General features: G+C 36.2%; 119 protein-coding genes (1 of these 119 running past the window's edge). 38 read left to right on the forward strand and 81 right to left on the reverse strand.

The window, feature by feature from the left end; genetic code table 11:
• From AQ616_RS02405 to AQ616_RS02420, 4 genes are all read right to left on the reverse strand, one after another.
• On the reverse strand, positions 1-402 hold the start of the coding sequence (locus tag AQ616_RS02405; protein WP_069684967.1) for an alpha/beta hydrolase. Its footprint begins 435 nt before the window's first position; the window shows 402 of its 837 coding nt (coding positions 1-402); the start codon lies at positions 400-402; its stop codon lies beyond the left edge, outside the window.
• Between the two features lie 43 nt (positions 403-445).
• Positions 446-781 (reverse strand): hypothetical protein, encoded by a 336-nt coding sequence (locus tag AQ616_RS02410; protein WP_069684968.1) that lies wholly within the window; start codon positions 779-781, stop codon positions 446-448.
• Between the two features lie 7 nt (positions 782-788).
• A complete protein-coding gene (locus tag AQ616_RS02415; protein ID WP_069684969.1) occupies positions 789-1,439 on the reverse strand; it encodes a hypothetical protein in 651 nt (216 codons plus the stop codon).
• Positions 1,440-1,651: 212 nt separating this feature from the next.
• On the reverse strand, positions 1,652-2,158 hold the full coding sequence (locus AQ616_RS02420) for a hypothetical protein (RefSeq protein WP_069684970.1): 507 nt from the start codon (positions 2,156-2,158) through the stop codon (positions 1,652-1,654).
• A 154-nt stretch (positions 2,159-2,312) separates the two neighbouring features.
• On the opposite strand from AQ616_RS02420, the gene AQ616_RS02425 reads away from it, so the two are divergent.
• On the forward strand, positions 2,313-3,122 hold the full coding sequence (locus AQ616_RS02425) for a hypothetical protein (protein ID WP_069684971.1): 810 nt from the start codon (positions 2,313-2,315) through the stop codon (positions 3,120-3,122).
• Between the two features lie 72 nt (positions 3,123-3,194).
• On the opposite strand, the gene AQ616_RS02430 is transcribed toward AQ616_RS02425, so the two are convergent.
• The 18 genes from AQ616_RS02430 to rlmH all read right to left on the reverse strand — a co-directional run bounded on the left by AQ616_RS02430 (position 3,195) and on the right by rlmH (position 18,563).
• Entirely contained in the window at positions 3,195-4,115 is a 921-nt protein-coding gene (locus tag AQ616_RS02430; protein ID WP_069684972.1) for a hypothetical protein, read from the reverse strand.
• 78 nt (positions 4,116-4,193) lie between these two features.
• Positions 4,194-5,936 (reverse strand): DUF6119 family protein, encoded by a 1,743-nt coding sequence (locus tag AQ616_RS02435; protein WP_240490456.1) that lies wholly within the window; start codon positions 5,934-5,936, stop codon positions 4,194-4,196.
• 39 nt (positions 5,937-5,975) lie between these two features.
• Positions 5,976-6,305 (reverse strand): hypothetical protein, encoded by a 330-nt coding sequence (locus tag AQ616_RS02440; RefSeq protein WP_069684973.1) that lies wholly within the window; start codon positions 6,303-6,305, stop codon positions 5,976-5,978.
• Between the two features lie 312 nt (positions 6,306-6,617).
• Positions 6,618-6,815, reverse strand: a complete 198-nt coding sequence (locus AQ616_RS02445) for a hypothetical protein (protein WP_240490457.1) — start codon at positions 6,813-6,815, stop codon at positions 6,618-6,620.
• Between the two features lie 110 nt (positions 6,816-6,925).
• The gene (locus AQ616_RS02450) at positions 6,926-8,614 is read right to left on the reverse strand and encodes a recombinase family protein (RefSeq protein WP_069684975.1); all 1,689 of its coding nucleotides are present in this window, start codon (positions 8,612-8,614) and stop codon (positions 6,926-6,928) included.
• Positions 8,577-9,128, reverse strand: coding sequence for a recombinase family protein (locus AQ616_RS02455; protein WP_069684976.1), 552 nt, complete (start codon positions 9,126-9,128; stop codon positions 8,577-8,579). Before AQ616_RS02455 ends, AQ616_RS02450 begins: the two co-directional genes overlap by 38 nt.
• Positions 9,112-9,234 (reverse strand): hypothetical protein, encoded by a 123-nt coding sequence (locus tag AQ616_RS20025; RefSeq protein WP_254922244.1) that lies wholly within the window; start codon positions 9,232-9,234, stop codon positions 9,112-9,114. Before AQ616_RS20025 ends, AQ616_RS02455 begins: the two co-directional genes overlap by 17 nt.
• A 152-nt stretch (positions 9,235-9,386) precedes the next feature.
• Positions 9,387-11,066 (reverse strand): DNA primase family protein, encoded by a 1,680-nt coding sequence (locus AQ616_RS02460; RefSeq protein ID WP_069684977.1) that lies wholly within the window; start codon positions 11,064-11,066, stop codon positions 9,387-9,389.
• A gap of 72 nt (positions 11,067-11,138) precedes the next feature.
• Positions 11,139-11,786 carry a hypothetical protein gene (locus AQ616_RS02465; protein ID WP_069684978.1) on the reverse strand — a complete coding sequence of 216 codons (648 nt, stop codon included), beginning with the start codon at positions 11,784-11,786 and terminating at the stop codon, positions 11,139-11,141.
• Positions 11,787-11,808: 22 nt separating this feature from the next.
• Positions 11,809-12,282, reverse strand: coding sequence for a hypothetical protein (locus tag AQ616_RS02470; RefSeq protein ID WP_139136309.1), 474 nt, complete (start codon positions 12,280-12,282; stop codon positions 11,809-11,811).
• 130 nt (positions 12,283-12,412) lie between these two features.
• Positions 12,413-13,171 (reverse strand): hypothetical protein, encoded by a 759-nt coding sequence (locus AQ616_RS02475; protein WP_069684980.1) that lies wholly within the window; start codon positions 13,169-13,171, stop codon positions 12,413-12,415.
• Positions 13,172-13,219: 48 nt separating this feature from the next.
• A complete protein-coding gene (locus tag AQ616_RS19515) occupies positions 13,220-13,393 on the reverse strand; it encodes a hypothetical protein (protein ID WP_168156624.1) in 174 nt (57 codons plus the stop codon).
• Between the two features lie 57 nt (positions 13,394-13,450).
• On the reverse strand, positions 13,451-13,735 hold the full coding sequence (locus AQ616_RS02480; protein WP_240490458.1) for a hypothetical protein: 285 nt from the start codon (positions 13,733-13,735) through the stop codon (positions 13,451-13,453).
• A 182-nt stretch (positions 13,736-13,917) separates the two neighbouring features.
• The gene (locus tag AQ616_RS02485; RefSeq protein WP_240490459.1) at positions 13,918-14,193 is read right to left on the reverse strand and encodes a DUF1643 domain-containing protein; all 276 of its coding nucleotides are present in this window, start codon (positions 14,191-14,193) and stop codon (positions 13,918-13,920) included.
• A 44-nt stretch (positions 14,194-14,237) separates the two neighbouring features.
• Complete coding sequence (gene radC, locus AQ616_RS02490; RefSeq protein ID WP_069684982.1) at positions 14,238-14,684, reverse strand: RadC family protein; 447 nt, start codon at positions 14,682-14,684, stop codon at positions 14,238-14,240.
• 156 nt (positions 14,685-14,840) lie between these two features.
• Positions 14,841-15,203, reverse strand: a complete 363-nt coding sequence (locus tag AQ616_RS02495) for a hypothetical protein (RefSeq protein WP_069684983.1) — start codon at positions 15,201-15,203, stop codon at positions 14,841-14,843.
• A 137-nt stretch (positions 15,204-15,340) separates the two neighbouring features.
• Positions 15,341-17,938 (reverse strand): N-6 DNA methylase, encoded by a 2,598-nt coding sequence (locus AQ616_RS02500; RefSeq protein WP_069684984.1) that lies wholly within the window; start codon positions 17,936-17,938, stop codon positions 15,341-15,343.
• 145 nt (positions 17,939-18,083) lie between these two features.
• On the reverse strand, positions 18,084-18,563 hold the full coding sequence (gene rlmH / locus AQ616_RS02505; RefSeq protein WP_069684985.1) for a 23S rRNA (pseudouridine(1915)-N(3))-methyltransferase RlmH: 480 nt from the start codon (positions 18,561-18,563) through the stop codon (positions 18,084-18,086).
• A 184-nt stretch (positions 18,564-18,747) separates the two neighbouring features.
• Between rlmH and AQ616_RS02510 the strand changes: the two genes are divergently transcribed.
• Entirely contained in the window at positions 18,748-19,263 is a 516-nt protein-coding gene (locus tag AQ616_RS02510; RefSeq protein WP_069684986.1) for a TetR/AcrR family transcriptional regulator, read from the forward strand.
• Positions 19,264-19,667: 404 nt separating this feature from the next.
• On the forward strand, positions 19,668-20,621 hold the full coding sequence (locus AQ616_RS02515; protein WP_069684987.1) for an SDR family oxidoreductase: 954 nt from the start codon (positions 19,668-19,670) through the stop codon (positions 20,619-20,621).
• Positions 20,622-20,831: 210 nt separating this feature from the next.
• Here the strand turns inward: AQ616_RS02515 and AQ616_RS02520 are convergent, their stop codons facing one another.
• Together AQ616_RS02520 and AQ616_RS02525 are read right to left on the reverse strand one after the other, a co-directional pair.
• Positions 20,832-21,590: a putative hydro-lyase gene (locus tag AQ616_RS02520; RefSeq protein WP_084822420.1), complete on the reverse strand. Its 759-nt coding sequence runs from the start codon at positions 21,588-21,590 to the stop codon at positions 20,832-20,834.
• Between the two features lie 173 nt (positions 21,591-21,763).
• Positions 21,764-22,798: an LCP family protein gene (locus AQ616_RS02525; protein ID WP_069684989.1), complete on the reverse strand. Its 1,035-nt coding sequence runs from the start codon at positions 22,796-22,798 to the stop codon at positions 21,764-21,766.
• Between the two features lie 331 nt (positions 22,799-23,129).
• On the opposite strand from AQ616_RS02525, the gene AQ616_RS02530 reads away from it, so the two are divergent.
• Together AQ616_RS02530 and AQ616_RS02535 are read left to right on the forward strand one after the other, a co-directional pair.
• Positions 23,130-23,405: a hypothetical protein gene (locus tag AQ616_RS02530; protein WP_139136311.1), complete on the forward strand. Its 276-nt coding sequence runs from the start codon at positions 23,130-23,132 to the stop codon at positions 23,403-23,405.
• A gap of 468 nt (positions 23,406-23,873) precedes the next feature.
• Entirely contained in the window at positions 23,874-24,230 is a 357-nt protein-coding gene (locus tag AQ616_RS02535) for a DUF2200 domain-containing protein (protein ID WP_069684991.1), read from the forward strand.
• 247 nt (positions 24,231-24,477) lie between these two features.
• Here the strand turns inward: AQ616_RS02535 and AQ616_RS02540 are convergent, their stop codons facing one another.
• Complete coding sequence (locus tag AQ616_RS02540) at positions 24,478-25,392, reverse strand: helix-turn-helix transcriptional regulator (RefSeq protein WP_069684992.1); 915 nt, start codon at positions 25,390-25,392, stop codon at positions 24,478-24,480.
• Positions 25,393-25,473: 81 nt separating this feature from the next.
• Here AQ616_RS02540 and AQ616_RS02545 point away from each other — a divergent pair, with 81 nt between their 5' ends.
• Positions 25,474-25,929 (forward strand): VOC family protein, encoded by a 456-nt coding sequence (locus AQ616_RS02545; protein ID WP_069684993.1) that lies wholly within the window; start codon positions 25,474-25,476, stop codon positions 25,927-25,929.
• A 71-nt stretch (positions 25,930-26,000) separates the two neighbouring features.
• On the opposite strand, the gene AQ616_RS02550 is transcribed toward AQ616_RS02545, so the two are convergent.
• From AQ616_RS02550 to AQ616_RS02565, 4 genes are all read right to left on the reverse strand, one after another.
• Positions 26,001-26,954 (reverse strand): ABC transporter permease, encoded by a 954-nt coding sequence (locus AQ616_RS02550; protein WP_017798650.1) that lies wholly within the window; start codon positions 26,952-26,954, stop codon positions 26,001-26,003.
• Positions 26,955-28,004 (reverse strand): ABC transporter permease, encoded by a 1,050-nt coding sequence (locus AQ616_RS02555; protein ID WP_017798651.1) that lies wholly within the window; start codon positions 28,002-28,004, stop codon positions 26,955-26,957.
• Positions 28,001-29,536 carry an ABC transporter ATP-binding protein gene (locus tag AQ616_RS02560; RefSeq protein WP_017798652.1) on the reverse strand — a complete coding sequence of 512 codons (1,536 nt, stop codon included), beginning with the start codon at positions 29,534-29,536 and terminating at the stop codon, positions 28,001-28,003. The genes AQ616_RS02555 and AQ616_RS02560 overlap by 4 nt, the downstream gene beginning before the upstream one ends.
• Positions 29,537-29,876: 340 nt before the next feature.
• Positions 29,877-31,001 (reverse strand): BMP family lipoprotein, encoded by a 1,125-nt coding sequence (locus AQ616_RS02565; protein ID WP_069684994.1) that lies wholly within the window; start codon positions 30,999-31,001, stop codon positions 29,877-29,879.
• A gap of 424 nt (positions 31,002-31,425) precedes the next feature.
• Here AQ616_RS02565 and AQ616_RS02570 point away from each other — a divergent pair, with 424 nt between their 5' ends.
• Complete coding sequence (locus tag AQ616_RS02570; protein ID WP_069684995.1) at positions 31,426-31,746, forward strand: hypothetical protein; 321 nt, start codon at positions 31,426-31,428, stop codon at positions 31,744-31,746.
• Between the two features lie 73 nt (positions 31,747-31,819).
• Here AQ616_RS02570 and AQ616_RS02575 read toward each other — a convergent pair whose 3' ends face one another.
• The 3 genes from AQ616_RS02575 to AQ616_RS02585 form a co-directional block, all read right to left on the reverse strand.
• On the reverse strand, positions 31,820-32,371 hold the full coding sequence (locus AQ616_RS02575) for a GNAT family N-acetyltransferase (RefSeq protein ID WP_069684996.1): 552 nt from the start codon (positions 32,369-32,371) through the stop codon (positions 31,820-31,822).
• Between the two features lie 303 nt (positions 32,372-32,674).
• Positions 32,675-33,730 carry an ABC transporter substrate-binding protein gene (locus tag AQ616_RS02580; RefSeq protein ID WP_069684997.1) on the reverse strand — a complete coding sequence of 352 codons (1,056 nt, stop codon included), beginning with the start codon at positions 33,728-33,730 and terminating at the stop codon, positions 32,675-32,677.
• Between the two features lie 574 nt (positions 33,731-34,304).
• On the reverse strand, positions 34,305-34,490 hold the full coding sequence (locus tag AQ616_RS02585) for a hypothetical protein (RefSeq protein ID WP_069684998.1): 186 nt from the start codon (positions 34,488-34,490) through the stop codon (positions 34,305-34,307).
• A 71-nt stretch (positions 34,491-34,561) separates the two neighbouring features.
• Here AQ616_RS02585 and AQ616_RS02590 point away from each other — a divergent pair, with 71 nt between their 5' ends.
• From AQ616_RS02590 to AQ616_RS02600, 3 genes are all read left to right on the forward strand, one after another.
• Positions 34,562-34,804 (forward strand): hypothetical protein, encoded by a 243-nt coding sequence (locus AQ616_RS02590; RefSeq protein ID WP_017798659.1) that lies wholly within the window; start codon positions 34,562-34,564, stop codon positions 34,802-34,804.
• 505 nt (positions 34,805-35,309) lie between these two features.
• A complete protein-coding gene (locus AQ616_RS02595; RefSeq protein ID WP_069684999.1) occupies positions 35,310-36,203 on the forward strand; it encodes a serine hydrolase domain-containing protein in 894 nt (297 codons plus the stop codon).
• A gap of 77 nt (positions 36,204-36,280) precedes the next feature.
• Positions 36,281-37,681 carry a DUF1565 domain-containing protein gene (locus tag AQ616_RS02600; RefSeq protein WP_069685000.1) on the forward strand — a complete coding sequence of 467 codons (1,401 nt, stop codon included), beginning with the start codon at positions 36,281-36,283 and terminating at the stop codon, positions 37,679-37,681.
• 55 nt (positions 37,682-37,736) lie between these two features.
• Here AQ616_RS02600 and map read toward each other — a convergent pair whose 3' ends face one another.
• The 4 genes from map to AQ616_RS02615 form a co-directional block, all read right to left on the reverse strand.
• A complete protein-coding gene (gene map, locus AQ616_RS02605) occupies positions 37,737-38,477 on the reverse strand; it encodes a type I methionyl aminopeptidase (protein WP_017798661.1) in 741 nt (246 codons plus the stop codon).
• A gap of 92 nt (positions 38,478-38,569) precedes the next feature.
• Entirely contained in the window at positions 38,570-38,773 is a 204-nt protein-coding gene (locus tag AQ616_RS02610; RefSeq protein WP_017798662.1) for a hypothetical protein, read from the reverse strand.
• Positions 38,774-38,839: 66 nt separating this feature from the next.
• Positions 38,840-39,007: a hypothetical protein gene (locus tag AQ616_RS19520; RefSeq protein WP_017798663.1), complete on the reverse strand. Its 168-nt coding sequence runs from the start codon at positions 39,005-39,007 to the stop codon at positions 38,840-38,842.
• A gap of 53 nt (positions 39,008-39,060) precedes the next feature.
• A complete protein-coding gene (locus tag AQ616_RS02615) occupies positions 39,061-39,471 on the reverse strand; it encodes a GNAT family N-acetyltransferase (RefSeq protein ID WP_205634377.1) in 411 nt (136 codons plus the stop codon).
• Positions 39,472-39,654: 183 nt separating this feature from the next.
• Here AQ616_RS02615 and AQ616_RS02620 point away from each other — a divergent pair, with 183 nt between their 5' ends.
• From AQ616_RS02620 to AQ616_RS02660, 9 genes are all read left to right on the forward strand, one after another.
• Positions 39,655-40,461 carry an AraC family transcriptional regulator gene (locus AQ616_RS02620; RefSeq protein WP_084822421.1) on the forward strand — a complete coding sequence of 269 codons (807 nt, stop codon included), beginning with the start codon at positions 39,655-39,657 and terminating at the stop codon, positions 40,459-40,461.
• A gap of 161 nt (positions 40,462-40,622) precedes the next feature.
• Positions 40,623-41,774, forward strand: a complete 1,152-nt coding sequence (locus tag AQ616_RS02625) for a Gfo/Idh/MocA family protein (protein WP_069685001.1) — start codon at positions 40,623-40,625, stop codon at positions 41,772-41,774.
• Positions 41,775-41,788: 14 nt separating this feature from the next.
• Complete coding sequence (locus AQ616_RS02630) at positions 41,789-42,967, forward strand: dihydrodipicolinate synthase family protein (RefSeq protein ID WP_069685002.1); 1,179 nt, start codon at positions 41,789-41,791, stop codon at positions 42,965-42,967.
• Positions 42,964-43,788: a sugar phosphate isomerase/epimerase family protein gene (locus tag AQ616_RS02635; RefSeq protein WP_017798668.1), complete on the forward strand. Its 825-nt coding sequence runs from the start codon at positions 42,964-42,966 to the stop codon at positions 43,786-43,788. The genes AQ616_RS02630 and AQ616_RS02635 overlap by 4 nt, the downstream gene beginning before the upstream one ends.
• Positions 43,789-44,142: 354 nt before the next feature.
• Positions 44,143-45,234, forward strand: a complete 1,092-nt coding sequence (locus tag AQ616_RS02640; RefSeq protein WP_069685003.1) for a Gfo/Idh/MocA family protein — start codon at positions 44,143-44,145, stop codon at positions 45,232-45,234.
• Entirely contained in the window at positions 45,231-46,424 is a 1,194-nt protein-coding gene (locus tag AQ616_RS02645; protein ID WP_069685004.1) for a Gfo/Idh/MocA family protein, read from the forward strand. Before AQ616_RS02640 ends, AQ616_RS02645 begins: the two co-directional genes overlap by 4 nt.
• Positions 46,425-46,746: 322 nt before the next feature.
• Complete coding sequence (locus tag AQ616_RS02650) at positions 46,747-47,769, forward strand: TRAP transporter substrate-binding protein (RefSeq protein WP_017798671.1); 1,023 nt, start codon at positions 46,747-46,749, stop codon at positions 47,767-47,769.
• Between the two features lie 30 nt (positions 47,770-47,799).
• Positions 47,800-48,306, forward strand: a complete 507-nt coding sequence (locus AQ616_RS02655) for a TRAP transporter small permease (protein WP_069685005.1) — start codon at positions 47,800-47,802, stop codon at positions 48,304-48,306.
• A complete protein-coding gene (locus tag AQ616_RS02660; RefSeq protein WP_017798673.1) occupies positions 48,297-49,604 on the forward strand; it encodes a TRAP transporter large permease in 1,308 nt (435 codons plus the stop codon). The genes AQ616_RS02655 and AQ616_RS02660 overlap by 10 nt, the downstream gene beginning before the upstream one ends.
• Positions 49,605-49,727: 123 nt before the next feature.
• Here AQ616_RS02660 and AQ616_RS02665 read toward each other — a convergent pair whose 3' ends face one another.
• The gene (locus AQ616_RS02665) at positions 49,728-50,750 is read right to left on the reverse strand and encodes a YeiH family protein (RefSeq protein WP_017798674.1); all 1,023 of its coding nucleotides are present in this window, start codon (positions 50,748-50,750) and stop codon (positions 49,728-49,730) included.
• A 113-nt stretch (positions 50,751-50,863) separates the two neighbouring features.
• Here AQ616_RS02665 and AQ616_RS02670 point away from each other — a divergent pair, with 113 nt between their 5' ends.
• Both AQ616_RS02670 and AQ616_RS02675 read left to right on the forward strand, forming a co-directional pair.
• Positions 50,864-51,739: a LysR family transcriptional regulator gene (locus AQ616_RS02670; RefSeq protein WP_017798675.1), complete on the forward strand. Its 876-nt coding sequence runs from the start codon at positions 50,864-50,866 to the stop codon at positions 51,737-51,739.
• Between the two features lie 131 nt (positions 51,740-51,870).
• Positions 51,871-53,472 (forward strand): FMN-binding glutamate synthase family protein, encoded by a 1,602-nt coding sequence (locus AQ616_RS02675; RefSeq protein WP_017798676.1) that lies wholly within the window; start codon positions 51,871-51,873, stop codon positions 53,470-53,472.
• Between the two features lie 145 nt (positions 53,473-53,617).
• Here the strand turns inward: AQ616_RS02675 and AQ616_RS02680 are convergent, their stop codons facing one another.
• Positions 53,618-54,250 (reverse strand): FMN-dependent NADH-azoreductase, encoded by a 633-nt coding sequence (locus AQ616_RS02680; protein ID WP_069685006.1) that lies wholly within the window; start codon positions 54,248-54,250, stop codon positions 53,618-53,620.
• A 165-nt stretch (positions 54,251-54,415) separates the two neighbouring features.
• On the opposite strand from AQ616_RS02680, the gene AQ616_RS02685 reads away from it, so the two are divergent.
• Positions 54,416-54,994: a TetR/AcrR family transcriptional regulator gene (locus AQ616_RS02685; RefSeq protein ID WP_017798678.1), complete on the forward strand. Its 579-nt coding sequence runs from the start codon at positions 54,416-54,418 to the stop codon at positions 54,992-54,994.
• Positions 54,995-55,109: 115 nt separating this feature from the next.
• Complete coding sequence (locus AQ616_RS02690) at positions 55,110-56,831, forward strand: pyruvate oxidase (protein ID WP_069685007.1); 1,722 nt, start codon at positions 55,110-55,112, stop codon at positions 56,829-56,831.
• Between the two features lie 399 nt (positions 56,832-57,230).
• Here the strand turns inward: AQ616_RS02690 and AQ616_RS02695 are convergent, their stop codons facing one another.
• Positions 57,231-58,181: a LacI family DNA-binding transcriptional regulator gene (locus tag AQ616_RS02695; RefSeq protein WP_069685008.1), complete on the reverse strand. Its 951-nt coding sequence runs from the start codon at positions 58,179-58,181 to the stop codon at positions 57,231-57,233.
• A gap of 120 nt (positions 58,182-58,301) precedes the next feature.
• On the opposite strand from AQ616_RS02695, the gene AQ616_RS02700 reads away from it, so the two are divergent.
• The 6 genes from AQ616_RS02700 to AQ616_RS02725 are packed head-to-tail and all read left to right on the forward strand — an operon-like array spanning position 58,302 to position 64,370.
• Positions 58,302-59,309, forward strand: coding sequence for a TRAP transporter substrate-binding protein (locus tag AQ616_RS02700; protein ID WP_069685009.1), 1,008 nt, complete (start codon positions 58,302-58,304; stop codon positions 59,307-59,309).
• Complete coding sequence (locus tag AQ616_RS02705; protein ID WP_017798682.1) at positions 59,302-59,790, forward strand: TRAP transporter small permease; 489 nt, start codon at positions 59,302-59,304, stop codon at positions 59,788-59,790. Before AQ616_RS02700 ends, AQ616_RS02705 begins: the two co-directional genes overlap by 8 nt.
• On the forward strand, positions 59,790-61,085 hold the full coding sequence (locus tag AQ616_RS02710) for a TRAP transporter large permease (protein WP_069685010.1): 1,296 nt from the start codon (positions 59,790-59,792) through the stop codon (positions 61,083-61,085). Before AQ616_RS02705 ends, AQ616_RS02710 begins: the two co-directional genes overlap by 1 nt.
• Before the next feature lie 27 nt (positions 61,086-61,112).
• Positions 61,113-62,522 carry a glucuronate isomerase gene (uxaC, locus tag AQ616_RS02715; protein WP_069685011.1) on the forward strand — a complete coding sequence of 470 codons (1,410 nt, stop codon included), beginning with the start codon at positions 61,113-61,115 and terminating at the stop codon, positions 62,520-62,522.
• Positions 62,522-63,571 (forward strand): mannonate dehydratase, encoded by a 1,050-nt coding sequence (uxuA, locus tag AQ616_RS02720; RefSeq protein WP_017798685.1) that lies wholly within the window; start codon positions 62,522-62,524, stop codon positions 63,569-63,571. Before uxaC ends, uxuA begins: the two co-directional genes overlap by 1 nt.
• The gene (locus AQ616_RS02725) at positions 63,552-64,370 is read left to right on the forward strand and encodes a D-mannonate oxidoreductase (RefSeq protein WP_017798686.1); all 819 of its coding nucleotides are present in this window, start codon (positions 63,552-63,554) and stop codon (positions 64,368-64,370) included. The genes uxuA and AQ616_RS02725 overlap by 20 nt, the downstream gene beginning before the upstream one ends.
• Before the next feature lie 70 nt (positions 64,371-64,440).
• Here the strand turns inward: AQ616_RS02725 and AQ616_RS02730 are convergent, their stop codons facing one another.
• The 14 genes from AQ616_RS02730 to AQ616_RS02795 form a co-directional block, all read right to left on the reverse strand.
• Complete coding sequence (locus AQ616_RS02730; protein ID WP_069685012.1) at positions 64,441-66,540, reverse strand: glycoside hydrolase family 31 protein; 2,100 nt, start codon at positions 66,538-66,540, stop codon at positions 64,441-64,443.
• A gap of 487 nt (positions 66,541-67,027) precedes the next feature.
• The gene (locus tag AQ616_RS02735) at positions 67,028-67,768 is read right to left on the reverse strand and encodes an SIS domain-containing protein (RefSeq protein WP_017798689.1); all 741 of its coding nucleotides are present in this window, start codon (positions 67,766-67,768) and stop codon (positions 67,028-67,030) included.
• 15 nt (positions 67,769-67,783) lie between these two features.
• Positions 67,784-69,058, reverse strand: coding sequence for a PTS ascorbate transporter subunit IIC (locus tag AQ616_RS02740; RefSeq protein WP_017798690.1), 1,275 nt, complete (start codon positions 69,056-69,058; stop codon positions 67,784-67,786).
• Positions 69,059-69,084: 26 nt separating this feature from the next.
• Positions 69,085-69,366 (reverse strand): PTS sugar transporter subunit IIB, encoded by a 282-nt coding sequence (locus AQ616_RS02745; protein ID WP_017798691.1) that lies wholly within the window; start codon positions 69,364-69,366, stop codon positions 69,085-69,087.
• Positions 69,359-69,814 carry a PTS sugar transporter subunit IIA gene (locus AQ616_RS02750; protein ID WP_069685013.1) on the reverse strand — a complete coding sequence of 152 codons (456 nt, stop codon included), beginning with the start codon at positions 69,812-69,814 and terminating at the stop codon, positions 69,359-69,361. Before AQ616_RS02750 ends, AQ616_RS02745 begins: the two co-directional genes overlap by 8 nt.
• On the reverse strand, positions 69,814-71,721 hold the full coding sequence (locus tag AQ616_RS02755) for a BglG family transcription antiterminator (protein WP_311200324.1): 1,908 nt from the start codon (positions 71,719-71,721) through the stop codon (positions 69,814-69,816). The genes AQ616_RS02750 and AQ616_RS02755 overlap by 1 nt, the downstream gene beginning before the upstream one ends.
• A 311-nt stretch (positions 71,722-72,032) precedes the next feature.
• The gene (locus AQ616_RS02760; protein WP_069685014.1) at positions 72,033-72,869 is read right to left on the reverse strand and encodes a sugar phosphate isomerase/epimerase family protein; all 837 of its coding nucleotides are present in this window, start codon (positions 72,867-72,869) and stop codon (positions 72,033-72,035) included.
• 17 nt (positions 72,870-72,886) lie between these two features.
• Entirely contained in the window at positions 72,887-73,858 is a 972-nt protein-coding gene (locus AQ616_RS02765; RefSeq protein WP_069685015.1) for a Gfo/Idh/MocA family protein, read from the reverse strand.
• Complete coding sequence (locus AQ616_RS02770; RefSeq protein WP_069685016.1) at positions 73,855-74,868, reverse strand: Gfo/Idh/MocA family protein; 1,014 nt, start codon at positions 74,866-74,868, stop codon at positions 73,855-73,857. The genes AQ616_RS02765 and AQ616_RS02770 overlap by 4 nt, the downstream gene beginning before the upstream one ends.
• Positions 74,869-74,900: 32 nt before the next feature.
• A complete protein-coding gene (locus tag AQ616_RS02775) occupies positions 74,901-75,662 on the reverse strand; it encodes a carbohydrate ABC transporter permease (protein WP_240490463.1) in 762 nt (253 codons plus the stop codon).
• A 65-nt stretch (positions 75,663-75,727) separates the two neighbouring features.
• Positions 75,728-76,699, reverse strand: a complete 972-nt coding sequence (locus AQ616_RS02780) for a carbohydrate ABC transporter permease (RefSeq protein ID WP_240490460.1) — start codon at positions 76,697-76,699, stop codon at positions 75,728-75,730.
• Positions 76,700-76,733: 34 nt separating this feature from the next.
• On the reverse strand, positions 76,734-77,990 hold the full coding sequence (locus AQ616_RS02785; protein WP_069685018.1) for a sugar ABC transporter substrate-binding protein: 1,257 nt from the start codon (positions 77,988-77,990) through the stop codon (positions 76,734-76,736).
• A 46-nt stretch (positions 77,991-78,036) separates the two neighbouring features.
• A complete protein-coding gene (locus AQ616_RS02790; protein WP_069685019.1) occupies positions 78,037-79,245 on the reverse strand; it encodes an ROK family transcriptional regulator in 1,209 nt (402 codons plus the stop codon).
• 308 nt (positions 79,246-79,553) lie between these two features.
• Complete coding sequence (locus AQ616_RS02795) at positions 79,554-79,928, reverse strand: bZIP transcription factor (RefSeq protein WP_069685020.1); 375 nt, start codon at positions 79,926-79,928, stop codon at positions 79,554-79,556.
• A 198-nt stretch (positions 79,929-80,126) separates the two neighbouring features.
• On the opposite strand from AQ616_RS02795, the gene AQ616_RS02800 reads away from it, so the two are divergent.
• Positions 80,127-81,380, forward strand: a complete 1,254-nt coding sequence (locus tag AQ616_RS02800; protein ID WP_069685021.1) for a tetratricopeptide repeat protein — start codon at positions 80,127-80,129, stop codon at positions 81,378-81,380.
• 79 nt (positions 81,381-81,459) lie between these two features.
• On the opposite strand, the gene hprK is transcribed toward AQ616_RS02800, so the two are convergent.
• From hprK to AQ616_RS02850, 10 genes are all read right to left on the reverse strand, one after another.
• Positions 81,460-82,380 carry an HPr(Ser) kinase/phosphatase gene (hprK, locus tag AQ616_RS02805; RefSeq protein ID WP_017798696.1) on the reverse strand — a complete coding sequence of 307 codons (921 nt, stop codon included), beginning with the start codon at positions 82,378-82,380 and terminating at the stop codon, positions 81,460-81,462.
• A gap of 112 nt (positions 82,381-82,492) precedes the next feature.
• Positions 82,493-83,692, reverse strand: a complete 1,200-nt coding sequence (locus AQ616_RS02810) for a GTP-binding protein (protein ID WP_069685022.1) — start codon at positions 83,690-83,692, stop codon at positions 82,493-82,495.
• A gap of 129 nt (positions 83,693-83,821) precedes the next feature.
• The gene (locus AQ616_RS02815) at positions 83,822-84,997 is read right to left on the reverse strand and encodes a GTP-binding protein (protein WP_017798698.1); all 1,176 of its coding nucleotides are present in this window, start codon (positions 84,995-84,997) and stop codon (positions 83,822-83,824) included.
• 12 nt (positions 84,998-85,009) lie between these two features.
• Positions 85,010-86,167 carry an FAD/NAD(P)-binding protein gene (locus AQ616_RS02820; protein WP_017798699.1) on the reverse strand — a complete coding sequence of 386 codons (1,158 nt, stop codon included), beginning with the start codon at positions 86,165-86,167 and terminating at the stop codon, positions 85,010-85,012.
• A gap of 27 nt (positions 86,168-86,194) precedes the next feature.
• Positions 86,195-86,464: a 30S ribosomal protein S14 gene (rpsN, locus tag AQ616_RS02825; protein ID WP_011067830.1), complete on the reverse strand. Its 270-nt coding sequence runs from the start codon at positions 86,462-86,464 to the stop codon at positions 86,195-86,197.
• A gap of 17 nt (positions 86,465-86,481) precedes the next feature.
• Positions 86,482-87,033 (reverse strand): dCTP deaminase, encoded by a 552-nt coding sequence (dcd, locus tag AQ616_RS02830; protein WP_017798700.1) that lies wholly within the window; start codon positions 87,031-87,033, stop codon positions 86,482-86,484.
• A 21-nt stretch (positions 87,034-87,054) separates the two neighbouring features.
• Positions 87,055-88,716 (reverse strand): nucleoside recognition domain-containing protein, encoded by a 1,662-nt coding sequence (locus tag AQ616_RS02835; RefSeq protein ID WP_168156626.1) that lies wholly within the window; start codon positions 88,714-88,716, stop codon positions 87,055-87,057.
• Positions 88,706-89,821 carry an NAD(P)/FAD-dependent oxidoreductase gene (locus AQ616_RS02840; protein WP_069685024.1) on the reverse strand — a complete coding sequence of 372 codons (1,116 nt, stop codon included), beginning with the start codon at positions 89,819-89,821 and terminating at the stop codon, positions 88,706-88,708. The genes AQ616_RS02835 and AQ616_RS02840 overlap by 11 nt, the downstream gene beginning before the upstream one ends.
• 52 nt (positions 89,822-89,873) lie before the next feature.
• Entirely contained in the window at positions 89,874-90,845 is a 972-nt protein-coding gene (locus AQ616_RS02845; protein ID WP_017798703.1) for a CobW family GTP-binding protein, read from the reverse strand.
• Positions 90,846-90,965: 120 nt separating this feature from the next.
• Positions 90,966-91,259 carry a hypothetical protein gene (locus AQ616_RS02850; RefSeq protein ID WP_017798704.1) on the reverse strand — a complete coding sequence of 98 codons (294 nt, stop codon included), beginning with the start codon at positions 91,257-91,259 and terminating at the stop codon, positions 90,966-90,968.
• 182 nt (positions 91,260-91,441) lie between these two features.
• Here AQ616_RS02850 and AQ616_RS02855 point away from each other — a divergent pair, with 182 nt between their 5' ends.
• Genes AQ616_RS02855 through AQ616_RS19770 form a run of 3 tightly spaced genes read left to right on the forward strand, consistent with a single transcriptional unit; the run spans position 91,442 to position 92,064 of the window.
• The gene (locus tag AQ616_RS02855; RefSeq protein ID WP_069685025.1) at positions 91,442-91,705 is read left to right on the forward strand and encodes a hypothetical protein; all 264 of its coding nucleotides are present in this window, start codon (positions 91,442-91,444) and stop codon (positions 91,703-91,705) included.
• Positions 91,706-91,765: 60 nt separating this feature from the next.
• A complete protein-coding gene (locus AQ616_RS19850; protein WP_240490464.1) occupies positions 91,766-91,909 on the forward strand; it encodes a DUF6366 family protein in 144 nt (47 codons plus the stop codon).
• Positions 91,843-92,064, forward strand: a complete 222-nt coding sequence (locus tag AQ616_RS19770) for a hypothetical protein (RefSeq protein ID WP_139136313.1) — start codon at positions 91,843-91,845, stop codon at positions 92,062-92,064. Before AQ616_RS19850 ends, AQ616_RS19770 begins: the two co-directional genes overlap by 67 nt.
• A 53-nt stretch (positions 92,065-92,117) precedes the next feature.
• Here AQ616_RS19770 and AQ616_RS19775 read toward each other — a convergent pair whose 3' ends face one another.
• From AQ616_RS19775 to AQ616_RS02865, 3 genes are all read right to left on the reverse strand, one after another.
• Positions 92,118-92,507, reverse strand: coding sequence for a dihydrofolate reductase family protein (locus AQ616_RS19775; protein WP_205634378.1), 390 nt, complete (start codon positions 92,505-92,507; stop codon positions 92,118-92,120).
• A complete protein-coding gene (locus tag AQ616_RS19780) occupies positions 92,504-92,725 on the reverse strand; it encodes a dihydrofolate reductase family protein (RefSeq protein WP_205634379.1) in 222 nt (73 codons plus the stop codon). The genes AQ616_RS19775 and AQ616_RS19780 overlap by 4 nt, the downstream gene beginning before the upstream one ends.
• Before the next feature lie 317 nt (positions 92,726-93,042).
• Positions 93,043-94,263: a hemolysin family protein gene (locus AQ616_RS02865; RefSeq protein WP_017798707.1), complete on the reverse strand. Its 1,221-nt coding sequence runs from the start codon at positions 94,261-94,263 to the stop codon at positions 93,043-93,045.
• 202 nt (positions 94,264-94,465) lie between these two features.
• On the opposite strand from AQ616_RS02865, the gene AQ616_RS02870 reads away from it, so the two are divergent.
• Positions 94,466-94,645 carry a hypothetical protein gene (locus AQ616_RS02870; RefSeq protein WP_017798708.1) on the forward strand — a complete coding sequence of 60 codons (180 nt, stop codon included), beginning with the start codon at positions 94,466-94,468 and terminating at the stop codon, positions 94,643-94,645.
• 81 nt (positions 94,646-94,726) lie between these two features.
• Here the strand turns inward: AQ616_RS02870 and AQ616_RS02875 are convergent, their stop codons facing one another.
• Positions 94,727-95,899, reverse strand: a complete 1,173-nt coding sequence (locus AQ616_RS02875; protein WP_069685026.1) for a TraB/GumN family protein — start codon at positions 95,897-95,899, stop codon at positions 94,727-94,729.
• A gap of 311 nt (positions 95,900-96,210) precedes the next feature.
• Here AQ616_RS02875 and AQ616_RS02880 point away from each other — a divergent pair, with 311 nt between their 5' ends.
• Positions 96,211-96,759, forward strand: a complete 549-nt coding sequence (locus AQ616_RS02880) for a GNAT family N-acetyltransferase (RefSeq protein WP_069685027.1) — start codon at positions 96,211-96,213, stop codon at positions 96,757-96,759.
• Between the two features lie 11 nt (positions 96,760-96,770).
• On the opposite strand, the gene AQ616_RS02885 is transcribed toward AQ616_RS02880, so the two are convergent.
• Together AQ616_RS02885 and AQ616_RS02890 are read right to left on the reverse strand one after the other, a co-directional pair.
• On the reverse strand, positions 96,771-97,115 hold the full coding sequence (locus AQ616_RS02885) for a YqzG/YhdC family protein (protein WP_017798711.1): 345 nt from the start codon (positions 97,113-97,115) through the stop codon (positions 96,771-96,773).
• Positions 97,116-97,340: 225 nt separating this feature from the next.
• The gene (locus tag AQ616_RS02890) at positions 97,341-99,059 is read right to left on the reverse strand and encodes an ABC transporter ATP-binding protein (protein WP_017798712.1); all 1,719 of its coding nucleotides are present in this window, start codon (positions 99,057-99,059) and stop codon (positions 97,341-97,343) included.
• Between the two features lie 216 nt (positions 99,060-99,275).
• Here AQ616_RS02890 and AQ616_RS02895 point away from each other — a divergent pair, with 216 nt between their 5' ends.
• The 3 genes from AQ616_RS02895 (at position 99,276) to AQ616_RS02905 (ending at position 101,727) form a co-directional block, all read left to right on the forward strand.
• The gene (locus tag AQ616_RS02895; RefSeq protein WP_069685028.1) at positions 99,276-100,514 is read left to right on the forward strand and encodes a Zn-dependent hydrolase; all 1,239 of its coding nucleotides are present in this window, start codon (positions 99,276-99,278) and stop codon (positions 100,512-100,514) included.
• Between the two features lie 159 nt (positions 100,515-100,673).
• Positions 100,674-101,042, forward strand: a complete 369-nt coding sequence (locus AQ616_RS02900) for a DoxX family protein (protein WP_017798713.1) — start codon at positions 100,674-100,676, stop codon at positions 101,040-101,042.
• A 322-nt stretch (positions 101,043-101,364) separates the two neighbouring features.
• Complete coding sequence (locus AQ616_RS02905; RefSeq protein WP_069685029.1) at positions 101,365-101,727, forward strand: cupin; 363 nt, start codon at positions 101,365-101,367, stop codon at positions 101,725-101,727.
• 196 nt (positions 101,728-101,923) lie between these two features.
• On the opposite strand, the gene AQ616_RS02910 is transcribed toward AQ616_RS02905, so the two are convergent.
• From AQ616_RS02910 to AQ616_RS02965, 12 genes are all read right to left on the reverse strand, one after another.
• Positions 101,924-103,126 carry a S1C family serine protease gene (locus AQ616_RS02910; protein WP_017798715.1) on the reverse strand — a complete coding sequence of 401 codons (1,203 nt, stop codon included), beginning with the start codon at positions 103,124-103,126 and terminating at the stop codon, positions 101,924-101,926.
• 84 nt (positions 103,127-103,210) lie between these two features.
• Positions 103,211-103,996 (reverse strand): MBL fold metallo-hydrolase, encoded by a 786-nt coding sequence (locus tag AQ616_RS02915; protein ID WP_017798716.1) that lies wholly within the window; start codon positions 103,994-103,996, stop codon positions 103,211-103,213.
• Positions 103,993-104,937 (reverse strand): two-component system regulatory protein YycI, encoded by a 945-nt coding sequence (locus AQ616_RS02920; protein WP_017798717.1) that lies wholly within the window; start codon positions 104,935-104,937, stop codon positions 103,993-103,995. Before AQ616_RS02920 ends, AQ616_RS02915 begins: the two co-directional genes overlap by 4 nt.
• A 2-nt stretch (positions 104,938-104,939) precedes the next feature.
• Positions 104,940-106,244, reverse strand: coding sequence for a two-component system activity regulator YycH (gene yycH / locus AQ616_RS02925; protein WP_069685030.1), 1,305 nt, complete (start codon positions 106,242-106,244; stop codon positions 104,940-104,942).
• On the reverse strand, positions 106,241-108,079 hold the full coding sequence (gene walK / locus AQ616_RS02930) for a cell wall metabolism sensor histidine kinase WalK (protein ID WP_017798719.1): 1,839 nt from the start codon (positions 108,077-108,079) through the stop codon (positions 106,241-106,243). Before walK ends, yycH begins: the two co-directional genes overlap by 4 nt.
• A gap of 6 nt (positions 108,080-108,085) precedes the next feature.
• Entirely contained in the window at positions 108,086-108,787 is a 702-nt protein-coding gene (yycF, locus tag AQ616_RS02935; protein ID WP_011067850.1) for a response regulator YycF, read from the reverse strand.
• A 316-nt stretch (positions 108,788-109,103) separates the two neighbouring features.
• Positions 109,104-110,393 (reverse strand): adenylosuccinate synthase, encoded by a 1,290-nt coding sequence (locus AQ616_RS02940; protein ID WP_017798720.1) that lies wholly within the window; start codon positions 110,391-110,393, stop codon positions 109,104-109,106.
• 306 nt (positions 110,394-110,699) lie between these two features.
• Positions 110,700-111,593, reverse strand: a complete 894-nt coding sequence (locus AQ616_RS02945) for a glycine betaine ABC transporter substrate-binding protein (RefSeq protein WP_017798721.1) — start codon at positions 111,591-111,593, stop codon at positions 110,700-110,702.
• A gap of 80 nt (positions 111,594-111,673) precedes the next feature.
• Positions 111,674-112,534, reverse strand: coding sequence for an ABC transporter permease (locus AQ616_RS02950; protein WP_069685031.1), 861 nt, complete (start codon positions 112,532-112,534; stop codon positions 111,674-111,676).
• Positions 112,527-113,726, reverse strand: coding sequence for a quaternary amine ABC transporter ATP-binding protein (locus AQ616_RS02955; protein WP_017798723.1), 1,200 nt, complete (start codon positions 113,724-113,726; stop codon positions 112,527-112,529). Before AQ616_RS02955 ends, AQ616_RS02950 begins: the two co-directional genes overlap by 8 nt.
• 344 nt (positions 113,727-114,070) lie before the next feature.
• Positions 114,071-114,634 (reverse strand): DUF2812 domain-containing protein, encoded by a 564-nt coding sequence (locus AQ616_RS02960; RefSeq protein ID WP_069685032.1) that lies wholly within the window; start codon positions 114,632-114,634, stop codon positions 114,071-114,073.
• Between the two features lie 238 nt (positions 114,635-114,872).
• A complete protein-coding gene (locus AQ616_RS02965; RefSeq protein WP_069685033.1) occupies positions 114,873-115,295 on the reverse strand; it encodes a MarR family winged helix-turn-helix transcriptional regulator in 423 nt (140 codons plus the stop codon).
• Positions 115,296-115,343 lie beyond the last annotated feature (48 nt).

The raw sequence follows: 115,343 nt of genomic DNA on the forward strand, positions 1-115,343 counted from the left end.
AAGAAACGTAGCATAAGCCTCTCCTTTGCCCCCAAAACCATATTCCGGATTAATCGTGAAATTATATTCATTGTTGCGCTGGCCGCCCCCATGATCAATAGCAACTACGATAGTCTCAAGTGCAGGTTCATCTTTCGTCAGTTGCTCCAACGTTTCGTCGACACCCCACTCCGTCCCCCAAGATGTCGCTTGATTAAATACATTTTGCCCATCATGCATATATAAAACAGGGTACCTGCGAATGTCTTCGTTATAGCTTCTTGGCAAGTAAATCCATACTCTTCGCTCCGTGTTAAGCTGTGGAATTGGGAACGCATTAATTACCCGAACATCACCAGAAATGGAATGCATCTTGTCGTCGTTCAAAACTTCTTTCCAAGGCATATCAGTAGTTTCTATCATACATGATTTTCCCCTTTTCATTTTTACTCTAACCCTGATTCGATCAGTTTCCAGACTCCTTCAAATTCACGTTTAATATCAATGAGGAACCATTTTCTGCATACGCTGGCGAGGAAAACCAGGAGAATGCCAATAGAATAGCATATAATTGTTCTTCATCTTCAATTCCACTTGCTTCTTTTAAGCTTTTCACTAAATCCTCAATGTGTCGGGTCCAAACAACTGGATTTCGATCGATGTAGGTGGTATAAAGCTTGAACATTTTCGGCTCATGGACATAAGCCTGATATTTGGATTCGCTCAAACCCCAAAGCCAATCATGAACAATTTCCTTTGTAGATGAATAATCTTCAGTTTCAAAAGGAACGTAACTAAACATATTATATTTAAAAATCTATCTTTTCTCCGTTAATACTGAACTCAATTATTTCAGCAATATTAAAATCATCTCTGTGTTCAATTATGTAAGCAATTTCGTAAGGTTCTCCATCTACATGTAGCTTCTGATATACAGAGGTAGTTAAATTTTCCTCGTTCAATTCAGACCCACCGCTAATATGTTCTATATTTTCTCCTACGATGTTTTTTTCAAGAATTTCACTAGTTAATTTATGATTAGCCTCTGGCAAAATAGCATAATTTCCATTATCACCGTACCATTTTGCGTCAACAATCTCTAACCAATTAAACCACAGCTCTTCAGGATCTTCTCCGTATTCTTCAGCTATCTCGTATACAGTCTCCCGATCACCTGAGAAATCATCTATAGCATTTAATCTTGTCATTATTATATCGTACCACTCAAGGTCTTCTTCGGTAAGATTTCTTAATCTATTTACTTCTGGATAGAAGGTTGTTGTAATTTCGTCGGCTACAATACTTCTTTCTTCAGGTTCTTCAATTGCTTCTACAGTTTCTACTACGGTCTCTTCTATTGTATCCTCTGAGCTTTCTTCAGTATTGGTTGCTGCAGAACAACCAACTAGCATTAACCCTAACAATCCAATTAATAATAATTTATTAACAAAAAACCTCATTTTCTTCACCCCCTAAAATATTTAATCGAAAAGGTCATCACTAAAGTTACAACCAATTGTTATTTTATCACTAAACTCATTGATATTTATGTAATATTTGCAAAAACGCTGTATACAAGCATCACAAGAAAAATTAACATAAAACTACCAAAAAACCTCATTTACTTGTGATACGGTTCACCGTGATGTATCTAAATGAGGTTTTAAAGAATTTAAATGTATTGAGTACTCAATAATTCTACTATTCTTTCCTTACTAAATTTCCAACTTTCAGGTATTCTATCCGTATGTCCCTGAGCAACTCCACTTTTCCAAGTGTGCTTCTCTTTTAAGATTGTCTCCCCAAAATTAGCTCGACTTTCCTTTAGTCTATTCCCTATTTCCCTAGGTGTTGCCAAGTAAACTCTTGGTAACTCTCCCTTAGTTATATCGACATCTTTAAACTGAACAAGACTGACGATTGTATTAGCTGTATGCTTGTTTACCCAAACATCTGCTGCTTCATGATATGTTCTCCCCTTTTTGAATCCTTGAGTTAATCCCCATCCACCATCTTGACTTCCTTTTACTGATACTTTTAGCATCTGTGGACCCCTAACAACTACTAAATCGTATTCCGGTTGATTAGGTCCATATTGGACTGAAATATCAAACCCTGCCCACGCAAATAAAGCCGCTGTAAATGACTCAGCTGCGACACTAACCTGATGATAGTTCACATTAATCCTCCCTACAGATTTAAATTCTTTCTAATTCCTTGCAAATAATATTTAGCAAAGAATTATCACGTTTTGCTATAGCTAATATAGTTTAGCTGTGGTATATTTAATTTAGCAAGATATTTGCTAAATTAGATTGGAAGGTGCTTATAAAATGGAAAAAATAGAATATCAGCTTGACCGCATCGCTACTGCACTTGAGACAATAGCAAAGGGCCTAAACTCATCAAACAATGTAGTTAACCCAGACGGCGAGGATTCCAAAGCCAAACCGGAAAACTTGGATAAAAATTTTATTACCCATTCAACTATGACTCCTGAAGAAGAATTGTTTATTAGAACAACAAACATTTACTTAGATGAAACACAACGTAAATATGATGAAGGACTTCAAAGGAAAAGCGCAGTCAAGGTGTCTCAAAATTTAATTCCTATGCAAATTAGTTTTCTTAAGAAGTATCTCCCTGACTTTACAATAGCTGAGCATTCAAGTGCTGTATTAGTACTTTCAAAAAATGAAACTCCAAAAGCTCTAATACGGATATACACAGACCTTGGCTTCCATAGAGCTGACCATTGGAGAAGAGACATGCTCCAAATAACTAAAATAGCATCCTCCCTAAGCATTCCAAAAGAGAATATCTTTTTATTAGTGATATCAAACCTTAATGGGTTAGATAGCTCTCATGTAAGTTCTACCTTAGGGTTTAAAATAAGCAATAAGGACATACTCAATAACTCAAATCAAAATATCTTAAAGGATTACTGTGAACGATACATTAAATCCTTCTCAGATATTTTCCCTACACCAGAAAATCAAATATATTTCTTAACTTCAGCTTTACATCCAAATGTAGTTGCAGAAGAGATTTTCACAAATAGGAGTCATGTTACTGATTTAAAGAACTATCCATGGATGTCTACTCCACTTTCTGAAACTTTCAAATATGTAAATTCATTATAAAAAAGTAAGAAAGAAGGGGGTATCTGCCCCCTTTTTGATTATAGTCATTTTGAATAATTACAAAAGAATTCTTTAAAAAGCTACAGCATCTAAATTATCAACAGTTTCATTATTAAATGACGACCATTCTTTTAATTCCGGCACATTAGCTAAATCTGTACTTGTCCAAACTAAATCTTGTATTCTACCAGGAATAAATATTGATTGTAGATTATGCTCGTTATCTTTTACAACAAATTTTGCTTCCCTTCCATACTTCCCATTCCAACGTAGGAATGTATATCCTTTAAATTTTAAATTCACTTTACTTTTCAATACTTCAACTAACGCTTCAATCGCTATTTCCATTAAATGACCTTCTGTTCGCCATCTCCGAGGGTGTGATAACCTTCCGTTATTATCCCTAGCATAAACAACCTTTTCACAAACAGCCGGGTTTTCCTTCCATGTCATCAATGCAGATACTTTCGATGCAAAAACTTTATCTGCAAACCCCATTATTACAAAATTAAATTCGTTACAAACTTTTACAAATTCATACTCATTGGTTAAAAATTTCTCCTTTAGAAGATGAGTTTCATAGTAACTACTTTTACCCAAAAGTTGTAAAGCCTTCTGATGTTTATGTTCTACATTTTCCTTATTAGACTCCACTATACTAGAAAGATTATATATTTGAACAATACCATTAGGTTCATTTAATCCAACTCTTTTATGAGCCTCTCTAATCACCTCTATTAAGTTTTGCATTGTTAGGTCCGGTCTATCGTAGGCTTCAAATACGGAATAGACTGTATTCCCCTTTTGAAAGTCATTCCATTCTTTACTGTTCTTAAAACTAAACGAACCAGGATTAGTCATAATTGCAGCACCCAATACTTTTGATGAACTACCAAATTGTATTTGAGTATCTTTTCTAAATAAAAATATTTCCTCCCCATTAACGATTCTAATCATACGTGCAAAAACCTTTTCTGGGTATTTAAGGGACATTGGAAACCCTCCTACTCCTTATTAATGACCTTTAAAAAATACAAAGCATGCCTTTTACTTTAAGACATGCTTTACTCTTTATCCGGCAGTAACAGCCTCTTCTACTGGGTTCGATGCAGTCCCTCTCAAATCCTTTGCTATTATAATTTCAGGAATATATCCTAGCATTCTTACTTTTGTTAACCACTCTATTATTTCTATCTTGAAATATATAGAATTATTTTTAGAAAAATCTATTGTTCCATCATCTAAAAACATATTTTCTGACTGTAACACCAAAAGCATTGCTACTTTCCTAACCTTTTGTATATTGTGGACCTCCAAAGCGTCACTTTGTGTATTAAATATTTCGGCACTATGAATAGACTGTTGAATACAATAACGTAAGTCTGGCGTCCCGCCTATTTTAACGTGAATTAATGATTGCTCATTTTCGTCAAAGAGGTCAGCAAACTCCACACTTTTATAAAAATGTTGTCCTTTCTTTCTATCAAGTAACAAAAAGTTGAATTTATCCATTAAAAAGATGTTATAAGGATATTCAGTATAATTAACTTGGTCATATTCATCAGTATTTGAACCTTGAATTTCCTTCCCTCTTTCTAAGGCTTCCTCCGTAAGATTAAAAGCGCTAATAATGTTTGTACATTCATTAACCTTAACTATTTCCCTTTCAATAAATTCCATGTAAGATTTATTAAAACTTGCCCACTTCCCTTTATACAGGCAATAGTCTTTCCTACGGTATTCTATGCTGTAGTCTAGCACTTTCAGGAGATTAAGTTGATTTCTTCTATCATTTACCGGTCTAATGGAAACTTTTGAAGCATCGGTGCATTCTATTTCATTTAATATTTGACCAATAGAATTAATCGTATAAGTGTCAAGTGTATAACTTCTTCTCTCATAAATTATTTCTACTTGGTCACCATTAGCAGGCTCTATTAATATATCTCCATCTTCTTCCGTATAATACGATAAACTCACGCTTGGTTCTCTATTTTTAATTGCATTCAACAGACTCCTATTTAAGTCTGCTATCATTGGCTGATTATCCTCATTATTTCTTAAGAAATTCATCCTAGGTAAAGTTCCTGATTTCTGTTCATTTAATGAAATATAGTGTAACTCATGTATAATATTAATAATATCAACAGGACTATAGGAACTAACTTCAATTTTCACAGCCGACCCAAACTTCATCTTATCCTCATAGGAATACAAATTGAAGTTCGAGTATTTTTCAGCAATATTAATTTTACTTACTAATAATTCGTGGCTTTCTCCTATTTCCGAAGTGACATATGAATTCGTGTTGTATTGAGTAAGTGACTTATTTTTTGATTGCTTAAAAAACTTTGCAGACTTAACTTCAATTGAATTCTCATCATGTATTATTTCTGCGATGTCAAAACCAAAATCCATATCAGCGAAGTTATTAGCATAGCTGTGACCTCTTCCTAAAGATATGGCATATATACTATTGTCAATCTCAATAATAATCATTCCAAAAGCAGACTCTACAGTTTTTGTTTTTCTAGAGGCATCTCCGAAGAAATCCCCCCAATAATTAGCCCACTCAATCTCAACTGTCTCTTCAGAATCTAACTTAAAGAAAAAATCTATTTCAGTTTGTTCTATTTTTTCCTCTCCGTCTATTACGATTCTACTGATATAGGTCCTACTTTCACCAATTCTATGCATCTCTTTTTCTCTCAAATATGCAATAAAGTGTTCCTTTGTAACCAATTGCTTATAGACACTGAACTCCATTGTTCTCCTCCACCCTCCATGAGCATCAAAGCTCTGGCGTTTAACCATGAAGGGGAGAAGTTCTCCTTTTCTATGGATACGAATAGCTTAAAATGCTCTATTTATGTTCTTCGAATAGTAATACAACTGTACTTCATGCTCATGTCGAAGACCAATTCTTTGAATAATTGAATTTTGTAATTTCTCTTCCTCGACAAACTCTATATCCCAACTTTTATTATTAATTATTTCCAATTCGCTATTACTCTCTAATATTACCATAACCTGGGGGTTAGGAAGGGAGAAGTTATTAATTGATTCCCCATTATTTAAATACTCATATAAATTAAAAAATTCGTTTTTCAAATACTCTATAAAGCCCTCGGTGTAATCACATTTAATTGTCTTGAAGTCTAGTAGACAACGAATTTCTCTCATTATCGATAGCTCCTATTTGTTTTTGGCGTGAACTCAGATACTAATAAACAAGCTACAATTCCAACCACTGTTCCCATTAAAAAGTATTGCATTATAATTCCCTCCCTTTATTTTTCGGCTACTGTTTTCTTCACATACACATAGATGGATACGCCAAACGTCACACCTGCTTTAAAAAGGTCAATTGGTGTCATGAACTCACCTCCTTTACCGTAAAATAAAACACGAAAAAAGAGACGAAAACTCTTATAGAGCAAACCTCTCTGACTTTTAAGAGTATTGATTGTCTTACCTTTTCGGCTGCCAATTTCTTCACACGAAGCTAATAGGCTTAACAAGTTCACCATCTTTCAACAGACCAATTCCGATATCCTTCAAACCATGCTTATCCTGTAATAAATACACAATGTTTGATGCACCCCCATCGTAGAAGAATACCCAGCATGTTAATTCTGGTTTGTTTTCATCTGGAATAGTAGCCTTAACCTCTTCGTTGCTTATGTCATCCACTGAAAGAGTTCTAACATCCGCTTTCCAGTCCTTCCGTGCTAAATGTGGGTGATGCTCCTCCATGTAATTCCTGAATACATTAATAACGCTCATAGGTAATTTGCTCCTTTTTATAGGTTAATTAAAATAGAAAAAGGGGGAGAGAACTCATCCGTAATAGATGAATCCTCTCCCCCTTTAAAGGTGAAGTGTTTCGCAACTTCTTTATTGAGTTGTATTTGTACCGTATCAATCTTTCGATTCTCATTGATGGTGATTTGACGGATGAGCAGGTGCATCAGCCTTTTCCTCTGCTCTCTGGTCAATGACTCGTGATAGGCACTTTTGAAGTTCTGCATGACCTGTTTGACCATTAAAAAGTTTATGAGCTGTGTACCACCTTCCCCCATTTGCAAATCAATTGGAGATAGTCTTTCTTCAAGTCGTTCCTTTTCTTCATTCAAAGTGGATAGTCGCTGCACAAGGTCTGCTTTTTGAATCAAATCATCTTCGTACAAACCAAGGACTTTCTCTTTCTTTTGTTGATTGGATTCTAGTGCCTTTTTCAAGGTCTCATATTCGTGTTGGAGCGGAGAAGAATCTCGTTCTTTCTTGTTATTAATACGTTCAACAATTTGCTCTATAAGCACATCACTTGTGGCTATGTTTGATAGCTTTTCAAGTACATAAGGGTCTGCATAATCCGTTCTTACTCCATTCGAGCGACAAACTGCTGAACCTTTATTCTTCCAAGCTCCACATACATAATACTCCAGAACCTTTTTTGTTCCGTCTTTGAGTGTATTTGTTGTCCTTCCAATCACCATTCCTGCACCACATGCAGGACACTTCATGATACCAGTGAGAGGGAACTCGCCGTCATGTATTCGATTAGGCTTGCCGCTTCTACTCGCCATGATATTTTTTGCTTTTTCCCATGTTTCTTCTGAAATGATAGCTTCGTGCTGCCCCTTTTCAATTACAGGGTGAGGATTAATATTGTTTCTTCTCTTCTCGTTCCAATCTCTCCGGACATTGTAGCGAATAAATCCTGCATAAAGGGGATTGCTTAGAATCGTTTTTACCCCGTTGATGGAGAAGTCTTTGTTCTTTTTTGTCCGGTGTCCTTCATTGTTGAGTTTGTTTGCGATGGATTTGTAGCCATTCCCCTCAACGTAAAGGTCAAATACCTTTCGAACCGTTTGAGCTTCTGTTGGATTAATCACAAGGGTAGATAGCTTTCTTTTACGATTCTCACCTGGAACGCTTACGACATCATAACCAAGCACCTGACCGCCATTCCAGGAACCTTCCTTTGCTCGTGCCAACATCCCCATTTTTACGTTTTGAGCGATATTATCTCGTTCAAATTCAGCAATAACTGCCAACATTCGAAACTGCATTTTGCCAGCTATTGTATCTGTCTCGTAGTTCTCCGTGTAAGAACGGAAAACGATGTTCTTACTTTCAAGTTCTTCGACAATATTAAGCAAATCCTTTGTCTTACGAGAAAAGCGGTTCACCTTCCATACGAGCACCAAATCAAAGTCTTTACTTTTAGCATCATGCAGTAATTGTTGTAAAGCAGGTCTACCTTTAATGTTTTTCCCACTTCTACCTCTGTCTACATATTCCTTATGAACAACGTAACCTTCTCGCTCGCACATTTCTCTTAGCACTCGTACCTGTTCGTCAATACTGTATCCTTCTTCTGCCTGTTCTAACGTTGAGACTCGGGCATATATAGCGGCTCTTTTCTGTGTTCCAATTTGGCTGAGTTGGTCAAGCTGGTCGTTTAGCTGTCGCGCATGGTTTGGCATCGTTTTCACCTCCTTTCTTATTTTCGTCTTCTATTAACCAACGAGCTACCTGTGACAATGGAATTCCTTGCATAGCTGATAAGGATAAATGTTTAGTATTTAGAAGTTTGCACATATACTCAAACACTTTCACTCCTTTTTCTGTAGAAGTATCGAAATACTCTGTTGCTGAACAAAGCTCTACACCATATTCAGCAAGCTCTCTTTCTATTTGCTGAAGCTCCTCTCCATCAGGAGATAGTGTAAATACATCCCATACAACTACCACTCCAAACAAGCCGCTAGCAGCGTCTTTCAACATTTGCTTTAATACTGGTCTTACTTTGTATGGAGATTCCGAGCTTGACTCTGAGTAAACTCTGCTAATTTGATATCCTGCCCGCTCGCATTTGTCTTTTAAAATTTGGATGTTTCGGTGTACTCGATACCCCTCGGGTTGGGTCCAAGATGTATTTCTAGTGTAGATTACTAGATTGCCTTTATTCTGCTGTACAATTTCATATTTTGTTATCATTGGACTCTTCTCCTTTAGGTTGTTTAGTAAGGTACTCTGTGACCATTTCTGCTAAGATATCTAACAGATTTTGATATTCATAGATAGAAGCTTCTTTTTCATTCATGATAAGCTCTCCTCATCGAAGTAATAATATATATTTCAATTCCTTGTAAAGAACTGGGGGGAGGGGTGGTTAGCTAAAACAAAACTCTTTTATTTTGGTTTTTAACTTTAGGTATTGTGTGATTTTTGATTTTCACACACCCCCTATCCCCCTTAAAACTGAATACTAACGCCAGCTATAGTAGGGAAATGTAAATCTCCCAACTCTATCAGCTTTATTCCATCATAGTAGACAGTTCCTTTGACTTTTTTCTTCACAATCGGGATATTTTCACTGTCTAAAATTACTTTGAAATAGCGCCAAAATACTTGACGAGATTTCGTGCCTTTGTCGTCAATCCCTTGAACAGTTAACCATTGGCTATACATATTGTAAAAGTCAGACTGCTTAGTACGGGAACCGTCCACTTGGACTACATGGGAATGAAAAAATTCTCTCACTGGATTTTGCTCATCATGATAAGCACTTTCGGTTTCCTTAATAGCTTTACACTCACTGAACTGATAGTTGTTACTTCTAAGTCGCTTCAATCCTTGAATCGCCCAATTAAGAATTCCAGGAAGTTCTTTAAGCAGCTCGTTTTTCAATTCTACGTTTCGTTCTTCTTTTTTAAAGGTTCTTGGAAAAGGAACGATAATAATTTTTCGAAAATAGCCTTCTGTTACGTCTGATGAGTCGGGAAGATTATTGACTAAAAACACCAATCGGCAGTATGGGCGATAACTAATAGCAGGACGATACTTAATGTTAATAGTGATGTTATCTCCACTAACAATTGCCTTAAAATTTTCGGTTTTGAGTGCTTTCCCACCCATTTCATTCTCAGCTGCAATATTAAGCGATTTTCCAATAAGGTTTTCCATACCAAATGTTTGGCTGAATTCCGAGAGAGGAACACTACTAACATTATCTTCACCTACAAGAGCAGTAACTATGGAGGCCATGACACTTTTGCCATTAGCTCCACCACCATAATAATAAACTGCCTTTTCAGCTTTCGTTTCAACCGTCAGCCAATACCCTACTAGTTCTTGATGAACATTAATTAGCTGGCTGTCATCAATGGTAATATCTTTCATAAAACTCATGAAATGAGGAGCGGTGGCATTAGGGTTATACTCAATCGGAATTTGTACGGTTGATAAAAATTCAGGTGAGTGAGGATAAAGTGTAAAGGTTGTCAAGCTGAGCATCCCATTCCTCACATTAATGTAATTGCGATTTGTATTCATTTCTTCAACAGTAATAGCTTCACGTTGAAGTACTTTTACTACTTCGACTTCATAAGGGCTTTTCCAACTGTTCCATCTGCCCTCGTGCATGATTGTTCGTAGGACCTTTCCAAGACTAACTTCAGAGAGTTCTTCAAACACACCTTTTCTGTTGTAAAGGAACAATCGACCATCCTTTGTAGAACGAACATGACATCTTTTTATAAAATGCTTTGCAAAAGCGTTAGCATTGAACGTATAGCTATTTTTCTTTTCATCATATAAATAGCCACGTTCCTCTGCTTTTCCAACCATAAGGATAAGTTTTAATTCTTCCAGTAGGTCTAACGGAACAAGGGATTCAGACACTAATTCAGCATTATTGTACATTTCATTAGCAACTTGTCTTGTTGTTTCATGTACACCATTCATTAATGCTGAGAAGAAGGCAGCACCTTCTTCAGAAGAGACCATTTTTACTGCTGTCACAATTAGAGCTAGATTCTCCTTAATATCTATTGATAGTATTCTTGCTCTTGTTGTTGTAGTCGATTCTAGCAACCTTACTTTGCTAATTTGATAGTTTGAAATATAATCATTCAGGTTGTTTACTTTTAGCATGTCATTTCTCCTTAACTGGGTCGGGAATAGGCTTTATGAGCCTATTCCTACTCTTAAAAATACATATTAATATTATGAATTTACGCTTTTTACTAGCAATCTCTCATATACGTCACCTGAAGCTGTTTTAAAATGAGTAATTTCACATGTTCCAATCATTCCAACTAACTGCGTAATGGTAATGTTTTGCCCTTGAAAAATGGATTTAAAGCTAGCAATAAAGACCATAAATGGGGACTCAGCTTTTGTTGATATAATATATGGAATAGTGATTTGCTTGGAGGCTTCCATACCAAATTTTTGAACAGAGAATGTAATAAATAACTGGTCGTATGTTCCGAATTTCCCTGTTAGATTTTCTTTACTAGTCATGTTGTCAATACGAAATTCATAGATATCTGGCTCAAGTTTTGCCTTCCTTGGCATTTTCACATAATCACCAAAAAAAGAAATAGTGCGGTTTAATGCGGAATCATTTCCATGCTTGGTTGATTCATAGATATTGATATCTTCATTCAAAAAGTTATGTTGTGTATCTGAATCACTATGGTCACTATTCACCGATTGACTCGGTGCAATTGGGCTATTCCAGCCCTTTTCAACATCCCTTGTTAAATCTTTAAATTCACTTTTAATTTCCATCACGTTGTTCCACCCCTTCTTCTCCAAAATTTCTTTTTCGCCATTCAATACTGGACGTCTTACTTTTTTAAGTGCCATAATATTACCTCCACAAGCTTATTTAGTAAAAAATATCCACAGTTTCACTTTTCTTCAAACCAAAACATCTTGAATTGAATTTCGGAAGGAAATTGACTGTATTATTGACACTTCTCACTGGTTCTTCTGGGTCATCTCCAAAAGAACCATCGTTAATATAGAAATTAGGGATTTCAGTATCATTCAGGAATGCTGCAAATTCAAGCATTAGTTGTAAATACTGTTCACGGGTCATAACTATTTGAAAACCTTTTGGATACCAATCAATTTCAAACTTATTATCACAAACATATATACGATTTGGACGAACACTCAATTTTGATAAGATTTCACTGACTCTTTCGAGATACTTCGCATAGTTCTCTTCCGAATCGCCATCATCAATTTCCAAGTATGCAGAAAATCGATATATACCATTCACTCCATCATAGTGGTCACTGCGTGCCTCTGTTAAAGCATTCATTGCAAGTTGAAAATTGTTTTTGTAACGAATCATAAACTTTACCTCCGTAGTTGTTTTGTTTACGAATCTCATTGTAATGTGGAAAATCTGAATTAGCACGGACACCATTTAGAGGGAATTCGAGCAAAAAAAGTCCTTGACATACAAGAAACCTTCTGAATTGTTAACTTTCAGAAGGTTTCTGGCGTTTTTGTTCAATTAGCTCTTGTATTTCTTGTTGAATAGAGGGAGGAAATTCAAGGAAGTCTGCAATAGTGTACATCTTCTTTTCATTTAAGTGAGGGTGAGAACTCACTACTTCAAGAAGGCATTCTTCAAACAACAATTGCTCTTCTACCTGAAGTCTATACATAGCGCTTACAGTTCTTATGTCATTCATGTAATGTTCCTGAAATTCTAACTTTGATTTTAGGCTGCTCAAGTCATCAAAGAGAGAAAAGTCGTTCTTAACGAAACTCATTAATTCATTCAAGTTTTTTTCGCTTGAAGCATAGTAGTCATCGCTCAGTTGGTCGCTTAACCACTTTTCAAATAGACCTATATCATGTTCTGTCATCTTTAGTTTCTCTGCATCCGCCACAATTTTCACTAACTTATCTAATGCCTTACCATCTGATTCATTATTTAATGGTTTTTTATCTTTAATTTTCTTCCTTAACAAAGACAAGGCATCTTCATTTTCATTAGTTTCTAACATATTCTTTATCAACTCAACGTAAGCCTCTAACTCCTCTATCGGGGCTTCAAACTTTTCAGATGAATGACCTAACATTGTTCGAACATCCTTTATATGGTTACTTACCAATTTTCTTTTTGATTCGTAAATATTTGAATCCTTAATGTCAGAGATGCCGTAAACTTCTTTCGTCAGGTCTGTAATATTAAAGGTTTTTTTTGACATGTTAAAATTCATACCTTTCATTATTCATTTCCAAAAAAAATCGGAAGCAAGTTTCCGATTTTTCACCCTTCATTTTAAACTATTATCACTTAGAATAATATCTCCTTCTAAGTAATCCACGTACCACCAGTCTTCAAATTCCATTTTTCGTTGATAAATATTTTCGCTTTCAAGACAAATCTTTATTTCGATTTCTTCCCCTTTATCTTTCGCTGTAAAATAGACAAAAGACCAGTCTGCCATATCAAAGGTCACGTGCTGATAGGAACGTTCTTCTAATTCATTAACATACGCTGTATATCATTTCTCATTATCCTTTTCTCGGAGTAAGACCTCTTCATAAATCCTCTTTCCGTCTTTTAGACAAACTAGAAAGAGTGGACTATTGGTTTCTACTTCTGTAGCAATGCCAATAATCCACTCTGATTCTTCATTGTATATATACGTTTGAAATGAAACTGGATTCGGTAAAATCGGCTTCACATCTATTGAGATTAGTTCCTCGTCCAGTTCCTCGTGATATAGAAGTACCGATTCCTCTCCTACTTCATCTGATTCAACTGCTACACCGAACTTCTCTTCCATAAAAATTTTCAACTGCTCAATACTAAACATGGCTCGTACCTTTCATACATAAAATTTTTAGCATACCTTCTCACTATCCTCATACCCTACTAATTCCCACTGGTGTTTCAGAGCAGGATAGAGAGGATGAAAACCTTTCCGGCCAAATTTTGCTTCTAGTTGAAGAATGTTTGCTTTCTTGTCTAGCAAAGCGCCAGAATCATATTTAACCGTTCAACGGCTTTCTTGTTCTTCTCTACTCCTTTGCCAAACGCAATGATGACATCATCTACTCTAGCGATAGCTTCTTGAATACATTTCAAATTTTCAACACTAGACTCTTTCGTTTCAACACCATCCATCGATGGGAATAAATTCACAATTTCTGCAACACCGTATTCCAATTTTGAAAGGTTATTAATGACGTACATTGTTGTTTGGTCTTGCACATTTTCATCTGCTTGACCTGCGCTTTTCATGATGACAAGTGCTTTTTGTTGTTCTCACTATTTTTTTACTCCTTTCAGATATAACCTTCTTGTTTTAATGAAGTATAGGCCCCATCTCCTATGATGATATGGTCTAATAATTCGATTCCTAATATCTTACCCGCTTCAACAAGTCTCTTAGTTACTTCAACATCTTCTTTTGATTGTGCGGCTACACCAGAGGGATGATTATGGAAACACATTATTGAACTTGCATTTCCAGCTATTGCAGCTTTAAAGATTTCCCTTGGGTGGACTAGAGCGCTGTTTAGAGTCCCTATACTTGAAATGTTAATATTGGTTGGCTGATTCTTTGTATCTAAAGCCACTACGATAAAATGCTCCCGGTCTTTATCTTCTAGGAATTCTTTCATTAACTCATAACCATCTTGTGGTGAGCGGATACTTCTTTTTTGATAAAGAATACTAGATTCTTTTACTAACTTTAATGACACGATGTTCACTCTTTTTGCCCTATTCATAAATCCACCTCTTAAGTTTTTATAAAAAAGAGGGTGATTCATTGTCATTTTTCAACGACTTTGAGTCACCCTCTTTTTTAATTACACATATATGATATATATTTATTTGATTACTTTATTACGGTTCATTCACGAACCGTATTCTTCTAATGTAAATTAAACAAAAATCTCTATTGTTCTTGGAAGAGTAAGATAACTAGTTAAAGTTTCACCAATCACCCACGGTTTTGGCACTACCTTCATAGTAAGACCAGTATAAAAATTCATTCTTATAATATATAAAAGAATGAATTCGTTTTCCGTTAATAACTGGCTTAATTGACCGTTTTCATTGTATATACCAATGACTTTTTCTTTATACGTTAGATTAATAGAATCATCAACAATAATAAACTTTAATTCTACACTTTTTTCCTTATTACCTTTACTAAATGCAACCTTTTCAATATCTTGTAACATCTCCGTCGTTAATAGATTTGAGATACCGTTCGGCATTATTAACTTCTCTTTAAAGTCCATAATCTCCATCCTCCTAATTGTTTTCACGAACATTTGTTCTTGTTTTTATTATAGCAAATGTACATTCAAAATATAAATCTTTATAAGTTAAATTTTCACATCAAAAAACGAGACATTATTATGTCTCGTTTCCAATGCTATTTTAAGATATTGATTTTTTCTACTGTTTCCTTCATTCGTTGAGTTAACTCAATCATGTTCGATTTGAATTTTTGGATTTCTTTATATGCAGCAACTATTTCTAATTGCTTATCCCAGTCAGGTAAACCATTCTCATTAGCTGGGAACTCTATTGTAATATCCCTTACTTTACCCACATGAGCTTCGTTTGCTCTACTAAAACGACCCAGTCGTACTAAGTTCTCTTTCAAAAACAATTCAAGATACTCAATATTTACTTGTGAAGGACTAATTATTTCGATAAGACCTCTATTTTCAGTTCCATAAAACGGCTCATCATGTACCCTTACATCTTTCGCTGCATCCCCTTTTATATTCCAGCTGATAATCTGTTTTTTTGACGATTTATCTCTTTCCTCATTTTCTAGCATAATAGGAGGATATTCATCTGAATACATAAAATCAACAGGTCCACTAATCTGAGAGGAATACAAAGGATATTTCCCTTTATTTAATTTTGCATAGCGAATTGTTGGCTTGAATGCCGGAGCACCAACAATAAAGTAATCTGCATCCGACAAACGAATAGATACATTCTGTTCATAGTTAAACATGTTGGTATAATTTTTATTCATTTCTGCAATCTCATTCTCTAGTTCAATCTGAAAGGTCCCAAAAATACCTACAGATTCATTAACTGATATTGAATCGTCCTCTTCATTATCAAATACATCGAATAATTCAGACCACTTATTTGCATCATTAAATTCAGTCCTAGAAACGAATGCACATTTTGGGTCAGCACTCTCACCAGCTAGCCTCTGTTCCCAAGCTGCTTCCATTGTTATCAAATCGTCCTTTTCAATAGGAGCTCTAAATTGGTCTAACGATATACCAATATCTTCAACATTATATAACATGACTTTTGAGTATTTGTTTACATCCGTCTTTTTTTGGAAGATTAACATGTACGTTTTCCAATTGTTGTTCTCAAACATCCCTTTTGGAAAAGCAACAATTCCTAACATATCTGTTTTATTTTTAAGCAAGTCCCTAGTCTTAGAGTTAACATTCTTTAATATACCTTCTGGTACAATGACAAAAGCCATACCTGGGTCCATATTTTGAACTTGCTCAACAATATATTTAATAAAACGGCTTTCAATGCCCAATCCACTAGATGAATAGAAAGTGTTTAAATTTCCCAATTGTTCTAAGCTCTTATCAATCTCCGATACTCCACTACTAAAAAAGGGGACATTTGCGAAGACATAATCGGCAGGATGGTTAACAACGAATTCATTCTCATTTTGAGCTGTTCTTGTCACTTCTGCGAGCGTACCTGTTCCATTTCTATCAGTGTACAAAAAGGTGCGATTAATTATTCGATTAATTTCAGCTATATGATTCATTGTAGGATTTTCTGCAATTACGTCCAACAAGTGTAATACCATGTTTGCTTTCGCTAGTGTAATCATTTCCCTTGATTTATCTATTCCTAGCGCATTGTAATTCCTATAGTTAAAATTAAAAGGATAGTTTAACCCTTCTAAAACAAATCCTCCTACTCCACAAGCTAGGTCTATAATCCTTGATGCCTCTGATGGATTTGCCATTCTCCAAATAGTCTGTACTACATTTCTTGGAGTAATATGTTGACCATTTTTTATTTTACCCTCTCTGTTTGAAGACCCGAGAAAGGTTTCTAGAACTCTTCTTTTAAAGTCAGGGTCTAATTTTTTGTGAGCAATATTTCCTAATGTCTCCAGGTCGTTTAATACAGATTTAAAAGTTGTTTCCTGACCAGTAAATGCAAAACCTTGTGGGTCAATAATTCCAGGTTCTTCAGGCATACACGGAAAAATTCTATTACTGATATGTGTACGAATAGAATTTGTATATGTCCATAATGAATCCTCGACGTCTTCCTGGGCTAATGTTGAAATTCTATAATCTCTTGGAAGTAAACCTGCATCGGAAATACCTTTATATACTAGTAGTTCAACAAAAGTAGCTAAACATTTGTGAGCTTGTTCTCCAGTACAGACAAATATTTTTTGCCAGAGGCTTTTTATGATTCTACTTTTGTTTTTTATAGGATTGTAGTAATCCTCTTGTGGGTTAATTTCAAAATCATTGTTTGCTGGTTCATTATTTTTCAGTGCTTGTGAGGCAAATAATTTGAGGTTTTCAATTACTGGTTGATTTTCCCCTGTTATCACACGAGGTCCAAAGCACGTAACTTGAAATCCTTTATTTAATGTATTGATTTCAATTAACATATCTCCTTTTAATCTATAAAGGACCTTAATTCTGCTACCAGCTCGAGCAATAAAAAACTTTGTTTCTGGAAGAGCATTCAAATAATTATCTTTAATTTGATTTACAGCTTCTTCTAATTGAGCATCGTCAACCTTGTCTTCAATGGCAATAATAACTTTCTTTGCTTCGAGACCTTGCGCGATGAGTTGGTCTGGTTTCTTCTTACTGTTCGTGCAGTTAAAGCCTTCTTTCTTCAAATCTTGAAAAGATATATCATTACATTTGTATAGCTTAATATTCCAAGTTTGGTCTAATAACAAAGATGGTAGACCTTGAGATAAACTTTCTGACATAATAAACCTCCGATGCGCACAAACTCGTGCACTTGTTTTATTCATTGATTTTATTGTAACAGATATTAATTATAAGTCAAGCGCACAAACTCGTGCGTAAAACGAAAAGAGAGTAGTCTTTTTTGACTACTCTAAAAAACCTCATCTACTTATGGTACGGTTCACCCCGATTAATCCGAAAACTACGATAAACCTGTTCCAGCAACACCAGTCGCATCAACTGATGAGGGAATGTCATCTTGGAAAACGACAATGCCAAGTCACTTCTTTTTTGCACGTTCAGACTAATCCCGAGTGATCCACCAATCACAAATACGACTTTGCTTTTCCCATAAGTGGCAAGCTCGTCCAGCTTCTTAGCTAGTTGTTCAGATCCCAGCATTCTCCCTTGAATCTCCAATGTAATCACAAACGCATCCGATGCGATATGAGATAGAATTCGTTCTCCTTCTTTACGTTTGACTTCTTCCATTTCTGCTTCGCTCATGGTTTCTGGTGCTTTTTCATCTGCTACTTCGATTATCGACACTTTTGCATATGCATTTAAGCGTTTTTTATATTCATCAATACCTTGTTTTAAGTACTTTTCCTTTAATTTCCCAACCGATACAATCGTTATATTCATCCATATCTTCCTTTTCGACTCATGTTTCCTTTAGTTTACCATATGACAATCAAATAATAATTCTATTCACCTTTTAAGATAATACTATGATTCCCTACCTAGGAAAAAAATTTGTATTTGCATTTAATCGAATAGTTAATTACAATGTAATTGATCAATAAATAACTAAAAGTGGGTGTCTGATATGGTTAGGTCAAGCAAAGAAAATCGGAAGGAAGAAATCCTTGAAGCAGGATTAGAAGTATTCGCAAAAAGAGGTTATCATAACACAACTACCGCACATGTTGCAGAAAAAGCGGGCATATCCCAACCATATGTATTTAGATTTTTTAAAACAAAGGAAGAATTATTTATTGCGGCTTTAGATCGAGCTTTTGAAAGGATTCTTCTGGCTTTTAAAAATGTCGATTCGAGTCCAGAACAGCTCGTTGATAAAATGATTGAAGCATATGAAGAACTTTCTGAATTGCACCCTAATGAAATCGCACTTCAGGTGATAGGAATTTCGGTAACAGAAGAAGCTATACAAAATGCAACAAAAAAAGGATTATCCAACATTCAAAACTACACTTTAGAACGATTTAAAGACGCTGGAATAGAGAATGTTGAGAGTGAAGTTACGACGTTCTTAGCAAGAGGAATATTATGCAATATTTCTTATTTCTTAGACCTCCCAGAACTTATAGCAAAAAGTAAATAATCGAGTCTAGATTATTTATTTTTTACAACTTTATTTATTGATTAATCACTAACAAAAATTGAGGAGCTGAAAATATGAAATTAAACAAAATCGACTTTGTTTTTACTGGAATAATTGTCGTTTGTATCATTAGTTGGTGGGATTAATGTTTATTTTCAACATTTAAAAAGGAGGTAATACAGATGATGAAGAATAATAAAGAAAATTCTATTTCCTCTTTATCCATTGGATTAAGTATAGTAACTATTATCATTGTATTGTTCACTTTTTGGGATTAAACAACAAATTGCATACTTACAATGTGATTATTTAGCGGAATTGCATAATAAAGAGTTTAAATTAATTCTAATTATTTTTTTGTATTCTTTGTTATTGATTAATCACTAACAAAAGGAGTGTTGTAAATGAAAACAGCGATTGTACTAGGAGCAACTGGTGGTTCAGGTCAAGTTATAGTTTCAGAATTATTGAACAGAGGGGTAGAAGTTATTGCTTTTGGACGTTCTCAAAGTAAACTGAAAGCATTAATAGAGGAACATGATAATAACCCAAAATTAACTTATACACTGGGAGATATATTTGATTATCAAACAATTATACAGGCTGCAAAAGATGTGGATGTTATTTTCCAATGTGCAAATGTTAAATATCAAGAGATGAAAACCAAACTCTTGCCGCTTGGGGAAAGTGTAATGAAAGCAGCAGATGCTTTAGGGAAAAATATTGTTATTGTAGATGGTATTTATGTGTATGGACATCAAGTTGCTAAAGGGGATGAAAGTCATCCACATCAACCCCATACGAAAAAAGGCAAACTTAGAGTCGAATTCGAACAATTAATATTCAACAGCAAATGGAAAAACGCCAAAGCATTAATTGTTAGGTTGCCTGATTATTATGGCCCTACATCACAAAATTCTTACCTGCAACCGACACTGGAAGGAATTGCAGCCAATAAGACATCGATTTTTATAGGCAATTTGAAAACTCCTCGTGAATACGTCTATTTGCCCGATGCGGCTAGAATGATTGTAAATATAGCTGAAAAGGACGATTCTTACGGAGAGAACTGGAACATACCTGGGGCAGGATTGATCTCCGGGAAAGAGATAATTAAAATTTCTCGTCAAATAACTGGCAATCAAAAAATAGTTATCCCTCTAACTAAAAGTACAATTCGTTTTATTGGTTTATTTGATGAATTTATGAGAGAAATAGTTGAGATAATGTACCTTACTAAAGAAGGATTTATCCTAAGTGGAGAAAAATATGAAAAACGAATCGGTACCATTCCAAAAACGCCTTTTAAAGAAGGTCTTAAAGAAACATTACGTGTATTAATGGCCAAAGAAAAATAGATAACATCTGCGTTTTAGGCAATGAAACGAATGAAGCTTGGCGGTCTTATGAAGAAAGACACAACAAAAGCAATCTTTCATGTTGTGTCTTTCTTCGATTTTGTAATTACTTAGCTAGAAAAGTTCCCGAGCAACTATTCTTATTCACTACTAATGAGGTTCAGACAAAAACTCCCAACTTATAAATAGAAAATTAACCTTAGAAACTCATTACCGTTCTTCCAGCTGATCGGTTATCAGCATATGTCCCGGAGCATGGGCAATCATGATTGGCGGCTTAACATTCAATCCAACATTCTGCGGGGTCACACCACATGCCCAAAACACCGGAGTCCTTTCCTCTTCATCAAAAGAAATACTTTCTCCATAATCTGGATTGTCTATATCTATGATACCAATTTCTTCAGGATTACCAATATGAACCGGAGTCCCATGAGAAGTCTCAAACTTTTCCGTAATCTTAACTGCTTTATCGATCTCCTCTGTTTTCAACGCCCGCATACTCACGACGATATTCCCTTCAAATCGCCCAGCTTTTTCACAAGGTATGTTGGTCTTGTACATCGGCACCACCCGATCCTGTTCTTGGTGAAGAAGTCGAATGCCATTCTCAAGCAACGCCTTTTCAAACGTAAAGCTGCAACCGATAAGAAACGTGACAAAATCCTCTTGCCATACCTCATTTATATCCGTAACTTCTTTATCCAATTGACCGTTACGATAGATTCGGTATTTAGGCAAATCTGTACGAACGTCCGCATCAGCTATCTTCGGGGTTGTCACACCTTCTTCAAGCACATCAACAATCGGGCATGACTGCCGATTACGCTGACAGAACAATAAAAATTCAAACGCGTATTCTTTCGGCAAAATAATCATGTTGGCTTGTAAAAAATTATCACACATACCAGACGTGGTGCCTGTGTACTGATTAGAACGAAATGACTCTCGCTGTTGCTTTGGATGCAATGTAATCTCCTCCTATGTATGCGAACTTTTTTTACTCTAACATATCTATCTATTTATTTGTTAAATGAGCCAACTGTCTAGTACTGAACAAATAATCTGCCAGAAATAGCAATTAAAAAACAGCACTACCAGACCTTAGGCAATACTGCTTTTTATTGTTGAATGTTATGTTTCTATAAATTATTTAATTCTTCTTCTACTTGCTTATCCGTTTCATTATCTCTCGGTCTTTCGATTTCTAGATGTTCTTTCATCCTTAATTCAATATTACTCAAATTTTGCTCATCTAACATCCAATAATATACCCCATTAGACATATTATCACTCCCGCTCAGGTTAAGCGTGTTAATCTTCAAATCGTCTCCTTTTGCAACATAGGAAAACAAGCTCTTCATTTCTGAAAATGACATATTTGTAGCCATATTCTCACCAACTGATTTAATTACTTTATCTATATTAAATAGAGAGTCTACCGATAGAGTTTTATCTGCAATAGACTTAATTACTTCTTGTTGTCTTTTACCACGCTCGATATCGTTATCTTGTTTTCTTGTACGAGCGAATGCTAACGCTTCTTCGCCATTGAGTGTTTGCTCTCCTGGCATTAAATGAATGGCATCCTTTTTATCATTAGAGTCTGATTCCGTGAATTCATAAGGTACATCGACTTCAATTCCACCAAGAGATTCCACGACGTCAACAAAAGAATCAAAATTAAGCTTTACATAGTAATCTACCGGAATATCAAGCATATTTTCTACCGTGTCAATTGTTCCCATAGTACCGCCAAAGGCGTGAGCGTGTGCAATTTTATCATTTTTCCCTTCGCTAGGTATGTACACATAAGAATCACGTGGTATGCTAAGTAAATCAACACTTTTATCTTTTTTATTTAGTGATGCAAATAATAACGAATCGGTTCTTGATCTATCTTCATTGCCTCTTTTTATTCCAGTATCAACACCCATAATTAATACGGTTATGTTATCCATGTTAATTTCAACTTCCGAATCTCGTAGGTTAGATTTATCTCTTCCATTATCTTCATAAGAATCCTTCATTACATTCTTTGTGGTACCGTAGACATACCCTGCATATGATAACCCTCCAACGATAAATAGTAGCATCGGAATCAACACAATGGATATCATCTTTTTCGTTTTCTTTGGATTTTTTTCAACCCTAGTTCTATACTCTCTCCTTTTCATTACAGAAACTCCTTCTTGAGAAAAACTAATGTAAAAGTACTAGAATATTAATTTTACTACTGTTTATTTAACATTCAAGTTATGTATAGATTACAAAATTAAATAAATACGGAATTGTTGTGGCAATTATGTACATACCATTACAGTATGATTCCTTTTTAACTATATATGTCATCCTAATTCTACTTTATTCCTTATGCTCACAAATCAAACTGGTTACACTTCTCATTTTAGGGAATTGATACTGTAGATTGAGTTACTTCATAAAAGCACTTCTGTCATTAATACCTTTTAAAGAAAGGATGGATAGCCTGTATGAGTGTTCAACTTTATGAATATTGGAGTATCGATGGATATCTATGATGATACGAAAAAGCCCAAAAAGCCATTTCCATATTATCTAACTGTTATTATTATAGCTTTTATTGGAATTGCTGGACTGATCCAATTATTTTACAGCGGTAAACTTTCAGACGCTATTATTGTAGGTAGTGTAATATTTATATGTTTTCTCGTTCCCTTTACTTATGCCTATTACCTACGAAAAAACGTTCAGAACAGCTTGATAAATAAATGCTGGACTTCTACAGCATTTTTTTCAGGTTGAATAGATTTCATATTTGCAGAATATATATTTCTAATCAGTTTGTAGGAAATACTTGGATTGATTGAATTGGCAGAGACGGCGCCTCCTGCTCAAAACAACAGAATTTGAAAAAGAAGAAAAATCGAAGAATTATTAGTAAATAGAACCCTTCTTTTAACCAAAACACAAGCGAAACATAAGATTTTTAGTGAATAGAACCCGTCTGTAAACCAAATTACAAGCAAAACACTTAAATTTTCGTAAATAGAGCACTGATTATTCCTATAGAGCTTAAACTCCTCAGTGGCTGCTAGCTGTTAAAATAGTCTATCTGTAATGGAAATCAAATATCTCAAAACTCGAATTGATGAAATTGATCCGACTCAGACACTATAACATTTATTGGAATCAGATCAATCGACTCATTTCCACCTCCTTCACCACATTTCATGATAAAATAAAAAAAACAGCAATGTGAGGATGTGTATAATGGCCAAACATAATATCTATACCATGAGTTTTGCAAGTGTTTATCCCCATTATGTAAAGAAGGCGGAGAGAAAAGATCGCACGAAAACAGAAGTCGATGAGATTATCCGTTGGTTGACTGGATATAGCCAGGAGCAGTTAGAGGCACAACTAGAAAAACAGACAGACTTTGAGACGTTCTTTGCCGAAGCTCCAGAGATGAACGATTCACGAGCTTTGATTAAAGGTGTCATCTGCGGTGTGCGAGTGGAAAACATCGAAGAACCAACAATGCAGGAAATTCGCTATTTGGACAAACTAATCGATGAATTAGCAAAAGGCAAAGCGATGGAGAAAATTTTACGAAAACCAGCATAAAGTGAACCTTCTTATGTGGGTTGGATAAAAACCAAACATAATAGTGGGGTAAAAGTATTACGCAAAGATAAGACCGTATAAACAGGTTTTGAAAACCCGCCTCAAGAAATATACTCCACTTATCCAAGGGCGGTGAGCCCCACATTTCGGGATCTCACCTTTGCCTTGCTCCATTCGTCTGAGACCAAATGTCCAAGCACCGTTTTAACGCCAATATCTAGATTAACGAATTTGACCTACCCTCATTCTATTTATAAAGATTCACTGTTTCTTCCAAAAATTTCACATAGCTAGTAATAAAGTTTCTTGGCTTTATAATTTTAATTTTATTACCAAATCCAGCTAAAAATTGATAGGCATATGAATTTTGAGGTAATTCAATTGTTGCAAGGTAACTTTCTGTAGTCTGTTTTGTAATGGCATTTTTCCCATACCTCTCTATAAACTGATCTCTTACAGAAACATCTATCAAAAGCTGTACACTCACTAGCTGTTGTTTTTCGTAGTGTTGTATGGTCTTCTTAACTTCCTCATCTGACCCTGACCTTGGAACAAAAAATCCATTTCTTTGTATATCTAATATCCGCGTCAATTTAAATGTTCGATAATCTTTCCTTTCTAAACTATAACCAACCAGATACCAATGCATCTCACTCAAATGTATTTTATATGGTTCGATTACTCTATTCGATTTATTTCCTTTTTGGTCCACATACGCAAACGTTAATAACCAATGATTTTCAATTGCTTGCCTAATAAAATCTATATCTTCCTTGATTTGACTCCTTCCTGGCCATTCATAGAACGTTAAATCAAGTTTCGGAGAGAATTCTCTGATGGTCATTCCTTTAATTTTTTGAATCGTTGTTTGAATGTCTTGATTCGTAATCAGTTGCTCAAAACCACCTAATGCGACGAGTATATTTTCAATATCATTGTTATTCAATAGTCGTTTGTCGAATTTATACTCTTCCATTAACGCATATCCTCCATCAGCACCATATACTGCATAGATAGGAATACTTGCATACCCTAATGTTTCCATATCACGTTGAATTGTTCGCTTGGTCACATTGAAAAGATTGCTAAATTGGGATGCAGAAACTACATCTTTTTGTAGCAAGATCATAACTATTGAGATAAGTCGCTCAATTTTTTTCATATACTCCTCCGATATACGACATACATATGTCACCTATATCTCATTATACTTCAAATGTAAGAAAAAAGGAGGAGTAATAAGATGAACACAATAGCTTATCTACAATTTGATGGGAAGACAGAAGAAGCATTAATGTTTTATGAAAAAGCATTACAAGCAACAAGCGTGAAAAAGGTAAAGTTTGGTGCTCTTGGTCAAGATCCAAGTGCTCCATTAACAGAAGAAGAGCAAGATATGATAATGGAGTCTCGTATTGAGTTTTTAGGAAATGTTTTAATGATGTCTGATGTTTTACCTTCTATGCAAGCAATAACTGGCAAAACATCAATAGGTAATAATCTCTTAATTAGTATCATTGATGCTGATCCGGAAATAAGTAAACAAATTTTTGAAGCCCTCTCCGTTGACGGTAAAATAATCATGCCGTTATCTTCTACACCATGGTCAGCAAATTTTGGAATGGTTGTTGATAAATTTGATGTCGTGTGGAAATTTAATAGTGAGGCAAGCAAGTTTCTCGATAGTTTCATCAATTAAGTCTGTATAAATAGAATAGAAAAGTAAAAAAACAGACCTGCCCCCTAAGCAGGTCTGTTTCCTAAGTAAAATTATCTGCTACCTTTAATATACGGTACACCATTTGCTCGTGGTGCATCCGCTCTTCCAATAAATCCAGCTAGTGCTAATATCGTTAATACATATGGCGCGATGAGAAGCAGTACTTGCGGGACATTTTCTAAGAAAGGTACACCGGAACTTACCACGGTCAAGCTTTGCGCCAATCCAAAGAATAGCGCTGCCCCCATTGCACCAAGTGGATGCCATTTACCAAAGATAACAGCCGCTAATGCCATGAATCCTTGTCCAACAATTGTTGAGCTTGAGAAGTTCGATGCAATCGTTAGTGCGAATACCGAACCACCTAATCCACCCAACACACCAGAAAGAATTACCGCAATATAACGCATTCGCTCTACTTTTATTCCATTTGTATCGGCCGCCATTGGGTGTTCTCCGACTGCGCGAAGGCGTAGTCCAAACGGTGTCTTATATAAGACATACCATGCGACGAACGCAAGAATAATTGCCAAATAAGACGTTACATATACACCTTGGAAAAAGATTGGTCCGATGACCGGAATCTTTTCAAGTAGTGGAATATCGGTTGTGTAAAATGGTTGGCTTACCATATCGGTTTGTCCTTTATCATACCAAACCTTCGTCAAGTACACTCCTACACCTAGTGCAAGCATGTTAATGGCTACTCCACTAACTACCTGATTCGCGTGAAACGTAACAGATGCTACCGCATGAATGATAGAGAATAATCCACCGATTAACATTGCAACAACAATTGATACCCATGGGGTCGACGTTCCAAATACATCGGCAAACGTAAGGTTAAATACGATCCCGACGAATGCCCCCATAACCATTAAACCTTCTAATCCAATGTTCACGACACCGGATCGCTCACTGAATACGCCACCTAACGCTGTTAAAATAAGAGGTGCTGAATAAAATAGAACCGTTGGAACAATGGACTGTAAAATATCTAGCATCTATTTTTCCTCCTTTTTAAAGCGAAGTGCTACCCAGCGAATAATATAACTTGATGCTACAAAGAAAATAATTAATGCAATAATAATATCTACCAATTCTGTCGGTACCCCTGCAGCTGTCGGCATTTCTCCAGCGCCTTCTTTTAAAGCTCCGAATAGAATTGCCGCTAATACAACCCCTATCGCATTATTGGACCCAAGTAGTGCCACTGCTATTCCATCAAAACCGAGATTGGTAAATCCGGACATTACAGAAATCGTACCGTAAGTTCCGAGTCCTTCCATTGCTCCTGCAAGACCTGCAAATGCTCCACCAATTACCATGGATAGAATGATATTTTTACTTACATTCATCCCAGCATAATTCGATGCATGAAGGTTGTGACCAACAGACTTCAATTCATAACCATAAGTTGTTCGCTCAATGATAAACCACATGATGAATGCAGCAAGTAGCGCAATGAGAATTCCATAGTGCACCCGAGAGTAAAATGTAATGCTCTGTAACCATTCGGATGCTAAAGAAGCCGTTCCTGCAATAGATTCTGTAGTTGTATTTTGATCGGTTAATACACTTCGTATAATTTCATTTGTGATAAACAATGCAATATAGTTCATCATAATTGTGATGATAACTTCATGTACACCTAGTTTTGCTTTTAGCAAACCAGGCAAGAATCCCCACAAACTACCCGCTAACATTCCAGCAATGATCGCAAGTGGTAGATGGACAATCATCGGTGCATCGATTGCTAGCCCAACCCAGACAGCAGCTAACCAACCAACAATTACTTGTCCCTCCGCACCAATATTGAATAGCCCTGTTTTAAATGCAAAAGCAACTGCAAGGCCCGTTAATATTAATGGTGTTGTTCTACGAATGGTTTCGCCAATCGTATAGGCATCACCAAATGCACCATTCCATAATGCGGCATATCCTTGAATCGGATCATGGCCAGATAACAGCATGATGACAGCTCCTGCCAGTAGACCGACAATAACCGAGATAACCGGTACTAATAATCCAAATAATTTATTATTCGATGTCATTCGCTTGTCTCACCCGCCTTGTCCACTTTGCTACCTGCCATTAACAGACCAAGCTCTTGTTCATTCGTTTCTTCTGGTTTTACATCCGCAACAATCTTGCCATCAAACATCACGGCAATACGATCACTGACATTCATAATTTCATCTAATTCAAAGGAAACGAGAAGAATCGCTCGCCCTTTATCACGTTCTTCAATCAATTTCTTATGGATAAACTCAATCGCACCAACATCCAGCCCTCTCGTCGGTTGTGCAGCAATTAATAATGCTGGTGAACGATCGACTTCACGTCCGATAATCGCTTTTTGCTGGTTTCCACCAGATAATGCTCGTGCTTTTGTATAGACACTCGGCGTACGCACATCATAGTCCTCAATAATGCATTTCGCCTTTTCAAATATCGCTTTATAATTCAGTACTTTCGCTTTCGAGAACGGTTTTTGATAGTACGTTTGCAAGACAATATTTTCACCAATCGAATAATCCAATACAAGTCCATATTTATGGCGATCCTGCGGAATATGTCCGATACCACTTTCCGTGATTTTTCTTGGTGAAAGATTTGCAATCGCTTTATTATGTAATTGAATTGAACCTGATTTTGTTTTTCGCAGACCAGTAATCGCCTCAATTAATTCTGATTGTCCATTGCCGTCTACACCGGCAATTCCAACAATTTCTCCAGCACGAATCGTTAAATCAAGACCTTTTACCAAATCTACTTTTCTCGCATCTCTTACAAAGAGATTGTTGATTTCTAGAACATTTTCTTTCGGTTCGGAAGGAGTTTTTTCAGTTTTAAAACTCACTTCACGTCCAACCATTAACGATGCTAATTCAGTTGTGTTGGTATCCGCCACAGTAACGGTTCCAATCCCTTTCCCTTTACGAATTACAGTACAACGGTCACATACTTCCATAATTTCTTTCAATTTATGTGTAATTAGAATAATCGATTTTCCTTCTTTAATTAGAGCACGCATAATCACCATCAATTCACTGATTTCCTGTGGTGTTAATACTGCCGTTGGCTCATCAAAAATCAACACTTCCGCACCACGATAAAGTGTTTTCAAGATTTCCACACGTTGTTGCATCCCAACAGAAATATCGCTAATTTTCGCATCTGGATCAACTCGAAGCCCATATTGGTCGGATAACGCTTGTATTTCCTGTCTTGCCTTCGATAAATCAATCTTGCCAAACTTATTGGTTGGTTCACTTCCGAGCACAATATTCTGTGTAACAGTAAATGGTTCGACTAACATAAAATGCTGATGCACCATACCAATCCCTAGATTATTCGCAATATTGGGATTTGTTATGTTGACTTTCTTTCCATTTACATGAATTTCTCCCTTTTCGGGTTGATACAATCCAAATAAGACATTCATTAATGTCGATTTACCCGCTCCATTCTCACCTAACAGAGCATGAATTTCCCCTTTTTTCAGTTGCACAGTGATATTGTCATTAGCAACAATACCTGGAAATTCCTTTCTGATATTCAACATTTCAATTGCATAATCCACTCGTTTTCACTCCTATAATAAAACGTTTGATTCACAACCTTGAACAGCAAGGAATATAGACAAATTAGTTATAAGAAAAAGGCTTTTACATACTAATAACATAGAGCACATAGAAACGTAGTGACTGGACGGCATCAACATCATGATGAAAATAGTTACCTATGATGACTTTCACTCTATGGTAAAAGGGATACGAAGTCTCTGCTAAAAATCAAACCATCTATGCTTCTTCGTCGGAAGCAAGAGATGGTTCAAGATCGCTCGTTTCACATACTTTAAGCTAAAAGCAGGAAAAACCTTTTTCATTGTATTCTTAAACTTTAACGATTATAAATACTTCTTATAATGATTCTAAAAATGTAGTTAATTCTTCTTCTGTATGTGGAACTTCAATTTGCCCATTCAGGATTTGTTTTGTATAGTCTTCGATAGCTGTAATAATGTCTTCTGTCATCGCTTCTTCGTTTGTAGTAGCGGCAGCAATCGCATCATCTTCTATTCCATACTCTAAAGTCTCTCCACCAGGGAACTCGCCAACCATTCCACGATTCGCAACATCTTGTACAGCTACGTCTACACGTTTCACCATAGAAGTTAATGTTACGTTATGATCACCAATCGCACCTTCTTCGTGCTGATCACGGTCAACACCAATTACCCAAATCTGACGCTCAGGATCATTTTGTTTAATGTCTTTCGCTTGGTTAAATACCCCATTACCAGTTGCACCAGATGCATGATAAATCACATCTACTCCACTGTCATACATGTTTGTTGCAATCAACTTTCCTTTTGCTGCATCAGCAAATGATTCTGCATACTGTACATCAACTTCGATATCAGGATTTACAGATTTAACACCTGCAATAAATCCAGATTCAAATTTTTTAATTAGCGGCGAATCCACACCACCGACGAATCCTACTTTATCAGTAGTTGTTTTCATTGCTGCAGCTACACCAACCAAGAAAGAACCTTGGTGCTCACTGAACGTAATACCTACTGCATTATCCGCTTCTACTATATCATCTACTAACGCAAAGTTCGTATCTGGAAATTGCTCTGCAGCTTTTTGAATATCTTCTTTCAGTTCAAATCCAATTCCATAAATTAAATCATATTCATCACGTACAAAACGAGTTAAGTTTGGCATATAATCAGCCTTGTCCGCAGACTGTGCATAATCAAAACCATTACCTTTAGATAAACCGTTTACTTCTCCCCATGCAGAAATACCTTCCCATGCAGATTGGTTAAATGATTTGTCATCTACTCCACCGATATCTGTAACCATTGCAATACTATAATCTTCAGAAGCAGCTGCTTCACCTTCACTACTTGTATCTTCTTCTGTTCCTTCTGCACCTGCATCACTTTCCTTGCCTTCATCCGAACTACCACATGCAGCTAAAAACAGACCTAAAGTTAAAACCAAAACAAACAACAAAAACTTATGATTCTTCATTTTTTTCCCTCCTGTTTTGACTTTCTTATGTAGGAATATACGCCCAATAACAAACTAGACCATTCCTTTTATTTCGACCTTTATACTCAATTAATCTATTTATTTATGAGTATATAGCAATAAATTGCCCCCTTAAAATAAACAATTAGAAACATTGCTAAAAGATTACGAAATACAAAATTTATATTACCACTATTACTTGGAATTTGAAATACTATTGTAAAAAATATTTTTAAAATTGTTATCTTATTGTTAACAAATTGGCAGGTAGTAGTCACTAGTCCTATGTCCCTAGCAACTTCTAATATTTTTGTAAGTTTTTATATTTTTAGGTGAAAATGCAAAACTATGATTAGGTATTTCCGATTAGGGAATTGTTTTGTAAAAGTAGTTAGATGTGTCATTTTTAGAAGGAGGGGCATAGATGAGTATTTTATTCTATTTTATTGCGCCTTTTATAGCCGCTACAATAATGCACGCGAGGAGTAAGAACACAGAAAAAGTAAATAGGGGTTTTGTTTTTAACCACTATAAGTTAACTTATCGCAGAAGAATGATCCGATCCTTATGGAATATTCCTATTTTTATCTTGATTTACCTTGGTATATATTGGATAACAGATTTAAACGCAACAGAATATATCATTCTCGGAATGATGTTTATCTTACTTGGTCTACTAGACTTCCTATATAATTTTATAAAGTGGCAGAAGCATGAAAAAGAGATAAGTTTTTCAGAGAGATGAGAGTGAAGAAAGTAAGAATCCAGCTCTCTTTCTTTAAAATGAAGCTGTTATATGGGTTATTTCTATCAAAAAATTAGTAATCTAAATTCTTATCTTTCGCGTTTTCTAAATCCGATTTTAGCATGCCGAATACTATACTGTCCGTCCACTCTCCCTTATTCCAAAAATCTTGTACAAAGTGAGCTTCTTTCCTCATCCCAACTCTTTCACATAGATTTCGGGATGCTGTATTTCGTGCATCTAAATTTGCTTGAACCCGATGAACTTGTACAACTTCAAACAAATAATCGATGAGAGCACTCACCGCCTCTGTTGCATAACCTTTTCCAGACACAGATTTTGAAAACGTATAGCCAATTTCAACAGTGTCTTTCATATCTGTGTACCATACAGATAAGTCACCAATTACTTCAGAGTCTACTAAAACAGCTAAGTTTAAGGTGTTTTCGTTTGTTAATTGATTATGTTTTAATTTCTTTTTAAATTTTCTTTCTTTATTTTCATCTGTCCATTTGCCATGCAACAGAAATTGACACGTCGTCTCATCATTATAAATCTTATACACATCATTCAAATGATTTGTCTCAAAAGGCTTGATCAATAATCGGTCAGTTTGTAACTTCAATTAAATACACATCCTTTAAGATGAAATATCTAAATCTTCCATCTATTATTAATGATAGATATAAGTATAACACAGTTTGCTGGCATGTTTCTTAATCAGGCATAAATCTTTTATGTTACCTTGAAGCAACCTCAGCACGTTATCGAAACCTCTTGTATATAAAATTAAATGTCACTACTCTACTTCACAAAATTATTAAAAAGGGCCATCGTGACTCCTTTATGTCACAACCACCCTTTTTTTGTTGAATATGCATTTCAAAGAAAAAACAACTTATTTTTACTTTTTTCCCTATATTCTGTTTTACTCTTCAGCGTTATTCAATGCATCACTAATTAACGCTAAGTATTCATCGATTGTATAGGATATTGCAAGTGGATTCGGTGTACCTGCAGCACCTAACTCCGAGGTACCATTAATAAAAGCAACCGATCCCTTGTCAATCGCTGGGATTTGTCCAAGTATAGGATCATTTTGAATGGTTTCTACTAATTCTTCATCACCATAACCAAGGAAAACATCGACATTATTTAAAATATCTGCATTTTCAGCACTAAGGTTCAATGAATAATCAGTTTCATTTTCCAACTCATTTAGAATCTCTTCAGGAAATTCCATTTCTAATTCTTCCGTTAAGAACTTAACACGCGTATCCGTTGGCGTATACAGATGCATGCTCGACGTGTCTGTTGCAGAGAAGTTTACCCAAGCTACTTTTTTCCCGCTGATTTCAGGATACTCTTCTAGTTTCTCATCAATAAGATTATCCGTTTCCTCAATTAATTCTTCACCTTTTTCCTTCATTCCCATGCCTTCTGCGCTCATCATTACTTGCTCACGCCAAGAAGTCGTCCATGGTGAAACAGGATAAGCTACTACAGGAGCTATTTCCGTCAGTAAATCGTAATCCTCTTGCGTAATTCCTGAGTAAGCTGCCAGAATAACATCTGGATTACTATCTGCAATCGATTCAAAATCTAATCCATCCGTATCCTGAAATACATTCGGATCTTCGACATTTAATTCTTCCAACTTCTCCGCTGTCCACGGTAATAATCCACTATCATCTTCCACACCAAAATTCGCTGCAGAGAAACCGACTGGAACAACACCGAGTGCTAAAGCAACATCCTGGTTCCCCCATTGAATTGTAGTAACACGCTCAGGTGTTTCTTCAATCACAGTTTCACCAAATGCATGCTCAATTACGATTGGCTCTGGCCTTTCTGTTGTCTCTTCTGTATTATCGCCCTCTGTCTCGGGATCCGCTGAATCTGCATCATTAGAAGAACAACCAATAAGTAAAGCAAAAATAACCATGGATAATAATATGTAATACAAATAATGTCTTGATTTCATCTGTTTTATTTTCCTCCTATTTTTTGATAATGATAATCATTATCACTAACATTACTTTATAACTATAAACTTGTCAAACTATTTTTAATATAAAAAACTATGATAGCTTGAAACGATTTGATTATTGTGAAAAAATATAGTGAAACTTCAGTCAGTGGGGGATACTGCGACTCGGAATAAATTAAACACAATCTATTTTTTGAGAACTTTTGATAATTTTTGTGGCTACATGTAATTGCAAAGAGGATGAACTTACATATGTTAGATGTATAATGAGATTTAGATTCTTTGATAAATCACCTAAAAGGATACGCATCAATAGGGGGTAACAATGAATTACTATGAGGCACTTTGCTATAATTGTAAAAAAATTTTCAGAGTATACGAGGGTTCACTAACATATAAGCAATTTAAGGAAAGAAGCAATAGGATTTTTTGCTGTGAAGATTGTAGTCATAAGATACGTATGGATGCAATCAAAAATTTCTTTAGATAATTTATTGATGAACGTCTTTCTAATAGATTTTTGATACGCTAGATTCCCTGAATATGGCGTTAAAAACGAATTAATTATTTATTGTTTTTTATTTTCTTTCCATTTATACGGTATATTTATCCATTCCCAAGCAATATACCCTAAGTATAGAATAATTGGAAATACAGCAGTATACACCCAATCAATACGATCATCAAAGATGATTTGTTTAAGCAGTAGGAATATAAAACCAAAAATAGGGATACCGAGGTATTTTTTAAACATGCACTTCACTCCTCTAGGTTTGTTTTATAGAAGAGATAAATATTATTGTATGAAGGAGGCATTCGATGTAAATGTATTATTTAGCGATAACTTATGATATATGTGAACACAATAATTTAGTTGAAGAGATGAATGAATATCGTTTAGAACCGGGTGTTGATTTCGAGCAACAACTAATAAAATTAGCGAAGAAAGATATAGCTCCTCTTATTAAAGTATATCAATCTATTACGAGTGACTTTAAAGAAGTAACCCTATATAAAGAATATACATTCAAGGATTACGAATGTAAATGTCATAGAGAAAAAGGGTAGATAAATGATTAATTTCATATGTACGAAATTCGAATTTTCACTCAATTTGCTTTGCAGACGGAAGGTTTTAGCAGCTAGTAGCCATTGAGGTGTATACTCTATAGGTAATAATCAGGGCTCTACTTACGAAAATTTAAGTGTTTGCTTGTAATTTGGTTTACAGACGGGATCTATTCACTCAAAACCTTTCGTTTCACTTGTAATTTGGTTAATAGACTTGCTCTTTTCACTAAAAATCTTTCGTTTCACTTGTATTTTGGTTAATAGACAAGCTCTTTTCACTAAAAATCTTACGTTTCGCTCGTATTTTGGTTAATAGACAAGCTCTAGATTTTTGCTCTTTTTCTAGCTTTGTTATTCTGAGCAGTATTCCATTGCAATCAAAGCAAAACATTTTCTATAATTCTAATAGTGGTTTTAAGAAAGGACAAAATCTTATCTGATGGTAATTACTATAATACTTTATTAACGGGGAGAATTAAGTAAAAGGAGCTAACAATTACGTATGGAATACTTGATCGAGTTTGAAAAGAAAATAAAAAAAGACCATATTGATAGCGTACTTGTTCAAAACGATAATCGTTTAATATTTGAATACTATCGAAACAGAAAAATGAAAGAAAAACAACACAAAATTTATTCTATAACAAAAAGTGTTTTATCGATATTGGTTGGGATAGCGATAGACAAAGGATTTATTAAAGATACTAATACATCAATAGTTGATTTCTTTCCAGAATATAATGATGATGCAAATAACGATATCACCGTCAAACATCTATTAACTATGACTTCAGGGTTACACTGGCCAGGTAATAACCGTATGATACCGAGTAAAAACTGGGTCGACTTCGTAATGCAACAAGAAAAGGTCCATCCTCCAGGGAAAGAAATGGTATACAGCTGCGGCTCTTCTCACTTGCTTAGTGCCATTTTACAATCAACTACTGGAATTTCTACTGAAGACTTTGCTAATAAACATCTATTTACTCCTCTAGGAATAACAAATTATAAGTGGAACAAAGATGCACAAGGGGTAAATATCGGTGGATTCGGTTTATCAATGAAAACAGCGGATATGCTTAGAATTGGCTCCCTTTATTTAAATATGGGGAAATGGAAATCTAAACAAATTGTATCCGCTAGATGGGTGAAAGAATCTACACGCCCTAAAGTAAAAATTGATGATACTACTTCATACGCGTATCATTGGTGGAATATAGCTCTAGAAAATCAAACAGCTACGTTTTTTTGTGCTTCTGGATATGAAGGACAGTACATTATTGTAGCACCTGAGTATAAATTGATAACCGTTTTTACAAGTAGCATAAAGGATGAACCGAGAAGAATTTTAGACTATTTTCAAAATTATCTATTACCTTATACCACGATTCAGTAAGTATTTTCAAAAAAAGACGACTTAACTAATCATGATATAATCATCTATTATTACTCCAAGAAAGAAGAATGGTTCTATTGAGAAAATTAATTATTATTATTTTATCCCTAACAACGATTATCACTGTTTTTTTATTAAACAATCCTTCTGCCAAAGCAGAGAATGTGATCTACGTAGCAACTAACGGAAACGATCAAAACGACGGTACGAAATCCAGTCCATTTCGAACACTAAACAAAGCTGCATCACAAGCAACAAACGGCACTACCGTATACATTCGAGAAGGGACTTATCAAGAGCACCTTCATATCAAACATAGTGGGACAAAATCAAAACCTATTGTTTTCAAAGCTTACAATGATGAGGACGTGACGCTTACCCGTGGAGATGATGTAGATACAGAGGGAAATACTGCCTTAATTACGATCGATAGCAAGAATTATATTACCATTAATGGGTTAACATTGGAGAATCTATCTACAAATCTAGCAGATGAAACGGTGATGGGAATTTTTATCACGGGATCAAGCAGTCATATTTCGATTGAGAATAACCACGTTCAGCATATCGAGACACATGCAGAGGATGGAAATGCACATGGGATTGCCGTATACGGAACCAAAAAAATGACAGACATCCATATTAAAAGTAATCTCTTAGAAGATTTAAAACTAGGTGCAAGTGAATCCCTTGTACTTAACGGTAATATTGAAAGTTTTTATATAGAGGATAATATCATTCGCAGTAGCGATAATATCGGCATTGACTTGATTGGCTATGAGGGAGTAGCACTCAATAAAAGCACTGACTATGTGCGGGAGGGAACGGTGCGAAACAACCGTATCTATGACATATCGTCGTATGGAAATCCCGCATATGGAGAAGATTATTCTGCGGGTGGCATCTATGTTGATGGCGGGAAAAATATTTCCATAGAGCAGAATACTATACATAACGCTGATATTGGAATTGAAGCCACCTCAGAGCATGCTGGAAAGTATGCAGAGAATATTAGCATTATCGATAATATTATTTATAACAACTATTATACGGGGATTTCCATTGGCGGATATGATGAAAATCGTGGCGGGACGATCCATTCAACCATCGCAAGAAATACCTTGTACCGTAACGACACTAAAGGGCTAGGCGGTGGTCAGCTTTTATTACAACATGATACGAAAACGAATGTTATCGAAAAGAACCTACTCACAGCTGGCCCGTCTCGCCTGTTTATCGCAAACTATTTTACAACAAATGCATCTAACTCTCTTCGCGGGAACATTTTCCATAAAGAAGTAGGAAAGGATGGTATTTGGGTATGGAAGGACGAGGAATTTACTGTTTTCTCTGATTTTGTAGATGCTTCCAACAGTGATGCCCAATCTAGTTATATCGATCCTGAATATGAAAATGAAGACGTCAATAGTTTTCAATTGAAAGAAGATTCACCCGCTAAGGAGATAATTTTTGAATAACCGTGAAGAGCTATGTGTTACTCAACAATCGCTCCTTATTGCGGTTTTATTGTTCTTACAATGTGGTAATAATTGGCCCTTCTTTCGTAACAATAATGGTATGTTCGTATTGAGCTACCGCGCTTTCCACCGTTAGGAAGGTCCACCCATCTTCCGCTTGATAGACTTGCTCTTCAAATGTGGAGATAAATGGCTCAAAGGCAATTACCATACCATCTTTTAAAATTTCATTATCCCAACGAGAGAAAAAACTGAAAATATGATCAGGCGCTTCATGAATGGAGCGACCAATTCCGTGTCCAGTAAGATTCTTGATTACGGTTAAGCCATGTTTTTTTGCCACATTGTGTGCAGCTTTTCCAAGCGCACTTGTGCTCACACCTGGTTTTGCCTTCTCCAGTCCAGCCTCGAATGCTTCTTTCACAACGTCACATACTTTATGTGACATGTCCTCTCCCTGCCCAGCTACAAAGGAGATTCCAGTATCTGCAAAATAACCGTTTTTCGACCCGGAAACATCTATGTTAACAATATCGCCTTCTTGAATAATCCGTTCCCCCGGAATTCCGTGCGCTACTTCTTCATTAATGCTAATACATGTATATCCTGGGAAATCGTATTCTCCTTTTGGCGCCGATTGAGCTCCTACCTGTTCAAACATCGTTCCCGCTATTTCATCAAGTTCTTTTGTAGTAATTCCCGGTTTGGTAGAACGAACTAATTCATCTCGAATCGCACCACAAATTTTACCTATTTCTTTTAATCCATTAAAATCCGCTTCCGTCTTTGCGATCATTATATACACCTACTTTTTTACATATGATATGTTCTATGTTTGTTTTTTGACTCTATTCTAGTATAGAAGAAAAACCTTTTTCTTCAACATATTCAATTCTCCTTGGTTTTGAAAATCGTATACATCAGCGGTCCAGCAAAAAATAATCCTCCAACAGCTGATCCGAGGAATACAGCGGAATAGGACGTCCATTCCATTTCCCTTCCTAAAAAATAATCAAGAATAATACGGAATATAGTTATAAATGCTGGAAGCACTAAGGCTGCAAACATCATTATTTTTACACCTTTGGACATGTAATTACCTCCTTTTACATATTTAACTAATTCGGGTAGAAAGACTTGATCGTAAGAAAGAAACCTTTACTTCTCCCAATGCGTCATTTGTTCTTCTTTATAATACATTTGCTGGGAACCGCCGAAACGTACTAAATATCTTTCGCGCTTTTCATCGATATATACCACCGTGCCAACTAGAGGCATATGATTATCATCGACAGTCACCATATCACCAATATTGAATTTATCCATATTAACCGCTCCAATCTTTTCTCAACCTTTACTGGTCAACCTAATTACAGACGTTAGTATTTCCGATACATCCCTTGTGATTTTGGATAAGTATAACTAAATCCAAATTGTTTATAAAGTTTATCCGCGGATCCATCGGCAATTAAGCTAACATATGAATCGGGATATGTATGTTTTTCTAAAAAGTTCATAATATGTTCCATAATTAATTTACCTAATCCTTGTCCTTGATAGCCCGGTTTAACAACAATATCTACCACCTGAAAGAAAGTTCCTCCATCGCCAATGACTCGTCCCATCCCGATAAATGTTTCTTCATCATATACACAAACAACAAACAATGAATTCTTTAGTCCCTCTTCAGATGCTTCGTGCGATTTCCCGCTCATTCCACCTTCCAATCGCAAGTTATTATAATCTACTGGGTTTGGCGGCTCATGCGTGATCATATACTGTTCTTTCATACCTTAATTCCTCCCTTAAACTAAATCTGACGAAACTCTACTTACCTTTATTTTAATATATGAATGGCAACTTATCCACGAAGCAATAACAAACAAAAACAACCAAAATTAAAAATAAACAGAATAAATGATATACTAAAATCAAACACAAATAAAGATATGTTATTCGAGGAGGTATGTTTCTTGAAAGCAGGTAAGCATCAAGCATTGATCTCTTTATATGAAAGTAAACACAATGAAAAAGAAAAAGTAAAGTCGCATTATCATGATACTTATCAACTATTATATACACTAAAAGGCACTGGTATCTGTACCTTGCATCATCAAGAGTATGCGATGGAACAAGATAATTTTATTATCATCCCTCCTGCAACGGAACACTCAATTGCTGCGTCATCAAAAATGACTGTCTTAGTGCTTGAATTTGAAACAGATATATTTGACTCGAATGTACAAGTGGAACTGATTCCCGAAGTATTTCGATCAGCGCGCGTACAAAAGCTTAGTACATTTGATAGTAGTGAGATTCGTCAGCTACTTCGAAAAATGCTGTATGAACAATCTTATGGTGACAAGTTATGGGAGACTGGTCTAAAGATATATATTGCAGAGTTATTTTTTATCATTGCACGCTCTTCTCAAGAACCTTCCCAGACGGATATCAATACATTGCGTGTTGAACAGCTAAAACATTATATTGATACACGTTATTTTGATATTAAAAATGCAGAAGATATTGCAGACCGAATGGGCATCAGCAAACGTTACATCCAAAGTATTTTCAAAGAATACTATAATAGCACTCCAATGCAGTACTTGACGGAGGTTCGACTAGGTTTAGTGAAACAGATGTTAGTCGAAACCGATAAAGATATTGTTTCAATCTGTTTTGAAGTTGGGTTCGAATCACTATCCACCTTTTACCGATTATTTAAGAACAATGTTGGAGTTCCACCAAATATGTATCGAATTACGCAAAGAGAACGTTAGACATGGAGACTTTTATCCTTAAGATTTCCAGGCGATGACACAACAAGTTATTTCACCTGTTTTTAATTGAGTTCCGAAAATGAGAATTTGTTTCCCCTTCTAATAAGACACCTTATATGGTTATGTTTACACTTAACGTAATCAGTTTAGGAGGGAATTATATGACTACAAATAAGATTGGAATCATTATGAATGGTGTTACTGGACGTATGGGAACGAGACAACATTTAATACGTTCCATTATGGCAATAAGAGAACAAGGTGGCGTACAGCTAGCTAATGGAGATTATCTCATGCCTGATCCGATTCTTGTCGGTCGAAATGAGAATAAATTGAAAGCGCTTGCCGGTGAACATTCCATTGAACGATGGACCACTAATTTAGAAGAAGCATTGGCAGATGAAAATAACATCATTTACTTTGATTCTCAAACTACTTCCCGTCGTGAGGAAGCGATTAAACAAGCTATTGAAGCAAATAAACACATTTATTGCGAAAAACCAACCTCAACATCATTAGAAGGATCATTAAGACTAGCGAAACTTGCAAAAGATGCCGGCGTCAAAAATGGCGTTGTTCAAGATAAATTATTTCTTCCAGGCGTGATGAAGCTAAAACGATTAATTGATGCTGGATTCTTTGGTGATATTTTGTCTGTGCGTATGGAATTTGGATATTGGGTTTTTGAAGGCGATTGGCAGGAATGTCAGCGTCCATCCTGGAATTATAAAAAAGAAGAAGGCGGCGGAATTATCGTGGATATGTTTCCGCACTGGCGCTATGTGTTAGACCACTTATTCGGTTCGGTGCAAGCACTCTCCACTGTTGCTACTACACACATTACCAAACGTGTCGATGAAGAAGGAAATACGTACGAAGCTACAGCCGACGATGCTGCTTATGCAACCTTCGAATTGGAAAATGGTGTAATTGCTAGTGTCAATTCTTCTTGGGCAGTTCGTGTAGATCGTGATGATCTATTAACCATACAAATTGATGGAACCGAAGCAAGCGCGGTAGCTGGTTTACGAGACTGTAAAACACAGCATCGAGTAAACACTCCAAAACCAGTTTGGAATCCAGACCTTAAAAACACGATTGATTTTCAAGATCAATGGGAGGAAGTACCAGATAATCAAGTGTTTGAGAATGCATTTAAAATCCAGTGGGAAATGTTCTTAAAACATGTATATCAGGATGACGCTTTCCCATGGGATTTATTAGAAGGTGCAAAAGGTACACAACTTGCAGACTTGGGCTTACAATCTTCACAAGAGCGTCGTTGGCTAGAAGTACCAAGCCTGGAAGTCTAGAGGAGGCAGTCATAATGAATATCTATTTACCTCATTCGGATGGATCAACATATTTATATGAATTAGTTAATCGAGAACCTTTACCAAAACTCGAAAAAAGTGCCTTTCATTCACGGGTTGCCTATTCAGCTGCGCATGTCGTAGCTGATCCGTTTGGCAGCAACAATCCATTACAAGAACCTGCGATTGATTGGGAACTTACTATGCAGTATCGTCATTACCTCTGGTCCCTCGGCATGTCTGTTGCAGAGGCGATGGACACGGCACAACGCGGAATGGGACTTCACTTTGAACATGCGAAAGAACTCATTACCCGCTCGGTAAAAGAAGCAAAAAGTGTCGGCGGAAATATTGCAAGCGGCGCTGGAACAGACCATCTGGCTCCGAGTCCAGAAGTACGTCTAGAAGATGTCATTCATGCGTATGAAGAGCAGGTAGCGTTTGTAGAAGGAGCAGGCAGTAAAGTGATTTTGATGGCTAGTCGTGCTCTCGCAGCTTGTGCTACTTCTGCATCGGATTACGAATATGTATATAACCGTATTCTAAGTCAGGTGTCTCAACCAGTTATTTTGCATTGGTTAGGGGATATGTTCGATCCGCAGTTAGCGGGCTATTGGGGACATGAAAACTTGGACGACGCGATGGACGTCTGCCTTCGTATTATCCATACACATGCAGATAAGATTGAAGGCATCAAACTTTCCTTATTAGATGAGCAAAAAGAAATTACGATGCGCAGAAGGCTACCAGAAAATGTGCGGATGTATACTGGCGATGACTTTAATTATACGAAGCTCATCGAGGGAGACAGCCAAGGATATAGCGATGCTTTACTCGGAATTTTTGATGCGATTGCTCCGGCAGCTTCCTCTGCTTTTCAAGCTTTAGACCAAGGAGATATAGAAACGTATCGTGAAGGATTAGATAAAACAACACCACTCGCTCGCCATATCTTTCAGAAGCCGACATTTGCATACAAAACTGGGATTGTCTTTCTTGCTTATTTAAACGGACATCAACCTCATTTTCGAATGATTGCTGGAGCAGAAAGCGCACGATCTATTCTACACTTCACAAAGCTATTTGAACTTGCAGATCAAGCGAATGTGCTAACCGATCCAGAGATAGCCATTGCACGCATGCAACCAATATTAGAACTAGCTGGGATTAAGCAATTGGAGGCTAAAAAATGAGTGTAACTAAACTAGATTTACAACGATTGAGTTTGAATCAAATCACTACGGAAAATTGGTCATTAGAAGAAGCCATCAATGGCTGCGTCGATCATGAAATACCTGTGATTTCCGTTTGGCGTCATAAAATTGCAGAAGTAGGATTGAAAAAAGCGAAAAAAATGATTGCTGCATCCGGGCTGAATGTTTCCAGTGTTTGTCGGGGCGGTATGTTTCCTGCACTTACTTCCGCAGAGCGGACCGAACGGATAGAAGATAATAAAGTTGCAATTGAAGAAGCAGCCGAACTAGGAACTGATGTACTCGTTCTTGTCTGTGGTCCATCGCCACATAAAGATATTGCAGAAGGCCGCAAATGGGTGCAAGAAGGCATCGAGAAAATCATTCCATTTGCAGAGCAGCATAATGTGAAATTAGGAATTGAGCCGCTTCATCCAATGTTTGCTGCCGATCGTTCCGTCATTACCACTTTAGGAGAGGCAAACACGCTTCAACGCTCGCTCGGTTCTTCTCAAGTCGGGGTTGTTATCGATGCCTTTCATGTTTGGTGGGATCCTTTCTTATATGAAGAAATTGAAAAAGCTAGAGGAACGATTCTCGGCTATCATGTTTCCGATTGGAAAGTTCCGCTTCCAGATCTATTTAAAGGTCGCTCGATGATGGGAGATGGGGTCATTGATTTACCACGCATCCGCCGGGCAGTAGAGGACAACGGTTACGACGGACCAATCGAAGTAGAGATCATTAACCAAGCTATTTGGGATATGCCCGGAGATGAAAGTCTAGAGCTTATCAAACAACGTTTCTTAACTACTGTGTAAAAAAGCTTTACTGCGCGTTACTTACTGGATAAAACGGCTTTCGGTGTAGCAAGTATAGGACAGATTTTTTCTTCTGGAACTAGGACGCAATGTCACGCGGATGATAGCTAAAATAAGCGTAAGAAATATACGGAGAATCCTTGAAAATCAAAAATCGATTTTCTGCGTGCGGTGCAATGCTGTCGAGGTCTTCCTTGTCCTGTGGGAGTGAGGCATAGGTAGACCCCCGATGCATAAGCATCCGGAGGCTCACCAGCCGCCTCTGGATAAGCGGAGTATATTTCTGAAGCGAGTTTTTCAAATCCGATTCAAGGTAAACTTTAACCCAATATTTTTAAAGGAGGGTTTCATACGATGGAGTCAACGCATCATACTGACTTTGAACCGATTCATCATCAGGAAAATCTCGTTAAACCAAATACATTGTTTATCGCTGCTTGTGGATTGGAACATGGCCACATCTATAGTATGTGTAAAGGTATGAAGAAAGCAGGTGCAGTGATTAGCTGGGTATGGGATAAAGACCCAAATAAAATAGCGGCTTTTCAAGAAGAATTTCCCGAAGCGAAGACAGCTTCTTCTCTAAACGAAATCTTACAAGATCAAGGGATTCAAATGGTCGCCTGTGCTGCCATCCCTTCTGAGCGTGGTCACATTGGTCTACATGTACTTGATGCAGGAAAGCATTTCTTTTCAGCGAAAACCCCATTTACAACTCTTGAGCAACTACATGCAGCGAGAGAAAAGGTGAACGAAACTGGTCTAACATGGGCTGTGTTTTATAGTGAACGATTGCAAGTCGAATGCAGTGGTTTTGCAGAACAATTACTGGAACAAGGTGCAATTGGTGATGTCATCCAAGTCCTTGGGTTAGGACCCCATCGTTTAAACATAACAAACAGACCAGAGTGGTTCTTTCAAAAAGCATATTATGGAGGAATCATAAGTGATATCGGAAGTCATCAAATAGAACAATTTCTCTGGTTCACCCATGCAAAAGACGCAACCATCCAAAGCAGCACAGTTCGGAACTTTGCCCACCCAGAGCATCCAGAATTTGAAGATTATGGTGATGTTCATTTAATTGGAGATAATGGTGCCATGCATTATTTCCGTGTCGACTGGTTCACGCCAGACGGATTAAGTAATTGGGGAGATGGACGTACCACTATCTTAGGCACAGACGGTTACATTGAATTACGAAAATACGTCGACATTACGAGTAACTCAGATGGTGAGCGTTTATATTTGGTCAATCATGGTGGAGAAAGGCTATACGACGTCAGAGGAAAAGTTGGTTACCCTTACTTTTATCGATTGGCACATGATATTCTAGAGAACACTTCCACCGCAATGCCGCAAGAACATGCATTTAAAGCAGCCGAGCTTTGCCTGTTAGCACAACACCGTGCAGATACACAGAAGAAAGAAGGTGGCATTCGTTGAAACAAACATGTGATATTGTCTTAGTCGGCATCGCCGGATATGGCGAAATTTACTTACAAGCTTTAGAAGAAAGAGGATACCTGGCTTGGGTTAAGGGTGTCGTAGATATACAGCCTGAACGCAGTACCTATTTTTCTAAACTAGAAGCACTAGGAATTCCTTGTTATTTATCCCTTGATGAATTTTACAAACAAGCTTCTGCGGACTTAGCGATTATTTCTAGTCCTATTCATTTACATGCACGACAATCGATTACTGCAATGGAAAATGGCAGTAATGTTCTTTGTGAGAAACCAATTGCTGGATCATTAGAAGAAGCCAATCAAATGCGCGAAACAAGAGATAAAACCGGACGCTTTTTAGCTGTTGGGTTTAATTGGTCGTTCAGCACGCCTGTACAGCAATTAAAAAAGGACATACAAGAAGGACGGTTCGGAAAGCCATTACGTGGGAAAAGTCTCGTGCTATGGCCTCGAAATAAACAGTACTTCCAGCGCTCCAATTGGGCAGGCAAACGCCTCGGCCCAAACGGGGAAGCTATATACGATAGCATCGCTAATAACGCAGCATCCCACTTCCTTCACCATCTCCTTTATGTATTAGGAGATACAACCGAACAAAGTGCGAAAATTGAAAGTTTAAAAGTAGAGTTATACAAAGCGAATCCTATCGAAACTTTTGATACATGTGCGTTACGAGCGAACACTGAACAGTCTGTAGAATTGGTATACCTCGTTTCTCATGCGGTCGATTCTACAATTGGTCCCAATGTTACTTTAGAATGTGAACACGCCACGATTACCTATGAAGCAGGAGGCAATATGCAAGCTGTGTTTAAAGATGGAGCAACGAAAAGTTACGGAGATCCTGAGGCTGCACATTCTCAGAAGCTAGATGTGTGTATTCAAGCTGTGTTAAACGAAGAAACCTCCATCCCTTGTAGTATAGAAGCTGCATATTCACATTTAATTAGTATTGAATACATACATCGATCAATTTCGAAAGTCCCACATTTTCCTGCGTCAATCATAAAACAAGATGCTCATACACAACAAACATACGTGCACCAATTAGAAGAAAACTTTTTATCTTGTTACGATGCGTATAAGCTCCCAAGTGAAATGAACATTCTTTGGTCGCAGCAACCAACAACGATTCAAATTCCCGAAAATAGCTATCCATACGAATAGCAAAAACACGATTAAAAATATCCGGACTATACATAACAAGTAGTTTGGACATTTTTACATCCAATTCCCGCTTTTGTCCGTTTTTCTTTATTTCTGAAATTGAGATAGTAATTCTTATATTAATAAGACACCATTTTTGAAAGCGCTTAAAATATGATTATCTGAAAATACTACCCAATCTATCCATAAAATATTTGGAATGAATATCTCTTGGATAGATATCGAAATTTATCCGGGTGTTAATGTCTGTTAGCCCTCTTCTTTACGTTCTTCTTACGGACGTTTACGCACTGTGATTTACAATGATGGAAGGAGTTTGTACATGAAACTTTACTCAATAAAAAGAGGTTTACTGATTAGTACGTTGCTGTTAGCATTCTTCTTTCTAAATGCTTGTTCCGCTACAGAAAATGTAGCATCTGGTCAAGAACAAACAACAACGTTGACACTAGCTCATATTCATAATGAAGCAAGCCCTGTATATCAAAGTTTAGAAGAGTTAGCAGAAAAAGTAGAGAAGAAAACAAATGGATCGGTAAACATCAAAATCTATACAGATGGAGTTCTAGGAGAAGAGACAAAAGTGATGGAACTTGTACAAAATGGCGTCATCGATATGACCAAAGTAAATGGTGGAGTGATATCTCAATTTGATGAGACATTTTCTGTTTTTAGCCTCCCTTATGTCTTTCGAGATGATGCACATTTTCGTCAATTTATGGAAACGGATACAGTGAGCCAAATGTATGAAGATCTAGAAGAAGTACAATTACGTGGAATCACATTTTATGATGCTGGTGCACGAAGTTTCTATACTGCAGACACGAAGATTGAAACGCCTGAAGACTTGAGAGGACTTAAAATTAGAGTAATGAACAATGTAACTGCCATCGATATGGTCGAGTTGCTTGGTGCTTCGCCAACACCAATGGGCGCAACAGAAATATATACGAGCTTGCAACAAGGGATTATCGATGGCGCGGAAAGTAGCCCGATTGCATTAACGGATGCTAATCATGGTGAAGTTGCGAAACAATTTTCGTTTGATGAACATACTAGAATACCAGATTTCCTGATTATGAGTGACGCAGCATGGAATAAATTAGATGCGACCGAACAACAGGCTTTAGTCGAAGCTGGTCAGGAGAGTACAGAAGCACATAATGAAAGATGGGATCAGATGATTGAAGACAGTATGGCCCAAGCAGAAGAAGAAATGGGTGTAGAATTTTCCAATCCTGATCAAGCACCATTCCGAGCATTAGTAGAACCACTGTTAAAAGAACAACGAGAAGCAAATCATGCGATTGACGCATTGCTTAAAGAAATAGAAGCAATAGAGTAACGGAAGTAATGAAAGTTTGGAGGAGTTCAAGTGAAGAAAGTAAAACGCTGGATTGATTTAGGACTGTTAACCATTACCAGCATCTTAATCTTATTTTTAGTAGTCGCAGCAATATGGCAAGTGTTCACAAGATTCGTATTGCAAGACCCTAGTATTGTCACTCAGGAAGTGTTACGATTTTCGTTAATCTGGGTAGCAGTAATTGGTGCTGCTTATGCATTTGGTCAAGATGAACATTTATCTCTTACCTTTTTAAGAGATAAGATAACTGGTCAAGCTCATAAAATCTTACGTTGGTTCATTGATATGCTCGTCATTGTATTTGCACTATTTGTGATGGTGATTGGTGGTTTTAATATTGCACAAGCAACGATGGCGGAACTGTCACCGATTTTGAATATGCCAATGGGATTAGTATATGGTGTTCTTCCAATTTGTGGGGTCATCATCATTTTCTATCAAATCATCCATATTTCGGAACGCCAGGGCATCGATCGCTCCAATTCATTTGAAAAGGGTGAGAATACATGGATGTAACCGTCTGGACAGCCATTATATTATTTGGATCGTTTTTCTTACTCTTATTTATTGGCGTACCGATCGCCGTAAGTATCACTATTTCTTCTTTTGTTTCTATTTTAATTCTATTGCCAATGACACCATCCTTATTAGCGGTGTCCCAACAAATTATTACCGGTCTAGATAGTACGGTGTTATTAGCGCTTGTTTTCTTTATGTTGGCTGGAAGTATTATGAACAATGGCGGGATTGCCGATCGGCTGATTAATTTAGCGAAGTTAATTGGTGGAAGAATGTCCGGTTCACTCGCACATACGAATATTATCGGAAATACATTATTTGGTGCGATATCTGGTTCAGCAATTGCCGCAGCAGCAACGATGGGACGGATTATGCACCCTCAAGAGAAAAAAGCAGGATATGACCCTTCGTATGCAGCAGCTGTAAATATTGCTTCTGCACCGACAGGATTAATTATCCCTCCAAGCGGGATGCCAATTATTTATTCTCTATTAACCGGCGGAACATCGATTGGCGCTTTATTTATCGCAGGATATTTGCCAGGTCTATTGATGATTGCGCTAATGATGATTGTCGCTTATATATTAGCTAAAAAAGCCAAATACCCTGTTTCAAAGCCAATCAGTGGTGGCGAATCATTCAAAGTAATTATACAAGCAATCCCTAGCTTATTATTAATTATTATTGTCATAGGTGGAATTGCCGGAGGGATTTTCACAGCGACGGAAGGAGCAGCAGTGGCTGTGCTATATGCCGCTATTCTTAGCGTCATTTACCGTCAGTTAAAACTAACCGATATCCCTAAAATACTTAGAGAAACGACGATTTATTCTGGTATTATCATGTTATTAATAGGAGCATCTACCGCGATGTCATGGGTGCTTGCATACGCAGGTATACCACAGGCTATTACGAGCAGTCTATTAAGTATTACAAATAATACAGTAATTCTATTATTAATCATGTTAGTCATTTTACTAGTAGTTGGAACATTTATGGATATTGCACCAGCTCTATTAATTTTTACACCGATATTCTTCCCTGTAGCAACGCAAATGGGTATCGATCCTGTTCATTTTGGAATGATTATGGCAGTAGCCCTTGCTATTGGTGTGACAACTCCGCCAATTGGAACTGTGTTATTTATCGGAAGTAGTGTCAGTGGTGTACCTATAGAAAAAATTATACCGAAGCTACTGATCTTCTATATCCCATTAATTGTAGCACTATTGTTAGTTGCGTTTATTCCAGAAATCAGCTTATTCTTACCGAGGTTATTTGGATTATTGGATTAAGTAAATCTTCATCAATAAGAATCTTGCAGGAAAAAATCACCGAGTTACGAATATAAACGTAAATCGGTGATTTTTTAGATACACATCACTTCAGCACTCGTTTCTACTAAACTAACTTCAGTCCTAGCCTAAGCCCATCAAGTATATGAAACCAAATCCGCATCCGATTAAAACCAATGTTCCTAGTAATGCTGCCAAGAAGACATGCAAACCGAACTTCTTAAATACAGAGAACTCCACATTTAAGCCTAAACCAGCCATTGCCATACTTAAAAGCAGATATGCTGCTGCAATCAGCAAGTTCACGACACTTTCAGGTAAGAATCCAATTGTATTAATCGCACTCATGGCAAGAAAACCGAATATAAACCATGGTATAGGGAGCGTTTTTAAGGAATAACCTTGCTTATCGTTTTGGGGTTCTCTTTTCTTTACATAGATACCGATCAATATAGCTACGGGAACAAGTAAGGCAACTCTAGTTAGTTTTACCACAATAGCAATATTCTCCGCTTCTTCTCCCCCAGCAGTCGAAGCAGCTACTGCATGAGCAATTTCATGCAACGTCCCTCCCGAAAAAATACCGTACTGATAATCGGTAAATGGTAAGAAAGGGTACATCAATGTATAAATAAGTGTAAACATCGTCCCAAGTACAGCAATAACAGCGACACTGACTGCTGTCGTGCTTTCTTTCGCTTTTACTAAAGGGGCAATAGCAACAATCGCAGCAGCTCCACATATTGCCGTTCCACAAGCCGTCAATATACTTAATGTCTTATTAACATGAAACAACCTCGCCAAGCTATAGACGGTCACCAATGCAATCGTTAATAGCAATCCGGCATATAGGAAAGCGTGTAGACCCGCATCATACATGTCTGATAGATTCAGCCGCAATCCTAATAGAATAATCCCTATCCTTAACAACTTTTTACTGGAAAACTGTACGCCAGATCGATGTGAATTTTTCAAACCAATGGTGTGTCCCCATACCATTCCTATAATAATCGCTAGAACAAGTTGTCCCACAATATCGAGGTAAGGAATCTTACCGAGCAACGCTCCCATCAAGGCAATTATAAGAGTAATACATATTCCTGTATAAAAGGACCGTGTCTTGTTATCTGGATGTAATTGCTGCATCTTGTTGTGCCTCCTTCTCTGTCTATAAACAGTATAGACTGGCATCTTTTATTTTTGAAATAAATATATATAATAGTATTTATTAATAAACTTAATAAACGAGGAATGTAACCATGCATATGGAAGAACTAGAGACCTTTATTGTTCTCGCACGCGAAAAGAATTTTACACGGACAGCAACAAAACGCGCATTGTCTCAACCAACGGTTAGTGTTCATATAAAAAATTTAGAGAACAAGTTTGCAACATCGTTCATCCAACGTACGACGAAGCGTGTTCATCTTACACCTGAAGGGGAGTTGTTTTATGAACATGCATTGAAGATATGGAGTCAATATCAACAGCTCCAAGAACATCTTTATCAAAAGAAACAAACCGCTTCTGGTCTTATTCGAGTAGGGGCTAGTTTTACCATTGGTGAATACCTCCTTCCAGAAGTGATGGCGTCATTGCAGAATCAATACGAGCAGTTAGACTTTTATGTGACGATTGGCAACACGGAAAAGATCATTGATTCTGTTCGCAGACTTGAGGTGGACATCGGACTGGTGGAAGGATCTAACTACACGAAAGACGTGTTACAATCTGCTTTTAAAGAAGATCGACTCGTCATTGTCTGCTCCCCCGAATATGAGACAAATTTTAAAACCTTAGCGGATTTACATCATCATAAATGGGTTATAAGAGAAGAAGGTTCTGGTACACGACAATACTTTGATCACCTCATTCAATCCAATGGAATTCAAGTCAAATCAACTTTGGTTATTAGTTCGACACAAGGGATAAAGAATAGTGTTACCAATGGATTAGGTTTAGCTCTATTATCTGAAGCAACTATCAAAGAAGAATTAGCTCATGGGAGGCTAAAGATGGTTCCGATTGAATCTCTATATGAAAAACGAGATTTTTCCTATGTCTTAACGAAAGGATCGCAACTAAACCGAAATACACAATTATTAATCGATACATTAACAAATGGAGAGGAATAATAGTGGAATACTTTTCTCTATGACCGGGGCCTCCATGTGTAATCCTTTTCAAACCGGGTAATTACATAACAGAGAGAAAGTAACTTCATTCAGCGGAGTGATACTAAATTACCTAAAAGGGGATGTATTTCATGGAGTTTTCTGCTACAAATATCATTTTGTTAGCAACATGTTTGCTTGTTATTGCCATCATTATCATTCCACTACTTATGTTTGGATATATATATGGAAAAGACCGGAAACAAGATCAGCATGCAATTTTACGTAACTTTCCGATACTTGGAAAACTACGCTATATTTTTGAAAAAACCGGTCCAGAGCTCCGGCAGTATTTATTTGATGATGATAGATCTGGAAAGCCTTTTTCACGTAAGGACTATCAAGATATTGTCATGCCTGCAAAATATCAAAAGAATATGCTCGGATTCGGTTCGATTCGTGACTTTGAAAAGGCTGACTTCTATGTAAAAAATGCCATGTTTCCAAAGCAACAGAGTGAACTTGAAGTAGATAACGACAAAGAGATTCATTCAAAAGTTTACGAGATTCAAGAGGATAACCTTCTCAGCCGGAAGGAAGAACTACAAGATAAACCTATAAAACCGTGGTTACTTACCGATAAAAATACAGTGGTGATTGGCCCTTCTTCTCGTGCTCCCTTCCGTGTAAAAAGTTTGGTAGGCATGTCCGCAATGAGCTATGGTTCCCTCGGAGAACATGCGATTACAGCACTATCGAAAGGAATTGGCATGGCTGGCGGAGCGTGGATGAATACAGGTGAAGGCGGCTTATCCGATTATCATCTAAAAGGGGACACCGATATTATCGCGCAAATTGGACCTGGTCTATTCGGTGTGCGTTCTAAAAATGGAGAGTTTAGCTGGGATCTTTTGAAAAAGAAAGCAGCGATACCACAGGTGAAGGCATTTGAACTCAAACTTGCCCAAGGAGCGAAAACACGTGGCGGACATGTGGACGCAGAGAAAGTCACAGAAGAGATTGCAAATATTCGTAACGTCGAACCATACAAAGAAATTAACAGTCCGAATCGATTCAATGAATTTGATGATGTACCGACCATGTTTTCGTTTATCGAAAAAATACGCAATCATACCGGGTTACCTGTTGGAATAAAGGTTGTTCTCGGAAGTTCGGATTCCTTTGAAGAAATTGCATCTTATATGAAAGAATCAGGAATAGGACCTGATTTTATAACCATTGACGGTTCAGAAGGAGGCACTGGTGCTTCCTTTCAAGAACTCGCAGACCGTGTTGGATTACCAGTAAAATCAGCAGTGATGATCGTGGATCAAACATTGAAAAAATATGGGATTCGTGACCGTACAAAGATTATTGCCTCCGGAAAACTTTTTACCGCAGATCGCATCGCAGTGGTTTTAGCGATGGGCGCTGATCTAGTCAATATTGCACGCGCATTTATGATATCAGTAGGATGCATTATGGCACAGATTTGTCATACGAATCGTTGCCCTGTCGGCGTCGCAACGACTGATGCGAAACTGCAAGAAGCACTCGTCATTGATGAAAAACAATATCGTGCACTAAATTACCTTGTGACCCTTCGCGAGAGCCTGTTTCGTATTTCTGCAGCAGCAGGGCTAACCAGTCCAACAGGCTTTAATCATGAACACATTTCGTATATAGATGAACATCATCGTGTGAAAAATTTAGAAGAATGGTATACCATGCAAAAATCCGCATCAACACCTTAATGCGTTTTTTATGGAATGACGACAAACAGGATGCTCATTAAGCTAATTAATAAAGCAATGTTGACTGGAATGGAGTCTCTATTAATTTCGTCTCTCTTCCAGTCAACAACATGCATTTTATATTCTTTTATCGCTTTTCTCTTATTTATACCTTTTGCATTAATTTTCTTGCTGTTTCAGCTACTTTACGATTTCCATTTTTAATAATTTCCTCGGCTTTATCAGGCATCGCATTATGCCCTTCAATAATGATCTCATCCGTAACGTTCATACCAAACATTCCAACAAAGATATCGCGCATATAATTAACAGCGTGTTCCATTTTTTGCATTTCTGGTAAAGAGTAATCCCCACCACGTGCATTAAGAAAAATGATTTTTTTGTCTGGCATCAAATATACTGGTGTACCATTTTCACTATATTTAAAGGTATAGCCAGCTTCATCAATATAATCAACAAAGGTTTGAAGCTTGGCAGGAATCGTTAAATTCCACAATGGAAACGCGAAGACGACCAGATCAGCCGCGGCAAACAGATCTTTCGCTTTTTGTTTTGCATCTAAAATACGCTGTTCTATTTCAGATAATTTTTCGCCACTTTGTAATTTGATTAAGGCATTGAAATAATCCTGACCGAAATATGGCATATCTTCTTTAAAAACATCATACACCGCTACATCCAAATGATTTTCTTCTTTAATTGCATCCATAAATGTATCATACATTTTACTTGATACACCATCTGGTCGATTATTGGATTTTACTACTAATATATTCATTTAACATCCTCCTAGTTATAGTAACATCTATCGCATATGCAACAGTTGTTGTATAATTAGATTATAGATGCAATGGATGCATAATCCCAGCAACAAAAACGTCATTTTGTCGCATAAGATACAATTTATATAAAATGTCTAAAAATATTAGATTGGAGATACTCTATGGTTAAGGAGAACAAAGACCTGCGTTTAATTCGCACAAGAAAATTTATTATTGATTCCTTTATCGACCTTTTAGAAAAAAAGGATTTCAAAAGTATAAAAATAAGTGATATCACAACAGGAGCCATGATTAATCGAGCTACCTTTTATCACCATTTTTATGATAAATATGATTTACTTGAAACCGTAACACGAGAAAATTTAGTGAAAAGTGTTCTACAAGAACTTTCGAACAATACAGATTTCAATGAACAAATGCTGCGAAGCGCGTTTTTATCAATAACAAACTATCATGCTAATTTATCTGATCGCTGTAAACGAAGCTATGACGATATGACCATGAATATTGAATCTCTGTTAAAAAAAGAGCTTGAAACGATTATCTCTCAGTCCCTATTAAAAAAGTATCCAGATATAAGTAAAGAAAAATTAAGAATGCTATCGACCATGTTGAGTTGGATGATTTATGCAGCTTCGATTGACTGGAAACAAAATAGCGATCAGTCCCCTGAGGAATATTTTGAATATGCAAGTTTCTCTATGAAGCAATTGGTAAAGGATGAGACGTTCGATAGTTAACCTCCACCTGCAAAGCATACTAACGCTCTTTTCTTAATAATAGTTTGATATCCGTCGTTTTGTGGAATAACGATTAATACAAAACAAACAAGCAACCTATAAAGGAGCCATGTATATGTTTGAAGATCGTGCAGGAAAAGTACTAGTAGATTTATTATCCGAATGGGGTGTCGACCATATTTATGGGATGCCAGGAGATTCGATTAACCAACTGATGGAAGAGTTACGTAAAGAAAAAGATAAAATGAAATTTATCCAAGTACGCCACGAAGAGGCTGGAGCACTTGCAGCTGCTTCTTACGCTAAACTCACTGGAAAGATTGGCGTATGTCTATCAATCGCAGGACCTGGTGCGATTCACTTACTTAACGGACTTTACGATGCAAAAGAGGATAGCGCACCAGTATTAGTACTTGCAGGACAAGTGCCAACTGACCAGATCGGAACGGACACATTCCAAGAAATCAATATGCAACAAATGTTTAATGATGTCGCAGTATATAACGAACAAGTGGTGTCAGAAGAGCAATTGCCAGCACTTGTAAATCAAGCCGTCCGCACTGCCTATGCAGAAAAGGGACCAGCCGTTTTAACCATACCAGATGATATTCCAGCTGCAAAAATCAAGAAACAAGTACAAAAGAACGCAGCGATATACGAAGAATCCGAACAAGTACCAAGCTCCACGGAAATGGAAAAAGCACTAGAACTCATTTCCAAAGCAAAGAAGCCAATTATTTTAGCTGGAACTGGTACAAAAGGGGCGAAGCAAGAACTTGAACAGTTTTCTGATAAGATTGCTGCCCCAGTTGTTGTTTCCCTACCAGCAAAAGGCGTAATAGACGATAATCATCCGAACTGCTTAGGCAACCTCGGGATGATTGGAACTAAGCCAGCATATGAAGCAATGGACGATACCGACTTGCTTATTCTCATCGGAACGTCTTACCCATATGTAGAGTTTTTACCAGAGGGAGTAACATGCATCCAGATTGACAATGACCCGCTACAAATCGGAAAAAGATATCCCGTAAACGTCGGTATTGCTGGCGACGCACAAAAAGCATTAACCTGGTTAAACGAACGAATTACACGCTCGGAAAATCGTGATTTCTTAGAAGATAGTCAAGAGAAAATGGCGAAATGGTGGAAAGAGATGGAAGAAGATGAACAACCAACGTCTACACCGATTAAACCACAACAAATCATTGCTGAAGTACAAAAAATCGCAGAAGATGACGCTGTACTATCTGTAGACGTAGGTAATGTGACAGTTTGGGCAGCCAGACACTTTCGTATGAAAACAACACAGAAATTCCTTACATCCAGTTGGCTTGCCACTATGGGATGCGGATTACCAGGGGCTATTGCAAGTAAAATGGCATACCCCGAACGCCAGGCAATTGCATTATGTGGCGATGGGGGATTCTCCATGAATATGCAAGACTTCCTCACTGCGATTAAATACAATTTACCGATGACAGTGATTATCTTCAATAACGAACGCATCGGCATGATTAAGTACGAACAAGAAGCAAAAGGAAACCTTGATTATAAAACCAATCTCGAGAGCTTTAACTTCGCCCAATTTGCAGAAAACTGCGGCGGAAAAGGTTATCGTGTAGAGAAATTCGAGGACCTTGGCCCTTCTATACGAGCAGCAGCATCCTTCAATAAGCCCGTTATTGTAGATGTATGTATTGAAGATGAACCGCCAATCCCAGGAAAGCTTTCGTACGAACAAGTGACCAGCTACTCAAAACAAACAATAAAAAAGCTATTTAAAAAAGGAAAATTAGAAGTTCCGCCAATTCGAAAAGGATTGAAACGGATATAATATAGCATAGAAGCAAACTGGCAGTCAGTTTGCTTCTTTTTTGTTGTTTATAATCTATTAACCAAAACGGATTATTTTTCTACCATTCTGGTTTTTTAGAACCGCACTATTAACTAAAACTACCTCAACTTTCGCCTATATTGGTGATTAGAACCACTCTATTGACTAAAATGTCTGCTATTCTGGTTTTTAGAAGCGCTCTATTGACTATTTTTTCGCGGTTCTCAAGCTTTTTTGGATTTTAGAACCATTCTTTTCACCACTTTTCCCGGTTTCTAAACTCACTTTGGGTTTTAGAACCGGTCTTTTTACTAAAACATCCTTGATTCTCTACTTAAACTTTTCTTTATTCCACCAAAACATCATCTTTTTTATGTAAGCTACTCAAAACCTCTAATCCTAGGGATAAGTAACCTCCGGATATAATTGAATAATTTGTTCTTCTTCGATGTCCTCTGCTTCTATATGTTTAATAAGCATTTGGACTAAACTCTCTGCGATTTTTTCAGAAGGTACTCCAACTGTATATACTGGCGTATCAATAGCATCAAATTTTTTAATATTATCGTAGGAAACAATCATCGGCTTTTCCGCTTGTTTATCAATATGGTGTAGTAAACCCATTGTAATATCATAACTACCACATACAATTCCTCTTTTAAGCGTATTATTCGCGAGATATTTTCTTAACGAGTTACTTGTTACCTCTTCGGACAACCCTTCTGAATCGATTAGTTGATAGTTGACTTTCTTTTCTTCACAATAATGAATAAATGTTTCTTTCTTTATAATCTGTCGGATATCCTTCGTTTCGAGGTCACCGATATAATCTATTTCACTATGCCCTTTATCCATTAGGGTATCTACCGCTAGTTGCATAGATTTATCGTGATTAACATTAATGATTGGATAATCTAATTCTCGTTCTACACCGTACGCAACTACAGGAATATTATTTGTTATTTTAGCAGGCAGCCTCGTTTCTTCCCCTTCATCAAAAACGATCACTCCATCAAATCGCAATTCCAAAAATTTCCCAGCAGCAGTTATTGGATCATCGATAGATACCACCATAAAATAACCCGCTTTTTTTACTGCCTCATTTATTTGTGAAGCCAGTGTGGTAACGGCTACTCTATCTACTGCTGGCCATATTAAACCAATGGTATTACTTTTATTGGAGACTAAAGATCTTGCAGAATTATTTGGAATATAATTCATTTCTTCTGCTTTTTCTTTAATCTTTCTTTTCGTTGCTTCAGTCACAAGTGGGGAGTCTTTGAGAGCCTTACTCACCGTAGAATAGCTCACTCCACATTCTATCGCTATATCCTTTAATGTTACGGCCATTTTTAAACTCCTTAAAATTATCTATTGATTTATCTGCTAGATAATTATATCATAATAATTAATTGTTATGAATATTTCCAACCAAAAATAACAACGTTGTTATCAGCAAGGAGGCTAAACATGCGTATTTTTTTATTGTTGTTTGTAAGCGTTTTAACTTTGTTGGTAGGGTGCACTTCGTCTAGTAATTCTAGTAGTGCTGCTCAGCCCAAAGAAATGGTTTTAGGTCATAACCAGCCTACAACTCATCCAATTCATGAATCATTGGTTGACTTTAAAGAATTGTTAGAAGAAAAATCAAATGGCAAGTTAGAACTTAAGATATATGCGAATGGGCAGCTCGGTAGTGAGCGAGAAGTAATCGAAATGACGCAAACCAATGCAGTACAATTTACAAAAGTCTCTGCGAGTGCATTAGAAGGTTTCTCAGAGTCCTATTCTTTGTTTAGTATGCCTTATCTATTTGAATCCCAAGAAAAATATCGTGAGATCATGAAAAAACCTGTAATTCAAGAAGCATTTTACAATACAACCGCAGATAACGGTTTTATCGGCATTACTTATTATGATGCTGGAGTTCGTAATATGTACACCAAGGATCGTATTATCAAAACAAATGACGACATGCATGGATTAAAGACACGTGTGCAGCCAAGCAAAACGAGTGTACAGCTTATTGAGTCATTGGGAGGTACACCAACTCCAATGTCTTTCGGTGAAGTGTACACGGCTTTACAGTCCGGAATTATTGATGCAGCTGAAAATAATGAATCCGCTCTCACAGACAATAAGCATGGAGAAGTTGCGAAACATTACTTTTACACAGAACATGCTATGGTACCTGATATCTTAATTATGAATGTCGATACCTATAACGAATTGTCAGAAGAAGAACAAACATGGATTAAAGAGGCTGCGGAAGAGTCTACTGCATTACACGAGCCACGTTGGGATCAAAAAATGAAAGAATCGAAAGAAATTGCGGAGGAAGAGATGGGAGTTACGTTTTATGAAGTGGATAAGAGTTCATTTATGGAATCCGTAAAACCCTTGCAAGAATCATTTCAAAAGAATGAAGCAACAAGGGAACAATATAACCTGATTATGGAGGAGGGGCAAGATGAATAATGCAAAAAAAATTATTGATAAGACCCTTCTCATTATCACTGGAATCTTAATTAGTGTGATGTCCATTTTATCTATTTGGCAAGTTGTTGCCAGATATATTTTAAGTACACCTAGTACCGTAAGTGAAGAAATTATCCGAATGTTGCTCATATGGTTCTCTCTAACAAGTGCTGCCTATGTATTCGGTCAGCAAAAGCACATTGCTATTGTTTTCTTTCGAGACAAGCTTTCTATCAAAGGACAGATAATGATTCTACGAATATCTAACATTATCTTACTTCTGATCGCTCTTGTACTTATGATCTGGGGTGGTATTCAAGTAGTAAACCTTACCTTGACACAGGTAGCGCCATCTACTGGGATATCAATGGCATTTATGTACGGCGCACTTCCTATTTCTGGTTTATTTATTACTTTTTATGCACTATATAATTTCACAACAGTGAAGTTATCCATCACAGAGAAAGGGAGTGATGCATAATGACTATCATTGCAGGAATAGTATTATTTCTATCTTTTTTCATTTTGCTATTTTTCAGCATTCCGATTGCGATATCTATTATTATTAGCTCTATCCTAACATTGCTATTAATTTTACCGTTTGATGTAACCATTATTACTGCTGCACAACGCATGGTCACAGGTATTGATAACTTTACCATGTTAGCAATTCCTTTATTTGTATTAGCAGGTATATTAATGAATAATGGCGGGATTGCTTTTCGATTAGTTAATTTTGCAAAAGTATTAGTGGGGAGAATGCCTGGATCACTTGCTCATACGAATATTGTTGGAAATATGTTATTTGGATCTATTTCGGGTTCTAGTGTAGCCGCAGCCGCCGCAATGGGAAGAATTATGACTCCCTTACAACAAAAACAAGGTTATCGAAAAGAATATTCCGCTGCTGCCAATATCGCATCAGCACCAGCCGGGTTATTAATTCCCCCGAGTTCCATGCTTATTGTCTACTCACTAGTAAGTGGTGGGACATCGATTGCAGCCTTATTTATGGCTGGTTATATTCCCGGGATATTATGGGGAACTACTTGTATGATTGTTGCCTATATACTGGCAAAAAAAGAAGGTTATTCAGTATCAGAGAAAATAGGCTGGAAAGATCGCTTATTTCTAATTCTTGATGCTATTCCTAGTTTATTTTTAGTTATCATCGTTATTGGAGGTATTGTTGCAGGGGTATTTACCGCAACTGAAGGTGCTGCAATTGCAGTATTATATGCATTAGTACTTTCTTTAATCTATAAAAGCTTTAAATTAAAAGACATTCCGAATATATTAAAAGAAACTGTTGAAATCACTGGGATGATATTACTTTTAATTACCGCTTCTGCTCTATTCTCTTTAGTAATGAGCTATACAGGATTACCAGAAGCGATATCGAATGGAATTCTGTCATTAACAGAAAATCCAATTCTTTTATTACTGCTTATGAATATTATTTTACTCGTAATCGGTACATTTATGGATATTACACCGGCAGTATTAATATTTACACCGATATTTTTACCAATTGCGACTTCTGTAGGGTTAGACCCTGTTCATTTCGGAATTGTCATTGCATTTAACCTATGTATCGGAAATATAACTCCGCCAGTAGGGAGTGCATTATTTGTAGGAGCTAGTGTAGCCAATGTAAAAATTGAGAGCGTGATTCGTACCCTTGTACCATATTTCATAGCGCTTATCATTATGTTATTGGTGATCACTTTTATCCCACAGATATCACTATTTTTACCAAATTTATTTGGACTATAAAGTAATGATTGATGGAGGAATGTTTATATGGTTTTAATCAACAACGACTTTTTACTAACAAATCAAAAATCAAAACAACTTTATGACTCTATTAAAGAGGTTCCCATTTACGATTTCCATTGCCATCTTAGTCCAAAGGAAATCTATGAAAATAAAAACTTCGAGACAATAACACAGCTATGGTTAAGGCACGACCATTATAAATGGCGATTGATGCGCGTGAATGGAATAGATGAATCTCTTATTACTGGTAACGCAAATGACTTTGACAAATTTAAAGCATTTATAGAGATGCTACCAAAAACCATAATGAACCCAATGTATCATTGGTGTTATATCGAACTAGCGAGATATTTTGACCATTACAAAGCTGTTCAGCATACTGAAACACTACAGCTATATAATGATTTAAATGCACAATTACAAAAAGAGTCCCACAAGCCACGTAATCTTTTGAAAAAAAGTAATGTAAAAGTCGTATGTACGACCGATGATCCGTGTGATGACTTAGTATATCACCAACGATTAGCAGAAGATACATCATTTGATATTGAAATAAGACCAACATTTAGACCAGACTATTATATTAACCTTAATCACGATACGATTCATCAAGCTATCCATCGTCTAGAAGAAGCAACCGCTGCTGATATTCACTCGTTTGATGATTACATTGAAGCGCTAGGAGAACGAGTACGATATTTTCATCAACACGGAGCAAGAAGCGCTGACCAAAGTTTTTCCGAAGTTGTACTAACCGGATTAGAAAAAGAAGATGTACAAGCCTATTTCCAACAATTAAAGGACGGCGCTTCATTAGATCCTTATATATTAAGACAACTATCAGGCTATTTGCTAACAACATTAGCAAAGTCGTATAAACATTATGGATGGGTGATGCAATTACATCTTGGCCCATTACGAAATAATAACTCTATTCAACATCAAGCTATTGGAAAAGATGCTGGATTTGACAGTATTGGAGACCCTTTAAGTGCTAGAGATCTAAACCTTTTTCTAGATCACTTAAATAGCCATCATGTACTTCCGGATACGATTATTTATCCTCACAATGCAAATGATCATCTGATGGTTCAGGCTACCGCAGGAAACTTTACTTCCAAGGAAGCTAAAGTCCAATTAGGTGCTGCATGGTGGTATAACGACACAAAAGATGGAATGATTCAACATCTAATCGACTACGCTAATGTAGGTTTATTATCTGAGTTTGTCGGAATGTTAACCGACTCAAGAAGTTTATTATCATACTCTCGACACGAGTATTTCCGAAGAATCTTATGCCAGTTAGTAGGAGATTTAGTAGAAAAGGGAGAAATTGAAGATGATATGGAATTATTAACCGATATTCTAAAAGATATCTGCTTTAATAACGCTACACGATTATTCCGTATTGAAAATATGAAGGAGGTAAAATAATGCAATTATCTTTTCGATGGTATGGAAATACTGACCCAGTTACTTTAAAACAGATTAAACAGATACCTGACATGAAAAATATTGTATCCGCAATTTACGATGTTCCAGTTGGTGAAGTTTGGACGAAGGATAAAATTAATTCATTAAAGTCATCCATTGAACAAGAAGGACTTACATTATCCGTTATTGAGAGTCTTCCAGTTCATGAGTCTATTAAACTAGGTGAGGCTAATCGAGATAGTTTAATAGAAAATTATAAAGAATCGTTAAGAAACCTTGGTAATTCCGGCATCAAAACAGTTTGTTATAACTTTATGCCTGTATTTGATTGGACTCGATCCAACTTGGATTATGAATTAGAAGATGGTTCAAAAACGCTGATGTATGATAATGATTTTGTAAAAGACATCGACCCTGTAACCACAAACCTTAATCTTCCGGGTTGGGATGAGAGTTACACGAAAGAGGAAATGGCTGCCTTAATCGAGAAATATCGTCAAATTGACGAAGAGGACCTATGGAGAAATCTAGAATACTTCCTAAATGAAGTTTTACCTGTAGCTATTGAACACGATATTGACCTTACGATTCATCCAGATGATCCACCATGGTCCATCTTTGGAATACCGAGAATTATTAAAACAAAAGAAAGCTATCAACGCTTAATCTCAATTAACTCCTCCAAAAATAATGGTATTTGTTTTTGTACGGGTTCCTTAGGATGCCTAGAAGAAAATGATCTCCCGGAAATCATCAAGGAGTTTGGCGATCACATCCACTTTGTGCATATGCGAAACATAAAACGACTGGATAATCATTCTTTTGTTGAGAGCGGTCATCTATCGAAATATGGATCGGTAAATATGAAAGAAGTGGTTCGTGCATTAAAAGCCATTGATTATAAAGGGACGATTCGTCCAGATCACGGGAGAATGATTTGGGGAGAGACTGGAAAAGCTGGCTACGGATTATTTGACCGTGCACTAGGTGCAACATACATTAACGGTCTTATTGAAGGAGTGGAGACAAATGACTCAACAATTTCATAATCTTAATGTTATTGTTACTGGTGCAAGTGGGGTAATTGGTAGTACGTTTGTAAAAGCTTTAGTCAGCGCAGGAGCGAACGTTGGATTACTTGGTCGCAACGAAGGGAAGCTACAGAAAGTAATTGAAGAAACTGATCATCCTGAAAAAAGCATTGCTCTAGTGGCTGATGTACTGGATAAAGCATCTCTTATTCATGCTAAACAACACTTTAATGAACGGTTTGGTAACATCCATGCACTCATTAATTGCGCAGGAGGAAATCATCCTGATGCAACGACCGATGATGAACATTATAATCCAAATACAGAGAAAAACTTATTCGGACTTAGTGAAGAAGGTGTAGAAAGTGTATTTCGACTCAACTATACTGGTAGCTTTCTTCCCATCCAAGTGTTTGGCCAAGATTTAACGGAAGGTGAAGGGAATACAATTATTAATATCTCTTCCATGAATGCATTTCAGCCACTCACAAAAATTCCTGCATATAGTGGAGCCAAAGCAGCAATTAGTAATTTTACACAATGGCTCAGTACGTACTTCGAAGGGAAAGTACGAGTAAACGCCATAGCACCTGGTTTTTTTGAAACATCGCAAAATAAGGCATTGCTCCGAAATCAAGATGGTTCCTATTCAAACAGAGCGAATAAAATACTTGGGCAAACACCGATGAATCGCTTTGGGGACCCAGAAGACTTAATTGGAACGCTATTTTGGTTATTGGATTATGAGGCAAGTAAATTTGTGACGGGAGTCGTCATTCCTGTCGATGGAGGATTCTCTTCCTACTCCGGAGTTTAATCGTAAATAAGGAAAGCCGAGCTAAAACGGGAATACTTCCCCGATAATAGTTCGGCTTTTACTCTATCTATTAAAATCGTTTATCTTCAACTACTTTCAGATCATCGTCATACATTGGGATAGAAGTTCCTTTTTTCACAAACAAAGGAATATGGTCCAATGCAACATCTACAGTTATTGTTCTTCCGCCTTCGTATTCTTTACGATTATGGAAGTTAATCCATCCTTCTTCGTTATTTGGTAAATATACCTCTCTCTTCGTTTGGCCTTGTTCTATAATCGGACAAACTAATAATCTATCACCAAGCAAGAAATCATCACCATCTCGAAATGTATGTTCATCATGTTCGAATTCATAGAAGGTAGGACGAATAATTGGCTCATATGCTTCATGTGCCTGTCCCACAAGATATTGAATATATGGAACAAACCGCTCATGTAAATGCATGGCACCCTTAACTTCTTCTAGCACTTCCGGATGCATCCAAGCTTCATTGACAGATCCATCTTCATTCCATGAGTGGATGGAAAATCTCGGATAAAAGGCGCCACATTGTACCCAACGTAAAAATAATTCTGGATCTGGCTTATCTCCAGAGAAACCACCAATATCATGTCCAAAATTATACACTCCGGATAAGCTTAGTCCGATCGCCATTTGATTGTTAAATTTGAGCGTATGCCAACTTGTTCTGTTATCACCTGTCCACGTTTGCACATACTTACTCATACCTGCACAACCAGAACGACTTATAACATATGGAAATCTTTCTTGGTGATAATCCATTTGAATCTCTCTAGATGCCTTCATCATTAATAATGGCATAATAGATTTATAGTCATTGAAATTTCCTCCATTACCGAAGCCATGTACTTGCGCATTACTATCCCAAATTTCGAATTCATTATTGTCATTCCAGGTACAATTTATATGATTCTCTAATAATTTCGTCTTGATCTGCTCTTTCCACCATGTAATCGTTTGAGGATTTGTGAAATCAAGATAATATCCTTGATCATCCCAAAACTGAACCAATAATGGTTCTCCTGCCTCATCATTAATAAATCCATTAAATTCCATTACTTCTTCTAATAATGGGTGATTTACCATTAATGAAGGCTTAATATTTGCGACAATTTGTACGCCTTGATCTACGAAACTTTTACCAAATTCTTTTGGATTTGGAAACTTATCATAATTCCAGTTAAACACATAACGTTTATCCTTAATAGAAGTATATCCTGATGAAAGGTGGAAAGATCGTACCGCTATATCATGTTGATTACATTGGTTAAGAAAATCTTCTAGTAACTTTTGTGAGTTAGGTAGATCCGTATATTGCATTGTTGACCCAGAATAGGAAATACCCCATTGAGGCATTTTAGTTGGTCTACCTGTTAACCAACTAAATTGTTTTGTTACATCCTTTATTTTAGGACCTCCAATCACATAATAATCTAAGAAATCACTTTTTGTTTCATAATATCTATATGCTCCATGATAATTATCTAATTCCTGTCCAAAATCAAATGCTGAATCTTGATAATCATCATAAAATATTCCAATCGATTGCTCGATGTCTGGCTTATACGTGATATAGAAAGGAATATGCTTATATAGAGGATCCGTTGTTTCAGCATTATACCCCATTGCATCAATATTCATCATTCTAAATCGTCGTCCGTGCTTGTTAACTTTACCCGTTTTTTCTCCTAATCCGAAGTACATTTCTGCTTCATCACGTTGGAGATAATGACAAGTTGGGTGATTCGAGCTTATCTGGTGTTTATAGCTTTGTGTTTGACGATCAGTGAGTACCTCTTCAAACTCTCCGTTTGCTTTTAGTTGATACCACGTCAGATAAAATCCTTTTTTCTCTATAATCAATTTTAGCTTCGATGTTGTTATTTCGATGGTGTTCTCATTATTAATAAAATCATAGTTAGGACAAGAGAACGGTTTCATAAATTGACGTGATAATCCTTGATAAGGAAGGTCAGTATCACCTGGTGTAACCGTCCATGTCGGGAGTTCAATCTCTTCTTTTTCACTCAATTTCACGTTCATAATCGAAGGTTCTAAAATACGAATGTGACCGTACATAGAATGCGATTGATTTGTTAAAGTAACTTGATTGGACTTATGTGATATAACTTGAAATTCATTCATTTTGTTCACTCCAATAACAACGTTGTTATTACAAATATGCCACACTTTATTAAAAAAATAAAGCTACTTGGTGAAATTTTTGTAATACTAAAAAATAAACACAATATCGTATTTATTTCCTGCTTTTAACACTAAATTTAAAACCATATTGATATAACTTTATTAATCACGCCTACTACAAACACCCCTGCAAAAATACCAAATGCTAAACGATACGCCCCTTTTTTAGTTCTTACTAGAGTTTTCACCATACTTTCACCACCAAAATCATGATACTCCCATTCTAGCAATCATTTGTAATTGTTCAATACACATCCAATTTATCTCATTGCCGTTTTAGAACTCTTAAGTCTATCTATTTCTTAATAATTAATCTTATTGGCGGTTAGAGATGAACATCTAAACAAATCCACTCACATCCAAAATATTATTGTTATATTCTTGAATATACAAAAAAGTCAGAGCTTATCAGCCCTGACTTTTTCCATCACATATAATGAATTTGTTCTTTGTAATGTTCAAATAACTGATTATTATAGTCGTCTCCGCCATCAATGTTTGCACTTCTGAATATAGGAATGTCTTTTCCCGCTTCTTCAAATATTTCTATCATCTTTAGCACAATCGAATGGATTGTATAACTGCCTACAATTGTGGAAATCGGCGCTACTTTCTGCGTGAGCGAATCAATCGATACGACTGCATCTCCTGGTTCTCCACCATTATCGATAACAATATTACTTACCTCAAACAATCGATATCCTGAAGAGTGACGAGAGGTAACTTGCTTAGAATAATCTAGATTCGTTAAGCAGATGACTTCCATCCCTTTTTCTTTCGCGGCTAATGCCATATCAATCGCTACGGCATTCCTCCCAGAAACGGAGTGGATAAAAAGGACATCTCCTTTTTTCACTGGTTTGGAATCAAGTAAAATATCTCCGTAACCTTCTAGACGTTCTAATTTACTTGTCTGTGTAATAGGCTCTACATTCAGCATCAAGCTAGGACTGAAAATCGGATTGAATAATGCAAATCCTCCTGCCCGATAAAATGCATCTTCAGCAATAATTCCCGCATGCGATGCTCCAAATAAATAAATGGAGTTTCCATTCATCACAGCTGCAGCCATGCTTTTTGCTGCTTGTGCAATCTCTGTGTCTTCTTTTTCTAAAATGTCATTCATTGAATCGATAATCTTTGTATAGTACTCTTTCATATATGTCATGCGCTCACCATCCTATTAGAATAACTTTGCGATCCAATCTGTCATAAACGCCCATAGAGAAAAGTCATTTCCTCCAAAAATAACAATCCAATCGGCAATTGTTCCATTAAGAATCGGCACCGATAACCCTACAAGAAGAATCATCACAACCCCGGCAACAGCAGATCCGGCAATAGCTCCTTTTAACCCGCCGGTTCCATTACCAATTATGGCTGCGGTTCCAATTTCAAAGAAACACGTAATCGTAAGGGGGACGATAACAAAGCTAAAGATCCCTAGACTTCCTGTAATAAATATTGTTGCTACCGATGTAATCATTGATACAATAAAACCGATTAATACTGCATTTGGTGCATATGGGAATAAAATAGGCGCATCTAAAGCAGGTACTGCATTCGGAATCCACTTCTGTGAGATTCCTTGAAATGCTGGAATAATTTCCGCAAGCATCATGCGTACACCAAGTAATAGAATCGTTAAGCCTGCACCGAATAATACCCCTTGCATTAAGCTATAAATAAATAGATTTTGTTCCGCAGCAAATGCTTCTGTAGCTGTATCAAAACCGATAATGATGCTTACAACAAGATAAACAAAAAACATCGTAATCGAAGAAGTGATACTAATTTCACGTAAGAACTCCGTGGATTTAGGAAATTTAATATCCTCAGAAGATCTACCTTTCGTACCGAATAGCTTTCCAACTCCTCCAGCAATTAAGCTTAGAATTGTGGTTGGGTGTCCAATAATAAAGTCGTCCGATCCAGTTACCTTTCGTACAAATGGACGTAATAATGCTGGCGCAATAATGATATATAATGCCGTCATAATCGATGCAAAAATAATTAGTTGGACATTGCTTAAATCATTTTCTACTCCCACAGCCACGAATATAAATGGAAACCAGAATAGCATGTGTCCCGTTAAAAATACGTGCTTAATCTTCGTAAAACGAGCTACCAATAAATTAATCGCAAAAGCAGCGAGCATCGCAATTCCAATTTGTGTACCATATTGACTTAGCACTTGATCGGAGCCAAGTGCTGGATTAACTTCGGTTTCCTGAATGTCATACATAAGGTTAAATCCCGCTGTTAGCGGCTCAATCGAACTTACTAATATATTTGTACCCTGTGTTAAAATCACTACACCAATTATCGTTTTTGCTGTACCTGATACAATCGTGGATATATCCTTTTTCAAAAGCAATAGACCCGTTAATGCAATTAATCCTAGAAATATTGCTGGCTCACGAATAATTTCAATTACAAAATTCATTACGGATTCCATCATTTATCCCCCTTTTATATGGTTGATTAGCTTTGTAGTTCTTGTTGCACCTTTTCTTTTATCTCTTCTTTATTTACAAAACTATTAATCACTACTACCGGTGTTGTTGCAGAAGTTTTTAAGTTGTTTGCTAATTCATTACTGGTAAAAATGTAATCACAACTTGTGCCAATGGCAGAACTTACATCTCCTGTAAAGACATCTGCTTCAATCCCTACATCTTTTAACACACTTTCTAAATTCATTTTTAATACCATAGATGAACCTAATCCAAACCCACACACAGTCATTATTTTTAATTTACTCATTGCCTTCACTTCCTTTTAATATGATTTGATATGCATCTTCAATTGTTGAAGCATTCCTTAATTCATTCACTTTCTCCTCTTTCATTAAAAAAATAGATAATTGCTCAATCATTTTAAGATGAGATTCATCTCCTATTGCAGAGAAAGAGAAAACGAGGTCAACTGGATCATTCTCTTTACTATGAAATGTTACTGGTTCCTTCAAAATAGCCAAAGCCAATGCATTTTCTTTCACACTTTTATTTGGTCTTGCATGGGCAATTGCGATTCCGGGAGCGATTACAATATATGGCCCATTCTCTTCTACAGAAGCAACCATACTTTCTACATATTGCTCTGTTACCGCTCCTGACTTAACAAGTAATTGTCCAGATAATTCAATGGCAGATCGCCAATCTTTTGCTTCTGTTAGTATAGATATATGATTTTTTCGTAGTTGCTTCAACATTACTTCCTCCACTCTTGATTGTTGCTGTCTATTAGTTTTTCGAAAACCGCTTGATTCTCTAAATATCTATAAAGTTGTAAAAAGTCTTGATTATGTGATTCTTTAATAGCAAGTACAATAATGATTTTGACTTCTTCCGGATTTTTAGACCCAAATATCATGTCATTTTCAAAAACCGTCATACTTATCCCTTCTTTAATAACATTCTCAGGGCTCGCATGTACGAATGCGATTTTGGGAAGAAAGACCATATAGGTTCCGTTACGCTCCACAGACATTATCATTTCTTGAATATAACCTTGCTTAATATATCCTGCTTCTAATAAAGGTGTTGCAGCAATAGATATGGCATCATGCCAATTGTTAGTTTTACTAATATGAACTTGTTCATCAAATAAGGTCGGCACAATCGAAGTCGCATGTTGATATACTTCATTAAAACGTTGAAGCTGCTTACGATTCACGACTTTATGCGCTTCATGCTGAATTTTTGCTTTCTCTTCATCCAATAACAACGGACTTACACGATAGATTTTCGTATCACTGGCAAAATCAATCGATAATTTACTAGTTGTCAAAACAAAATCAATATTATCTAAACATAACTCCTCATCCACTTCTTGAGAACTAACGACTCTTACCAAATGAAATCCTGGTTCAATATGTTCTAACTTCGTTGTTAAGATTGAAGAAGTAGCTAGTCCAGTCGTACATACGACAATAACATTGGGTAAATATTTTTTATTTCCACTTCTTTCAAATGCGGAACTGATATGCATCGTAATATAAGCTACTTCTGCCGCTACCATTTTATACCCCATATCCGTCGTAATCTGGTGAACCATCTCATAAATAGCACGATAGCGAATTTTAATTTCTTCTGTATAAGGATTATCTATCTCTGCACCTTGCTCCATTCTTAAGAACGCCGATTTTGCATGGTACATTAAATCATTCATTAATTTCTTATCGGAGGCTAGATTCACTTCTAATATTTTGGAAATCTCCTGAATAAGATACAACGTAAACGCATGTTCTCGCTTATAGTGATCTAAATCATCTGCCTCAAATTCATAGGTGACTACTTTTAGTTGGTCAAAAATCTGATGAACAAAGTTCTTCTCGTTATCCATCAATTCCGGTTCATTAGATAATTGGTTTAGATAGTTATCAATCGTACCAATAATAGGATTATGGATACGATGTTTCTTCGGAATAAACACAGATGTACCAACACTTACACGATTTTTCCACCAAACTAAGAACAACGATAAATGTCGTTTGGAGTCTTCACTATATAACACGCCTCTTTCTTCTTCACAGGAACTAATCCAAGTAGCAATTGTTTGTTGTTCGTTAATGTCCATCGGAAGCCAGCTACATATCGTATTCAAATCTACCCATTTACTCGATAACCAGTAAAAAACAGCTTTTCGCTTGCTTCTTTCTGTACCATGAATAAACAGTCCTTTTCTTACTTCCTTCGTGAGCTGTAAATTATACGGATCAAATAATTCTTCTACTTCTAAAAGAATCTGATGAACACTCGATCGACTAAGATAGAATTCGTCCGCTATTTTTTGAATCGTTACATTCTCTGTCATTAAGACATATAAGCTCACCATAGTAAGTTGGACATTTTTATCAACTAATGACGTCGCTAATTCTAATGAATCCATAAGTTCTTCTCTCACATCACTATCGGCATAAAGAAGAACGCCTTTTCCAGGAGTTCGAATCAAAGAGCAGCCCATTTCTTCAAGAACACTAGCTAACGTTTCTAAATCATTGCGAACCGTTTTCTGGCTAACATCCAACCACTTTGCCAAAAAGTCCACGGTCATATACTGATGCGCTCCTATAAGCTTGGTAAGTAGTTTTTTTTGTCTCGTTGATAACATGTTCATCACCTTTAAGCTTAGTTTATTATTTCTTCTTATTTATCTAAAGAACGAAAATTAACACAACTGTGGTAAAAAAATATCAGTATCTCTGCTTAGAAAACGGACGGAGAGTAATTTTCCCACTGAATTTTTGTTTTACTTTATCTAGTCCACATTAAAATAAAACTCATTATCCATCTTTCTATATGTAAGTTCAATATATTATGCTTCTATGTAAAATAACTATAACAAAATCTCCCATCAAAAAAGCCTTGCCACACTAGTAACAAGACTTCTTTACATTTTTCACTTTATTTACGATTTTTCTATGCATTTCATTTTGTTTCCATCGAACCAGCTTCTATAATAACATCCAAACTACGAGATGTTTCTCTTGCTAGCAGATCTGGACCAAGGTCATATGGGTTTAATTCCGCAGTCAACGTATCATTATAACCAATATCGGTTAATGCTTTAATCACATTCTTCCAATTAACGTTTCCTGCAAGTAAAGGAACAAATCCACTGATATTGCCTACCTTTGTATCAAAATCTTTAACATGAACTTTTTTTATACGCTGAGATACTATTTCAATCCATTGTTCAGGGAAACCAAATTGCAGAACATTTCCCACATCAAAATAGACACCTACATACTTAGATGAAAAAGAATCAACATAATCTGCCATTTCCAGTGGTGACAATAAGAATTTATTCCACACATTCTCAATCGCTATCGTCACATTTTTTTCCTCTGCTAGTGGAATTAATTTACCTATCTCTTCTTGACTTCTTTCATAACAATCCTTGTAGTTTGTTTTACTATTTACGATACCAGGGACAACAAGGATGGTATCTGCCTCAAATTCAGCTGCGATTTCCAGTTGTTTTTCAATTATAGCTCTGCCTTTTTCTCGTATCTCTCTATCTGTATGCGAGAGTGGATATTTCCATAGCAAATCGGTTGATACACTATTTAATTGAATAGAATAATTAGATGCTAACTTTTTTAGTTTCCTGATCTCTGATACAGTTGTATCCATTGTTAGTCCTGGGCCATTCGCGGAAAGGTTTAATTCAACTGTATGAAAATCAGATTGATTACTATATGAAAAAACTTTTTCTATAGGAGTGCCTTCGGGATAGCACCATTGGTTTATACCTTTACGCATTGTTTCACTCCTTTTAACTAATCTATCTCTACCGGTTGTTTTCTACTAGAAGATTCATAACTAGCTAGAACAACCTCTAATGCCTTTAAACCATCCTCACCAGTTATACTTGAATTTTTATTACTTCTTACATTATTTATAAAATCTTCTACTAACATCGCATCCATATTATCTCCCCAGAAATCCCAATGAGCTCCATCATTTGAATATACATCTGTCTTTTGAGAGAATGCGTCAATGGATAACGTACCTTTCGTTCCAATAAATTCTAACGTAACATCGCCCCATGTAGGGAATGAATCATTTCTTGACCAGCTACAATCAAGAGTAGCAAAGACATTATTATCAAACTCCATAGTGATAATTCCAGAATCATCTATCTCATCTTCGGATATTAAATTACCTACTTCTGCATAGACTTCTTTAACATTAGCGTTCATATACCACCTTAGTAAATCAACCACATGCACAGTATGATCCATTACCGCTCCGCCACCAGAATCCTCTTTATTCACAAACCATCCTCCGGGATTCGTTCCGCGATTAGTCCCTTTTATGGCTACGATATTGCCAATCTCCCCTGAATTAATGATTCCTTTTCCTTTACCAACAGGTGTGCTAAAACGGACTGGAAAAGCAATCTGCAAGATAACACTGTTTTTTTTACATACCTCAATCATTTCACGAGCATGTTCTAAAGTTGTTGCTATTGGCTTCTCACATAATATATGAATTCCTTTATTAGCAGCTGCTATAGTATGTTCATGATGTTTTGCATTTTCTGAAGCAATAATTACTGCATCTAACGGGAGGTGTAGAAATCGCTCCAAATTATCATAATAATTACAATTATACTTACGAGCAGCTTCATTACCTCTCTCATTGTTGTCATCATATATACCCACAATTTCATTGTTTTCCATTGATTGCAATGCATGTGCATAACTATGTGCATGAGAGTGTGCGAAACTAACAATTCCTATCTTCATAATAAAATCCCCATTTCTTTATTCGAGATTTCTACAACTCTTCCTGTATCAATTGACTTAAGGGCAGCTAAAGAAATTTCCATGGCTTTATATGCATCTATTGCTGTTACAATCGGCTTTTTATCTCCAATAATACAACTTATAAAATGTTCTAATTGAACCTGATAAGGAGTTGCTTTTAAAGGACTTTCAGGCACTGCAACCCCTGTATGTGATCCTTCAAATTCTTTAATACTCTTAAAGATCGGGTTCACTTTCGAACTATCATAATTTAATATCCCTTCAGTTCCTGCAATATCAAATTTAGTAGTAAATTTTTGATGTGCCCAAGACCCTTCAACATGAGCGATAACTCCATTTTTGAATTTTAAAGTTACTAATGCGTACTCTAACTTAGAATTGACTCTTCCTTTTGAACTTTTAGCATATACATGATCAACTTCTCCAAAACACCATCTCAAGAAGTCGAAATCATGAATAATCATATCTAGTACTAACCCACCACTTTTTGAATAATTTGAGTACCAGTCATTTGAAGCATCAGGAAAACCACCTATTCTACTTGTATTAACTACCGCAGGCTTTCCAATTTTTCTATCTTCTATTAGTTGTTTTGCTCTACTGTATTCTTTAAAAAAGCGAACTACGTGACCTACAAATAACTTCACACCTTTGATATTGCAATAATCTATTATCTCTTTAGCATCCTCTAATGATCTGGCTAAAGGTTTTTCGCAGATAATATGGGTATGGGTATCGGCAATTTTTTTGACAAATTCCAAATGAAGAGGTGTAGGCAAGCATATAGATACTATATCTACTTCTCCAATTTCCACTTTTGCTTCTTCATAAGTTTTATAGGAATTGGTTCCTAGTTTCTTAGCTAATAATGACGCTTTCTCCAACTGCACATCTACAATTCCAACAAGATTCACATTGGAAATGTTGGAGTAAGCATTAGCATGTGTTCCCCCCATCGTACCCGAACCGATAACTATTACATTAAGCATTTTCTCGACCTCCATTTAATTAAACTTATAGACTATCTTCTGACCCCACCTAATGCAATTCCAGCTAACAAGTATTTTTGTAAGAAGATAAACATTAGCAACATTGGAATTGTGGATAATACTGCACCAGCCATTAATAAGGGATAGTCAGTAGAATATTGACCTTGAAAATTTGATATACCAACAGATAATACCCTCATCCCCTCAGAATTTGTCATTACCAAAGGCCACAAAAAGTCATTCCATGCAGCTAAAATCGTAAATATCCCTAACGCTGTTAAAGCCGGAGTTGCATTTGGTAAAATAATTCTCCAGTAAATACCGAAGTAAGAACATCCATCAATTTTCGCCGCATCATCAAGTTCTTTAGGAATACCCATAAAAAATTGTCTTAATAAAAAAACCCCAAATGCGCTAAATACCCCCGGTATAATTAACGCATAAAAAGTATCAACCCACCCGAATTGAGTGAGTATTCCGAAATTAGGAATAAGAATAACCTGTAAAGGAACCATCAAAACAGATAAGATTAGTATAAAAATTATATTTTTTCCTGGGAATTCTAATCTAGCAAATGCGAAAGCTGCTAACGAACATAAAAATAGTTGGCCTAGTGTTCTACCTACAGTGACAATAAGTGTATTGATATAATACTGAAGAAAGTCTACACTCTGGAATACATTGACATAATTATTAAAGTTCCATTCACTAGGGAATATAGTAGGCGGTACTTGCATTGATTCCCCGTATGTTTTAAAGGAAGTTAAGACCATCCATAAAAAAGGGATTATCATAAGGAATGAACCTATAATTAAAACACTATGTTTACCAATTGATCGCACTTCTATTCACCTCATTATCAAGCATCGTAATGTACCCACTTCTTTTGAAAGATAAATTGTACAATGGTTACTAAAAGTATGGTTAAGAATAAAATCAACGCTTGAGCCGAAGCAACTCCCATTTGATCATATTTAAAACCAAATTCATATACTCCATAAACAAGTGTTCTCAATGGTTCTAATAAAGCTGTTGTATTGCCAATCATTACAAAGATCAAATCAAATACTTGTAATGAACTTATCATTCCAGTTATTAAAACAAAAAATAACGTTGGTGTTAGTAACGGTAATGTTATTTTGAAAAATTGCTTCGTTTTTGAAGCACCGTCTATTTGTGCTGCTTCATAATAAGACTTCTCGATTCCCTGTAGACCAGCAAGAACTAATATCACGTTATTCCCAACTGTCATCCAAACGTAGACAATAATTACGGATAGTAAAGAAATATTCGGATCGAATAGCCAAGCAGGTTGTGGTAAATTAAACAGCCCTAAGATATGGTTTACAAGACCATATTCTGTATTGTACAACCACTTCCACACCATTCCTACTGCGACAGGCATAGTTACAACAGGTAAAAAGTAAAGCGTTCTATAAAATACCATTCCTTTGATTTTTTGATTTAGCAATAATGAAATTATTATCGCAAATATGATAGATAGAGGAACAGACAAAAGAGTAAAAACCGCTGTATTAATAATGGATCTCATAAATAATGGATCCTTAATCATTAAAATAAAATTATCTAATGCAACAAATTCAGGGGTATTAATCCCATCCCAGTTTGTAAATGATAATACAAATGATCCTAATGCAGGCAAAATATAAAAGATAAACAATCCCAATAAAGTAGGAGCAATAAATAGATAAGCAACCATTGCCTCTTTGGTAAAGAGTTTTTTAGGCTTTTTTGGACTTGAATTTAATTCCTGCTTCATACCTTGTTCATATGGATTAATATGCTTATCGGAATTTGATGGTAATTCCAATTTTATTTTCCTCCTTTCGTATAAAGACTCTTACTTATTCCATATTTTCGGCTTCTAAAACTTTATTCATTTGTTCAGATATCTTTTCTAAAGCTTCATCTATTGTTTGTTCGCCTAAGAATGCACTTTGTATTTCTTTCGTCTCAACATCTTGCCATTCTGCTACATTCTTAGATATTGGATAAAGCACACCGATATCATGCGCATCTAAAAATACTTGTAAATCTATAGAAGGTATAGATTCTAACCATATTTGACTCGCTTCTTTGTGTGCAGGCGTGGAAAATCCTGTCTCTGCCATAGTTGTGATTCCTTCTTCTCCAGATAAGCTTTTAATTAATTCCCATGAAAGTTCTTTATTATCCGATTTTGAGTTCATTGCCCACCCGATACCGTGTATAACAGAACCTTCTTCCTTACCCGCTGGTAGAGGTGCAACACCTAAGTTATCTCCTAATTCTTTATGGAACTCTGCTGCATGTACAGAAATCTCCGGTAACATAGCCACCCTTTCGGAAATAAACATTTGTGTTGCCTTTGTTTCAATTTGATTTTGAACGGTTGGAGATATCCCCTTATCTATTAAACTTTGTAAGAATGTAAAAGCTTCTTTAGCCTCCGATGTATTGAATCCAGACTGCGTTTTATCTTCGTTGATAATGTACCCACCAGCTTGAGGAATTAAATTATAATAACCTTGTTGGTTTCCTATAATTCTTGCTACATAACCATGGATATTCTCTTCCTTATTTGTTAATTGTTCACCATACAATTCTATATCTTCCCAAGTCCAAGAATTATCAGGATAAGGTACACCTGCCTCATCAAATAATAGCTTGTTATAGAATAATCCAATAGAATCTACAAAATATGGAGCTGCATACAATTCATCTTCAAAAGAGTAAAGATCTAAAACGGTTTCATAATAGTTTTCTTTTGCAAACTGCGGATCATCATCGATATATGATTCTAAATTTTCGATTAAATTAGAATCTACATATTCATAAAAGTTAGGACCATTCATCCAAAATATGTCTGGACCACTTCCTCCGCCAAGACTCGTTCTTAGCTTTGTCCAATATTCAGCAAAAGGAGTATATGTTACCTTTACCTCTATGTCTGGATTTTCTTTTTTAAATACCTCTATGGAAGCATCCACCGCTTCACTAGCGTTTTCATCCCATAGTGCTATTTCTAATGTATTTTTATCTTTACCACTTGAAGAATTACTACATGCCACCAAGGAGAAACCCACCATTAACAATACTATTAAAATAGTTATTTTTTTCATGAAATACCTCCATATTTTTATTCTCTTTCCTGAATTTTAGTCAATCTTATAATTGAAATCGAAAACGTCCTTGTAAAATTACAGACGCCGCCCCTAATAGGTCAAAATCAGGCCCTAATGAAGTGCTTTGAAAATTTACATCTTGTCTAATAATTGGTAATAACCTCTTCTTTACCTCTGCCTGTAACCGATCAATAAAAACCTGATTTCCATGAATAATAGATCCACTCAAAATAATTAATTCAGGACTTAACGTATGAATAGCATTAACAATAGCAATTGATAAGTAATTAATCATATCCTCCATAATTTCCTTACAAACTTCGTCATTTTCACGAATAGCCATTACAAACATGTCTGGTGTTATCTTAGTAAAATCCTTTCCAATATATTGTTTTATTAAGGTATCACGTCCTTTAGTAATTATTGCTGAAACAATTCGAGAGTGTATCGATGGCCAATTAACATAATTCTCCACACATCCACTATTTCCACATTTACATTTAATACCTCCAGGAACGACAGTTGTATGTCCTATCTCACCAGCACTACCCTTATAACCCTTATAAAGAGTGTCATTAATCATAATGCCTGAACCAATACCATCTCCTATCGTTAAAAATAAAATACTATTGTACTTGTTATATGATCCAAAATAATTTTCGGCAGATACAAATGCATTGACATCATTCTCTAGAAACGTTGGTAAGCCAATTGTTGATTCAACCATTTCTTTCAGGGGAATATTATATAAACCAAGATGTGAATTATAAGAAATACATCCTTCTTCCGAATCTACAATTCCTGGTGTAATAATAGAAACACCTTCACAAAATTCCATATTAATCTCTTCATCTATAATGAAACTTCTCAGTGTATTCATAACAAGCTCGATAATATTTTCACCTTGTTCATTATTAGTTTTCACTACGTTCTTTTTTTTTATCTTTCCTTCTAAATTCATTTCTGCTATTTTAATTTTTGAATTTGTAACAGATACTCCAATAATAGAATGTGTATCTGGATTAAAACGCAGTAAAACTGGCTTTCTCCCGCCTTTTGAACTTCCCATACCATCTTCATATACTATTTTTCCATCAATTAATTCACTAACAGCTGTGGTAACAGTAGTTGGGCTAATCTTTAGTTTTTTTGCAATATCAGTTCTTGAAATAGGACCTTTTTTTCTAATCGTATCTAAAATTAATGACCTATTGAGTTCTTGTATCAATTTTAAATTCCCTGTTCTAGACACTATACTTAACCCTCATTTTTAAACTTTATTTTTTGGTTGAAATTAGTTTTAAAGATATCAAAGCTTATTATCTTAGAATTTGTAATTTTCAACATAATTTATTGTTTTTTCTCTAAACAACCCAAAAGTAAGTACTTACTTTTTCCAGTGACTTTATTAAGTATAATATTATATTCTTACTTTTTTGTAAATAAAAAATTATTTAAATATTGATAATTGATAGTTTTTACCTATTGTTTTTACATAAAAAAGACAGGAGACCTTTAGTCGCCTGTCAAGCATCCACCATAACTAGTTATTTTTTAGTTTTAATTAGCCGCTTCATACGAATCGATAATTTCATAAGCCTCATTCAATGCTGTTTCTAATTCCGTGACATATTCCACTAAATACGTAATATCACTATACAATAATTCATTATCACTTACGAGATTACTATTTTCTTCCTCTAAAGTAAGCACCGTTTCTTCAAGACTACTATTCTCATCTTCGAGAAGATTTAGTTTCTCTTCTAACGCTTTATTTTCTTCTTGCAACGTCGTATTATTATTTTCCAATGCTTCTAATTCTGCAGAGTCGTCCATCACGAAAAAAGTAACCCCAAAAGCTGCCACAACCGTTACTACAAACCATATCCAAATATTTTTGTAAAACGGTTGCTTTACGTTGTCAGTCTTCGCCATTCATTCTACCCCTTTATCACATAATTGCTCAACCATACTAACTATTGTATGTAATAATAAAACAAACTCGTGATTAATTCACAATATTCTGATTATTATTGTAAAGTTGTCCTCAAATTTTGTAGCCAACTTATGGATAATTAGCTAAAATAAAATTAGACTTATTTAAAAAATGATACTTTTATGAAGGATGATTCGATGGCAGATACGAACATTACCAAGATTGCACACCTAAAAACGCTCGTCCTAAACGAGAAAATAGAACAATCAATTTCATTTGCACAAGAAACAATCACTTCTCACCCCGATAGTCCAATTGGTTATGTATTAAAAGCACTGCATCACTATTACATAAATGAACGAAAAGAGGCACTATCCTGGGCTAATCAAGCATATGAATTAGCTCCAGAAAGTGAAGAATCGCTAACGATTGCACTTGCTTTCTACCATGAGACCGAATTACAACAAGAAAAATGGAAGAACCTCACCAAAACCGCGAGACAGCTTTACCCTGACAATGATTATTTTCATTTTATGCATGCACTTATTCATTTGAATGTCGATTTTAACCAGTCCAAAAAGTCCTATCAAGAAGCAATACGATTGAATCCAGATAACGCTGAATACGTCGCATATTACGCATATATGCTTTACTTTTTAAAAGACAATAAAGAAGCACAAAAATACGAAGAGCTAGCATTACAAAAGGAACCTAATAATCCTGCTTTTCTAAACCGATTTGCGCTCATTGCCTACGATAGGAGAAAATATAAAAAAGCACAGATATTAATCAACAAAGCAAGACAACTGGATCCGGCAAACACTGTAATTCGAACCTCATTCAAAAAGATTCATCCAACCGAAAATGCCGTTGTTCGAGCGAAACGGGAAATCAACAATATGATTCAAAACGCTTTTGCCACACCAGCTGTATGGTTATGGAGAAACGTATTTAAAGAGAATATCTCGGTTATGCTCGTTTCGTTTCTTCTTTTTGTTACGGAATTCGTATTACTCGGAGTTTTAACAGGACGATATGGACTGGCTCTTGTCGTTATCTATCTTATCTGGGGTTATATCAGTCAACAAATTACAAGAGCCAAACTCTCTAAAGTAGGTTTCACCATGGCAGAACTAACCTTGTTATGGGGGCGAGCTCGTACACAGAGCAACATTTTTGCAGACAGTAATGCAAAGTTACAGCCGGCGTTACCAATCACTGACTTGGAAAAAGTACTCATCCATCTATGGAATTCAGAAAGTGATCACAACGTAATAAAATTAGATGTAACTACTTTAAAGACCGCATCTCCAGAACCAGGCGGAAATCAAGAAGTAGCTGCAACAACGACAACATTAACGCCAGAGAAAGAATACGCGCCTTGGCCAACCATATTACTCATTCTATTGCTTGCTGCTGCGATTACGCTGCAGTTTGGGACAATGTTTTAGTCCTCAAATCAGTAACAATTAGATTGTGCGTAGGAAAATCTATTCAATAGAACTGTTCTCAATATAAAAAAGGATGGGGTCAATCATCCCCATCCTGCCATTCAATTCGATTCATAAAGTCTTCTGCTGCATTATAACCTTGTTGTTGTAAATACCAATTATTCGCTGCCGCCTCTATCAATCCAGCTACATCACGCCCTGGTTGCAACTGAATTTCAATGCTTGGCACATGTACCCCCATATAATCCCGGTACTGCGTTTCAAATTCCAGTTCATTATGTAGCGAGTCCTTTTCCCATTTCGATAGCTTTATATCAAGCGATATACGTGTTTCATCTTGGAAAGCTCTACTTCCATACGCTCGGACTACATTTAATAGGCCAACACTTCTTAATGCTAGAAACTCCTTGTTCTTATCATTATGCGTACCAAGTATCGTTTTATGGCTTAATCGTTTCAGTACCACGATATCATCCGCTACTAAGCGATGCCCACGCCCAAGTAACGTATGAGCCAGTTCACTTTTTCCAACGCCGGACTCTCCTCGAATTAAAATACCGATCCCTAATACGTTCATACAAACTCCGTGAACTGCAATTTCTGCAGCTAGTTTTCGAGTAAGATAATGATCGACCTTTGCCATAAAATCCACTGTCGTATCTTTCGTTCGTAATAGAGGAATATCTTCTGCATGACAATATTTCTTCAAGTAAGTAAGCCCATCTTGATCAGAAGTCACAATAAAACAGGGTGGATGGTAATTTACAACATTCCCAATTCGTATATCTCGTTCTTGCTCATTTAGCTGATGGAGATAGTTAATTTCCTTTTTTCCTAATATCTGCACCCGCTCCATCGGAAAGAAATCAAAGTAACCAATAAACTCAAGGCCTGGCCGATGCGTCCGAGATTTTGTAATTGTCCGCTCTAAATGGTCATCTCCCGCTAAAACTTCTAAATTAAATTCTTCTACTAGTTGTTGTACTTGAATGGATTTCACTCCGTTGCACTCCTCTACGGTCCTAATGCTTCTTTAATTATAACGAATCAAGGGGGAAAGATACAGAAAAGGAGCTGCGAATCAAACACATGGTTAGGTTCATTCTACTGAGCTACTGTGTAGCGACTTCCCACACAAACGGGTCATTCATCGTTGACCAATCTTTTCTCATTTCTTCTGATGTTAATAAGCATTCATCAAGTTCTTTGATAATTGCTTCTTTAGGAAGATCTACACCGATGAATACAAGATTAGTTTTACGATCACCATATGACTCATCCCAATCTTCTCGTAAATTAGGATTGTTTTTTAATATACGTTCTTTTTCTCGCTTAGATAAAGAGTCTACCCAGTATGAGATTGGCTCTATGGATACGGATGGCCCTGCTTGAGAGAGTAAAAGTGCTAAATCATTTCTAGTTGCACACCAAGAAATTCCCTTTGCACGTACGACTGCAATAGGCATTTGACTAATCCAGTTATAAAAACGTTCTGAATGAAAAGGAACCCTCCTGCTATAAACAAATGAATTAATTCCATACTCTTCTGTTTCGGGAGTATGTTCTTGTGGACCAGCCATTAATTCTTTTAACCATCCTGCAGATTGACTTGCCCTTTCAAAACTAAAACAATTAGTATTTAGTATTTCTTCTGGAATAATTTCACTATAGTTTGTCTGAATAATTTTGGCATCTGGTTGTAATGTTTGTATTACTTTAGTCAATGATTCTAGCTGTTCTTCACTCACCATGTCACATTTATTAATAATTAAAACGTCACAAAATTCTATTTGATCAATAAGTAAATCTGCTAAATTTCTGTCATCTAATTCTCCTACTGCCTGTTTACGGTCGAGTAATTTATCTCCTGATTCATAATCATGCCAGAATCGATACGCATCTACCACCGTCACCATCGTATCTAATCGACAGAAATTCGTAAGATCGATACCCATTTCTTTGTCAATATAAGAAAATGTTTGAGCAACGGGGATGGGTTCACTAATTCCTGATGATTCAATGACAATATAGTCTATATCTCCTTTTTTAGCGATTTTCTCCACTTCTACTAGCAAATCTTCTCTTAGCGTACAGCAAATGCAACCATTGGACATCTCAACTAGATTCTCATCCGTTCGGGAAAAATTGCCTCCTGTTTCCACAAGATCTGCATCAATATTAACTTCACTCATATCATTTACAATGACAGCTACTTTAAGATTATCCCTATTATTTAAAATATGGTTTAGTAATGTAGTCTTTCCTGCACCTAAATATCCACTCAACACAGTAACTGGGATTTTTCTTCTCATATTTTTCTCCTTTGCTTTTTCAAATTTTAATAGCCCATCAGATTGACTTGTATGAAGAGACTCCACTTAATATAACGTAACGATTACGATTTAGTTATTAAAAAAAACTACATTTCTTACTTAAAATTCCTAACTAAAAGCTGGCAATGGATCTATCAATTTATTCCAATCGGATTCCATTTCCGAATCTGTTAATAAGCATGTATCTAATTCTTTCATAATTGCTTGCCTATCCATTTTTATACCGATAAAAACTAACTCATTCATCCTATCTCCATACTTACTATCCCAATGTTCTAGGAGATTCGGATCCTCGATAATTAATGACTTTCGCTCTTCTTTTGGGTACGTCGCTACCCAATTTCCCGCTCCTTGAATAGATAGTGAAGTACCTGCTTGTGATAGTAATCCAGTGACATTATTTCTTGAAGCTAACCAGAAAAAACCCTTTGCCCGGATAATAGCATTCGGCCAATTATTTAACCATTCATACCATCTTTCTGGATGGAAAGGTCTATTCCGGCGATACACAAACGAACTTATCCCATATTCCTCTGTTTCTGGGATATGCTCCTCATTGAGCTCCTTTATCCACCCAGCTCCTTGGCTAGCTTTTTCAAAATCAAACAAACCCGTATGGAGTATTGCTTCCAATGGTACGGCACCGTACTCCGTCTGTATCATTTGCGCCTCAGGATTTAATTGGTGGAGTACAGCCATTAATTCTTCTTTTTGTTCCTTATCGACTAAATCTACTTTATTTAATATGATTACATTTGCAAATTCGATTTGATCAATGAGTAAATCAATTACTTCTCTTTCATCGCTCTCATTTACTTCTTGATTACGCTCTAGCAAACTGTCTCCAGAGCCATAATCATTCCAAAATCGATTAGCATCTACAATTGTTGCCATCGTATCCAAACTACAATGATCACTAAGATTAATTTTCAATTCCTCGTCTTCATAAATAAAACTCTGAGCAACTGGAATTGGTTCTGAGATACCGGAAGATTCTATAACGATATAATCGATATCCAGTTTAGCAAGTTTATCTACTTCTTGTATCAAATCTTCTCTTAATGTACAGCATATACATCCGTTCTGTAACTCTACTAGTTTTTCTTCCGTTCTACTGAATCCTCCCATTTTTACCATACTTGCATCAATATTAACTTCACTCATATCATTTACGATGACAGCTATTTTTAGATTTTGTTTGTTATTTAATATATAGTTCAGCAGTGTTGTTTTGCCAGCACCTAAATATCCGCTCAACACTGTAACTGGTATCCTCTTAGACAATTGATTTTCCTCCTATGCGGTTTGTAAGATTCGTTCGGTTGCTTTTCTCGCTCCGGCAATATTACGTGATACTGGCCCTATCTCAAGCTCGGCTAAAGCTCCTGTAACAAATAGACCGTTTTTCCACTCTAATGATTTGGAGACGATCGGAAAACCACAAGGAGCGCAAGGTAATCTTATATGATCGATAGCTTCTTTCAACCATTCTCTTCCTGGTAAACTAGGTTCAGCTCCGGTGGATAATAAAACTGCATCACCACTTAACATTTCATCTTGACTAGTCAGCAGTTGTATACATTGACCTTCTAGTTTTGCAGATACAACCCCTCCATTATAAACATGCAATTTACCAGTATTTATTTGTTTCTTAATATTTATATAGACATCCTTTGTAATAGAACCGCGATACCTAGCCTCTTGGATCACTTCACGTCTTTTCTTATAATTCGTTAACTTATCAAAGCTAGTTAAAAACTTAGGACCAAGCCAGCCCGGATCACTGTCAAAGCGGTGAATACGAAAAGGATGACGTTTTACTAATGTAACTGAATTAACATCTTGTTGCTTTGACAAATTGGATGCGAGTTGGGCAGCTGTCATACCACCGCCAACAACGATTATATTCCCACTGTTAGGGAGGTCTTTTTTTAAGTCAAATATATGATTCATACGCTCGTTGTCTTGTAATTCTTGTGCCCAGGTAGGGAAATGTGGCGTATTATTCACCCCTATGGCTAAGATAACACGCTCCCCATAGAAATTCTGGCCATCTTGTACACTTACTTCCCAACCAATGCTATGCTTTGCAAGCTTATTAACCAAACCTTGTCTCCAAGAATCTCTTACTCCTGTTTTATTTACAACATTTAAGCTGTGGTCGTTAAAAAGATCTAGGCGAGGTCGACCATATTTTCCTTTAAAAGGTTGTGTAAAATCATGTAGCTTCGCAAACTTCTTCAAACTATATGGATCCGCTTCTAAATGATGTACTACCGGTGACCTTAAATACTGCATACCGATTTTACTCGTGATTCGTTGCCACATTTCTAATGGCTCAGCGTGCGGGTCAATAATAAGCAACTCTTCCGTCGTTACTTTTTTCTCTATAAGTAGACGAGAGGCTACAGAGCATCCCTGTACACCTCCACCAATAACAATCCATTTATACATAAGACAGTAGCCTCTCCTTCTTCTACATTACCAACTTGATTTCTTCACACCTGGAATTTGTCCTTTATGCGCATACTCCCTAAAAGCAATCCTAGACATTTTAAACTGTCTCATATATCCTCTTGGTCTTCCTGTCACTTCGCATCTACCGGTTAACCGAGTTGGAGAAGAATCACGAGGTAATTTTCTTATTGCCTCATAATCACCTTTTGCCTTTAACTCCCTACGAAGTTCAGCATACTTTTCGACCATCTGTTGTCTCTTTCTCTCTTTTGCTATTTTTGATTTTTTAGCCATCCTAAATATCACCTTTCTTATTTTAAAATTAGATTTTCTTTATCCATATGGATTGCACTTGTAGTTGTACTTTGTTGTTTACTATACTTTCCTTGATAAGCTGTTGTAGGCTTATCTACTTCCGCAATAACTAATTGACATACTCTCCTTCCTTCTATTAATTCAATAGGAAATCGATTTGAATTAAAAAGTTCCAATGTGATTCTTCCTTCAAATCCAGGATCGACCCACCCTGCATTCTGTACGAATAACCCCAACCTGCCTATAGAGCTTCTTCCTTCTATAAATGCAGTAAATTTATTAGATAATCTTACCAATTCCTTTGTTGTTGCTAACATAAATGAATGGGCCGGAATCATAATCGAATCACCTTCCCCAATGAATATCTCTTGGTATGATCCTTCTTCTTTCATAGAAATTTTACTCGTTGTATATTCATCTAATACTTGAAAATGTTGTCCTAGTCTTAAATCAATAGATGCGGGTTGAATATTTTCATCATCTAATGGTTCAATTAATAGCTCTTTTTTATCTAGTTTTTCTCTGATTGTTTCACTAGATAGAATCAAATCATTATCACCACCTTACAGTTAGTTATATAACGCATATAAGATTATCGATATTATAAATGTGCTTATAATCGAAGTAACAAATTGTTTGGAGAAAGTACTTAATGCATATTTATAGCCTAATTCCTTTGTTATCGAATACAACGTCACCAAGCAAGATGAGATGGTAGATGCTAAATAAACGACAATAAACAATTGCCAAACTCCAATTGATTGTAATAGCGTTCCTTGTCCTTCGTTTAAAATCATCATTCCATCTTTTCGAAGGATAGAAAATACGACACCTGGAGCAGCTTCTGCTGGTAACGAAAATATTCCTAATAATGGTGCTATCCATACCGATAAAACGCGTATTATATCGAAATAGTTAAGCGCAGAAGCAATCAGACATATCAATATAAATATAGGCATTGCTTGGAGAAGAAATTGCTTCACGATCGTTTTAACACGAAACACAGTCCCTCTCCATGTCATTCGTTGTAAATATGGAAGAGAGCTCATCATTGTAGATGGCACACCATTTTTTTGCCATAACCTAGTATGGATTGCCCCAACAACAAACAGTAGAAAAATATAAGGAATAAATAATATAGGATGTCCAGCTGCTCCAAATAATGATAAAGATGCCCCTATCTGATAACTACAGGCAGAGCCAAATGAAATCATGGAAATACATGCGCCTCTAGTACAGCTACTACAACTTCTGCTTTGCATTACTGCCACTACATTGCAACCAAATCCGGTTAATACTGGAATCAAATCTCTACCAGTTAATCCTATTTTTCGCAAGTATGGATCCAATGCATAGGTAATATGTTCTTGAATCCCTGTCTCTTCTGTTATCGATGTACTTATGCCCATAAGAATAACGACTGGAAAGGCCCATAGAAACGAAAACCATCCAAGTGTCAGTACACCATATTGACCGATAAATAATTCCTGTATCCATGCAGAATAATTCATAAAAATATTTTCCAGCGGCGAAATAATAATATTTTCGGTGATTGTCTCGAAGTAACTGGAAAATAGAAAAGCTAGAAAGACCGGAAAAGCAAACATACAAATCATTAATAATATAGATATCAACGGCCCCAAAAATCGATGCACCATCATGGTTTCAAACCAATTATCTTCTTTGATTTCTTTCTCTGATGGAAGAAATTGCAGTATATGCCTGTTTAACTTCCATTCTGAAGAAAGGGAAAGTGACTTTAGAATGCCCTTTAAATCAGAAGAATGTAGTAGTCGACTATTACACCAAATGACTGGTACGTTTAATAAATCTTTAATGAACTGTCTCTCTTTTTCCGTCGGTAAATATTTATCTTTATGCGTCACAATAACTGTGATATTTCTCCCTTTTAAATTCAACTGATCTTCTAACAATTGAAGTTCTTCTCTTAAACGAGAGGATTTGACCACTAGAATCAGCTGATCTAAACCCTCCGTCTGTTCTAACGTCATTTTGGTTGTATGGCTGTCATTCTCATAACGAATTCCCGGAGTATCCACGATCCTAATCGTAGGTGCTTCTTTTATAAAACTAGAAGTAAGTACGACGGTAGAACCTTTTATATTCGTTTCCACTCCAGCTTGATTTCCTGTTAATTGCCTAAATATAGCAGACTTACCTACAGATTCTAAGCCGACTAAAGCAAATGTTTGTTTTGAATTAGCACTCACAACGTTCCCCACAATTGGAAAGATCATAAAGATAAAAATTTTCTTTTTGATACATTTCTAGAACCTCTGTATTTAAAGCTAATCTCGTTGCAATTTCTTCAGCTACCACAGCAAACCTTTGTCGAAACTTATAAATATAACAAAACACATGACTCCCATGCCTTAATTCGGGCCCAGCAAGAAAGAGATTATTACATTTAGTAGATTCATCTTTTTCATTAACTAATGGCTCACCATGTTTTCCAAATTGAAATAGCTTGGGGATACGTGACGTACTTCCTTTAAATCCAGTTGCTAAAATTGGTTGTTGTGAAGTTGTGAATCTCTTGCCTTCCTGTGTATATACGTGATATTTATCATCTTTTTTTTCTACGGAAACAACAGTTTGGTTTTGTACTAATTCTATTCTTCCATTCATCATTGATTTTCTTAATCGCTTATAAGTATATGGCGTTAAAGCAGTACTTGGATCACTGCTGTCAATTTCCCATGTTGGGGTTTTTGCAATAAGTGTGGAACTTTTCTGTGCTTTGTCCAATTGACAAACGGCGTCCACTCCACTTTCATATCCGCCTATTACGATATATTGTTCTGAATCCATTTCTTCCCATGCTTGAATTTGGCTGCTATGAAGACAGTGTTCTGCTCCAGAAATAGCTTCTACAGCTGGATATTGATACTCTCCAGCTGCCCAAATAACATATTTACTTAGTACATCTCCTTTAGATGTCTCTATTTCAAAAAGTTGATCCTTTCGTTTATTGAGATTATATACTTCAAACTCCTCTTCTACCGGTAGAGCATAATGATCCACTAGTAAGTCTAAGTATTCCGCATAATCTTCTCCGGTCGGGTGTTCTTCATCTAATGTATATGCTGGCGAGGTTTTTGGGGCAATCGCATTTAAATCCGTCTGCCCGAACCCTTGCGCTGGAAAAGAAGGAGTGATAAACCTCATTTCTATTGGCCAACGCCTGAAGGTCTCTCCTATAGTTCCTTTATCAACTATACAAAAACTCTCACAGCCCATCTGTTTCAGTAGTATTCCAATACCGATTCCCGATGCTCCAGCTCCAACGATAAGAACATCATAGTGTTTAACCATCTTATTCCTTCTTCCTATATCGTAAAGATTACGATTAAACTTTTAAAATTTTTTATCTTGAGATACATTTATGAAATTGTTCCTTTAATTTTTGCTTGTTTAAGTCTTTTCCGATAAATACGATCTCGCTTCTTGGTGACGCATCTCCCCATTCGGTTTGTTCTTCTGCTGCAAACAACATATGAACACCCTGGAAAATATACTTTTTCTTTTTTCCATTGATATATAAAATACCCTTGTAACGGTATAGACTTTCTCCAAGTATTTGAACTAAATAAGAAAACCACAGATTTAGTTTTCCTAGATCTAGAGGTTGTGTTTCTATTAACGATAAAGAAGTTACGTTATCATGATGGTGATGGGTGTCATGTAAAAACGCAGGATGCATTTGTAATTTATCCTTTAAATCAAATGAATAGAAATGGATAACTTTATTTATATCAATCTTACTGTTTGTTGTTTCATATATATTAGCAAACGGATTTATCTTTGTTATTCTCTTTTTCAACTTTTCTAACTGGTCAATAGAAATTAAATCAATCTTATTCAATATAATATTATCTGCAAATGCTACTTGGCTAAGTGATTCATCTTTCTGATCTAAATGCATGGAAATATGCTTACTATCCACTATCGTACAGACACTATCTATGTCGTACGCTTCAATCATTTTAGAATCCATTAGGAATGTTTGAACAATCGGTGCGGGGTCTGCTAAGCCGGTTGTTTCTATTACTACTCTATCGAATTCAATCATCCCTTGTTCTCTAGTAAATGAAAGCATCGATAATGTGTCTATTAAATCTTTGCGTACATTACAGCATATACAACCTTTATTGATTTCAATAATCTCTTCTTTTGTCTTTTCAATTAACTGATCATCAATTCCAATATCACCATATTCGTTTACGATAATAGCTATTTTTTCGTTTGTTTGGCGAAGGAAATGATTTAAAAAGCTTGTTTTTCCTGCACCTAAATATCCTGTCACTATAGTAACGGGCGTCCTTGGATCCTTTTTCATGCTTTCCAATACTCCTCTAAAATGGAATTTTTATTACTCGTAATCATTACGATTAATACCCAAAAAAATATGAACCCTTAGGCAAGTTCAACGTAATATCCAGTACTTAGTGGATATTTCTTATAATTCACTTTTCCAGTAAAGAAATGTTTTTCTTTTTTCTAGTTTTCTTGTTACTTTTTCATCGATATCGCTTAACTGTTCCAGTAGTACTTCTAATGATACACCCAGCTTCTTCGCAATTCTTTTATGAGGAGAATATGTTGAAACCATATTCAGCAGTTGTTCGTAGGTATCTGCCTCTTGGATCAGTATATCTTCTATTTCTATAAATGCTTGGTAAATTTGTCTTTCCTTTTTTGGTAATTCATCGATTATGTTGGAAAGAAACTCTTCTTCTATATGTTCATACACATTAACACTCCTCGACACAAAACGTAATCATTACGATTTATAGAAACACTATATCATTGTATTATTCTTTTTACAAGAAAATAACCATATTTTTTAAAAAAGGATTAAAGCGGAGGGATTTACGTTCATTTTTTTTTATGCCAATATATACTATATACAATAAGAAAACGAGGAGTACTCACATGAAAAAAATCACGTACCTTATTCTTTTTATTATTAGCATCGCGATCATGGTTGGTATTTCATTTATTCCGGCATTACAAACAGCTACTACAAGCGGCGATCAATACTTAGGCATTCCTGCATTTTGGTTAGTCATTTATGCAGATGGAAGTTTTGGATTTCAATGGGCAGGATTTTTTCTAAACCTCCTCGTTATATATGTAATTGTCCTCGTTGTCACAAAGGTTTATCAATTGTTCTATCGATTCATTACTTCTCCATAATATTAGAGGAGTGAAATAAATAAATAATGGTCAAGAGCAACCGGAGCAACAAAGAGAAAAATAAGACAAGAAGAGTTAAAACATCCTACTAGCAGTTCACAAGGCAGTAGCCTCGCTAATCTCGTTGGTAATATGGGGTGGAAAGTTACGTTGATCCTACTCCTTACACTTATCCTAGTTACTGTCGTTGTATCGTTACTTTAGAAAGCCCTGAAACTGGAGTGAATATATTGGCAATATTAAAAGAAGTTAGCCTCGTTATAGTTGGAATACTAATTGTTTTTGGTATCAGCATATTACTAAAGTATCTAACGAACTCGCCGATAGATTGGCCAGATACGGTATTTAAAAGTGGATAATCGGAAAATAGTGTGGAAAGGGGGTATAAAATGCTTTTCCTCAATCGTTTTGATTAATTGTCCCCCCGTTTGTTAAAAGAAACCATTAATTTTCCTGCGGACTCCCCCCCTTTTCGTACTGGTTGATATGTATGAAGTACAGCTCCTGTATGAAATACTCTTGTATTTAATAGCTTCAAGTTGATCATATCAGCCAAATTTTTGAACAAGGGTTGCCCCTTTCCCAATACCACAGGATGAATAATTAGTCTGTATTCATCGATCAGATCAAACCTTGAAAGAGACTGAGCAAATCTTGCTCCCCCGTGTGCCAAGATATAATTTCCAGGCTGTTGCTTTAGACGAGAAACTTCCTCCTTAATATCACCGCTTACCACTCTTGAGCGGTTCCAATTTGCTTCCTTCAGTGTCTTAGAAAAAATGACCTTTGGTATTTCGTTCATCGGGGGGGGGCAAAAACTTCTGTTGAAAAAGACCAATGATCTGCCATATCGTTATAGGCAACTCTCCCCATAATATGCGTGTCAGCCTGCCATAGCGTATCAACAAGGCACGCTTTCAACTCATCATTAAAGCTACCAAAAATCCAGTCCAAATCTCCATTCGGTTTAGCAACAAATCCATCAAGAGAAACATCCATTTTTAAAACGACTTTTCTCATATATTCGTTATCTCCTTTGTTTGCACAGTCAACATCTTTAAAAGCATTAAGATTTTTTCATTCACAATCAAGCTTCATTCTTATTCTAACAAGTTGTATATTTAATGATTTCTTTTGGATTGCTTTTTTGTTTTAGAAATAACTTAATTAGGTTAAAATCCGAATACCCTTAATAGTATTCTTACCGTATTTTTTATTCGATTATTTTTGCTCATCCCTAAGTTAGTCTATAAAAGATAAGCATGCTCATCATTGTTGTCTTGTTTCTAACTATGTAAAAAAGAATAGCAACTGTGATAGTTACTATTCTTGCATTTTTATTTTATAATCTGTACGCGACTGATATATCTAGAATCAACTTCCAAGATGTGGAAGGTTAAGTTTTCTTTCTCTAACACATCGCCTTCTTTTGGAAACTCTGTAAAGTGTGTTAATAAATAAGCCGCTAGTACATCTTCTTCTTCAGGAATATCTGTATCAAACGCATGATTCAATTGATGCAGTGTGATTTTTCCATCACATATAATTTGCGTATCGGTTAATTTCTCAATTAATGCATCTTCTTCAGCATCCATTTCATCTTCAATTTCTAAACCAATCATCGCTTCAATAATATCTTCATGCGTAACAATACCTTCCGTACCACCATATTCATCTAACACAATGGCCATATGTTTCTTTTCTTGTGTCATTTTACGGAATACCCATTCAATATTATTAAATTCATATATATAAAGCGGATCTGTATCACTAAAATTCGAAAAAGGTTGTCCCTTATCATCGGTCCACGCAATTAAATATTTGGAATGGAACACGCCAATAATATCATCAATATCCTCATCATAGACAGGATATCTTGTAAATGGATTCGCGAGTACAAGTTCTTTTACCTCATCGTATGTAGCCGTATTCTCTAATGCTACAATTTCTACCCGTGGCGTTTTTAATACATCTTTTACATTTAAGTTGTAAAAATCCAGCGCACCACGAATACGAGAGCTCTCCTCTTTAAGGAATGTTCCTTCAGAGTCAGCGATATCTACAATCGCTCGGAGTTCTTCTTTTGAAACAGACTCTGTTTGTACCTGTCCTTTAGAGAGTAGGTTCGTGATGAAACCTGTCAGCCCATTTAATAAAAATGTGATTGGTTTTAATACTGTAACTACTAATCGAATGATAGGATATACAAGGTTAGCAATTTGATTGGGAAAACTTGCAGCAATCGACTTTGGAATAACTTCAGAACATATAATAATGGTGACCGTTAAAATAGCAGAGGCTAATCCTACATTAAAACCATACTGCACCGCTATCATCGTTACCAATGTCGGTAACACGATATTAGCAATATTATTCCCTATTAAAATAGCCGTAATAAACTCACTCGGCTTCGATACTAACTTCAGCATTTTTTCTGCTTTTGTATCTCCATTATTCGCTTTTGACTGTAATTTCATTTTATTTGTCGCCGTTAATGCGGTTTCACTTCCCGAGAAGAAAGCTGAGACAAATAATAAAAGTATGATCGCAATGATCACGGGTTGATTCCTCCCGATTCCTTATAGAATATTAATACTATCATAACGGATATATAGCCAACTACGCTATTATAATGTATTCAAATATCATCTTTTTTTATATTATTTTCATAAACTGCCAAATTTAACCCTATTTCATGTTTGATACGGGCATATAGCGTTAATATACATAATAAGAACAGTAAAAAGCAGGTGTATAAAATTGAGGAATCAGCAAGACCTTCAAGAAAAAATTGATCAACTTGAAAGACGCATGGATCATGCTTCTGAGAGCAAGTTGAATCATAATCAGTTCATGAAGTTATCGAAAGAAAAAGATAAGCTCATGAACGAATTAGCACAACTTAAACAGACAGAATTAGAAGGACGCGTATCACATTAACGCGTCTTTTTTCATATATTTATTAAACATGTCAATTCAAGCTATGCAGAATCTCGAGTCATCTCTCATTATGAAATTGCCTCAACCAAATAAGTTATTAATAAATACTCGAACAACATCTACTCCACCTATAAACGTACCGAGCGAGCTACCTAAATTGGCTAGGACAACGACAAGTAGAATTCGTGTTACCTTATTTTGCCAAAAACCTTTTACCGAGTGGACATCATCCGCTAATTGATCGAAATCCCCAACATTTGGGCGCTTAATATAGGCCTGAACAAACCCTGCAAACCAACCGGCAGCAAGCAATGGATTCAGAGATGTAATTGGGGCAGCAACAAATGCAGTTAATATTGCTAACGGATGGGCGAATGCTGCTGCAGCACCAATAGCAGATAGAGACCCGTTCCATAATGTCCAGCTAAGCGTTTGTTGCCAACCAGCTTGCGGATTCATCATAAAGGTATAAGCGATAATTGCAATAATCACAATCGGAATGGACCATCCAATGATTTTTGGAACCTTCGATTTCTTTGGTCGCTCCATTAATTTTTTTATGTCATGTTCCTTTTCAATTTCCTTTGTAATTCCCGGAACATGTGCTGCTCCAAGTACAGCTACTACTTTTTCTCCAGGAGCTTCTTTTATTTTTTGCGAAAGGTATTGGTCACGCTCATCAATTAATGGCTTTTTCAAATCCGGGAAGTATTCAGTAAATTCTTTGAGCATTGCATTTATCGTATCCTGTTGCTTCATTTTTTCCATTTCTTGTTCACTAATCTCTTCTTTACTAAAAATACTACCCACGACTTGCATCATTAACATTGCTTTTCCTTTAAGATTAATATTTCCCCAGATACGTGCAAATGTAATCTGAATATCACGATCGGCTAAAACTAATTCTGCATTATGTTCTTTTGCTGATTCAATTCCTTGAATCATTTCCTCCCCAGGACGAATGCCAAATTGTTTTGCCATTCTTTTTTGAAAGGAAGAGATAGCCAAGTTCATCAATAGCATAACTGCTTTTTTATCTTTAATGACTTGAAAAATATCTGTGTCCTTCCACTTATTCCCTTCCATCACTGATTTGTATCGTTGTGCATCAAGCTCAATACACACCGCATCCGGTTGCTCTTGATCAATGACTTTTTTCACCTGTTCTGCACTGTTTTTTGAAACATGTGCTGTTCCAATTAAAATATATTCTTTGTTTCCTCTATGTATCCGTGTAATGGTTTCTTCCGACATGGTAGGACCTTCCTTATCTAATATGAAATAGAGAGAATCTTCTATCCGTGGATTTTTTAAGAATAATTAGGTACTTGCTAGTGTAATTCTCATTTCTCCGTGTAGATAGAAATTTCACATACATTTACCCTTAAATTATCCTTTTTGTACCAATTCACTATGTGTTTACATAGCCTATCATATCTATTGTAATACATTTCTGTCTAGTTCGTGAACTTCAATGCTGTTTTTATCTTGATTTGAGTAATGTAAATCACATTAAATCGTTTTATGTTAAAATAATGATACCTACTCTAGGGGGCATGATACGTATGTTCAGCTATGTAATCGATAATCAAGTAAAGCTTCGTCAACTAAAACTAAAGGACGCAAAAAATATGTTCAATGTTGTGGATCAATCACGTGGTTATTTGCGAGAATGGCTTCCATGGGTGGATACCACCAGGAAAGCAGAGGACTGCCTTACATTTATTGATCAAACGATTCGAAATGCAGAGAACCAACAGGCATTAACACTAGGTATTTTTGTTGAAAAAAAGTTTGCAGGATTAGTGGGATTTAATTATTTTGACTGGCATAATAAAATCGCTCCAATTGGTTATTGGTTAGCACCTCAATTTCAAGGAAACGGTATTATGACAACATCAGTTCGTTCATTGATTGATATCGGTTTTCACGAAATTGGTTTAAACCGTATCGAAATTCGAGCAGCTGTACAAAACCAAAAAAGTCGCTCTATACCAGAACGACTTGACTTCAAAGAAGAAGGACTCATTCGCCAAGGAGAATGGCTATATGATCATTATGTCGATCTAATCATATACGGAAAGTTAGCAAGCGAATGGTATCGGTTCAGATAGGTTCTAAAAAATTATCTTGACGTCTCTTTAAATTGGATGTTTGTGATTTTTTCTGTATCGGTATCAAAATGAATATCGATAACAACACCGAACTCTTTCGTCTTTCCTTCTAGCCAGAGTTTGAAAGTTTCTATGGTCTCTTGATCATCTGTTTTTCTGCCAACATGTAAGTAATCCACTACTTTATCTTCAGGATATTTGGCTTTTACTTCTTGTACGGCAATTCGGCCCCATTTCGCATAAGCAGGTTCTTGCGGAGCGTCATTTCCCGGTGCACCAAGCGCATTCATCGGAAGCATAAAAGTTAAGACCATTACCATCAAAAAACTTAAAAATGACTGCTTTTTATCCATCATTTTATAAACACCTCCTGTTAGCTCTTTTTTTTATTACATTCATTTATAGCATTTCTCATCCTCAGAAAAATATGTTGAAGAAGGTAACTACATCATTTTTTATTCCCCGGGAAATATCGACAAGTAATAAAACTGTTTACAGAAAAAAATGCCGACATATCGTCGACATTTTTCTATTTTAGTGCGTGTTCAAAAAGAAGGATGCGGACTTTTGAACAACCTCTTTTATTTCTTCATTTGTACATCATGTAAATGAGCAAATAATCCGCGTTTTTGTAGCAAGTCTTCATGCGATCCTTCTTCTTCAATCCCCTTTTTGGTAACGACCATTATACGGTCTGCTTCCTTAATTGTTGCAAGACGATGGGCAATTACTATCGTTGTACGACTTTCGGCAAGTTCATTCAACGCTGTTTGGATAATCATTTCTGTCTCTGTATCCAATGCTGAAGTCGCCTCATCTAAAATTAAAATTGGCGGGTTCTTCAAGAACATACGCGCTATGGCGATTCGCTGTTTCTGACCACCTGATAATTTTAATCCCCGCTCTCCAACTTGCGTTTCATATCCATTCGGAAGTTCATTAATAAAGTCCTCCATATGTGCACGTTTTGCAGCAAGTTCGATTTCCTCATTAGTCGCATCTAATTTACCGTAAGCGATATTTTCACGTAATGTTCCAGTGAATAGAAATACGTCTTGCTGTACAACACCGATTTGGCGACGCAACGATTCTTTGGTCATATCTCGAATATCGATACCATCAATGGTAATGGACCCCTCTGTTACATCATAAAAACGTGGAATCAGTGCCGATATTGTTGTTTTCCCTGCACCAGACGGACCAACAAAAGCAACTGTTTCTCCTGGTTTTACGGTGAAGTTCATATTGTTCAATACAGCACGATGGGATTCTTCATAACCAAACGTTACATCTTGAAATTGTATATTACCTTTTAACTCATCAACTTCCACGGCATCTTCTTTATCTTGTACATCCGGATTTACTTTCATTAGATCTGTAAATCGTTTAAATCCAGCCATTCCTTTTGGATATAATTCTAATAGAGCAGTAATTTTGTTGATTGGTGTTGTTAAGACATTGACAAATAAAATAAAACTAACTAATTCCCCAGCAGTCAGCTGCCCTTGGTACGTTAACCACGCACCTATTACTAATACGGTTAACGTCATTAAACGCATTAGTAAGTAGATATTAGAATGGACAATTCCCATTACCTTGTACGCGCCCACTTTCGCTAGACGGAACTTTTCATTATCTTTTTGGAACCGTTCTTTTTCAAAAGTTTCATTTGTAAACGATTGTACAACACGTACACCTGATACCGCATCTTCGACTCTCGCATTCACATCAGCAATATTACCGTACATTTTCTTCCATGCTTTATTCATGCGAATATTCCCGTATGTAATCAAGAAGATTAATATTGGCACTAAAATTAATATAATCATCGCCAATAATGGATTTATCGTAAACATAATGATGAAAGCGCCGATAAACGTCATAATCGAAATAAAGAAGTCCTCTGGTCCATGGTGAGCAAGCTCGCCCAGATCAAATAAATCATTCGTAATTCGACTCATAATATGTCCGGTTTTTGTATTATCAAAGAATCGGAATGATTGCCGCTGCACTTGATAAAATAAATCTCTCCTCATATCCGTTTCTATATTAATACCAAGCTTATGCCCTAAATAAGCAACAACATATTGTAAGTACGTACTTATGATATAAACCAATAATAGCAGGATAGCTACCGTTACAACCGCATTCCAATCCTCTCCAGGCAATAGCCGATCAATAAACCATTGTACAGCAACTGGAAAGGCAAGCTCTAACAATGCGACAAATACTGCAGCTGAAAAATCTATAATAAATAAGCGCTTATGTGGCTTGTAATAAGAAAAAAACCATTTTAGCATTCCTGTGCACTCCCCTTTTTTAGACACCTAAATGAAATTATATAGTCTATTTCAATCTGTGACAATATACTTATTCGACAATATATACTTTATTCTTTATCGCTCGGCAAGTTTGTTTAACAAAAAAATTTATAATTGTCATATTAATCAAATATTATTACCATTAATATCATCAAACTTGGTCGTATTTCTTAATTAAAATGGAGGAGAATTGACATGAACAACCTTCAAGCTCGAATTGAAGAACAAATTGATAACATTAGTAAATTTACAGCAACAACAGATCAAGGAACAACGAGGCTCACTTATAGTAAAGAAGACAAGCAAGCACGGGAATATATCAAAAATAAAATGATGGAATATGGTTTACAAGTTCGTGAAGATGGCTTTGGAAACATTTTCGGCAAATTAGAAGGGACTATAAAGGATGCTCCAAGTATTCTGATTGGTTCCCATTTTGATTCTGTACCAAATGGTGGTTCTTTTGATGGCCCTGCGGGAGTAGTAGCAGGTCTAGAAGTCGTGGCATTATTTAATGAAAATAACCTTAAACCAAAATATCCATTGGAAGTTATAGCTCTTATTGAAGAAGAAGGTTCAAGATTTGGAGGAGGATTGATGGGTTCAAGAGCAATGACTGGTTTACTTAGTGAAGAAGATTTTAAAAACCTCATAGATCATAACGGTGTCTCCACCTTAGAAGCGATGAAAGAAATCGGTCTCGATTCTTCACTTTCAAAAAAGAGAGATCCAGAAACAATTAAGGCATATCTAGAATTGCACATTGAACAAGGACCTATTTTAGAAGCTAAAAAAATACCAATCGGTGTAGTAGAAACCATTGTCGGTCTAACTCAATTTGAAATTACAGTGGATGGCCGAGCAGGGCATGCTGGTACAACACCAATGGATCATCGTTCAGATGCTTTAGTGACTGCAGCACAGATCATTGCTGAAATTCCTTCCCTGGCTAAGGAAGAAGGCGAAGGTACAGTTGCTACTACAGGAAAACTAAATGTTTTTCCGAATGGTTCCAATGTCATTCCGAGTAAGACTGTCTTCACAGTAGATATCCGTTCTGGAAAAGAAAAACATATCCAGAATGTAATTCGTAAGTTAAACCAATTGGTAAATTTCCACAATAAGGAGGGGATAAAAATCACGGTTAGCCAGCAATTATATATGGAACCAAAAGCAATGAATCGAGATATCATCTCCCTGCTAAAGAAAAGTAGCAGTACTTTAGATATACCTTATTGTTCTATTAATAGTGGAGCTGGTCATGACGCAATGGTTTTAGCTGAAGTAACAGATGTCGGTATGCTTTTCGTCCCAAGTAAAGGAGGAGTTAGTCATACCCCGGAAGAATGGTCTGACTCACTAGATATTGCCAAAGCCGTTGAAATTTTATTTGAAACTGTCAAGAAATTAACGGAAGTTGAGGAATATGATTAATGAAGCAACTAGGTATAGAGAAGAAGTTAACAGCCATTCACCTTAAATAATAACGTTCGTGACAATAAACTTATTCGATAATGTTTACTTTCTTCATAATTGCTTGGCAAGTTTGTCCACAACCTTGCATACAGTGATATAAGAAGGGAGGTTTTGCTTATGTTACCGAATAAGTTTATTTGTTATGCATTGGGGTATGTATTTATTATATCTGGCCTAATAAAACTAATTGATCCATCCAGAAGAGGGATGTTCCACGAATTAGCACTTCCTTTTCCGGAAACGCTTTTCTTTGTCGTCGCTATGGTTGAATTTCTAGCAGGCATGTTATTAGTCGGCCGGATGTACCTTCATCTAGCTATCCCACCACTTATATTCATCATGATTGGCGCACTTTTCTTTGCAAAAGTTCCGATCCTCTGGACAGAAGGATTATTATCTTTCTTATTTGCATCTCGTTTGGACATTGTTTTATTGGTTTTACTAGTAATGCTTTGGCAACATGTAGGCAAATGGAAAAAAATATAGATTTTACGCACATGCATTTGTGGAAAACATCTGTGTAAGTGTTAAAATCTGTTTATATCCTCTAAATCACTTTAAGTTATCCACATTTTTATTCACATATGCACAAATGTTCGTAGTTATTTTGTGTCCGAACATATTTTCTACACCAAATATAGATTTCCACTTAAAAGTTATCCCCGATTTGTGAATAAGTTTAAATTTCTGTGGATAAATAAGTTGAATTCGTTTATATCAAGGTTTTTATCCATCTCAAAAAACAAAAGAATTTTTCCTTTCTATGTCGTAGAATAATCTTATCCTATTTTGAAAGGAAGTCATCCGTTTGAAAATTTATAGTTTTAATCAACAATATGGTCAGTTTATCACCCATTTTGATTCTATTTTTACTATGACTAGAATCCTCCAGACCAATCACGAGACGAGAATTGGTTGCATGCATTTAGATAACAATGGTATCATTGGCTATCATCAAGCATCGGTAGACCAACTGCTTCTTGTTGTCAACGGAGATGGATGGGTTCGAACTTCAGATACAGATCAAACACTTATTCAATCTGGACAAGCTATTTTCTGGAAAAAAGGAGAATGGCATGAAACAACAACCACTAATGGATTAACCGCTATCGTTATTGAAAGTTCTTCACTAAATCCCGACCAATTTTTGACACAACTAGCAGTGAAATGAATTTATCCACATATTATCCACAGAAAAAGGCGCCTCCTGATGGACAACTTATTGAAGATTCTCTGGAAAGATCATATTTCCATTGCTTCAAATAGTTCCCACGGGTAAGCGCCTATTTTACATTATTTATGTTTCAAATTAATTGTTTTATATCCCTAACGGAGCGAAATCCTCACATAGAAGAAGTTTCACTACATCATTGACTTCCCAAAGTAATGGTCGTGTTCATTTGACGACCATCTCGATAAAATGTTAGATCTACTTCATCGCCAATTTCTTTTTCTTGATATAATATTTTTCTCAAGTCAATCATGTTATGAATTGGCTCTCCATCCATTTCGACGATGACATCTAATTCTTGTAAGCCTGCTTTATCTGCAGGAGACAATCGTTCCACTGTCCATACATATACTCCACCGGTAACTTCATGAGGTAGATTTAATGAATTTCTCCACTCATATTGCGGAAGTTCATCTAAGGAATAGATTTCTACTCCTAAATATGGACGTGTTACTTCTCCTGTTTCTTCAAGCTCTTCAATGACAGGAAGCGCGCTATCAATAGGAATGGCAAAACCTATGCCTTCCACAGCGTCTTCATTTATTTTCATTGAGTTAATCCCAATTAATTGCCCATTAATATTTATAAGTGCTCCTCCACTATTACCAGGATTAATTGCAGCATCTGTTTGAATGACTTCTGCTTGCCAATCTGCACGTCCATCCATATCAAAATCCATTGGAATGGTACGCTCCTTCCCACTTATAACACCCTGTGTTACTGTACTAGAAAGGTATAAACCAAGTGGGTTTCCAATAGCAATTGCTGGCTCACCAACTTTTATCGTAGATGATGTACCCATTTCAATTACTGTATCTACTCCCGCTCCATCCATTCTCAATACTGCTAAATCCGTAAATATGTCGCTTCCGATAATCTCTGCTTCAATATGTGTTTCATCATGCATAACCACTTCAACCGTGTCTGCTCCTTCGATCACATGATGATTGGTAACAACGTAAGCTGTATCCCCTTCAAGCTTGTATATGACACCTGAACCGGTTCCTGCTTCAACGCCTTCTTCCTGAGACCAAAAATCATTGCCACGCTGAAAATTTGTTATACCTACCACTGCTGGAGTTACTTCACTAACTACATCAGTCAATTGTGTGGATACATCTACTTGTAAAGGTTGAACATTCGGTGAAGGCTCTACATCTGGACTATTTTCTTCCGTAGAAGTCGCTTGATCAGTATCTCGACCATCTTCGTGATTTAAAAAGAGGTCTGGGACAATAACTAATATCACTATCCCACCAAGTACAATACCTGTTAATAATGGAATAAACCAGGTGCTTTTTCGTTTCTTTTTTTTGTAAGATTGGTCATAATATCCCATATATCGATCTCCTTATCGGTTTCTATACCTAAGTATTCCCTAAAGATCGTAAAACATAAACCTTTTTAATCCCAATTCACTACCTTATCCAACTTCATAAAGTGGTGTTGCAAGTCTTGGGTCTGTATGATGCAAATCCACCTGAATTCCTCGTTCATCTAACACTTGTTTAACCGACATTTGAGCAAGATCTTTCATGTTATTATCCATACTTAAATGAGCTAAATAAATTCGTTTCGTACGATTCGATATGATATCGGTTAGTGCAAGACCACAATCTTCATTTGATACGTGACCTGAATCTCCAAGAATTCGTCTTTTAACACTCCACGGATACGGCCCCATGCGAAGCATACCTACATCATGATTTGCTTCAAATATATATGCATCGGCATCTTCCACAGTTTTTTTAATTCGCTCCGATACATACCCTAAATCTGTAACAAGCGCTACTTTTTTCCCATCATGCCGGAATGTATAAAACATCGGTTCCGCAGCATCATGGGATACACCAAACGACTCCACCTCCAAATCTCCGAAACTGCGAACAGACTCCAAATCAAAGGTAAATTTCTGATCAAGTGGAATTTTACCTATCGATTGATCCATCGCATGCCATGTTTTTTCATTTGCATAGATTGGTAGTTGGTATTTACGTGCTATAATTCCTAATCCCTTAATATGATCACTATGCTCGTGTGTCACAAGAATGCCATCTAATTGTTTCGGATCTACCTGAATGCTTTGAAACAACTCGTCTATCTTTTTACCACTTAATCCTGCATCAACGAGCATCTTTTGTTGCTCTGTTTCTATATAAAACGCGTTCCCTGTACTGCCTGAAGCTAGTACACTAAAACGTAGGGTCATTCATCTTCACTCCCGATTTCTTCCAGCTTTCCTTCCATCAGTTGTATGATGTTTTCTCTAATTTCGTTTTCTTCATCTAATCGTCTTGCTTGTACTAAAATATTTTCGTTAATGGTATCTGTAAAAAATTGCGTGTAGTACCCTGGATAAATGATCCCTTCGAAACCATTAACAAAATAATCGACCGTGTCATCGATTGTTACTTTCCAAGTTGGTGCAAAGACAATTTCTCCACCATCTTCAGGTTCAATACGAGAGTAATACCCAATGGCAATATCGCTGACTTCCTGATCTTGTCTGAGGTAACCATTATTACTCCGCAACAAATAGCTAATAGCTGTTTTCGGAGACACAATAGATCTATCTCCCTGTTTATTTGAATCCCCAAGCATGGTCTGCGTATAATGTGTGATCTCGTTATCATCATTTAAATAAAAGAGTAGTATAGCTTGTTGGTTAAGGAATACTGGTGCCCCTTCTTTTGTTTGAAAGAAAGCGATAATATTTAAGTCTTTATTCCATGTACCATAAGTATACTGACCAGCCTGAATGACGTAAGGAGCAATGATACTTTGAAGCATTTCTCTTTCCGTACCTTCTTTTGGCATCTCAATAGGCTCTTCAAATTGTGCAAAGAGAAGTGTATTATCTATACTTGTAGTCGCTTCTAATCCATCTATATTATTTAATTCTTCTACTTCACTTGATTTAAATAGACGCTTAGCCACAGATAAATAACTTAAATCAGGCACTTCTCTATTTATAATAGCATTATTAATTTGAATATTCTCTGATTCCAATTGTTCATCTACCGTCTGATCATCGTTGCTTAAAGATGGTAGATCATACTGGTCTTGACGTTGAACGAATTGAAAAAGCAAATAAACATTTAAGACAAGGAAACTGAGAATAAAAAGTGTTTTAATGTGAGACCATTGCATCCTCAATCCCCTCCTCTAGCCGCATCACCAGGCTCATACGGTACGGCCGACCAACTATTATTTACTTTCATAAACCACTCTGGTTCCATTGATACATAGTCCCCGTTATCATCTGTTTCCACTTGAATCTTATAACCTACTTTTAAATCTTTAATGTTATCCATATTAATTTTTGAATTCGCTAAATCTTCTATTATATCTTCTCCACTACGCATTTCTTTTTTTGTTTTGGTAATAATATCAGTCGTATCGAGATAAATAGCCGGACGTTTATACTCTAATAAGTGTTGATTACTATGCTTTTGTTTTATCGTTGAGATGTCTGGTGAGGAACCTTGAAATACAGGATATCCCTCATAATACATTTGATACGTAATTGTTTCATTATCAATGTTCATTAACCGGAAGTCCTCGGTAAAACCAGAATGTCCATTAATATTCTGTATACTACCTTCAATTAAATTCAATTCCGACATTGGTTCCGATTGTTCTAAATATAAATATATATATTCCATTACATTGCGTTCAATCGTCAATTGTCGCACATCCGTCGCATATAAGTAGCCATTCCCCGGAGTCGCAGATCCTCTTATACCAGAAGTATTCTCAAATAACATTTCTTGAAGTACGGATTTGTCCATCTGTGTAAAAAAGATCGACAATGGTTGCATCGCTGGTACTTCTCTTGGAATATAAATATCGTTTTCTGAGCCCTCTACTAACGTCATCGCTTGATAATCTTCTGATTGCAATCTATGCATCTCATCCCATACCTCTTGATATCTCGATGTACTCGTTACTTCCGCTTTCACCTTTTCACGTCCATCAATGGAAATAAATTCGAATTCTAATGACTTCGAATTCGGTTCAAAGGTAATATAAAATCGATCTATAGAAAATGTAGGATATGGTGTTGCCTCATCTTCAAATTGCAAAATACGATCAAATAATAAGAATGGAACTTCTTGTGGAAAAATAACTTCGATTTCATAGTTAGATGCTGTTCTTTCTTCTTCTACTGGTAATCTTTCCATTTCTGTTAAGGGTAAATCCTGCAAACGATCATAGAATTGTTCCTTCAAACTAGGGTTAGCATGCGTATAATAATTTCCCTCTTGTTTAAATAAAATTTCAGATGGCATGACAATTTCATCTACAGACTTTTCTGCTCCACTTAAAGTTCCTTCTACGGATCGTTCATTCAAAGGATCATAGTCAGCTTGATAATTCCACATACCGAACGTCAGAATCATACTTGTCCCAATTAACACGACTAAAAGTAATGATTTAGCTGTCTCTAGTTTCATCTGACATCCCCCCGCTTCGAGCTCATCAGTGGTAATGTAAATAAAATTGTTGTTCCTTTACCTTCACTACTTTGAGCCCATATCTGACCATGATGTGCTTCAACCAATTCTTTTGTAATTGCTAGTCCTAAACCGGTACCTCCAAGTTTTCGGTTTCTTGCTTTATCCACACGATAAAACCTTTCAAATATTTTATCTAATTTATCGTAAGCAATTCCCATTCCTTGATCTTGTACACTTATTAATAAATAATGGCGTCTAATATCTAATTTAACTCTGATTTTTCCGCCATCTGGAGAATATTTAATTGCATTGGTTATGACATTATCCATTACTTGTGTAATCTTGTCCCGATCCATCCAAACATAGGCTTTCGTATTCGGTATTATTTTTTCCATATGAATGGATTCTGGAATATTCATTTCATAACGATCTAATACTTGGTATAGATAGCTTGTAAATTCTTCCCGTTGCTTATGCATTGGAAGTTCATCCGAATCCATCTTAGACAGTTGTAATAAATCATTAACCATACGAATCATTCGATTGGTTTCTGTTTGGGTCACATCTAAAAAGCGCGGTGCAATTTCTTTGTTTTCCCAAGCACCATCCGACAATGCTTCTAAGTAGCTCTTCATTGTGGTTAAAGGTGTTCTGAGCTCATGTGATACATTGGAAACAAAATCACGACGTTCTTGTTCCATTTTCTGTTGTTCGGTAACATCACTTATAACAGTAATAAATCCAGTAATCTCTTCTTCTTCATCGACCACTGTTGTAAAATTGGCGCGAATAAGGAATGGTGTATCCTCATTACTAAAATCAATGATCATGGAACCATTATTATGTAATTCACTTAGATCAATTTCATTTCCTTCTAAGTGTAAGACATCAATAACAGAATCTCCTATTAAATCTTCTGGATTCTCACCAATTAATTTAGCCGCTGCATCATTCATTAATGTAACAGAACCATCGTTATCTGTAGCAATGACACCATCCGACATATTGGCAAGTATCGAACTGAGCTTTCGCCTTTCTTCTTCAATGGTGGCATAAGAATGCTTCAGCCTACTATTGAGATCATTAAACGTCTCAGCTAGTTGCCCGATTTCATCTCTACCATATACATTTACCTTCTGTGTGAAATCTCCATTTGCCATGATTATAGCTTGTTCACGCATCTCCATGATTGGTTTTGTGATAGTACGTGCTACCAAAATCCCAATAATAGCCGAAATCGTAATTGCAAGAATGGAACCTTGGAGGAAGATATTATTTATATCCTCGATTTGGCCATATACTTCTTCTAAAGAAGACTTATAAAACACAGCCCCAACAGCCATGTCGTCATCACCCAAAATGGGCTTGACATATACATAGACCCTGCTATCTGTTTCATCATCATAAAACGTACCATCGTCCGTAGAATTAAAAAGTAAGGCATCACGCACCATTGAATTGTTCAACTTTTGACCAATTTGATTTTGGTCATCCAATACATTGGTACCCCTTACTCTACTCTGATTATCAACAACATTGATTGTTGTTGAAGCATTTCCTCTATTTATATCATTAATAATTCGTGTAATCTCTTCTTCTAAAGACTCTATGGTTCCACTTTCCTCAGATCGATCTCTAGCAAACGCTTGCTCTAAATTATGACTGAGCATTTCTACACGTTCGCTAGCCGATGTCTTGAAATTTCTTGTTAATTCATCATTTAAGCGATCCGTAAAGAAGGATCCTATCACTTGCACAGCTATAATCAAGAGTAATATATAAATAATTATAAATTTTAACTGTATCGATCGAAAGAATCCTACTTTATTCATATACAACTACTCCTGCTCAGGATTACGTAAATAATAACCCACACCTCTTCGGGTTACAATCCATAAAGGATTACTTGGGTTCTCTTCAATTTTTTCACGAAGGCGACGAACGGTTACATCTACTGTACGTACATCACCGAAATAATCATATCCCCATACGGTTTCTAATAGATGTTCTCTTGTCATTACTTGTCCTATATGACGCGCCAGATAGTGTAGAAGCTCAAACTCACGATGTGTAAGTTCAATTTCTTCTCCTTTTCGCGACACGACATATGCATCAGGGTGTACGATAAGATCCCCAATAACAATATCTTTCGTTGTTTTCACCGTTTCATCTGGTACTTGTTCACGACGTAAATTCGCCTTAACACGCGCAATAAGTTCTCGGTTGCTAAATGGCTTTGTTACATAGTCATCTGCACCAAGCTCCAGTCCTAAGACTTTATCGATTTCTGCATCTTTTGCTGTAAGCATGATTACAGGAATATTTTGTGTTTTCCTTACTTCTCTTAAAACTTCATTTCCGTCTTTCCCCGGAAGCATAATATCTAAAAGAATTAGGTTCGGTTTTTCACTTTCTGCTAATTCTATCGCTGTATCTCCATCATTTGCTACGACAACTTGGTAGCCCTCTTTTTCTAAGTTAAATTGTAATATATCTGCAATTGGCTGCTCATCATCTACTACTAGTATTTTTTGACTCATTTTAGCCACATCCTTTTCATCCAAAAGTTACACAAACTTTTCTTCTATTTTAACGCAAAATGACATTATTGTCTTGTACACTGAATAATAATTTGCCTTTTAAAAAATGACGCTCTTTTTTCTTACCAAGATCATCCATTAATTGTTCATATAATTTACTTATTTGTACTTTATTTTAAACTTCTACACCAGTTAACGTAACACAGTGTTTCACGTGTAACAACACAATAGTATAAACCAAAAGAAGCAAAAGCCAATCAAGTTTTATTGGCTTTTGCTTCTTTTATAACTTAGTTACAGCTTTTTTTTTATTTTATTATGGACGATACACACTACGTACAACATTTGTTTGAGAACGATCTGGGCCAACAGAGAAAATCGATAACGGAATCTCTGTTAATTGTGAAACTCTCTCTAAATAATGACGAGCATTCTCTGGTAGGTCGTCTAAGCTCTTCGCTCCTGTAATGTCTTCTTGCCAGCCTGGCATTTCTTCATACACTGGTTCACATTCTGCAAGTACTTTTAAGCTCGCTGGGAATTCTTTCATAATTTCCCCTTTATAACGATAGGCAACACAAATTTTCAATGTTTCAATACCAGTTAATACATCAATAGAGTTTAAGGATAAATCAGTTATACCACTTACTCGGCGAGCATGGCGAACAACAACACTATCAAACCAACCAACGCGGCGAGCGCGCCCCGTAGTAGTTCCATATTCACGTCCAACTTCACGAATTTGATTCCCGATTTCATCATGAAGCTCTGTTGGAAAAGGTCCGTCACCTACACGAGTTGTATATGCTTTGGATACGCCAACAACATGATTAATTTTCGTAGGTCCTACCCCAGATCCAATTGTTACTCCTCCCGCAATTGGGTTGGAGGAAGTAACAAACGGATACGTTCCTTGGTCAATATCTAGCATAACGCCTTGTGCACCTTCAAACAACACTCGTTTACCTTCATCAATGGCATCATTTAATACAACAGAAGTATCAGTAACATAAGGTGCCATCTTCTGGCCATACTCATAATATTCTTCTAAAATATCTTCTACTTGAATAGGATCCGCTTCATATACTTTTTCAAATAAACGATTCTTTTCTCTTAAATTCTGTTCCAGCTTTTCACGAAAAGCATCTTTATCCATTAAATCCGCTACACGAATTCCAACACGTGCGGCTTTGTCCATATACGCAGGGCCGATTCCTTTTTTCGTTGTTCCAATTTTATTTGCACCTTTTTCTTCTTCTTGAAGAATATCCAGTTTCAAATGATATGGAAGGATAACATGTGCACGATTGCTTATACGAAGATTATCAGTTGATACATTACGTTCATGAAGATATGCAACCTCTTCAACAAACGCCTTCGGATCAATTACCATTCCATTACCTAATACACAAATCTTATCATCAAAGAAAATACCAGATGGAATCAAATGTAATTTATACGTCACATCATCAAATTTAATTGTATGTCCAGCATTATTACCACCTTGATATCTTGCAACTACTTCTGCATTTTGAGAAAGAAAGTCTGTAATCTTACCTTTCCCTTCATCTCCCCATTGGGTACCCACAACAACTACTGAAGACATAGTGCACCTCCATAATGAATTTTAATAATATACTTACTTTTCATAGCAACCATAGCATCCGTAAAATTGATCATTATAATGAATTTACGAAAGTTACTTCACTACGATAAATTATTTGTCTTTTATTCTAACCATTAGTCATTCTATCAATACGAATCTAAATAGTCAATGTAAAATACGAACATTTTATCGTTATAATCAGTTAATGTACGGAACATCCTATATATTTTATAATTAAAAAAGGTTCCTATCACCGTATTGATAATAGAAACCTTTTAACTGATTCAAGAACAGAAATTATTTTATTTACTCTACATCTTTTGTCCATTCGTCAACTTTATCTTGGTTAGCTTCTACCCAATCAGCAGCTGCTTGTTTTGGATCTGCGCCTTCACTGATTTCAAGCATTACTTCTTCCATAGCAGCAGTGTCCCATTGGAAGTTATCAAGTACTGTGTATGCTTCTGGCATGTCTTCTTCTAGACCTTCACGAACCATCGTTTCAATCGTTTCAGCATCACCAAATACACCTTCTGGATCTTCCAGATACTTTAAGTCATATGCTTGGAATTTCCAATGCGGAGACCACCCTGTTACAATAATATCTTCTTCATTATTAATTGCACTACCTAGTTCAGTAGCCATAGCACCACTAGAAGAAGTTTGAACAGACCATCCATCTAGGTTATCATATGTTTCTACAGCGTCTTCTGATGCGGCAACAACACCTGCACCTGGCTCAATACCAGTGATCGTTTGCCCAGCTTCATCAGAAAGGTCTTCAATGGAGTTAACATCCATATATTCTGGAACAACTAATCCAATTTTTGCTCCCTCTAGGTTTACACCAAGACTTTCAACTTGATCACCGTAAGCTTCATACTGCTCAGCATGAGTGTTTGGTAACCATGCTGCTACCATTCCGTCAGCTTCCCCATTTGCTACAGCTTCCCACATAATTGCATTATCTAAAGCAGTTAATGTTACATCATAACCTAAATCTTCTAAAACTTTACCAATCACGTGTGTTGATGCTACTTCCGTATCCCATTCTACGTATGCTAGTTCAATTTCTTTACTATCTTCTCCAGCTGAATCTCCTTCACCATCTCCACTATCGTCACTTCCGCAACCTGCAGCAAATAATGATAATGCTAGTCCTGAAATTAGACCCGCACGTTTTAAGTTCCATGTAGCCATAAAATCGCTCCTTTTATTATTATAGATTAGTTTATATAGACTCTCCTCATGAAGTACATGAAGAGAGGTGACCCACAAAATTACTCTTTATCTTTGTTCATATTTTGCGTAATGCGATCAATAATAATTGCTAAGATAACAATTCCAATCCCTGCTACGAAACCAGGTCCTACAGATGCACGTTGTAGAGAAGAAAGTACTTGACTTCCTAACCCTGGTGCACCGATCATAGATGCAATTACAACCATGGATAGTGCTAACATTACTGTCTGATTAATCCCAGCCATAATTGTCGATTTCGCCATCGGTAACTCAACCTTAAATAGTTTTTGAGCTCCCGTACTACCAAATGAATCCGATGCTTCCACAAGATCCTTCGACACTTGACGAATACCTAAATTCGTAAAACGAACGGTAGGTGGCGTTGCAAATATAAGTGATGCAAACACACCAGGAACCATGCCAATACCGAAGAATGCTACTGCAGGAATTAAATATACGAATGCTGGCATCGTCTGCATAAAGTCTAGAATTGGCGTGAATATTGTGTTCGCAATCTTACTTTTCGACATGAGTATTCCAATTGGAACACCTACGATAACCGATAGTAAACTTGCTAATAATACAAGTGTTACGGTGGACATTAGCGCATCCCATAAACCTTGGTTATATACAAACCAAAGACCAACAATGGAGAATGCTGCTAAACCAAATTTCTTACCTGATACAAAAAATGCTATTACCGCAACAATGAGAATAAATAGTACTGGTGGAATTTCTACAAGTAAATCTCCAGATACATAATCCATAAAATCGCCAAAATACGTCTTTAATGGTTCAAAGACAAATGCAAATTTCTCTTGAATCCATTTTGTTGCATTTTCTGTCCATTGTGCTAATGGAATCTGCGGTACAACATCAAGCATGCTTTCATTACTCATCTGTATTCACCTCTCCATCTCCAGCAAGAGCGGCAAGCACAGCCCCACGAACGATAATACCTTCTAAACGATCATCCTCACTTACCACTGCTAATGGAATAGGCGAATCATAAATCATTGAGAAAATTTCCTGCATAGCAGTATCTGGACTTACTTTTAAGATATCTGTTTTTAGAATGTCTTCGATAGTATTGCTTTCTTGTTTTCTTGCTGCTGATGCATCATCTGCAGTTACATACCCTTTCAAGTGGCGTTTCCCGTCTACAACGAGAATGCTCGAAATACCTTCTTTTCGCATTCTTTCAAGGGCGGCACGCGGACCATGCTTCTCTATATTTATCGTTTCTGGGCGTTTCATAATATGATGTGCAGTTAGAATCTTCGAACGGTCTACATCTTCTACGAATTTTTCTACATAATCATTCGCAGGATTCATTAAAATTTCTTCTGGAGAACCAATTTGAACAATTGCACCATCTTTCATTAATGCAATTCTATCTCCTAAGCGTAATGCTTCATCTAAATCATGCGTGATAAAGATAATTGTTTTCTTCATTGATGATTGTAAATCGATTAATTCATCCTGCATCTCTTTACGAATTAACGGATCAAGTGCAGAAAAAGCTTCGTCCATAAGAAGTACTTTCGGATCATTGGCAAGTGCACGCGCCAGCCCAACACGTTGCTGCATACCACCAGATAATTGGCTTGGTTTTTGATGAATATAATCACCTAACCCTACTAATTTCAATGCTTCTTCAGCACGTTTATGCCGCTCATTTTTATCTATCTTTTGTACTTCTAAGCCAAATTCTGCATTTTGCAAGATTGTACGATGCGGGAATAATGCAAATTGCTGGAAAACCATTCCTAGTTTTTCTCGACGAACTTGGCGAAGTTCTTTCTTATCCATTTTTGCTAAGTCTTGCCCTTCGATAAGAATAGAACCCTCACTTGGCTCGATTAAACGATTCAATAAACGAACTAATGTGGACTTACCACTACCGGAAAGACCCATAATAACAAATATTTCTCCCTCTTCTACAGAGAAGCTTGCACGGTTTACACCAACCGTGTTGCCAGTTTTCTTAAGGATCTCTTCTTTGGTTAATCCTTGATCAAGCAGTTTTATAGACTGCTTTGTATTTTTTCCAAAAATTTTAGATAGATTTTTTGTTTCAACTACTGGCATTGTTTCACCTCTATTTCTTTTGATTTTTGGGTAGATTTGCATAATACTAAACGATCATATGTGTAATAAATAAAAATAAATGAATCTTTTGGACTCATTTATTTTTCGTTTCGGTGTGGTTAAACCGTCCCTTTATGAACGCACTTACGCTATTATATACAAAATATAATTTTCAAACAAATACAATAAAAGCTCGTCTTTCACACTATTGTTTTAAAATTAAATCTTTCTTTAACTTAATAAAGACAATCCATATTATATCGTCCATATACTCTTAAATACTTCACTTCATTTGAAATCTGAAACCTAATTTTGTCATCAAATTGTAATTTTGTTATATTCTATTAATTTATATCATTATTCCGTAATTTTTGAATTCGCCATTTATAGATTGCATATGGTGTAAAAGTCACCGAAAACCCGATAATTAAAATACTAAGAACACCAATAAGTAGATTTCTTACTATATTCCATTCAATAAATACCCATCCTAAAAATACAAAAAGTATGGCAATAAAGATACCAATACTATATTTTCCGAAATAAGAACTTTCGCTACGAAAACGCGTTTGTAATTTTTCTGAATTTCTTTCTAGTAGTGTTGTTCCAGCAGGAGCAAAAAATAAGTGCAAACTATTTGAAGTATCCACTAACTGCCATCCTGCATTGTAAAATACACGATAATATTGTTCTGTAGGATTTGGTTGGGAATCGAAATAATAACTAATTGATTTAGGCTCTACTTCTTCTAATATGTACATAAATCCACCCAACCATATTTTCTTTATTTGCCAGCCTTCTTCTGCTAATTCTTCAAATTTGTCGACACTTCTCTTCTCAGCAAAAATAAATGGATTACTTACTATAAATTTTAGACCCTTCATCATTTCTTTCCATTTGTTTATCATTTCAACAACCTCTCTATCAATCGTAGTTTTTTAAATATATGCCTTTATAGTTTCCTATACCCTATTATTATACTTTCTGGCTAGGATTTTTAAGATTTTAAGTTATTTTATAATGATTATGTATGATTGCGTAAAAAGCCCAGATACCATTCCTCGATACCTAGGCTTCCTTCTGTTCATAACATAACAAACACTAGCAATTGCAAATATCCATTTCGAGTACTTATTATGGCCTTTGCTAATTACCAAGCATTTTAAATAATATTTGTTTTAGTTGCATTGCTTCTGTTTCGTTTAAATTAGTCTGTTCAATAAATTTTAATGGAATCTTTTCTGCTTGTTTTTCTGCTTGTTTTCCTTGCTTAGTTAAGACGACTTCTACAATACGTTCATCTTCTTTTGATCGGCTTCGTTGTATGAAGCCGTGTTCTTCCATTCGCTTCAGCATTGGAGTCAGTGTACCTGAATCCAAAAAAAGCCTTTCACCTAATGCTTTTACTGAGATCCGGTCTGTTTCCCATAGAACAAGTAAAACTATATATTGCGGGTAAGTAACGTTTAACTCTTCTAACAATGGACGGTAGCGTTTTGTCATTTCCCGAGTCGCAGCATATAGAGGAAAACATATTTGATTATCTAATTTTAATATATCTTTGGACATTATTATCACTCCTAAACTTATTATAACAAGTTCATATATAAAATTATA

It is taken from the genome of Oceanobacillus sp. E9 (assembly GCF_001741975.1).
Taxonomy (GTDB): Bacteria; Bacillota; Bacilli; order Bacillales; family Amphibacillaceae; genus Oceanobacillus; species Oceanobacillus kimchii.

What these genes read in the sequence shown, in the direction of transcription:
- AQ616_RS02410 (WP_069684968.1), bottom strand. Translation starts at nt 781, where the DNA reads ATGTTTAGTTACGTTCCTTTTGAAACTGAAGATTATTCATCTACAAAG.
- AQ616_RS02415 (WP_069684969.1), bottom strand. Translation starts at nt 1,439, where the DNA reads ATGAGGTTTTTTGTTAATAAATTATTATTAATTGGATTGTTAGGGTTA.
- AQ616_RS02425 (WP_069684971.1), top strand. Translation starts at nt 2,313, where the DNA reads ATGGAAAAAATAGAATATCAGCTTGACCGCATCGCTACTGCACTTGAG.
- AQ616_RS02430 (WP_069684972.1), bottom strand. Translation starts at nt 4,115, where the DNA reads ATGTCCCTTAAATACCCAGAAAAGGTTTTTGCACGTATGATTAGAATC.
- AQ616_RS02435 (WP_240490456.1), bottom strand. Translation starts at nt 5,936, where the DNA reads ATGGTTAAACGCCAGAGCTTTGATGCTCATGGAGGGTGGAGGAGAACA.
- AQ616_RS02440 (WP_069684973.1), bottom strand. Translation starts at nt 6,305, where the DNA reads ATGAGAGAAATTCGTTGTCTACTAGACTTCAAGACAATTAAATGTGAT.
- AQ616_RS02450 (WP_069684975.1), bottom strand. Translation starts at nt 8,614, where the DNA reads ATGCCAAACCATGCGCGACAGCTAAACGACCAGCTTGACCAACTCAGC.
- AQ616_RS02455 (WP_069684976.1), bottom strand. Translation starts at nt 9,128, where the DNA reads ATGATAACAAAATATGAAATTGTACAGCAGAATAAAGGCAATCTAGTA.
- AQ616_RS20025 (WP_254922244.1), bottom strand. Translation starts at nt 9,234, where the DNA reads ATGAATGAAAAAGAAGCTTCTATCTATGAATATCAAAATCTGTTAGAT.
- AQ616_RS02460 (WP_069684977.1), bottom strand. Translation starts at nt 11,066, where the DNA reads ATGCTAAAAGTAAACAACCTGAATGATTATATTTCAAACTATCAAATT.
- AQ616_RS02465 (WP_069684978.1), bottom strand. Translation starts at nt 11,786, where the DNA reads ATGGCACTTAAAAAAGTAAGACGTCCAGTATTGAATGGCGAAAAAGAA.
- AQ616_RS02470 (WP_139136309.1), bottom strand. Translation starts at nt 12,282, where the DNA reads ATGATTCGTTACAAAAACAATTTTCAACTTGCAATGAATGCTTTAACA.
- AQ616_RS02475 (WP_069684980.1), bottom strand. Translation starts at nt 13,171, where the DNA reads ATGAAAGGTATGAATTTTAACATGTCAAAAAAAACCTTTAATATTACA.
- AQ616_RS19515 (WP_168156624.1), bottom strand. Translation starts at nt 13,393, where the DNA reads ATGGCAGACTGGTCTTTTGTCTATTTTACAGCGAAAGATAAAGGGGAA.
- AQ616_RS02480 (WP_240490458.1), bottom strand. Translation starts at nt 13,735, where the DNA reads ATGGAAGAGAAGTTCGGTGTAGCAGTTGAATCAGATGAAGTAGGAGAG.
- AQ616_RS02485 (WP_240490459.1), bottom strand. Translation starts at nt 14,193, where the DNA reads ATGAAAAGCGCAGGTCAAGCAGATGAAAATGTGCAAGACCAAACAACA.
- radC (WP_069684982.1), bottom strand. Translation starts at nt 14,684, where the DNA reads ATGAATAGGGCAAAAAGAGTGAACATCGTGTCATTAAAGTTAGTAAAA.
- AQ616_RS02495 (WP_069684983.1), bottom strand. Translation starts at nt 15,203, where the DNA reads ATGGACTTTAAAGAGAAGTTAATAATGCCGAACGGTATCTCAAATCTA.
- AQ616_RS02500 (WP_069684984.1), bottom strand. Translation starts at nt 17,938, where the DNA reads ATGTCAGAAAGTTTATCTCAAGGTCTACCATCTTTGTTATTAGACCAA.
- rlmH (WP_069684985.1), bottom strand. Translation starts at nt 18,563, where the DNA reads ATGAATATAACGATTGTATCGGTTGGGAAATTAAAGGAAAAGTACTTA.
- AQ616_RS02510 (WP_069684986.1), top strand. Translation starts at nt 18,748, where the DNA reads ATGGTTAGGTCAAGCAAAGAAAATCGGAAGGAAGAAATCCTTGAAGCA.
- AQ616_RS02515 (WP_069684987.1), top strand. Translation starts at nt 19,668, where the DNA reads ATGAAAACAGCGATTGTACTAGGAGCAACTGGTGGTTCAGGTCAAGTT.
- AQ616_RS02525 (WP_069684989.1), bottom strand. Translation starts at nt 22,798, where the DNA reads ATGAAAAGGAGAGAGTATAGAACTAGGGTTGAAAAAAATCCAAAGAAA.
- AQ616_RS02530 (WP_139136311.1), top strand. Translation starts at nt 23,130, where the DNA reads ATGAATATTGGAGTATCGATGGATATCTATGATGATACGAAAAAGCCC.
- AQ616_RS02535 (WP_069684991.1), top strand. Translation starts at nt 23,874, where the DNA reads ATGGCCAAACATAATATCTATACCATGAGTTTTGCAAGTGTTTATCCC.
- AQ616_RS02540 (WP_069684992.1), bottom strand. Translation starts at nt 25,392, where the DNA reads ATGAAAAAAATTGAGCGACTTATCTCAATAGTTATGATCTTGCTACAA.
- AQ616_RS02545 (WP_069684993.1), top strand. Translation starts at nt 25,474, where the DNA reads ATGAACACAATAGCTTATCTACAATTTGATGGGAAGACAGAAGAAGCA.
- AQ616_RS02550 (WP_017798650.1), bottom strand. Translation starts at nt 26,954, where the DNA reads ATGCTAGATATTTTACAGTCCATTGTTCCAACGGTTCTATTTTATTCA.
- AQ616_RS02555 (WP_017798651.1), bottom strand. Translation starts at nt 28,004, where the DNA reads ATGACATCGAATAATAAATTATTTGGATTATTAGTACCGGTTATCTCG.
- AQ616_RS02565 (WP_069684994.1), bottom strand. Translation starts at nt 31,001, where the DNA reads ATGAAGAATCATAAGTTTTTGTTGTTTGTTTTGGTTTTAACTTTAGGT.
- AQ616_RS02570 (WP_069684995.1), top strand. Translation starts at nt 31,426, where the DNA reads ATGAGTATTTTATTCTATTTTATTGCGCCTTTTATAGCCGCTACAATA.
- AQ616_RS02580 (WP_069684997.1), bottom strand. Translation starts at nt 33,730, where the DNA reads ATGAAATCAAGACATTATTTGTATTACATATTATTATCCATGGTTATT.
- AQ616_RS02585 (WP_069684998.1), bottom strand. Translation starts at nt 34,490, where the DNA reads ATGTTTAAAAAATACCTCGGTATCCCTATTTTTGGTTTTATATTCCTA.
- AQ616_RS02590 (WP_017798659.1), top strand. Translation starts at nt 34,562, where the DNA reads ATGTATTATTTAGCGATAACTTATGATATATGTGAACACAATAATTTA.
- AQ616_RS02595 (WP_069684999.1), top strand. Translation starts at nt 35,310, where the DNA reads ATGGAATACTTGATCGAGTTTGAAAAGAAAATAAAAAAAGACCATATT.
- map (WP_017798661.1), bottom strand. Translation starts at nt 38,477, where the DNA reads ATGATCGCAAAGACGGAAGCGGATTTTAATGGATTAAAAGAAATAGGT.
- AQ616_RS02610 (WP_017798662.1), bottom strand. Translation starts at nt 38,773, where the DNA reads ATGTCCAAAGGTGTAAAAATAATGATGTTTGCAGCCTTAGTGCTTCCA.
- AQ616_RS19520 (WP_017798663.1), bottom strand. Translation starts at nt 39,007, where the DNA reads ATGGATAAATTCAATATTGGTGATATGGTGACTGTCGATGATAATCAT.
- AQ616_RS02615 (WP_205634377.1), bottom strand. Translation starts at nt 39,471, where the DNA reads ATGAAAGAACAGTATATGATCACGCATGAGCCGCCAAACCCAGTAGAT.
- AQ616_RS02625 (WP_069685001.1), top strand. Translation starts at nt 40,623, where the DNA reads ATGACTACAAATAAGATTGGAATCATTATGAATGGTGTTACTGGACGT.
- AQ616_RS02630 (WP_069685002.1), top strand. Translation starts at nt 41,789, where the DNA reads ATGAATATCTATTTACCTCATTCGGATGGATCAACATATTTATATGAA.
- AQ616_RS02635 (WP_017798668.1), top strand. Translation starts at nt 42,964, where the DNA reads ATGAGTGTAACTAAACTAGATTTACAACGATTGAGTTTGAATCAAATC.
- AQ616_RS02640 (WP_069685003.1), top strand. Translation starts at nt 44,143, where the DNA reads ATGGAGTCAACGCATCATACTGACTTTGAACCGATTCATCATCAGGAA.
- AQ616_RS02650 (WP_017798671.1), top strand. Translation starts at nt 46,747, where the DNA reads ATGAAACTTTACTCAATAAAAAGAGGTTTACTGATTAGTACGTTGCTG.
- AQ616_RS02660 (WP_017798673.1), top strand. Translation starts at nt 48,297, where the DNA reads ATGGATGTAACCGTCTGGACAGCCATTATATTATTTGGATCGTTTTTC.
- AQ616_RS02665 (WP_017798674.1), bottom strand. Translation starts at nt 50,750, where the DNA reads ATGCAGCAATTACATCCAGATAACAAGACACGGTCCTTTTATACAGGA.
- AQ616_RS02670 (WP_017798675.1), top strand. Translation starts at nt 50,864, where the DNA reads ATGCATATGGAAGAACTAGAGACCTTTATTGTTCTCGCACGCGAAAAG.
- AQ616_RS02675 (WP_017798676.1), top strand. Translation starts at nt 51,871, where the DNA reads ATGGAGTTTTCTGCTACAAATATCATTTTGTTAGCAACATGTTTGCTT.
- AQ616_RS02680 (WP_069685006.1), bottom strand. Translation starts at nt 54,250, where the DNA reads ATGAATATATTAGTAGTAAAATCCAATAATCGACCAGATGGTGTATCA.
- AQ616_RS02685 (WP_017798678.1), top strand. Translation starts at nt 54,416, where the DNA reads ATGGTTAAGGAGAACAAAGACCTGCGTTTAATTCGCACAAGAAAATTT.
- AQ616_RS02690 (WP_069685007.1), top strand. Translation starts at nt 55,110, where the DNA reads ATGTTTGAAGATCGTGCAGGAAAAGTACTAGTAGATTTATTATCCGAA.
- AQ616_RS02695 (WP_069685008.1), bottom strand. Translation starts at nt 58,181, where the DNA reads ATGGCCGTAACATTAAAGGATATAGCGATAGAATGTGGAGTGAGCTAT.
- AQ616_RS02700 (WP_069685009.1), top strand. Translation starts at nt 58,302, where the DNA reads ATGCGTATTTTTTTATTGTTGTTTGTAAGCGTTTTAACTTTGTTGGTA.
- AQ616_RS02705 (WP_017798682.1), top strand. Translation starts at nt 59,302, where the DNA reads ATGAATAATGCAAAAAAAATTATTGATAAGACCCTTCTCATTATCACT.
- AQ616_RS02710 (WP_069685010.1), top strand. Translation starts at nt 59,790, where the DNA reads ATGACTATCATTGCAGGAATAGTATTATTTCTATCTTTTTTCATTTTG.
- uxaC (WP_069685011.1), top strand. Translation starts at nt 61,113, where the DNA reads ATGGTTTTAATCAACAACGACTTTTTACTAACAAATCAAAAATCAAAA.
- uxuA (WP_017798685.1), top strand. Translation starts at nt 62,522, where the DNA reads ATGCAATTATCTTTTCGATGGTATGGAAATACTGACCCAGTTACTTTA.
- AQ616_RS02725 (WP_017798686.1), top strand. Translation starts at nt 63,552, where the DNA reads ATGACTCAACAATTTCATAATCTTAATGTTATTGTTACTGGTGCAAGT.
- AQ616_RS02730 (WP_069685012.1), bottom strand. Translation starts at nt 66,540, where the DNA reads ATGAATGAATTTCAAGTTATATCACATAAGTCCAATCAAGTTACTTTA.
- AQ616_RS02735 (WP_017798689.1), bottom strand. Translation starts at nt 67,768, where the DNA reads ATGACATATATGAAAGAGTACTATACAAAGATTATCGATTCAATGAAT.
- AQ616_RS02740 (WP_017798690.1), bottom strand. Translation starts at nt 69,058, where the DNA reads ATGGAATCCGTAATGAATTTTGTAATTGAAATTATTCGTGAGCCAGCA.
- AQ616_RS02745 (WP_017798691.1), bottom strand. Translation starts at nt 69,366, where the DNA reads ATGAGTAAATTAAAAATAATGACTGTGTGTGGGTTTGGATTAGGTTCA.
- AQ616_RS02750 (WP_069685013.1), bottom strand. Translation starts at nt 69,814, where the DNA reads ATGTTGAAGCAACTACGAAAAAATCATATATCTATACTAACAGAAGCA.
- AQ616_RS02755 (WP_311200324.1), bottom strand. Translation starts at nt 71,721, where the DNA reads ATGAACATGTTATCAACGAGACAAAAAAAACTACTTACCAAGCTTATA.
- AQ616_RS02760 (WP_069685014.1), bottom strand. Translation starts at nt 72,869, where the DNA reads ATGCGTAAAGGTATAAACCAATGGTGCTATCCCGAAGGCACTCCTATA.
- AQ616_RS02765 (WP_069685015.1), bottom strand. Translation starts at nt 73,858, where the DNA reads ATGAAGATAGGAATTGTTAGTTTCGCACACTCTCATGCACATAGTTAT.
- AQ616_RS02770 (WP_069685016.1), bottom strand. Translation starts at nt 74,868, where the DNA reads ATGCTTAATGTAATAGTTATCGGTTCGGGTACGATGGGGGGAACACAT.
- AQ616_RS02775 (WP_240490463.1), bottom strand. Translation starts at nt 75,662, where the DNA reads ATGATAATCCCTTTTTTATGGATGGTCTTAACTTCCTTTAAAACATAC.
- AQ616_RS02785 (WP_069685018.1), bottom strand. Translation starts at nt 77,990, where the DNA reads ATGAAAAAAATAACTATTTTAATAGTATTGTTAATGGTGGGTTTCTCC.
- AQ616_RS02795 (WP_069685020.1), bottom strand. Translation starts at nt 79,928, where the DNA reads ATGGCGAAGACTGACAACGTAAAGCAACCGTTTTACAAAAATATTTGG.
- AQ616_RS02800 (WP_069685021.1), top strand. Translation starts at nt 80,127, where the DNA reads ATGGCAGATACGAACATTACCAAGATTGCACACCTAAAAACGCTCGTC.
- AQ616_RS02810 (WP_069685022.1), bottom strand. Translation starts at nt 83,692, where the DNA reads ATGAGAAGAAAAATCCCAGTTACTGTGTTGAGTGGATATTTAGGTGCA.
- AQ616_RS02820 (WP_017798699.1), bottom strand. Translation starts at nt 86,167, where the DNA reads ATGTATAAATGGATTGTTATTGGTGGAGGTGTACAGGGATGCTCTGTA.
- rpsN (WP_011067830.1), bottom strand. Translation starts at nt 86,464, where the DNA reads ATGGCTAAAAAATCAAAAATAGCAAAAGAGAGAAAGAGACAACAGATG.
- AQ616_RS02840 (WP_069685024.1), bottom strand. Translation starts at nt 89,821, where the DNA reads ATGGTTAAACACTATGATGTTCTTATCGTTGGAGCTGGAGCATCGGGA.
- AQ616_RS02845 (WP_017798703.1), bottom strand. Translation starts at nt 90,845, where the DNA reads ATGAAAAAGGATCCAAGGACGCCCGTTACTATAGTGACAGGATATTTA.
- AQ616_RS02855 (WP_069685025.1), top strand. Translation starts at nt 91,442, where the DNA reads ATGAAAAAAATCACGTACCTTATTCTTTTTATTATTAGCATCGCGATC.
- AQ616_RS19775 (WP_205634378.1), bottom strand. Translation starts at nt 92,507, where the DNA reads ATGAACGAAATACCAAAGGTCATTTTTTCTAAGACACTGAAGGAAGCA.
- AQ616_RS19780 (WP_205634379.1), bottom strand. Translation starts at nt 92,725, where the DNA reads ATGAGAAAAGTCGTTTTAAAAATGGATGTTTCTCTTGATGGATTTGTT.
- AQ616_RS02875 (WP_069685026.1), bottom strand. Translation starts at nt 95,899, where the DNA reads ATGTCGGAAGAAACCATTACACGGATACATAGAGGAAACAAAGAATAT.
- AQ616_RS02880 (WP_069685027.1), top strand. Translation starts at nt 96,211, where the DNA reads ATGTTCAGCTATGTAATCGATAATCAAGTAAAGCTTCGTCAACTAAAA.
- AQ616_RS02885 (WP_017798711.1), bottom strand. Translation starts at nt 97,115, where the DNA reads ATGATGGATAAAAAGCAGTCATTTTTAAGTTTTTTGATGGTAATGGTC.
- AQ616_RS02890 (WP_017798712.1), bottom strand. Translation starts at nt 99,059, where the DNA reads ATGCTAAAATGGTTTTTTTCTTATTACAAGCCACATAAGCGCTTATTT.
- AQ616_RS02895 (WP_069685028.1), top strand. Translation starts at nt 99,276, where the DNA reads ATGAACAACCTTCAAGCTCGAATTGAAGAACAAATTGATAACATTAGT.
- AQ616_RS02900 (WP_017798713.1), top strand. Translation starts at nt 100,674, where the DNA reads ATGTTACCGAATAAGTTTATTTGTTATGCATTGGGGTATGTATTTATT.
- AQ616_RS02910 (WP_017798715.1), bottom strand. Translation starts at nt 103,126, where the DNA reads ATGGGATATTATGACCAATCTTACAAAAAAAAGAAACGAAAAAGCACC.
- AQ616_RS02915 (WP_017798716.1), bottom strand. Translation starts at nt 103,996, where the DNA reads ATGACCCTACGTTTTAGTGTACTAGCTTCAGGCAGTACAGGGAACGCG.
- AQ616_RS02920 (WP_017798717.1), bottom strand. Translation starts at nt 104,937, where the DNA reads ATGCAATGGTCTCACATTAAAACACTTTTTATTCTCAGTTTCCTTGTC.
- yycH (WP_069685030.1), bottom strand. Translation starts at nt 106,244, where the DNA reads ATGAAACTAGAGACAGCTAAATCATTACTTTTAGTCGTGTTAATTGGG.
- walK (WP_017798719.1), bottom strand. Translation starts at nt 108,079, where the DNA reads ATGAATAAAGTAGGATTCTTTCGATCGATACAGTTAAAATTTATAATT.
- yycF (WP_011067850.1), bottom strand. Translation starts at nt 108,787, where the DNA reads ATGAGTCAAAAAATACTAGTAGTAGATGATGAGCAGCCAATTGCAGAT.
- AQ616_RS02940 (WP_017798720.1), bottom strand. Translation starts at nt 110,393, where the DNA reads ATGTCTTCAGTAGTTGTTGTGGGTACCCAATGGGGAGATGAAGGGAAA.
- AQ616_RS02945 (WP_017798721.1), bottom strand. Translation starts at nt 111,593, where the DNA reads ATGGCTACATGGAACTTAAAACGTGCGGGTCTAATTTCAGGACTAGCA.
- AQ616_RS02950 (WP_069685031.1), bottom strand. Translation starts at nt 112,534, where the DNA reads ATGAGTAATGAAAGCATGCTTGATGTTGTACCGCAGATTCCATTAGCA.
- AQ616_RS02955 (WP_017798723.1), bottom strand. Translation starts at nt 113,726, where the DNA reads ATGCCAGTAGTTGAAACAAAAAATCTATCTAAAATTTTTGGAAAAAAT.
- AQ616_RS02960 (WP_069685032.1), bottom strand. Translation starts at nt 114,634, where the DNA reads ATGATAAACAAATGGAAAGAAATGATGAAGGGTCTAAAATTTATAGTA.
- AQ616_RS02965 (WP_069685033.1), bottom strand. Translation starts at nt 115,295, where the DNA reads ATGTCCAAAGATATATTAAAATTAGATAATCAAATATGTTTTCCTCTA.